We start from the raw sequence: 115,343 nt of genomic DNA on the forward strand, positions 1-115,343 counted from the left end.
GAGGAGAAGGCGAACCGCGCCGAGGCGGCCGCGATGGTGATCGACACCGACGCGGCCGCGCTGCGCGCGGCGCGCCGCGCCGCGAGCGCGCTCGCCCTCGACCCGGTCGCGCAGCGCGCGCTCGGCACGCAGCTCGTGCTCAGCCCGGACCGCTGGAGCGAGCGCTTCGTCGAGATCGTGGCGGACGCCTTCCTGAACGCGAAGCGCTACCAGGACGTCGCGCTCGTGACCGAGCCGATGGCCGCCTCGGCGCGCGATCTCATCCTCGCGCGCCGCTTCGACATGCTCTTCGGCATGCACGACGCGGTCGAGAAGGCGCTCGACGCGCTCGCGCCCAGGCAGCAGGGCGGCGCGCTCGCGACGGAGCTCGCCCGGGGCATGTTCCCGCCCGACACGATGCGCCTGCTCCTCCGCGAGGCGACGCGCGTCGTCATGCCGGGCACCCCCGGCGCCGCGGCGCAGCCCGCCCCCGTGGATCTCGATCTCGTCGCGCAGCGCCTCGCGCCCATCCTGCACAAGCTCGGCAGCGACACCCTGCCCGTCGCCATGGAGGTCGTCGGGCACATCGGCCACGAGCCCCTGCGCCGCGCGCTCCTCGGCTACTTCGAGCGGACGCTGCCCGGGCACGAGGAGGGGGTCGTCGACGCGCTCATGACGCTGGATCTCGACGTCGCCCGTCCGATCCTCAAGATGTTCGCCGCGTCGCGGACGCAGGGCGCCCTCGGCGCGCTGAAGCGGCTCGCCGGGTGCGCGAACGCGGCGCTCCGCTGCGAGGCGATCGCCCACCTCGCGGCGAGCCCCGAGCAGATCCGGGACGAGCTGCTCTCGCTCGCCGAGGCGGCGCCGCCCGAGGTGCGCGTCGCGGCGCTCCGCACGCTGGCGCACCACCAGGTCCGCGCGGCCGGCCCGCTGCTCGTCCGCCGCGTGCAGGACGGCTCGTTCCACCAGCTCGCCCTCGACGAGCGGCGCGAGTTCCTCGGCGCGCTCTACACGCTGAACCCGGCGCGCGGCGAGTCGGTCGCCGTCGAGCTGCTCCAGCGGCACGGCCTGCTCGCCGACGAGGCCACGGAGCAGACCCGCTGCCTCTCGGCGGAGCTGCTCGGCCGCGAGGCGCGCTCGCAGGAGGCGCTCGACGCCGCGCTCGCGGCCTCGAAGCGGCGGCCCTGGAACAGCCAGGCGCTGCGCGACGCCGCGAGCGCCGCCGCCGAGGCGATCGCCGCGCGCCTCGGCAAGGGGATCTCGACGGCCGGAGATCTCCCGTGACCGCTCCCCAGGTCGACGTCATCAGCCAGAACGTGTCCGAGAACATCCGGCGCGAGCAGGCGCGCGATCTCGCCGCCAGCGTCGTGCAGGCCCTCTTCCGGCTGGTGAAGCTCTCGACGCTGCACGCCATCGACAACCAGGCGATGGTGCGGCAGGTCGAGGAGACGGTCTCGCTGATCCAGGACTTCGGCCAGCGCTCCGGCCACAACGTCTCCATCCTGTTCACCCGCGGCTCGGTCTTCGTCTCCGGGCAGCTCCTCAAGGCGAACCGCGCCGTCTACGAGGGCGCGCTCGAGCTCGGCGACGTCCTGAGCCGCTGCGGCTACTCCGAGATCGGGGTCGCGAAGGACGTCCGCGCGAGCGATCTCTACGCGCTCGCCTCCGCGCTCGCCGAGGCCCTCCGGAGCAGCAAGCCGGCGCTCGCGGACCGCCCGGCGCCGCGCGTCCGCCTGCGCGCCGTGGACGAGGCGGTCCTCCGCCGCGAGGTGGCGGCCGATCGCGAGGGCGACGAGACCTCGGCGATCGTGCGGACCTACGCGACGGCGATCGTGATCCTCCGCCGGTTCTACGACGACCTCCGGCACGGCCGCTACACCCTGCGGCAGGGCGTCAAGCGCATCACGCAGCGCCTCGTCGACCTCTCCGCGAACGAGACGCCGGCCTTCCTGGGCGTCACCGCGCTCCGCAACCAGAACCACGACGACGCCGGGCGCGCGGTGAACACCGCGATCCTGAGCCTCGCGATGGCCCGGCAGATCACGGGCGACGTCGTCCTCCTGCAGCGGCTCTCGATGGCGGCGCTGCTCTTCGACATCGCGCGGCCGCGGCTCACCGGCGCCGCGGGGAGCGGCGCGGGCGGGCTCGTCCCGCAGCTGAGCGAGCAGCAGGAGGCGGACGTCCCGGCGGGTACGGCGGTCGTGCTGACCGCGCTCGGCCTCGTCAACGAGCCCAGCGTCATGCGCACCGTGGTGGCCTACGAGGCGCACTGGGTGCGCCGCCAGGCGGCGCTCGGCCCGGTGTACCGCGGCCTCCGCCAGCCGACGCTGCAGGCGCGCATCCTCGCGACCGCCCGCGCCTTCAACGATCTCCTGACGCCCGCGCCGGGCGAGGCGCCGCTCTCCGCCGACGAGGCGATCGCCAAGCTCGAGCAGGAGGTGACCGATCCGGCGGACCGCGCGGTGCTGCGGCTGCTCGTTGGCGCGCTCGGGATCTTCCCGACCGGCACGCTCGTGGAGCTCTCGACCGGCGAGGTCGCGCTGGTGGTGCAGACGCCGACGCACCCGGCCCGCTACTCGCAGCCGCGCGTCCGCCTGATCCTCGACGCGTCGGGCGGTCCTATCGCCGCGCGCGCGCTCGAGGTCGATCTCGCCGAGCGGCCTCGCCAGGGCGAGCCGACGCGGCACATCCGCCGGATCGTCGCGACCAGCGACGACCCCGCCGCCGCGTCGATGCGCGCCCACGCGGCCGTCCAGGAGGCGCCGCAGGCGTCGCTCCGGTCGCCGGCGATCGCGGCGGAGCCGCCGCTCCGCGCCGCGCCGGCGTCGCCGCTCGCCAGCCTGCGCATGCCGCCGCAGCAGATCACGCGGCCCTCGTCGCCCACGCTGCCGATGACCAGCTCGCCGGGGAGCCGGAGGACGCAGCCGTGGTCCAGCGACGCCGGCCGCGGCGCAGCCTCGCCGGCCGAGGCTGCGCCGGCGGCGCTGGCCGACGACGGCGGCGAAGAGGCCAGGATGCTCGCGGACCTGCCGCCGGCGCCGTCCGGCAAGTGCTCGCCGACCTTGCGGCCCGGGCGCACCACGGCGCGCTGGCCGGATCGACCGCAGCAGCAGGAGCCCGCCGCGGCGGCGGACCGGTACTCGCCCCCGCCGGGCGCTCACGGAGAGGAGTCGTGGTCGGTGCAGACAGACAGCGATCCAGACGAGGTTCCCGAGGAGAGCGCGCGGCCGCTCGCGCTGCGCGCCCGCGGCTGGGGAGAGCAGTCACCGCGGCGCGAGCGCACCCCGGTGTCGGACCTGCCTCCCCCGGCCATGCAGTCCCCGCGGCGCGAGCGCACCCCGGTGTCGGACCCGCCTCCCCCGGCCATGCAGTCACCGCGGCGCGAGCGCACCCCGGTGTCGGACCTGCCTCCCCCGGCCATGCAGTCACCGCGGCGCGAGCGCACCCCGGTGTCGGACCTGCCTCCCTCGGCCATGGCGGGCCCCATCGCGGTGCTGTCGCTGCCGGGCGAGGCGCCGACCGCGGAGGGCACGCTCGCGCGCACGCCGCTCGTCCACCTGCTCGTGTACATGCTCGATCGGCGCCTCACCGGCACCACGTGCTTCATCGACCCCGCGGGCGTGCGCCACGGCATCTTCTTCAGCGACGGCGTGCCGGCCAAGATCTGGACCGGGACGATCATCGCCCCGCTCGACCGGGTGATCCTCGATCTCGGCCTCCTCGACGAGCCGACGCTCCGGGAGACGCTCCGGGACATCACGAAGCGGAGGGTGCTGCACGGCCGGCTGCTCGTCTCCTGGGGCCTGCTCGACAGGGAGACGGTCTACGCCGTGCTGCGCGAGCAGCTCGTGCGCAAGCTGGTCGCGCTCTACGACCTCTCGCCCGAGACGCGGTACGCCTACTACGATGGCCAGAACCTGCTGTCGTCCTATGGCGGTCCGGAGCTCATCGGATGCGAGCCGCTCGCGGTGATCGTGGCGGGCGTCCGGCTCCACGCCGACGATCCGCTGATCGACGCGACCCTCGACCGGATCCAGAGCCGGCAGTTCGGCCTCCACGTCGAGGCCGAGATGAAGCGGTTCCAGCTCCACCGCGACGAGGCGGCCGTCGTCGACCTGCTGCGGACGCGGCGCATGACGCTCGCCGAGCTCCTCCGGGCCGGCGTCGCGCAGGAGCGCGTCGTGCGGCTGACGATCTACGCGCTCGCGATCACGCGGCACCTCGATCTCGGCGCGGTGGGCCGTCGCCCTGTGGGGCTCGGCGGGTCCGGTGGATCTGGGCGGGAGCGGGCCGCCGGCGCCGTCCCTGCCGACGCGGGCCAGGCCCCCCAGCGCGAGCCGGCCGGCGCGGCGGCGCGCTCGCCGCGCCCCACCTCGGGCTCGACGATGCCCGGGCCGCGCCCGGCGCGCGGCGAGGCCGACGGCCGCGCCTCGCCGCGGCAGACCGAGGCCCCCCCGGCGCCGTCCAGCAGGCGCTCGGGGTTCCCGTTCGCCGAGCCGCTCGCCCCGCGCCGCTCGACCATGCCGCCCCCGTCCGGGGCGCTGGACGGCCGCGGCGCGGATCCGAAGGGGCCGAAGCCGCCGCCTGTGCCGTCCTTCGTCGGCACCCGCGCGCAGCCGCCGCAGCCGCAGGCGCCCACCGTCAAGATGGCGGCCGTCGGCCAGGAGGGCAGGGCCGCGCGGGGGGCGGGGCGCGCCGGGTCCACGTCGCCTCCGCCGGCGCGCGCCACGGCGCCCGCGCCCGCTCTCCCGCCGTTGCCGCGCGCCGCGCCGAGCCCCGAGCTCACCGCGCGCCGCGCCGAGATCGAGGCGCGCGCCGCCGCGATCGACGGCGAGAGCTTCTTCCAGATGCTCGGCGTCGCGGAGGACGTCCCTCCTGAGCGCGTGCAGGCCGTCTATTTCGCGCTCGCCAAGCAGTGGCACCCCGACCGGACGCCGGCGGAGCTCCAGGACGTCAAGCCGCTCGTCGCGCGCGTGTTCGCCCGCATCAGCGAGGCCTACCAGACGCTGAGCGATCCGAAGCGGCGCGCCGAGTACATGCAGGCGCCGAAGGAGGCCGCGGCCCCCGCGGAGGACGACGAGAAGATCGCCCGCGTCGTCGACGCCGCGCTCGATTTCCAGAAGGCCGAGATCCTGCTCAAGAAGAACGACCTCATGGGCGCCGAGATCCGCGCGCGGCGCGCGTTGAACGCCGACCCGGAGCAGCCCGAGTACATGACGCTGCTCGTCTGGATCCAGGCGCAGCGGCGCGGCGAGCCGCCCGCGTTCGCGGAGGGGGCCACGAGCGCGCACTACGACGACCTGATCGAGACGCTGGACGTCGTCCTGGGGAAGGAGCCCCGCTACGAGCGGGCGCTCTTCTTCCGCGGCATGCTCCTCAAGCGCACGGGGCGGGTCGACCGGGCGAGCCGCGATTTCCGCCTGGCGGCCGAGATCAACCCGAAGAACCTCGACGCCATCCGCGAGGTGCGCGTGCAGGAGATGCGCAGCCGCACGAACAACGACCCGACGCCCGCGGGCGGCCTCCTCGGCAAATTCTGGAAGCGCTGACGCGCGTCAGCGCGCCGCCGCCCGGACCGCGCCGAGCGACCGCAGCGCGCGGCAGACCGTCTCGTCGCGGCAGGGCCCCACCCGCCCCGCGTGCGCCGACCACGGCACCTCGCGCACGCGGTGCAGATCGCGCACGTCGGGGCCGCGCCACGGGCCGAGCGCCCGGTCCACGCGCGCTTCCCGCTCGTTCGTCGCTGGCAGCGCGAGCTGCACCTGCGGCACGATGCCGACCTTCTGCACCGGCGCGCCGTCGGGGAGCGCGTAGAGCAGCGTGGTGAGGCGCAGGACGCCGACGTGGGCGTCGTCGTCGAGGTACTCCTGGGCGCACCCCTTGCCGTAGGTGCGATCGCCGATGACCACGCCGCGCCGGTAGCTGCCGATCGCGCCGGCGATCATCTCCGCCGCGCTCGCGGAGTCGCCGTCGACGAGCACCGCGAGCGGCCCGCTCCACCCGCGCCCCTCGGGCACGTCGGGCGAGCGCTCCACCTCGACGCCGCCGTCGCGGCGCCGCATCGGGAACAGCGGCACGCCCGGCAGGAACAGCCCCAGCGCGGCGATCGCCCCGTCGGTCGAGCCGCCGCCGTTCGCGCGCACGTCGAGCATCACGCCCCGCGTGTCGCTCTCCGCGCGCGCGCGGAGGAGCGCCGCCGCGACCCGATCGCCGAGGTCGTCGGGGACGTCGGGGACGGTGATCACCGCGACCTTGCCGTCGCCGAACCGCACCAGATCGAGCTGCAGCGAGGCCGGCGCGGGCTCCGCCGGCTGCGGTCCGATCGGGTGCGGCGCCACGGCCAGCTCGACGGGCGCCGCGGCGCCGCGCCGGAGCAGCGCGACGCGCGCGGTCGTCCCGGGCCGCACGTCGGCCAGCACGGCGAGCTGCTCGGCTTGCTCGACGCTCATGCCCGAGATCGGCAGATCCTGGATCCGGATCACCACGTCGCCGTCCGCGAGCGGCGCGAGCGCGCCGCGGTCGATGCGCACCCCGATCGCGGTGCGCGTCATCTCCTGCCAGAGCCGGGCCGGCGGGCGCGCCTCGAGGTCGAGGTCGTAGATGGAGACCTCCTCCTCGAGCGGCGCCCAGGCGCCGTGGGCGTCCAGCTGGGGCACGTAGGCGCGCACCGCGGCCGCGATCACCGTGCGCGCCCAGCCGTCCCCGCTCAGCGAGGGCGCCGCGCGCTCGCGCACGGCGTCGGCGTAGCGGGCGAGCGGCTCTCCGAAGCGCGCGTGCAGCCCGCCGACCTCCCGACCGAGCTCGCGCGCGAGATCCCGGGCGCTCCGCGTCACCTCGCCGTCCTCGAACGGCGCCGCGGAGATCAGCTCCCACGCCTGGGCCAGGGTCGCGGGCGGGCTGGCCAGCCCGCGCCGGTAGCCCTCGTCGAAGAGCCCATCGAGCTCGCGCGACCACCGGGAGAGCTCCTCGCCCACGCGCAGCGCCGCCGAGCACGGCCCGCTGCCCACGGGCGCCTGCAGCTCGGCGAGGAGCGCAGCAGCTTCCCGCCCCAGCGATGCCCCCACGGGCGCGTCGGGCGCGACCGACCAGAGCCCGTGCGGATCGAGCCAGTCGGAGGTCGCCTCGGCAAACTTTGCGGGATCGACGCGGAGCGGCGGAGCGGCCAGCGTGGTGCGGGCCTGGGCGACGATGGCGCGCGCCTGCTCGCAGCCGAGCGAGGTCGGCGCCCCGGTCGGCACCGCGATGCCGCGGTCGAGGGCGTTCGGATCGCAGCCGGCGCCGTCGATCTCCTCGTCGTCGGGCGCGATGGCGTGGAGGAGGGGCCGAGCCAGCCCGCGCCGCGCCTTCGCGAGGGGCGTCTCCGCCTCGCGCGACAGCAAGGCGAGCGCCGCAAGGCATGCGGCGATGCACGCGACGGAGCTCGCGACGCGTGTCCTCACGGCTCTCCGAATATCACGACGCGGGTGGCGGGGGCAGAGGCGACGGCGGAGACCGGGGCGCGCGCTCGCGGGGCGCGGAGGGCGCCGCGGGCGCTGCCGACGCCCGAAACCTGGAAGACACGCCCTGTTCTCATTCGCCGCTCGCGCGCTATGGATCTGGGCTCAGCGCCGCGCATCCGTGCTCCTCCGCTCCCCGCAAAGCTTTCGCGTCCCTCGGGAGATCCGAACACGTTGCGCATTCCAGCGCAAAAAAAGGCGATTTTGTAGGGTTTGTCCCGGCATCGCGCCTGCATCTGGCCCGGTGCCGCCCACCGGCTTGCAGGGGTCTCCCAACCCAAGGCCTCCTTGAACAGTGCGCGCGGCGGAGAGCGAAGAGACCATGAGCATCACCTGGGATCGTGCGGCATTCTCGGCTTATCGTACAGAGCTCGCGAACTACGCCACCCTGAGCCCAGAGGCCGAGCGGGAGCTCGCGTTCCGCTGGCGAGCTGGTGACCGGGATGCTGGCCGGCGCCTCATCGAGGCGTGCCTGCCCTTCGTCATGACGATCGCGCTCGAGTACCGCCGGTGGGGGCTCCCGATGGAGGACATCGTGCAGGAGGGGAACATCGGCCTCCTGAAGGCCGCGGAGCGCTTCGATCCGGACCGCGGCTGCCGCCTGGCGACCTACGCGGCCTACTGGATCCGGGCGGAGATCCGCGAGCACGTGGCGCGGGGGTACCGGATCGTGCGCCTCGGCTCGTCGAAGAGCGAGCGCCGCGCGCTGCGCATCTACCGCAAGACGCACGAGAAGGATCCGGCGGTGCTGGCGGAGCTGAGCGGCCTGTCGGAGGAGCGGGCGACCGAGCTGCTGCCGCTGCTCATGGCGCGCGACGTCAGCCTGGAGCGCTCGCCGAGCGAGGACGGCGTGGCTCCGGTGGAGCGGCTCGCGTCGAGCTCGCACACGCCGGAGGAGGAGGCCTGCGCCGCCGACGAGCGCGAGCAGCTCTCGCGCGCGCTGCTCCAGGTCGTGAACGAGCTGTCGCCCCGCGAGCGCCGCATCATGAACCAGCGCTGGCTGACCGACAGCCCCGTGACGCTCGAGCAGCTCGGCGCCGACTTCGGCGTCAGCAAGGAGCGGGTGCGTCAGATCGAGGAGCGCGCGAAGAAGCGGATGCGCGCGCGCATCGAGGAGATCACCCGGGAGCCCGTTTCGCCGCTGGCGAGGAGCGCCTGAGGCGGCGCAGCGCCCCGCCGCTCGGACGGCGCGCCCCCGGGTAGGCGAGCCGTCGCCGACCGCGGCGTGCCGATGGGTGCGCGCCTCGAGCCCGGCGGGGCGGGGCGCTAGATCTCGATGACCGTGCCTTCGCGGGCGGCGATGGTGTTCGGGAAGAGCTCGCGGGCGCGCATCTCTTTCTCGCGCACCATGGCGTCGGTCTGGTTGGGGTCGTGGTGGTGCAGGACGAGCTGCTTGGCGCCCGCCTCCTTCGCGAGCTGGCAGCCCGCGACGAACGTGGCGTGGCCCCAGCCCGTCTTCGGACCGCCGCCGACCTCGCCCGCGTACTCCTCGGGCGTGTACATGGCGTCGAAGATCAGCACGTCGGCGCCCATCGCGAGCTTCTTCAGCTTCGGATCCACGATGGCGTAGTGCTCGGAGTCGGTGATGTACACGACGACCTTCCCCTCGTGCTCGACGCGGTACGCGTACACGCCGTTCGGATGGTTGCCGCGCGCGTTGGTCACGCGCACGTCGTCGTTCGGGCCGATCGTGACGACCTCGCCCTCGTAGAGATCGCGGAAGGTCATCGCCGCGCCCATCTCGGTGAGGTGCACCGGGAAGCTCGGGTAGTCCATCTGCCCGGCGAGCGTCTCCTCGAGCGTCCGAGAGACGTTGAGGCCGCCGTACAGATGGATCTTGTTCCCGCGCACGAACGCGGGGGTGAAGAAGGGGAAGCCCTGGATGTGATCCCAGTGCACGTGACTGAAGAACATCCAGGCTTCGAAGGGCATCTCCTTGACCAGATCCTGGCCGAGGAGACGGAGCCCCGTCCCGCCATCGAGGATGACCAGCGTCTCGCCGGCACGAATCTCATAGCAGCTCGTGTTGCCGCCTACTTCGACCGTGCCTGCACCGGGCGTGGGGATGCTTCCGCGAACCCCCCACATCTTGATCCGCATCCTGCCTCGCTCGCTGAACCCCGCCCGTTTCAAGGTAGAGCTATTAGATTCCGCGCGCGGGCAGCGTCAAGCTGCCTGGTGCACCGGGAGCAAGGAAGGTCGCAGACGTGGAGACCTGGCCGGGGGAGCAGGGCCACGGCGCCGATGTAGTTGCGGGGTAGGTTGCAGGCCAGCGGCAGGCTGCGGCAGCGGCGGGAAGGGCGGCGGGGGCGCCGGGGGGCGCCGGCGGGGCGCGGGGGGGGCGCGGGGGGGGCGCGGAGGCGCGGCGGCGGCGGCGCGGCGGCGGCGGCGCGGCGTGGCGGCGACCTGGCGTCCGGCGGGAAGGACGCCACCGCGCAGCAGATGCGCGACGCCCACGGCCGATGGGCTATGGTCGGGCGCATGCCGCTCCACGCGGACGCCATCGTCGTCCTCGGCTGCAGGATGCTCCCGTCCGGGCGCCCGGCGGCCCCCGGCGCGCGCCGCGCGGCGCGCGCGGCGCAGGCCTACCGCGACGGGGTCGCGCCGTGGGTGATCGCCAGCGGCGGGCGCCGCTGGGGCGCGCAGATCGAGGCGCGCGTGCTCTCCGCCGAGCTGCGGCGCGCCGGCGTCCCGGCGCGCGCGATCCTGCAGGACCTCTGGTCGCTGACGACGCACGAGAACGCGATCTTCAGCGCGGCCCTCCTGCGCCGCATGGGCGCGCGGCGGGCCGCGATCGTCACCTGCCCCTGGCACATGACGAGGGCTCTCCAGAACTTCCGCGAGGTCGGGATCGACGCCTGCGCGCTGCCGGCGCCGCACGTGCGCGGGTCGGTGGTTGCGCGCGCGTGGCAGCGCGGTCACGAGGTGGTCTCGATGTGGCTCGACGCGCGCGCGATGCGCCGCCGGCGGATCCTCTGCGAGAGCGCCGCCTGGCTGCTCGACGGCGCGCGCCGGGGTGAAACGTGATCATGCCGGGAAGGCGCTCCTCCTTTCTCCTCGCTCTGCCCCTGTCTCTCGCGGCCTGCACCGAGCAACCGGCGCCCGGCCCCGCGCCGGACGCGGGGAGCTCCGCGGCGGCTCCGGCCACGAGCGCCGGAGCGCAGGCGTGGTTCGACGCCCTCCTCGCCGCCGAGCAGCGCCGCGCCGCCCTGGAGGTGAGCCCCGCAGGCCAGCAGAGCCGCGACGTCGACGTGCGGCGCGCCGCCGCGCGGGCGCTCGCGCGCATCGGCGGCGACGCGGCGCGGCCCGGGCTCGTGCGCGCGCTCGCCGACGAGGACGACGAGGTGGTCGCGTGGGCCGCCTACGGGCTCGGGTTCTCGTGCAAGGGCCACGAGGGCGAGACGGCCTCGGCGCTCGTCGCGCGCGCCCTCGCCCGCGACGCCCGCCCGGGCACGACGGCCGCGTCGAGCGCCTCCGCGGGAGCGCCGCGGCTCGACGCGGGCGGCGCGCTCGCCCGCGCCATCGGGCGGTGCGGCGCCGAGGCGTCGGAGCCGACGATGGTCGCGTGGCTCGATGGGCCGCGCGAGCGCGCGATCCACGCGGCGTACGCGCTCGGCGACCTCGCCGCGATCAAGCTCAAGCTGCGCGAGGAGACGCTCGTCGCGCTGCTCAACCTCGCCTCGGGCAGCGCGGCCAGCCCGCCGGTCCCGGAGGCGCTCTACCCGGTCGGGCGGCTCGAGCACGTCCCGCTCACGGTCATCCCCCGCATCCGCGACGTCGCGACCGCGCGGCTCGCGGAGGCGGGCGACGCGCGGCTCTTCGCGGTGCGCGCGCTCGGCCGGGCAGGTGACGCGGCCGCCTCCGAGCTCGCGCGCGTGCTCGGCACGAAGGGCGTGTTCACCGCGAGCGAGCGCGCCGAGGCCGCGCGCGCGCTCAAGCGGCTCGGCGCGCCCGGCCAGCGCGCGCTCGCCGACGCGCTCACCGCGCTCGTCCCGAGCGCGGATCCGATCGCGCTCACGGGCCTCGTGAGCGAGGACTTCGGCGTCCTGCTCACCGCCCTCGACGCGCTCGGATCTGCAGGCGCCGCGCGCAAGCCGCTCCGCGAGCTCGCCGCCCTGCCGCCGCCGCCGGGCGCGCCCGCGGCGATCCTCCGTCGCGTCGCGTGGCTCCGCTGCGGAGCGGCCAGGCTCCTCGCGGGCGCGAACCATCGCGAACCGTTGCTCCTCGGCTGCGACGTCACGGCGCCGGCGGATCCGGGGAGCAAGCCGGACGCCGCCGCGCCGGTGCGCGGCTCGATCGGCGCCCGGGCGGTCGTCGAGGTGATCGGCCGCGGAGCGATCACGGGCGCGCGGCTCGCCGCGCTCCGCGCCTACGCCGAGTCCGGCGATCTGCGCGCGCGGGAGGCGGCGATCGAGCTCATCGCCTCGCACGAGGAGATCGCCGGTGCGCCCGACCTGCTCGCGAAGGCGCTCGCCGCGGAGGAGCCGGGCCTCGTCGCCGCCGCGGCGGGGGTCATCGCGCGGCAGCCCCAGCGCGCGTCGGAGGCGCCGGGGCAGGCGAAGCGGAAGCGCAAGCGGCGGCGCGACGACAAGGACGCGCTCGCCGCGGTCACGTCGCCGGCGATCGAGGGCGCGCTGCTCTCGCTCCTCGATCGCCCTGGCGTGCGCGACGATCCGGAGCTCATCGGCGCGGTCATCGACGCGGTGGGGGCGCTCGCGCTCAAGCCGGCCGAGGCTCGCCTGGAGGAGCTCTGCCGCTCGAGCTATCCCACGACCCGGGCGCGCGCGGGGACGGCGCTCGGCGTGCTCCGGGGCCGCAAGATCGGGTGCGACGCCGGGCTGCCGGGCGACGCGGGGCGGCCGGCCATCGCGCCGCCGGCCGGCGAGCTGCCGGCCGAGGCCTCCGCGCTCGTGCGCGCGCCGGCGGTGCTGACCTTCGACACGGACGCCGGCGAGCTCACGATGACGCTCGACCCCGCGCTCGCGCCGGTCGCGGTGACCCGCTTCGTCGATCTCGCGCGCTCCGGCTACTACGACGGCAAGATCGTCCACCGTGTGGTGCCCGGCTTCGTCACCCAGCTCGGCGCTCCGTTCGGCGACGGCGCCGGAGGTCCGCCCGGCAGGCCGGCGCTCCGCTGCGAGACGTCGCCCGTCCCGTTCGAGCCGCTGCGCGTCGGCGTGGCCCTCGCCGGCCGCGACACCGGATCGAGTCAGCTCTTCGTCATGCACGCTCGCGCGCCGCACCTCGACGGCCAGTATGCGGCGGTCGGCGTCGCCGCCGGGCCGTGGGCTGCGCTCGTGGATGGGGACGTCGTCCGGAGCGTGAAGGTGCGGGACTGATCGCGGCGTGCGCCGCGCGACGCTCGTGCGCCGCGCGCGAGACGCGAACCGCTGGGTCGCGGCGGCGCTCAGCCATGTCGATTGACAACCGCCCCCGACCGGCGCTTTACAGTTTAGCGTGGTCATTGCCTCCTTTCTGGCCGTCGCGGTGCTCGTGTACACGTACTTCGGGTACCCGATCGTTATCGGCATCCTGGCGCGCCTCTGGCCTGCGCAGCGGATGGAGGATCCGAGCTACGTCCCCACCGTGACGGCGTGTATCCCCGTCTACAATGCGGCGTCGTATCTCCAGGCGAAGGTCGAGAGCCTCTTCGCGCTCGACTATCCCAGGGACAAGCTGGAGGTCCTGCTCTACTCCGACGGCTCGACCGACGACACGGTGCTCGTGGCCCGGCAGCTGGCGGAGCGCGACCCCCGGGTGAAGGTGATCGTCAACGAGGCGCGGCGCGGCAAGCCGATCGGCGTGAACACGATGCTCGGGGTCGCGACGGGCGAGGTGCTGCTGATGACGGACATCCGCCAGCCGCTCGTGCCCGGGGCGCTGCGCGCGCTCATGCGGCTCCTGGCCGATCCGAACGCGGGCTGCGTCTCCGGCAACCTGGTCCTGAAGGGCTCGGCGGGCTCGGGGGCGTACTGGCGTTACGAGAACTGGATCCGCCTCCAGGAGGGGAGGTTCAGGAGCATGGTGGGGGTGACCGGTCCCATCTACGCCATCCGGCGCGCCGACATGAGCCAGCTCCCGGAGGGCGTCATCCTCGACGACATGTGGGTGCCGATGCGGCTCCGGCTCGAGGGCCGCTCGATCCTCTTTGCGCAGGACGCGATCGCGTACGACGACGCCTTCGGCGACGAGCGCGAGTTCGGCCGCAAGGTGCGCACGCTGGCGGGCAACTACCAGCTCTTCTCGCTGCTCCCGGCGCTGCTCGTTCCGTTCAAGAACCCGTCGTGGTTCGAGATCTTCTCTCACAAGCTGCTTCGCCTCGTGTGCCCCTGGGCGCTCGTCGCGCTGCTGATCGCGTCGACCGCCGCGTGGATCGGCGCCGAGGCCAGCGGCGATGTCTCGTGGACGCTCTACGCGACGCGCGCGATGTTCGGGGGCCAGGCGGCGTTCTACCTGCTCGCGGCGCTCGGGGGCGCCGCGGGCAAGCTCGGCTCGCTCGCGCGCACCTTCGTGGTCCTCAACGCGGCGGCCGTGGTGGGTCTCTGGCGTTTCGTCCGCGGCTCGCAGAAGGTCACCTGGTAAGCGCGACGCGCGAGCGCGCGCCGTGATCTCTGCGGCTACGGCTCGAGCAGGCCCACGAGCTCGTGGACGGCGCGGTGCGATCGCCGGAGGGTGAGCGACGATGGAATCAGCTGCCCCGGCCCGTCGGGCGGCGGGGCCTGGAACCTGATCGGCGCGGGGAGGACGTCGAGGCCCGCGCGCTCGAACATGCGGATCGAGCGCGGCATGTGGAGCGCGCTCGTCACGACCACCACGGCGTCGGCCGAGAGGCTGCGGGCGATCTTGGCGGAGTAGATGGCGTTCTCCCGGGTGTCGCGCGACTCGGTCTCCAGGAGGATCTTCTTCCTCGGCACGCCGAGCTCGACGAGCAGGTCGGCCATGGCGCCGGCGAGCTCGGTGCGCTCGCGCCGGACGTCCTGCCCCGAGACGATGACGTGGCCGAAGCCGTAGGTGCGGTAGATGCGCGCGGCGCCGAGGCCGCGCTCGATGCCAGGCGCCGACTGGCGTTCCATGGCGGGTGTGCCGAACTCGTCGGGGTCGATCCCGGCGGTAAGGATGATGAGGACCCGCCGCTCGGGCGAGCTGGCGGCGAGCTCCGCGCGCAGGTCTCTCGGCTTCGTGCTGATGCTGCGCACGAGCGCGCTGGAGACCCATGGCATGGAGAGGAGCCACAGCGCCAGCCAGGCGCTCCACGCGAGCGCCCGCCCGACCTTCGCCCGGCGCGCGCGGTAGGTCCACCCGCCGCCGGAGAGCGCGAGGCCGAGGCCCGCGGCGACGAGGAGCACGAAGAGGGGATCGACGAGGCGGGCGATGGGCAAGGCGAGGCTCGCCGTGAGGCGCTCGGTGGAGCTCTATCTATGCTGTCGCCGGGGAGCGACGCGAGCGAAAAGAGGCGCGTTGTGAAGGCGGGACGGACGCGGGCGGCGATGCGCCCGTTCCGGCGCTGCTTCTCGTGGCGGGTGGACGCTCAGCGCCGCCGGTGCGCTCGTCGCCGCCGGGCTGCGGCGGAGGCGAGGGCGAGCCCCGCGAGGCCTGCGGGGAGCCATCCGTCGTGGCCGTCGCCGGGGGTCCGGCAGCCGCACCCGCCGGCGTCGCGCGCGCCGTCGGTGCCGCTGCCGGTCGGGCTGTCGCCGCCGCCGCCTCCGCTGCCGTTGCCGCCGCTGCCGTTGCCGGTGGTGTCGGGCGGCTCTCCCAGATCGATCGGCGCATCGGCGTTCGCGACGAGGATCGGCGGCGCCTCGCCGGTCTCCTCGTAGATCTCCAGGAGCCGTTCTCCCGTGTCGTCGGTGACGTTCTCGGATCGCAGGAACTCGATGTACTCCCTCGTCATCGACTGGTAGTAGACGCGCGCCGAGAGCGTCTGGGTACCGAAGGTGCCGGCGGGCACGGTGAGCGTGAAGCGCGCCTCGTCGTAGTTGCGGAATCCGCCGTTCCCGTCGCTGAAGTCGACCTCCGGCGTCGGCTGGGTCGTCTTCGACGGCACGAAGCCCTTCGGCGGGATGCGGGTGTCCGAGATGATCATGTCGTGGAGCGCGAGGTGCTCCTCTTTCTCGCCCACGCCCGCGCCGCTGTTCCAGCGCCCGTGCACGGCCCGGTACTCGTGGGTGGGCGGCTCGTGCTGGATCTCGCCGGTGTCCGCGTCATAGCCGCCGAGCAGCGGCCGCTCGCGCCCGTCCTCGTCGACGAGGACCACGGCGATCCAGGCGCGCCGGCTCTCGGCGTAGCCGGTCGGGAACTTGTGGCCGGTGAGGTTCTCGACGCGGACGGTGAGGGTGATCTCGTCGCCGGGCTCCGCTTCCTGAGGGGCTTCGACGAGCGTGACGGAGGCGGCCGACGCGAGGCTCTCGAGGGTGCGGTCGAGGGCGAGCTGGAAGGCGCCGGCGTGCTCCGCGGCGAACTCCTTCTCGGCCGCCATGACGGCCTGGATGCCCCAGTGATTGCCGCCGACGAGGACGTGGTCGCGCGGATCGGCGCGGATCGGGCCGAGATCGGCGATGGTCCACTCGCCGGGTTTCCTGCGCATGTGGCAGTCGACGCAGCTCCGAGGGGCCGCGCCGCCGTCACGATAGTCGCTGGAGGCCCACTCCTCGAAGGTCGTATCGAGCGGAAACTCGATCCTGGTCTCGGTGCCGTCCGCGTCCCTCAGCATGATCTCCGGGTTCGTGACCTGGTGACATTGCCCGCAGAACTGCGATCCGGCGAGCGTGGGGTTCTGCTCGCCGATATGGGAGTTCGAGACCACGTTCTCGTACGGCCCATACATCACGGGTGTGCTGGTGAACCCGGCGGCCTCCGGCGTTGTATCGAACACGAGCTGAGCGTTGCCGATGAGGTACGATCTCGTATCGTCGGGGCCGAGGGTCGTCATCGCGCGGTGGCACACGCTGCAGCTGACCCCCTGGCCATCGACGATCTTTCCGTCGGACGCGGCGTTGGGGTCGAATCCAGAGCCATCCGGGGGCGTCGCCCTCCCGTTCACGAAGCCGACCGGGGAGTGGCAGCGCAAGCAGAACGTGCCGACCCCCGGAGCGTCCTGGTTGGCGATCGTGAGGGCGGCCTTGAAGACGGGATCGCGCCACGCGTTCGCCATCATGGTACCTGCCCACGTGTCCGTGGGCATGTAATCCATGCCGCTCTCGTCCTCGGCGCGATGGCATCCAGCGCAGCGCTCGGCGGTGCCGAGGTTGTTCTGCTCCGGCATCGCGCCTGCCTTCGTCCCCTGGAGGTCATCGATTCCAGCCGCCGCCTCGCGGCTCAGCAGCCCGAACGCGAGCACCCAACCTACCCCGAGTCTCGACCTTTTCTGCATGGCTTGAATCCAGCTCTGGCAAGCTGCCCTTCGGAGAGCGTGAACCGATGACAAACGGTGTTGCGGTGCTGCGGTCCGCGGAGCGCCCTATTCCGGATCGATCCGGAAAATCGTGCCCCCATAGGAGACGATGTAGAGCTCGCCCGCGGCGTCCTCGCCGAAGGAGGCGAGGCCTTCGATGGTGCTCACGGAGTCGAGATCCTGGCTGAGCGAAGTGCCCAGCTGGGTCGGCATGGCGGGCGTGGCGACACCGTCCTTCCACGTGAACATCCACACCCTGTCCGAGGCAAAATCGCCGTACAGGTACTTCCCACGGAGTGCGGGGATCTTGCTGCCGCGGTAGACATAACCGCCTGTCACGGAGCCGTCGCCGTTGTCGTGATCGTATCGCTTGACGGGCGGCGTGATCGTCGACGAGTCGCATCCCGGCGATTGGCTTGCCTTCAGGCATGTCGCCCCCTCGGTGACGCTCCATCCGTAGTTCTTGTGACCCTGGCCGCGCGGCTCGATGTTGATCTCCTCGAACAGGCGCCCACCGACATCTCCGATGTAGAGATCGCCTCGGCAGCGGTCGAAGCTGAATCGCCACGGGTTGCGCAACCCGTAATCCCAGATGTCTGGATCTCCACCGGTGAGATTCCCGGCCGGCGCCGTCGGATGATTGTCGACGTCGATGCGCAGGATCTTGGCGAGCTTCACATCGATGTTCTGTCCATTGTTATTCGGATCCGGGTTGTCGCTCTGACCGCCGCCGTCGCCGACGCCTACGTAGAGCATGCCGTCAGGGCCGAACGCGAGCATGCCGCCGTTGTGATTGCCCATGACGCCGGATGTGATGCGAAAGAAACTGCGTTTGCTCTCGGGGACGGCGATGTCCGGGTTGCTCGGTGAGCGCGAGAATTCCATGAGAGTGAGGCCTGCCGGTGACTCAGCGCTCTGACGGCGTGCGTTGAAGTACACGAAGAAGCGCCCGTTTTCCGCGTAATCGGGATGAAACGCGAGGCCGAGTAGCCCCTTTTCGTCATCGTAGCTCGTGTCAACCGGCGTGACGAGCCCCGTGATGTCGAGGAACGATGCGTCCTGAAGCGCTCCGTTCTTCACGAGGCGAATCCTTCCGACCTGCTCGATAACGTAGAGTCGGCTCGCGTCGGCGGGCTCGCTGGTCACGTAGAGCGGCCGGTCGAAGCCGCTCACCACCTCGGTGAGCTTGAGCGGCGGCACGGTCCCGCCCGGCTCGTCGCACTCGATCGTCCCATGCCCGCCTGCGCCGGTTCCCGTCGCAGGGCCGGCTCCCGCCCCCGTCGTTCCACTCGTGGCCGGCCCGGCTCCGCTGCCAGTCGTGGGGGTGCCCGTGCCCGTGCCCGTGCCCGTGCTTGTGCCCGCGCTCGTGCCCGCGCTCGTGCCCGTGGTAGCGCCGCCGCCGGTGCCGGTTCCGCCAGGACCGGATCCTCCGCTGCCCCCTGATCCTGGTCCGGTCTCGTTGCTCCCGCAACCATTCAAGGTGAAGCTCAGACCGACGACGGCGGCTGCGATGGGCACGAAAGACAAAAGGAAACGCTTCTGGTCCATCATGGCTTAGGAGACTATCCGAAGCGCGCGCCCCTTGGTATAACTTTCCACCTCATGGCGCCCCGTCTGCGGCTTCCCACGCCGCCGGGACCGGTGAACGCGATCACAATGCAAGACCCTTCCCTACCGCTGCTCGAGATCCTGTCACGCCGGATTCCGCCTGCGGCCGGTTCCTGGCGAGAGCGCGTCGAACAGGTGACCGGGATTGGCGTGCGCCGTGGCGAGGTGCCTGACGCGGGGGCGAACGAGCTGTCCACCTGGTTCGATCGCGACCGCTTCCTGTCGACGTTCACTGCCGCCGCGCGGGTGCTCGGCAAGGCACCGCTCGAGCTCCACGCCGACGAGCGGGACGCCCTGGAAGCTGCGGGGGCCGCCAGGTCGGTGGATGGCTGGCGGCTGGACGAGCTCGGCCGAGTCACGATGCTAGCGCTTGTGTCGAGGCGCCTGCTCGCAACGGAGCTCGAACTGCTGCTCTCGACTGGCTACCAGCAGGGCGACAGCCGAGAGCGGCAGGCGCTCCTGCGGGCCCTGCCGCTCGTGACTGGAGCCGAGCGCTTCCTCCCGCTCGCGGTCGATGCGTGTCGCACGAACGAGCTGCCTGTCTTCGAGGCGATCGCCTGCGAGAACCGTTACCCAGCGGCGTATTTTCCGGAGCTCAATTTCAACCAGATGGTCCTCAAGGCCATGTTCATGGGCGTGTCGCTCGCGCGGATCGCCGGGCTGGAACAGCGCCGGTCGAGCGAGCTCGCCAGGATGGCGGACGATTTCGCGAATGAGCGGAGGGCGGCTGGCCGGAGCGCTCCGGCCGACATCGGCCTGCTCTCCCCGGAGCACGAGCACGAGCGCGCGACTCGGATCCCCGAGTGAAGCCGCGCGAGGCGGAGAGACAAGTGAAGCTATTCGATCCCCATATCCACATGACATCGCGGACGACCGACGACTACCAGGCGATGGCCGATGCCGGCATCGTCGCCGTCCTCGAGCCCGCGTTCTGGCTCGGTCAGCCGAGGGCGCACGTCGGCACGTTCGAGGACTATTTCGCGTCCCTGCTCGGCTGGGAGCGCTTCCGGGCCAGCCAGTTCGGCATCCGTCACCTCTGCACGCTCGCGCTCAACCCGAAGGAGGCCAACAACCCCCGCGTGGCGCAGGGCGTCATCGATCTCTTGCCGCGCTATCTCGACAAGGAGGGCGTGGTCGCGGTCGGCGAGATCGGGTTTGACGACATGACGCCCGAGGAAGAGAAGTACTTCGTCCAGCAGGTCGAGCTCGCGCGAGAGCACGATCTTCCCATCCTCGTGCACACGCCGCACCGCGACAAGAAGCGGGGAACCGAGCGGACGCTCGCCCTGGTGCGGGAGCTCAAGTTCCCCGAGGAGCGCGTGCTCATCGATCACAACAACGAGGAGACGCTGCCGCTCGTGCTCGCGACCGGCTGCTGGGCCGGTCACTCCATCTACCCGAACACGAAGATGGACGAAGACCGCATGGTCGCGCTGGTCAAGAAATACGGCGCGGAGCGGATCCTGATCAACAGCGCGGCGGACTGGGGCGTGAGCGATCCCTTGAAGGTGCCGAAGACGGCGGCGCGGATGCGCGAGAACGGGATCGCGGACGAGGTGATCGAGCTGATCGTCTGGAAGAACCCGCTCGCCTTCTTCGCCCAGAGCGGCCGGCTCGACCTCGCGGAGTTCGGCGAGGCGCCTGCGGTGGACCAGCGCGTCCTGTTCGAGGGAAACTCGGTCTTGCGCGGGCAGGCGCCCATCGTGCAGGGCTGACCGAGCACACCCATGCACCGCACCGTCGTCCTCAACGTCGTCGGGCTGACCGGCGAGCTCCTCGGCGACGCCACGCCGAACCTGCAGCGGCTCGCGCAAGAAGGCGTGATGCGCCCTCTGGAGACCGTGCTGCCTGCCGTCACCTGCACGGTCCAGTCGACCTTCACGACAGGTCTCCTCCCGAGCGGGCACGGCTGCGTCGCGAACGGCTGGTACTTTCGCGACATTGCCGAGGTGAACCTGTGGCGCCAGGCGAACCAGCTCGTGACGGGGGAGAAGATCTGGGAGGCTGCGCGCCGCCGGGATCCGACGTTCACCTGCGCCAAGCTGTTCTGGTGGTACAATATGTACAGCTCGGCGGATTACGCGGTGACGCCGAGGCCGATCTACTTGGCGGACGGGCTCAAGCTGCCGGACATCTACACCGATCCGGCGTCATTGCGCGATGAGCTCGTCTTCCGGCTGGGTGAATTCCCGCTCTTCAATTTCTGGGGTCCGAACGCGGACATCCGATCGACGGAGTGGATCGCGCGGTGCGCGCGCCATGTGTACGACACGCGGCGGCCGACGCTGACGCTCGTCTACCTCCCGCACCTCGACTACAACCTGCAGCGGCTGGGGCCGGATCATCCCGCGATCAAGGAGGACCTCCGCGCCGTGGACGCCGTCTGCGGCGAGCTGATCGACCACGTGCGCAAGGACGGAGCGCGGGTGATCGTCCTGTCCGAATACGGTATCACGCGGGTGTCCGGGGTGGTGCACATCAACCGGACGCTGCGGGAGCAGGGGCTGCTGCGCGTCCGGGTCGAGCGTGGGCTCGAGAAGCTCGACGCCGGCGCGTCCGAGGCGTTCGCCGTGGCGGACCATCAGGTGGCGCATGTCTACGTGCGTCGTCCCGAGCGCGTTCAAGAGGTGAAGTCTCTCCTCGAGAGGCTGCCTGGCGTGGACTTCGTCCTCGATGTGGAAGGCAAGCGTTCTGCGGGGTTGGATCACCCTAGGTCGGGCGAGCTGATCGCTGTCTCCCGCGAGGATCGATGGTTCAGTTACTACTACTGGCTTGACGACGAAAAGGCGCCGGAGTTTGCCAGGACCGTCGACATTCATCGTAAGCCAGGTTACGATCCTGTGGAGCTGTTTGCCGATCCCAACCTGCGCGTCCTGCCAGCCAGCGTCGCCTGGAGGCTGCTCAAGAAAAAGCTCGGGTTTCGCTACTTGATGGACGTGATCCCGCTTGACGCGGGGCTGGTCAATGGCTCGCATGGGCGTTTGACCGAGCGCCCGGAGCGGGGGCCGCTCGCGATATCCACCTGCGACTCGCTGCTGACAGACGAGCGTGTTCTCGCTGTTGATGTCGGCGAGATCGTGCTGCGTCACATCTTCGATTGATATTGGGACCAGGCTCTGCCTGACGAGCTGCTGCGCGGCCCGAACCGTCGGTCACGCACACGCGTGATACGGAATCGTTCCTCGCTGGCTCTCCCCGGGGTCGGGCCGCTCGCGACCTTCGTCAGGCAGAGCCTAGATCCCAAGTCTTGCGATGAAAATGGCGTCGGCTTCTGCCTCCAGCGTGCCCGTTTCAAAATCAATCTGGCGGTAGTACAGTCCTGTGATGATGACCTCGTCGCTTGGATCTGTCGTGGAAGCGACTCCGAATGAAGCCCCGCCGGACATGATGGATTTCTTCCACAGTGTTTTCCCTGTCGCGTCCAGCTTGAGCACCCACGGGGACGGGAGCTCGAAGTGATCAATGGTGTTGTTGTCCACCCTCAGCTCTTTCGAGAATTCACCGACGAGGATAAGATTGTTCATCGCGTCGGTGCTGATGTCGCCGATGGCATTGTGGCCGCGGCCTTCGAAGTCACGGCTCCACACGTGCTCTCCGGATGTGTCGAACTGTGCGACGAAGATCGCCGTGTAGCCTTCTGGTGACGCCAGGGGTGCGGCGCCTCCGAAATTGATGCTTTCGTCATAGTTACCCGTGGCAGAGATGTTGCCGCGCGCATCGACGTCCAGAGCAGAGGGATAGCCGCCGTCGAAGTCACGGCTCCACGTCGGTGTGCCATCTCTGTCAAGCTTCACCAGGAACATCCCGGAACCGCCGAGCGCCGGTCGGTCGCCGAAGCTGATCGAGTCGCGGTGCTCGCCAGTGATGATGATGTTGTCGCTTCGATCCACGACCGCGTCGATCAACGCATCATAACCGGAGCTGCCGAACTTCCGCGCCCATCCGCCTTGCTCGGTGCTCGAGGATCCAGTCTTCCCGTCGAGCTTCGCGATGTACATATCCAGCGTATTCGCTGGAGTCGAGGTCAGGATCGTGTCGTCGAACTCGATGTCCCCCCTGAACGTTCCTGAGATGATGATGTCCCCGTGCTGTGTGCTGTCGACCTTCGGGCGGACAGTTCTGACAAATCGATCGAATTTGCGTTCGCTTATGGGGTTCGCCGAGAAGCTTCGACTCCAGATGTGTTCTCCGCTATTGGTGAGCTTCGCGACGAACAGGCCTGGGCCGACGTCTTGATCGCCGAATTTGATGGTGCCGCTGCTCACGCCGGTCAAGATGATGTTGCCCGATGCGTCCACGCTGACAGACGTCGCCTCCTGGGCCGCGGAGTCTCCGAATTTGTGGCTCCAGAGGTGACTTCCGGTTCTGTCGAAGGCGACGATGAAGATGTCGGATTCTCCGGCGCTTTTCAGCGGTTTGGATCCAAATTGTATAGACTCCGAGAAGCTGCCTACCGCGATGGTGTTTCCATCCTTGTCGGCTGCCACCGCGTGGGCCACCGCGTCCTTGCCGAATGTTTGCGCCCACAAGGTGCAGTCAAACGTGTCGCAGTTTTCGTCCTCGTCGGACGCGCAGCGCTCTTGGTCGGGTACACGCTCGCCCTCGCACGCGCCCCAGCTGTTTTGGCTGCTGTCGCACCTGCGTGTCCCAGCTCGGCACATCCCGACATTCACGGTCCCTTGTGGGCCGCTGTAACATCGCTCTATTTCATTCAGGTTGCAAACGCTCGCGCCACCGCTTCCGCCTGAGCTCTGGTTCCCTGGTGCAGGCGCGTCCTCAAAGTCGTCGAGCCCGAGGACGAGCGCGCATCCGGACCCGGCCAGGATGAACGTGAGGAGGCTAGCCGGTAGGGTGCGAGCGCTGCGTAACGTCATGAATCGCGTCTCCGGTGGCTCAAGATGTCGTCTTCCAGTCTTGGCGAGTATATCCGCTCAGGCGCCGGCCAGGCGCCCGCCTCACGTCCCCCGCACCACCCGCTGCATCGCGAGCGTCAGCGGAAATCCCATCAGCGCCAGCGCCGCCGCGCCGCCGGCTCCAGGCGCGCCGCTCTTCGCGATGAGCACCGCGTCGAGCAGCGATATGCCGGCGATGAGCGTCACCACGGCGCGCGGGATCCGGTCTTTCCGCGTCCCGCGCAGCAGCCTCACGGCGTGGATCACGCAGCCCGCGAGCGCGCCGTACGCGATCGTCCCCATCAATCCCGTGAGCGGCGCCCCGATCGTGTAGAGGAACGGCACCGCCATGAAGCCGAGCGCCCACAGGCTGCGCACGGCCAGCAGATTCTCCTGCTTCGCGATCGCCGTCAGCCCGATCAGATAGAAGAGCAGCGCCACCCCTCCTCCGATCACCGCGCTCCCGAGCTGCCCCCCCGCCGCGAGCGCCGCCGTCGCATAGACCAGCACGCGGCATAGCCCCATGAGCGCCGGGCTCAGCGGATTCCCCTTGTGCCAGGCGTCGTACAGCACGATCGCCCCCGCGAGGAGCGCGCTCGCCACGATCGGCGCCGCGCCCCGGCCCTCCAGGTACGCGTGGCCCCCCACGAGCAGCACCCCCGCGCCGAGCAGGCCGTACCCCACCGCGAACACCTCGCGGGCGCTCACCAGCCCGGACGGGATCGGCCGCTCCGGGCGCTCACGGGCGTCGATCTCGCGGTCGAACGCGTCGTTCAGGAACATGCCGCCCACGTACATCAGCGACACGGCAAGCCCCACCAGCGCCACCTCGGGCGCCCGCATGCCGGACCCCGCCAGCGCCATGCCGCACAGCACGTTCGTCCAGACCGTGGGCAGGTTCGAGACGCGGCCTAGCCGCAGATACACCCGCGCGCGTGAGCTCATGGTCAGACCCCCTCTCCGCCAGCCGCGCCGAGGACGCCGCCTCGAGCGTCGCCTCCGCTGCCCGCGCCGGCTCCGGCGCCGCCGCTCCCTTCCACCAGCATCCGTTCCTCCACCCAGCGGAGCTCCCTCGCCACCGCCTCGACCAGGCCGCCGCGCCGCTGATCCTCCGGCAGGACATCCCAGGTGTAGGTCTCCACCTCGAGGTGCTGCGTCGCGGGCAACTCTCGCAGGTGCGATAGAAGCGTCGCAAGCTCCGGCTGCGTCGTCGCGAGCGCGCCCTCGATCCGCTGGAAGATCGGCATGTGGAAGTGGATACGCCACTCCTCCGGCCACTCCTCCGGCGACGCCGCCCCCGCGCCCTCGAGCGCCGACAGCGCCTCGGGCAGATCCAGGTAGCGAACGAGCTCACCCGCGCCCGCCCGCCGCTCGACCACCTGGTGCAGGTAGACGATGTCCGCCGCATACGCGCGCAGCCTCGCCATCGTCGCCGGATCGCGCTCCGCCACGCGCGCGCGCAGCCCGGCGCTGATCTGCACCTTGTGCACGCCGACGCCCGCCGCGCGGAGCGCCGCGAGCGACGCCGGCGCGTCCTCGAACTCCACCGCCATGTGGCACGCATCGAAGCAGAGGCCGAGGTGCGTGTGGAGCGCCTCCTCCGCGTCCGGCAGGCTCATCCCGGCCAGCACCGAGAGCTCCCGCGCGCGCTCCCGCGCGAACACGTGATCGGTGAAGAAGGCGATCGCCTCGGGCGTCGTCTCGAGGAAGCAGCACGGCTCCGGCTCGAGCGCCAGCGCGACGCGCTTGCCCGTGCGGCGGCGGAGCTCGACGAGGTGCGCCGCGTGCCTGACCAGCCGCCGCGCCATCGCCTCCGCGTCCTCCCGCCCGCGCACCCGCGGCCTGAACGCGCCGGGCACGGTGCTGACGCTCCCCATCAGGCCCTCCTCGGCCGGCAGCAGCGCGGCGAGGAGCGTCGCGAGGAGATCGCTGTACGCGAGGCGCTCGTCAGCCAGCCAGTCCGGCAGGTACACGCGCTCCTTCACCGGCGCGCCGTGGAACCGGCCGTAGGGGAAGCCGTTCAGCGTGAACACGTACAGGCCATTTCGTTCGAGAAAATCGCGGAACGCCTCGAGCTCCGCGGGCGCCGCGAGCTCCGCCGCCGCCCTCGCCGAGAGCCGTAGCCCCACCCCGCAGCGGCGTCGCTCGCCGGGCCCGGCGCGCTCCACCCCGCCGCCTCCGCCGCCTCCGCCCGATCCGTCGCCTCCGTCCGGTCCGCCGCCGCCGCGCGGCTGCGCGCCCTCCCGCCCGCCGGCCGCGCGCGACCAGATCTCGATCAGGTGCGTCTCCAGGCTCTGCTTCACCTCCGCCCACGTCTCGCCCGGGTGGATGTTCGTGCAGTACGTCAGGTGCGGCGCTCCCGCGCACGCGAGCCTCATGATCGCGCCGCCCCGGCCGCCCCGGTTGCCACCAGCGCGCCCCGCCGCCCCGCGCGCTCGCGGAGCCGCGCGATCGCCGCGACGATGTGCCGCTCCTCCATCGCGTGCACCTCGCGCGCGCGCCCCACGTCCTCGAGCAACGTCACCGTGAGCTCTCCGCCGAGGTGCTCGCGGAACTCGTCCAGCCCGTCGAGCACGCAGAGCCGCTCGCCCCGCTCGCCCCGCTCGCCGCCCGGCCGCGTGAGCGCGAGCGCGTCGTCCCACAGCGCGAAGCCGAGCGCCTCGAGCGTCGAGAGCACCGCGGCCGACGTCGACTCGCTGCAGAGGCCGGCCAGCTCGGCGTAGAGGGTGTCGAGCGCGATCCCGATCGCGACCGCCTCGCCGTGCCGGAGCCGGTGCTTCGTGAGCGACTCGAGCTTGTGCGCGGCCCAGTGCCCGAAATCGAGCGGCCGCGCGCTCCCGAGCTCGAACGGATCGCCCGCGCTCGCGATGTGCTGGAGGTGGATCTCCGCCGAGCGACGCACCAGCTCCGCGAGCGGCGCGAGCGAGCCCGACGCGAGCGCGGGCGCATGCTCGGACAGCCACGAGAACAGCCTCGCGTCCCGGATCAGCGCGACCTTCACCGCCTCCGCCATCCCGGCCACCTTGTCGCGCAAGGGCAGCGTCTCCAGGAAGCGCGGGTCGAGGATCACCGCGAACGGCGGGGCGAACGTGCCGAGCAGGTTCTTCTTCCCGAACGCGTTGACGCCGTTCTTCACGCCGACGCCGGAGTCGGCCTGCGCGAGCACCGTGGTCGGGATGCGCACGACCCGCACGCCGCGGTGCACCGTCGCGGCCGCGTAGCCGGCCATGTCGAGCACCGCGCCCCCGCCGACGATCATCACGAACGACTGCCGATCCATCCCCAGCGCGTCGAGCCTCGCCTGCAGCGCCTCCGTCGCCGCGGCGTCGTTCTTCGCCGCCTCGCCGCCGGGCACAACGATCGGCTCGGCCGCGAGCGCGAGCCGATCCGCGTGCGCGTCCACGTACCGCGCGATGTCCTCCGCGAGCGACGGCCACGCCGCGGCGACGCCGCCGTCGATCACCGGCAGCACGCGGTGACGCCGGCGCGGCTCCTTCGACGCGACGGCGGACGCAAGGTCGCCGTTGCGCGGCGAAAAGACGCCGTTCGTGAGATAGACGGGGTACTCGAAGGGGACGGTGATCCGTTGGAGATGAAGCAGCATCAAAGCCGAGCTTTGAGAGCCGTCATCGGGCCGTCAAGTTGGTTCCTCGCCGAGGATCCCGCGTCCTGCCGCAGCATGAAAACTTCCCCTTGGCGGCGGACGGCCTTCCTGCAATGCTGGCGCCGCTCGTGAGCTGCGCGGCTGCGCGGCCGCGATCGCCTCGCAAGCGCAACCCCGTACTGCCTGACATCCTCCTCAATGCAGACGCCCATGGAAGGCACAGCCCGTCCCACGAAACGGTCCTTCATGAGAGGAGTGCTTTTGACAGCAGCGGCAGGCCTCGCCCTCGCCGCGCTCTCCGCTGGGTGTGCGCCCACGTACGTTTACAACCCGGCGAACTACGCGAAGGAGTACGACCCGCGCAAGCACGAGTACGTGATCGGGGTGGGGGACCAGCTCCGGGTCAACGTGTGGCGCATGGCCGACCTGTCGAGCGAAGCGCTGGTCAGGGCCGACGGCTTCATCACGATGCCGCTCATCGGCGACCTCTACGTGGCCGGCAGGACCCCGACCCAGGTGCGCGAGGAGATGAAGAAGCGGCTCACCGAGTTCGTGAAGGACGAGACGGCCGTGATCACCGTCGCCGTGACCGGCATCAACAGCTACCGGTTCGTGGTCAGCGGCAACGTCGCGCGCACCGGTATCTTCAACTCGAACTACTTCGTCTCCGTCTCCGAGGCGCTCGCGATGGCCGGCGGTCCAAACCAGTTCGCCTCGACCGATCAGATCCTGCTCATCCGCATGGATAGCCCGGGCAAGTTCCGGCACATCCCCATCAACTACGACGATATCGCCTCGCGCAAGCGGCCCGAGCAGGACCTCGTGCTCAAGTCCGGCGATACCATCTTCGTGCCCTGATCGTGGCCGGCTCCTCCGCGCTCGCTCGCAAGGCCGTCCTCGGCGCGGTCTGGACGATCGCGACAGGGCTCGGCTCACGCGTGATCGGCCTGATTGGCACCCTCGTGCTCACCCGGTTCATCGCGCCGGACGTGTACGGCGAGGTCTCGGCCGCCTCCGTCGTCATCATGACGGCGCATTTCGTGTCGAGCCTCGGGATCGGCCAGTACATCGCCTCGAGGCCCGAGCTCGACCGCCAGACCGTCTTCAACGCCACCATCTATTTCCATGTGGCGGGCCTGCTCGCCATCAGCGTCGTGTACCTCTTCCGGGAGCCGATCGCCGTGCACCTCGTCGGCGCGCCCGGGATGCTCGAGTTCATGCCCTGGCTCATCGTCGCGATGATCATCGATCGGCTCTGGTACATCCCCGATCGCCTGCTCATCCGCGAGATGCGGTTCCGCAGCGTCAGCCTTCGCAACGCGGCCGGCGAGCTCACCTACACGGCGGCGTCGGTCGTCCTCGCCATGCGCGGCTGGGGGGGGAATGCCATCGTGGTCGCGACGGTCCTGCGCGCCGTCGTGCGCGTGGTCACGACGGTCCCGGCGGTGAAGCTCGCCGAGTGGCTGACGCCGAGCCCGCTGTCGCGCGAGAAGGCGCGCGACCTGTTCGCCTTCGGCATCCCGCTCAACTTCGGGTCGCTGGCGAACTTCGGGGCCTCGAAATGGGACAACCTCGTCATGATCCGCCTCTTCGGCGAGCAGGTCGGCGGCCTCTACAACCTCGCGTGGAACCTCGCCGACATCCCGGCCTCCCAGGTCGGCGAGCGCATCGGCGACGTGCTCGTCCCGTCGTTCTCGAAGCTCGAGCCGGAGCAGCGCAAGGTCGCCCTCGTCCGCGCGCTCACGCTGCTCTCGCTCCTCATCTTCCCGCTCGCCATCGGCCTCGGCGCGGTCGCCCCGACGATCCTCAACGACACGTTCTTCAACGAGGCCTGGGAGCCGGCCGGCCCGCTCCTCGCCGTGCTGGCGGCGCTCGGCGTCACCCGTCCGATCGGCTGGGTCATGTCCTCGTACATGCAGGTCTACGGCCGGACGCGGGCGATCATGGTCCTGGAGTGGCTCAAGGTGATCGCCATCATCAGCGGCATCGCGCTGCTCGGCTCGATCGGCGGCGTCCTCTGGGCGTGCGGCGGGGTCGGCGTCGCGTTCGGGGTCCACGCCCTGGGGAGCCTCTGGGTGGTGAAGCGCGCCGACGGCGTGCCGTACATGCGGCTCCTGCGCCCGCTGGTCCGCCCGCTCGCCGCGTGCCTGCCCATGGTCGCTGCCGTGCTCGCCGTCCGCTACGGCATGCGCTCGCTCGGCGAGCTGCCCCGCGGCTCCCGCCTCGGCGCCGAGGTGCTCGCGGGCGGGCTGGTCTTCGCCGGTTCCGCGCTGATCATCGCGCGGCAGGCGTCGCGCGACTTCCTCCAGCTCGCCCGCGAAGCGGTACGCCGCCGTCGCTGAGACGTCGCCCACGGCGCCGGCAGACCCTCACGAGGAGGCCCTTTCCCGGCGCCGGTGGGGACCCTTTCGACACTCGAGCGAAAATTGGGGGCCTGTGGTAGCGTCGGGCCCCTCTCTTCGAACATGGGTCGGGATCCGCGTGGCGGCTCCCCTCCACCACTGGAGATAAACGGAAATGGCAGAGACGCATCCCGCTGCGGTCGAGAGCCTCCTGGCCAAGATCACCTCGCACGAAGCCCAGGTGGGCATCATCGGCATGGGCTATGTCGGCCTGCCGCTGGCGCTCACGTTCATCGAGAAAGGCTTCCGCGTGCTGGGGTTCGACGTCGACCCGGCGAAGGTCACCGCGCTCGGCGAGGGGAAGAGCTACATCAAGCACCTTGACCCCTCGCGCGTGGCGGCGGCCTCCAAGACGGGTCGATTCGAGGCGACGGCGGATTTCGGGCGGCTCGGCGAGCCTGACGCCATCCTCATCTGCGTCCCCACCCCGCTGACCGCCCAGCGGGAGCCCGACATGAGCTACGTCGTCGGCTCGGCCCAGAAGATCAAGGAGCGGCTGCGGAAGGGGCAGCTCGTCGTCCTCGAATCCACCACGTACCCCGGCACGACCGATGAGCTCGTCCAGGGCATCCTCGAGCAATCAGGCCTGCGCATGGGCGAGGATTTCTATCTCGCCTTCTCGCCCGAGCGCGAGGACCCGGGCAACCGCGATCACAGCACAGCGACCATCCCGAAGGTCGTCGGCGGCGTCGATCGCGCGTCGCTGGTCCTCTCGCAGGCGCTCTATTCCCAGGCGATCGCCCGCGTCGTGGCCGTCTCGTCGGCGCGCGCGGCCGAGGCGGCGAAGCTGACCGAGAACATCTTCCGGGCGATCAACATCGCCCTCGTGAACGAGCTCAAGGTCGTCTACGACGCCATGGGCATCGACGTCTGGGAGGTGCTCGACGCCGCCGCGACAAAGCCGTTCGGCTTCATGCGGTTCAACCCGGGCCCGGGCTGGGGCGGCCACTGCATCCCGCTCGATCCGTTCTACCTCGCCTGGAAGGCGCGCGAGTTCGGCGTGTCCACGAAGTTCATCGAGCTCGCGGGCGAGGTGAACGTCGAGATGCCGCACTACGTCGTCGAGAAGCTCCAGCTCGGGCTCAACGACCGCGGCAAGGCCATGAAGGGCACGAAGGTCCTGCTCCTCGGCGTCGCCTACAAGAAGGACATCGACGATCCGCGCGAGAGCCCCGCGTTCGAGATCATCGAGCTCCTGCGCCGGCTCGGCGCCGTGCTCAGCTACCACGACCCGCACGTGCCCAAGCTGCCCCGCATGCGCACCTGGCCGCACCTGCCGGAGCTCGCGTCGCTCCCGCTCAACGAGGACACCCTCAAGAGCCACGACGCGGTCCTCCTCGTCACCGATCACTCCGTGGTCGATTACGACCTGGTGCTCAAGCACGCCGCCGTGATCGTCGACACCCGCGGCGTCTACCGCGCGGCGCACCCCAAGGTGATCAAGGCCTAGCGGAGGGCGCCTCGAGCGGTACGCCCGCGCTCCGCCTCGCCTTGCCCGTGCGAGCGCGCTCGATCCGCGTCGCCTGCCCGCGCGCGCCGCGGCAGGCGCGGCGCGCTTGGTGACCGGGCACCCATCGGCGGCGTCATCGCCTCGTTCGTGGTCCCGCACCGCGATGGGTCGCTCGACGCCCGCGCTGTGGGCGGCGCGGGGATGCTCAGGGCGCAGGGAGACTCACGGCCTTACCGATGCGGATCTCGCCGCGCTCGCGAAATCGCGAGCATCCCCTTGATGTCAGGGCGCCGGTTCGGTACCCATCGAGGACGGTCCATGTCCACGCCGCCGCCCATGGTCGGGCCAGGTCGAACGATGTCGCCTGCAGATGACAGCCTGGGCCCTGCGCCATCGAGCTCGGATTGGAAGGGCCACCTGGAGATCCGGCTCGGCGATCTCCCGGCGACCCGGCGGCCGCTGACGGAGTCTCACATCGTCATCGGCAGGGCGCCGGGCGTGCAGCTCACGCTCGACCACTACACGGTCTCCCGGCGCCACGCGGAGCTCTTCTGCGATCCGTTCGGCCGGTGGTGGATCCGCGATCTCGGCAGCACCAACGGCACGCTCGTCAACGACGAGCGGGTCAACGAGAAGGTGCTGAAGCCAGGGGATCGCATCGGGATCGGCGACTACGTCCTCGAGTTCCAGCTCACGGCGCGCGCCCCCCGCGTGCCGATCGAGCCGGGCGGACTCCATTTCGAGGAGGACAAACCGACCGCGATCCGCAAGCTCGGCGAGCTCGACCCGCCGCGGATCGCGGCGAAGCACCTGTTCACCCTGATGGACCTGTCGCGGCGGCTCCTCAGCATCGAGGACGCCACGGATCGGTTCGACGCGCTCTGCCAGCTGATGGTCCGGGAGGACTTCCACGGCAGCATGGCGCTCGCGCTGCGGCTCCGGCAGAACGGCGCGCTGACGATCCTGTCCGGGCCGCACCGCCCGTTCCAGTCGCTCCGGCGCGAGGACTCCGTCGCCCCGCCGTACATCTCGCGCCGCGTGCTCGCGGCCGTGCAGGACACGCGCGAGCCGGTGCTCGCCGGCAACCTGGTGAGCGACAGCGCCACGGTCGAGCTCACGATGTCGCGCGACGTCATGGCGCTCTGGGTCGTCGCCTGTCCGCTGCGCGTCGAGGAGCAGCTGATGAACCTGCTCTACGTGACCCTGCCGCCCGACTTCGGCAGCGTCGAGTGGCTCGGGCTCATCGCGCTCGCGTCGGAGGTCTATCAGCAGGCCGAGTCGGCGTGGGAGGCGCGGCGCCACGCGCAGGCGCACGCGGCGATCGAGCGCGAGCTCGAGATGGCGCACCAGATCCAGCGGACGTTCGTCCCGAAGCGGCTGGAGTTCAAGGCGCTGGACGTGGCGCTCGGCTTCGAGCCGTGCCGGTGGGTCGGCGGCGACTACGTGGACATCGTCCCGATGCCGGACGGCCGCCTGATGCTCGCGGTGGCGGACGTCTGCGGCAAGGGGCTCCAGGCCGCGCTCATCGGGTCGAGCGTGCACACGATGGTGCGGGCGACGGTCGACGCGGGCCGCGGCATCACGGGCATGATGGATCGGCTGAACGCCTATCTCTGCGAGTACCTGCCCGAGCAGTCGTTCGTGACGATGGTGGCCGTCGCGCTCGACCCGGCGACGGGGCGCATGGAATGCGTCAACGCAGGGCACCCGCCGGCGCTGGTGGCGACCGCGGAGGGCGGCCTGCGCCACCTCCAGGCGGCCGTCAACCCGGCGCTCGGGATCGGCCTTGTGCCCATGGAGGCGCACCAGAGCGTGCTCGCGCCGGGCGAGGTGCTCGCGATGTACACCGACGGGCTCACCGAGCTGCGCAACTCGTCCAAGCAGATGCTCGGCCTGCACGCGCTCGGCACCGGCTTCGCCAAGCTGTGCGCCACGAACGCCGGCCGCCCGGTCGCGTCGATCGCCGACAAGCTCACGCACATGCTCGAGGAGTTCCGCGGCGATCAGCTGCCCGAGGACGACAGGGCCTTCCTCCTCGCGCGGCGCACCTGAGCGCCCTCGCGCTCAGGGCGCGGCGTCGCCGGCGGACGACGGCTCCGCGCCCTCGGTCGGCTCGATCGGCGTCGGTTCCCGGCGCGGCGCGCCCGCGGGGCCGGCCGAGCCGAAGGGCTGGGTCATCGAGATGCGCGAGCCCGGCTCCATCCGCCGCGGGAACGCGCCCGACACGGACACGAGGAGCGTGTTCCGGACGATGCGCGTGTCGGGGAGCTCCGCCGTCCTCGCCGCGGTGCGCTGGTTCGTGTGCTGGTACCGGAGCGCGAGCGCGAAGTCGGGGATGACGATGGGAGGGCTCCAGAGCAGCGCGACGTCGGTGAGCACGGCGATCGTGGTCGGCCCCGTCTCGAGCTCCCCGGCCGCGTTCGCCTCGAGAGCTTGCGCGATCTGACCGCCGGCCGAGCCCTCGACGGACAGGTGCCAGGCAGGGCGGAGGGGCGCGGCGGCGCGGAGCGTCAGCTGATGCGAGAGCTGGATCTGCTGCAGGAAGACGTTGGGCGTGGCCGAGTAGGCGTACGCGAGCTCGGCCTCGCCCCGATCGTGCGTGTAGCGCAGCGCCGCGAGCCCCGCGGGCCGCACGAGCGAGTCGGCGCCGCCGGTCAGGTCCGTCGCGACGACCCCGCCGAGGTCGAGCTGGCTCGAGAAGCGGCGGCCGAGGTCGTGCTGCCAGCTCGCCACGAGCGTCGTCAGGAGCTGGTCGCGCGCCGTTGTCGTGTCCTCGGTCGTGGGATCGGTGTCAGTCACCGGGACGTTGTCGAAATGGGTGTAGCCGACCGAGAGCGCGAGGGCCGCGGTGTCGTGGCGGAAGATGCGCTGCGCGCTCAGCGTGTTCGCCGCGCTGTACGTGCGCTGCGGGCGAGCCTGGAGCGGGTTGTAGACGAGGAACGTCGCCGCCTGCCCGAGCGCCCAGACCGGCGAGGCCTGGAACGAGAAGCCCTCGTTGAACGACGCCTGCACGAAGTTCGTCGTCCCGCCCGCGGTGCCCTGGACCGTCGTGGTCCCCGGCGTCTGCTCCAGCTGGAAGGTGTTGAGCTGGCCCTGCGACCCGGCCGCGCCGAGCGTCAGCGACGTCCTCGGCGAGGTGACGAAGCGGCCGGACCACATGGCCATGTTCGAGTACGAGCTCGCCTCCGAGTGCAGGAAGAAGAAGCTCGTCGAGAACGTGTAGGACAGCGTCTGCGCGGTCCGCGGCGTCGTGTAGGTGAAGATCAGGCCGGGGCTCGCGGTCCCGAAGCCGTCGGCGTCGGGGCCGGGCCCGGCCGGAGGCTCCGCCGCCGAGCTCACGTTGTCGGTGATGCCGATCGACCCGGTGAAGACGCCCTGGAGATACGCCTCCTGCGCTCGGGCGTCGTCGTGGGTGAGGATCGCGCAACCGAAGGCCGCGACCGCAATACCTCGTCCGGAGCGCATGAGGGTCGCAAGGTAACCATGGAGCCGGCGCGCGGCTACGCCTCCCCGACCTTTCGGGCAGGGAAGTCGCCGGCCGTGCGCCGAGCGCTCAGGCGTCGAGCAGGACGACACCGAGGATGGGCGCCGGTCGGAGCTGGTCGATGGCCTGGCGGATCGCCTTGCGGGTCGACTTCTTGACCAGCGACGTCAGAAGGACGCCGTCCACCGAGTCGCCGATCACGTTCATGTCCATGCTGCCGAGCACGGGCGGTGTGTCGATGACGATGTATGAGTAGCCCGCGCGCTTGAGGCTCTCGATCGCGGTCGAGAACGCCACCGAGTCGAGGATCGGCGGCCGCTCGGTGCGCGGATCGACGGCCAGGATGTGGACGGGCGTCTGGACGGAGAGCCTCGGGTCGGGCGACCTGCCGCCCATCGGCGCCGCGCTCCGGTCCGACACGTCGATGCCGTCGTCGCCGGGCGCCACGGCGGGCGCCGGCGCCGCCTGGTCGACGACGACCCAGGGGGCGAACCGGTCGGAGGCGTGCCGCTGGAGCTGCTCCGTGAAACAGCTCGGGGGCTCGAACCGCAGCGCCTTCGCGATGCCGGGCTTGCGGATGTTCGCCTCGACGAGGAGGATCTTCCCGCGGACGGTCTCGCGGAGGGCGAGCGCGAGGTTGATGGCGCACGACGTCTTGCCCTCGCCCGGCCCGGCGCTCGTCACGGCGATCGTGGTCCCGGAGCCCGACGGCAGCTTGCGCCGGAGCGTCCGGTAGGCGTCGGCCTGAGGCGAGTACGGCGCGTGGATCATCACGATGTTCGCATCCACGGCGTCCGGCAGCGGCAGCGGGCGGACGGTGACCTCGCCCGGGCCGCCCAGGGACTCCGCCGGGAGCAGCCCGGCGCTCTCCGGCACGCCGGGCAGCGAGCGCATGTGCTCGATGTGCAGCGACGGCGGCTCCTCGAACGTCGGGTCCAGCGACTGCAGCTTCGCGTCCACGGCCTGCTGCGCCGGGGTCGACACCACGCGGTTGAACATGAGCGACGGCGGCGAGGAGAACGCGGCGGTGCCCGAGCGCTCGAGCGGCCTCTCGGGCGGCGGCTGCTGTTGCTGCTGCCGCGGCGGCGGCGGCACCTCGCGCACCGTCACCTCGTGCGCCGCGGGCGGCACCACGCGATCGAAGACGAGCGACGGCGGCGAGCGGAAGGTCGCGCTGAACGAGCGCTCCAGCGGCGGCGCCGCGCCCGCAGGAGGCCCCGCCGCGTTGCGGACGCCCACGTCGCGCGCCGGCGGCGCACCGACCCGCTCGATCGGCCCCGGCAGCGCCGATGAGCTCGCCGCTCCCGGGCCGCTGGACACGAGCCCGGGGCTGCTCAGCGTGGCGCTCAGGTCCACGACGCGCGTCACCACCGGGCCCGCGAAGTGCCGCTCGGGGCCGGGCGGCAGCGCCGGCGCAGGCGCGCCGTGCATCGCCGGGTGGCCCTGGGGCGCGCCGCGCTGCTCCCCGGACAGCCCCGCCAGGAACATCGCCGCGGTCTGCGGCGGCCCCTTGATCGGCGGCTGCATGCCGGGATGGCCCCCCGCCATCGGCGCGGGGCCGATGCGCAGCCCCATCCCGTGCGGCGGCTGGTGCCCCATGTGCGGCAGGTCCTGGCGGATGGTCGGCGAGTCGAACGCGGCGTTCGGGTCCTCGTGGCTGGAGCTCGGGCGCTCCGCCGCGACCAGGTCCTCGGCGTCGTTCGCGAGGCGCAGGACGCGGGCGATCATCTCCTCGCGCACGTCCGGATCCGGCGCGATCGAGCGCCAGTTGCCGACCACGTTGCGGAGCCGGCGCGCCTCGATGACGAGCGCGCGGACCCGCGCGGTCTGCTCCGCGCGACTCAGGAAGTCGCAGACCTGATCGAGCGCCCGCTCCAAGGAAGCGACCGGCGGCGGCTTTCCCGGCTCAGCTCCGCCTGCTTCAGCCACGGCGCCCCCGGGACCCGCGCGCGGCGGCCGGCACGACGACGAGCACCGGAGCGAGCGCCATTCGATCGATATCTTCCATGTCGTAAACCCGATCGTCGAGCACGATGCCACGCGCTGCTGCGGCGGCGATCCCGGCCGCGACGGACGCGAAGAGCCCCGCGACGGCGAGGATCAGCCGCGACGGGCTCGATGGAGCGCTCGGCCTGTACGCCGGGTCGAGCACCTCGATCTGCGCCGAGTAGCCGCCCTGCTCCGAGCTCGCCGCCATCTCCGCGCGGAACGACTTGCCCTCGAGATCGGCGAGCCGCTGCTGCGCCCGCGCCTTCTCGCGGCTGAGCCGCGACCAGTCGGTCTCGGTGTTGATGATCGCCTTCGCCGTCTCGCTCGCGTCGGCCGCGGTCCCGATCTTCGCGCCCCTGCGCGCCGCGATCTCCCGCTCGATCTTGGCGAGCTGGGCCCTGATCTTGGCCTTCTCGGCCTCGTCGGTCGCGGGGACCTCCATCACGGGCTCCGGCGGGGGCGGCACGAGGAGCGCCGCCTCGGCGCGCCGCAGCGCCGCCTCGGCGTTGTTCACGCGGGCGACCGCGGCCCGGACATCGGGGTGCTGCTCGGTGAAGCGCGACTGCTTGTCGCCCAGATCCCGCCGCGCGGTCGCGAGCTCTTGCTCCGCCTGCTCCTTCTGCCGGACGAGCGCGGGGGAGGGCAGCCCCGTGGCGCTCTGCGCCGCCTGCTCCGGCTTGCCGGTGAGCCGGCTGCGCAGGCGGGGCACCTGCCGCTCGAGGGCCTCCAGCGTCGGGTCGGTGGTGGTGGAGCGGCGCTCCCGCTCGCGGACGGCGGCGCCGGCCTGCGCGCCGCCCGCCGTGTTCTGCTCGGCGGCGAACTCGGGGTGCTCGGCCAGGAACGCCGCGAGCTCGGTCTCGGCCTTCTCGACGTCCTGCTCGGCGCGCTTCAGCTCGGCGTCGAGGAACTCGTTCGTCAGCTTCGCCTGCGACCTGCGCATGCGCGTCGTCTCCTCGACGAGGATGTCGGCGAGCCGCTGCGTCACCTCCTGCGCCTGCTCGCGCGTCTGCCCTTCGGCCGAGATCGCGAAGGTGTCGGTCGAGCGGGCCTTGAAGGTGATCTTGAGGCGGAGCCGGTCGACCGCGTCGACCATGCCCCGCTTCTCGAGGACCTCGGGGAAGAGGTTGAACTCGGTCACGACCTTCTCGAGGTTGGAGCGCGCGAGCAGCGTCTCCTTCAGCCGCGCGGAGAGGGTGCGGAGCGGGTCGGGCCCGTCGGGCCCGAGGTACGTCGCCTTCACACCCTCCCGGTAGAAGATCACCGTCTCGGAGCGGTACGCGGGCTTCCTCGACTGCACGACGAGCACCGTGAACCCGATCCCCGCGAGCGCCACGAGCACCGCCACGTACCAGTGCGCAAGGGTCCGGTTGATCATCGCGCTGATGCTGGGCGGCTGCGGGCCCCCAGGTCGCGCCGTTGCATCGACGGGAAGCGCCCCGAGCGCCTCCTGGGGCGGGTTAGGCCCGGAGGTCTGCTGGTTCATCTTCTTTGTCCATATTCCGCGCTCCTCGAAGGTTGCGTTGCCCTTGCTCCGCCCGACCCGGAGAACGCGCACCCCAGTCCGGCAGACGGCTGCCTATCGTAGACGTGCGACGCCCGAGCGCCAGCTTGTTGCACGCGGCCTGTGCTCACCGCGTGCTAGCTCACGCCCATCACGCCCCCGGCGCACGCAGGAAGCGGCGTGGCCACGGCCCCGGTCGCAGCGGCGCGCCGAGCGCTCCGAGCGCTCCCGTCGCGGCGCGCCGCCGCGGACGCTATCGCCGGGCCGGCGGCGCGCGCGCCGCCTCCGAGCGTCACGTGGGGAACACCCGATCGAGGCGCAGCAGGCGGAAGATGGCGCGCGGCTGATCCCGCAGCCCCACGATGCGCACCTGGCCGCCGTTGGCTCGTACCCGCTTGAACAGCGAGACGATGACGCCGACGCCGGAGCTGTCGATCAGCCGGAGCGACGAGAGCTCGAGCGTGATGTTCTGCCGGCTCTCGGCCACCAGCTCGTCCACCAACGTCCTGAACTCCGGCGCGGTCACCGCGTCGAGGGTCCCCTCGAACTGCACAACTGTCTCACTGCCGTTATCGGTCCGCGTATAGCTCATTGGATTTTGATTCCCCCTGCGGCGCGGGCTGCGCCCAAGCGGGAGACGCTCCGCATTCGAAAACTGCTCGTCCGATGCCCCGTCGCCCCGGCGAAATCGGCATCGGAATGCTCTTGTTCGCTGCTGCCTTCACTGTCGTCGCCGGCGATGCATGAGCTGCCCTCCCGCCGCTTCACCAGGCGGAGGACATTCGGGCTGCCAGGACAGTAATCGACCTCATCCATGAACGACTTGATGATGAAGAGCCCCATCCCGGACTCGGGGAGGTCGTCGATGGGAGGGTTGTCGATGGCCGCGGGATCGAAGCTGCGACCCGTGTCCATCAAGCGGATGATGATGCCGTCCGCGCCGGATTCGATCTCGATGTCGACGTCGCCCGGTGGCCCATCGCGGTATCCGTGAATGGCGATGTTGTTGAACGCCTCGCCGAACGCCGAGACCGTCTGGTCCTCGAAATCCTCCTGGGTCATGCCGGGCGATCCGCCTTCGACCCTCCCAGGCGTGGCCATCTTGCATGCGGCCGCCACCACGCGGAGGGCGAGGTGGCGATAGGTCAACGAACCTGGTACGCGGAGTCGGATCACGCCCAAACCTCCATCCGAGCTTGTACCCTACCACGTTCTCGACTATGGGAGCCACAAGGTAAACAGTGACACCTGGCGTTCGTGTAGCGAAACGTGCGATCGACCTCGCGGGCTCGCTCGTGGGTCTCACGCTGACCCTCCCGCTCTACCCCTTCATCGGCGCGGCCATCTACCTCGAGTCGCCCGGGCCGATCTTCTATTTGCAGCGCCGCGCCGGGATGCTCATCGGCACGGAGGTGCGGGATGGCGTCAGCTACCCGCGGTTCGTCGAGTTCCATATGCGCAAGTTCCGTTCCATGCGCGTGGATGCCGAGAAGATGACCGGGCCCGTGCTCGCCCAGCAGGACGACCCCCGCATCACGCGCGTCGGCCGCTTCCTGCGCAAGACGCGCCTCGACGAGCTCCCGCAGTTCTGGAGTGTGCTCATGGGCGACATGAGCATCGTGGGGCCGCGCCCCGAGCGGCCGGAGCTGCTTGTCAACCTGGCGCTCGCCATTCCCTTCTTCGAGGAGCGGATGCGCGACATCAAGCCGGGCATCACGGGGCTCGCGCAGGTGTCGCTGGGCTACACCGGCCGCGCCCCGGCGGAGAGCGAGGTCGCCGCCTTCGAGGCGACGCTGACGAACCCGTTCGGCCTCGAGGAGGCGGAGGGGGCCGAGGCCGACGACATGCGGATGAAGCTGCTCTTCGACCTCGCGTACGCCGCCTCGCTCGAGAAGCTCTCGACGTTCCTGCAGATGGAGCTCTCGATCATCCTGAAGACGCCGCTCGTGATGGTCCTCGGCCTCGGGCGCTGAGCAGGCGCCGCGCGCCCCGCACCCCGGCGCCTGCGCCGCGGCCGCCAAAGCTCCGCGCGCCAGCGATCCCCGGCGGGATTTCGGGCGCACGGAGCTAGCCCCTCCTGCTGAGCGCGAAGATCACGAGCATCACGACGACGTCGGCCAGGATGAGCCGGTACGCGTCGCGCTTCTCGAGCCGGATCGAGAAGTTCGGGTCGACGCTCCTGATGGCGCAATACAGCGCCCCCGCGAGGCCGAAGTAGATCCAGAGCACGTAGTGGTAGGTGAACGAGAGGAAGAAGATCCCGACCATCATCCCGCAGAACCCGGCCATGATCGCCATGGACCAGGCGCGGATCATCGCGAACTGGGCGCCGTGCTCGTACCGCTTGAGCGCGACCAGCGAGATCTTCAGCGTGAGATAGATCATCGCCGTCCACGCGAACATCCCGAGCGGGCCGAGCTCCGAGAGCGCGAGAAGGTACGCGTTGTGCGCCGTGAGCCAGTGGTGCTCCGTGAACTGGCGGTAGCCCGCGCCGATCAGCGGGAACATCCGGTAGATCAGGAGGCCCTCGGAGAGGATCTCGGTGCGCTCGTTCGCCGACTCGTCCGCCTCGCCGCCGCCGCGGCCGCCGAGGAGCATGAGCGGCGCCGCGAAGACCGCGCCGAAGACCGCGCCGCGGAGGCCGTACTTCTTGACGAAGTAGACGCCCAGCACCGTCGCGAAGACGAGCTGGCCGCCCCGCGACTGCGTGAGGATGATCGCGGTCGCGATCACGAGCAGCGAGGCGAGGACCAGGAGCGCTCGCATGAACGAGCGCTTCTGCTCGAACAGGGCGAAGCTGAACGGCAGCACGATGCCCGACGTGAGCGCGAGCTCGTTCGGATCCTGGAGCACGCCGCGCCAGCGCACGCGGCCGTTGATCGTCGACGTCTTGAAGAGGCCGACGCGCTCGCACAGGTACTCGGCCTCGGGATCGGCGCCCGGCGCCTCGCGGCAGTCCACGCGCCTCTCGCAGGACCGGCCGTCGGGGATGCCGGCCTCTCCGCGCGAGCCGCCGATGGTCTGGGTCATCGCGAGGCACTGAAACGACGAGAACCCCTGGTGCACCGCGACGCCCGCGACGAAGAGGCCCATCACGAGCACCGTCGTCGCGAGCTTCTGGAAGCCCTTGAAGCCGTCGGGGCTGTGCCCGATCAGGAAGAAGAGTACGAACGTCACGCTGATCGCGACGAAGTTCGCGGAGAAATCGCCGGGGTTCCGCAGGCCGAGCGTGATCACGCACCAGACGTAGACGACGATGGCCCACCGGAGCTGCGGCGTCGCCTTCAGCCGGACCTTGCCCAGGGCGAGGTCGAGGCCCATGCCCATGAAGGAGAGGGCGAACCAGAGGTACAGGAACGGCAGGCTCTCGAAGCGCTCGTCCCATTCCTGGGGCCTGCCGTAGATGAAGATGATGAGAAGAATGACCCCGGGGAGCGCGAGCATGACGAGGGTCCTCAGCGAAGACGCGGTTCGGGTGAAGGGGGACGTTCCGGAGAATCGCGGCCTGCGTCAAGCAACTTGCGCTCGCTCCTCCCGGCGACATCGGTCGCCGCCCTCTCGATCTCGATCTCAATCTGGATCTACGTGCTGAGGCCCATGCGGCGCACGGCCTGGTTCAGGAACGGCACGAGCTCGTCCGCGGTCCTCTCGTTGCCCTCGCGCGAGGGGTGGTTGTCGGTGTTCCCCTCCGAGCCGAACAGGGAGAAGTTGGACTCGCCCTTGTTCGTGAGCACGTCGTAGTAGTCGAAGACAACGACGTTCTTCTCCGCATAGCCGCTGAGCCAGCCGTCGGGCGACTTGACCCAGTTGTTGAACGAGCGGGCGAGGTCGGCCTGCCGCTGCGCGACCTCGGCCTCGGACGGCTTGCCGAGGATCTGCTTCGCGGTCCACTTCCACGCGGGCTCCTTCGAGCGCTTGAGGACGTTGGCGGGGGCGGTGACGTAGACGAACAGCGTGTCCTTCCGCTTCGCGAGGTCGGGCAAGAGCGAGGCCAGCGTGGCCTTGGCGTTCCAGACGGTGAGCTCCGGGCCGGCCGGGTTGCCGGGGGCGGTGCCCTCGCCGACGAAGCGGTTGTTGGGATAACAGGACTTGAAGACGACGATCCGGTTCACCACGCCGTCCGGGTGCATCTGGTCGTTCAGCGCGACCCGGAGCACCTTGTCCATCTTGTCGCGGAACTTGGGCGCCCAGTCGAAGAGATCGGTGTTCTCGCCGATCTCGCTGCCGTAGGAGGCCTCGTGGACGCGGTAGCCGTGCTCCGTGAGCCTCTTCTTGAGGCCCCCCCCGTTCGGGTGCGCCTCGTAGACGCACGACGCCTTCTCCTTCTCGGCGCCCGGGTCCGTGAGCAGCTGGCCACCGCAGGAGTGATGGATGAACAGGAGATCCAGCGGGGTGTCGGGCCGGGCGCTCGAGAAGCCCGACAGATCGAGCGAGGTGGCCTTCGCGATCGGGCCGGTCGCGGCGGGGGCCTTGCCCTCGATAGGGATGAACAGGGCGCCCAGCGCGACGAGGAATGCGCCGGCTGAGACGAGGTGCTTCTTGTTCATGACATCTCCGTGGAGGGGGCGGGCAAGGAACCTAAATTATCGCAGGGCGCCGCGCCGAGGACAAGCCGACCGGGAGTCCCCCTCGCCCCCCGAGCGCGGGGGCGACCCAGGTCCACCGCGGGCGGCAGGGCGATCGGCTCAGAAGGTGAGGACGCCGCCCTCGTCGGCCTTGGCGGCCGAGCCGGGACGGATCGTGATCTCGTCCCCGCCGCCCGCGGGCTTCCGGATCACGTCGTACGAGGCGCCGGGGGCGAGCCCCGTGACGAGGTGCTTCGTCACGCCGGGCAGCGAGGTGAACTGCACCTGGGACACGGCGCCCAGATCGACAGGGAACAGGACCAGGGTGCCCTTCACCGCCGCGCCCACGAACGGCGTGCCCTGCTTCGTGCGCACGAGCGTCGCCGGCGTCGCCGCGGCGTTGCCGGCCGCGCCCTCCAGCACGTGGAGGAAGCGGGCGTCCTTCGGCATCGGGGCCGGCGGCTCGGTCCGCAAGGTCGCGAGCATCGGCTCGAACTCGGCCGGCTTCGTGTCCCAGGTGCCGGTCGGCTTGTACGGCTCGGCCACGACGACGGCGCTCTCCGGCAGCAGCGCGGTCACGAAGAGCTTCTGCCCCTTGGGCGTCGTGACGGTCGCGAGCTTCCCCGCGACGAGCGCGGCGCTCGGCGTCTGCAGGAAGAACCGCTTGAAGCGCCCCTCCTTGCCCGTCGCGGCGCGGTCGTAGATCACGAGGTGGTCCGGCTTGAGCCACACGAGCGAGCGGCTGACGTGCGTGACGTCGTTGATGTTCTCGTAGTCGGAGTTGTAGAGCGGGGTCGCGTCGCCGAGGACGTAGACGTGGTCCTGCGCGAAGCTCTTCGCGAGCACCCGGGGATCGTTCGTGTGCACGAGCGGCCACTGGGACCCGCTCCGCCAGAGCCAGCCGCGGTTCGGGTCGTCGTGGCGGCGGTTCCGGTCGTTCTCGACGGCGAGCGTGTTGTGCTGCTCGGAGCTCCCGAAGAAGGCGCCGTACCCGATGCGCTCCTTCGTGAGCCACTCGCCGCCGCGGTAGAAGCCGAAGCTGAGGCCGTCCCCGTGCTGGTGATCGATGTGCTCCCAGCCGAGCTGGAACTGGAGCCACGCCGCCTCGGGGCCCCAGCTCGTCCTCGCGAAGACCTGGCCGAGGCCGGGGCCGTAGTGCGTGAGCGGGATGGAGGGGCGCGGATCGGTCGGGGTGACCGCCGGGTCGAGCAGCAGGAAGTACAGGATCGAGTGGCGCTTGTGGACCTGGCCGAGCTGCGAGCGGGCGCGCCGCGCGAGGCCGGCGGCGCCGCCCGGGCTCGCGTGGACGGCCATCCAGCGGAGCGCGTTGAGGCGCTCGGCGTTGCCGCTGTTCTGGGCGTGGAGGCCGAGCGCCGCGAACGGATCGATGTGATCTGTGTACTCGTAGCGCTGGCCGTCGCCCGTCCACGCGGCCTCGTGGGTCGGCCCGATCCGGCCCGCCGGCGCGGCGGGGCTCAGGCTGTGGACGTGGGCCGGGATGAACTCGTGCCAGAAGGGGTTGCCGTCGAGGTGCACCTGCGGGCCCCACTTCGCCGGATCGGCCTCGCCGGCCGTCTGGATGGCGAGGAGCGTCTGGCTCACGTAGGCGAGCGTCGCGGGGCCGTACTGGAAGCCCTCCGGCGGCGCGCCGCCGCGCGCGTCGTTCCGGAGGATGTGGTCGGTCATGTAGAGCCACGCCCCGGTGACGTTGGCGAAGTAGTCCCTGAGCCGCGGGTAGGTGCCGCTGTGCTTCGGATCCGGCGGATCGTCGGCCTCGTCGAACGCGAGCGACAGGAGCGTGAGGTTGCGCATGTGCGACGTGAAGTAGTTGTTCACGGCGTACCTGCGCTTCCGCGGCTCCTTCAGCATCGCCGGGTCGTTCAGCTTGCCCACCGGCTCGGGGTGGTCGTGGCTCGTCGTCGACGACTTCAGCTGATCCTCCGCCCAGCGCAGGAACACGGGCCGTATCGCCGCCTTGTCCTGGGCCGAGAGGTACCCGTAGATCCAGTCGACCGTGAGGCCGAACGACTCGCCGGCCCAGCGGGCGCGGTCGCCTGTCGAGAATCTGTGGTTGAAGGGGTCCTTCGGATCTCCCTTGTTCACGCGGTCGACGATGTAAAGCAGGATCTTCCGCGCGCGAGCGGCGTAGTCGTTGCGGGCCGCCTCGTCGCTCGAGACGAGCGACATGAAGGCGAACAGCTCGGCGTGCGCCTCGCAGTAGACGCGGCTGAAGGCGCAGTCGCCCTCGGAGGGGATGCTCCCCTTGTCCATCGCGGCCACGGCCTCGGCCGTGACGGTGGCGAGCTCCTTGAACATGGGGTTCGCCGGCGTGGCGCGCGCCCGGAGCCCCGGCAGGTCGGCCGCGCGCACCCAGAGCCGCGGGTGCCCCTTGACCGGCGCCGCCGCCGGCGCGGGCGGCCCCGCGAAGCGCGGCGCCGCGACGCCCGGCGCCGCGACCCCGAGCGCCGCGGCGCCGGCCTGCGTCTGCGGGTCGGCGCCGCTGTGGACCGCCGGGGGCCCCGGGGTCTGCCGCCGGTCGCACCCGGCGAGCAGGCCCGCGAGGCCGAGCGCCAGGGCGAGCGACGCGAGCGGCGCCCGCCGCGTCATGTCGCGCGGTCCCGGAGGTAGGCGAACGCCCGCTGGAGGCCCTCCTCCGTGGAGACGAGCGGCTTCCAGCCGAGCGCCTTCAGCTTTGTGTTGTCGAACCGGTTCCCCTTCCAGGACGTCGCGGTCTTGTACGGCGTGAAGACGGCCGGGAGCTGCCCCTTCGAGTAGGCGTGATAGCGCTCGACGAGCTTCGATATCCTGGTGAGGGCGACATAGGGCACCGAGAGCGAGCGGATCGGCTTCACCTCGCGCTTGTAGCGGGCGAGGTAGACGTCGGCCGTGGGCAGGTCGTCGTCGTGGACATTGTAGACCTGCCCCTTCGCGACCTCGCTCCGGCCGGCGATGGCGATCGCCTCGGCGCAGTTGTCGACGTACGAGAGCGGGAGGAGGTTGCGCCCGCCGAGGTGCAGGAACACGCCGAACAGGCTCATCCCCACGCGGCCGGAGAAGGCGTTGCCGCCCGGGCCGTAGATGACGCCGGGGCGGAGCACCGTGAGCGGGAAGCCGTAGCGCGCCTGGTACTCCCAGAAGAGCTTCTCCTGCCGGAGCTTCGCCTGCGAGTAGAGGTCGCGCTGCGCGGGGCGCGACTCGAGCGGGGTGTTCTCGTCGACGATGTACCCGCGCGGGAGGTCGGCCACGCCGTAGACGCCGAAGGAGCTGACGAGGATGACGCGCGGCGATCGGCCCGTGTGGACCAGCGCCTCGAGCAGGTTCTTCGAGGCGACCACGGTGTTCAGGAACATGTCCGCGGGCGCGCCGCCCATGGCCGCGGCCACGTGGTAGACGACGTCCACGCCCTCGACCGCGCGCTCGGCGGCCTCCTTCGTGGCGAGGGAGCCCACCGCGACGTCGAGGGGGGCGCCGTGGCGCTTCTCGAGCTCCTCGAGCCGCGCGCGGTTGCTCGCGGGGCGGACGAGGCAGCGGATGTCGGTCTCGCCGTGGGCGAGCAGCCGGTCGACGAGGGCCGACCCAAGGAAGCCGTTCGAGCCGGTGACAAGGACTTTCATGTGCGCGCCTTCTCCTGCGGGACCTGCCGGAAGATCTCATCCATCATCCACGCGACCCGGATCATGTCCCGGTACGAGATGGGCAGCTCCGCGCCCCGCGTGATGCTGTCGTAGAAGAGCGCGATCAGGCGGTTCATCCCCGAGAAGAAGTGGAAGTCGCTGCGGGCGAACCTCACCACGTTCCTGCCCCCTTCGCGCAGGTACGAGAGGGCCTGATCGAAGGCCGGGACGACGCGCCCGATGGCGCTCGGGAGCTTCGGCGACGCGTCGAGCGTGACCGTGCGGCTCGTGTAGTCGACGTGGAGCGTGTTCTTCGTGCCGTAGACGCGGAGGAAGTGCCCGGGCGGCCGCGCGTGCGACGAGAAGGTCCCGTAGGCGCTGACGCGCGCGCCCTGCACCGTGACGCGGAGCTCGTCGAGCATGTCGTCGCGCGCGTCGCCATACCGCTTCTCCCGGAGCGCGTAGGCCGTCGCGGTGACCTTCGGCTGCTCGTCGTCCACGAACTCGACGATCTTGTTCAGCAGGTGATCGATGTTGTTGTGGAACAGCTTGCCCGGCAGGCGATGGACCCAGTGCGTGCCGTCGCCGAGGAGCGCCGTGCCGAAGGGGCCGGAGAGGTTGTAGCCGAAGCAGCTCTCCACGTGGACGGGGTCGCCCAGCACGCCGTCGCCGATGAGCCTCCGCATCTCGATGGCCGGCGGATCAAACTGGTACTCCCAGCCGAGGGTCATCTTCTTCCCGGCCGCGGTGCAGAGCTCGATGAGGCGCCGCACGTCCGAGAGGTTGAGCGCAATCGGCTTCTCCACGTAGACGTGGGCGCCCGCCTCGATGGCCCGCCGCGCGAGGAACAGGTGCGACTGCGGAGGCGTGGTGATGTGGACGACATCGGGCTTCTCGACGTCGAGCATCCGGTCGAACGAGTCGTAGTGGCTCGGGATGCCGTAGCGCACCGCGATCTGCTCGGCCATCAGGAGCTCTAGGTCGCATACGGCGACGACCCGAGCCCGCTCCGGCATCTTCTGGATCTCTTCTATGTGGCCGTCGGCGATCTTGCCGCAGCCGACGATCGCGATTTTGAGGGTCATGGGGCGGCGGAGCGTACCGCAACGGGGCAGGCGAGAGCTAGGCTCTCGGGCGCCTCGCCTCGCCGCGCGGGCGCTTCGCCTCGCCGCGGCTCGCCTCGCCGCGCGCCGCGAGCCGCCGGAGCGAGGGGCCGGGGCGGGCCGCGCCGCCGCGGCGCTCCTGCGTGGACGAGCTTGGTGACGGTCGCGACGGCCTCGGGTAGGCTGCGCGGCGCATCATAGAGAAGGGCGGTGATTCGTGCGCGTGCTTCATGTTCTTCATACGTCGTTGCCTGTCATTGCGGGGTACACGATCCGCAGCGACTACATCGTCAAGCATCAGGCCGAGCACGGGATGCGTCCGGCGGTGGTGACCTCGGCGCAGCAGGGGTCCGGGGACGCGCTGAAGGAGGAGATCGGCGGCATCTCGTACTGGCGGACGCGCGAGCCTTCCGGCAAGAAGCTGCCGCTCCTCCGCGAGCTCTCGCTCGTGCGGGCGCTGGAGGCGCGCGTCGAGGACGCGATCCGGGAGTTTCAGCCCGACGTCGTGCACGCGCACTCGCCGATGCTTGTCGGGCTGCCGGCGCTCGCGGCGGCGCGCCGCTTCGGGCTGCCGCTCGTCTACGAGGTGCGCGACCTCTGGGAGAACGCCTCCGTCGACCGGGGCAAGTTCGCCGAGGACTCGGTGCCCTACAAGATCGCGGCCGGCCTCGAGACGGTGGTGTACAGGTACGCTGACGCGACGGTGACGATCTGCGAGAGCCTGAAGAACGCGGTCGCGCCGCGGGTGCGCAGCACGGACGCGCTCCACGTGGTGGGCAACGGCGTCGACGCGGACAAGTTCGCGCCGCGGGAGGCCCCGCCGGGCGCCTGGGAGCGCTTCGGGCTCGCCGGGAAGAGGCTCATCGGGTATGTCGGCACCTTCCAGCCGTACGAGGGGCTCCAGACGCTCATCGCGTCGATCGGCGACATCGCGCGGGAGGTCCCGGACGCGCACGTCGTGATCACGGGGGCCGGCGGCCAGGAGATGGAGCTCAAGGCGTTTGCCCGCGAGCGAGGCGTGGAGTCGAAGGTGACGTTCACGGGGCGGGTGCCGCACGACGAGGTGTTCAACATCTACGCGATGGCGAGCCTGCTCGTTTATCCGCGCATCCGGACCCGGACGACCGCGCTCACGACGCCGCTGAAGCCCCTCGAGGCGATGGCCATGGCCCGGCCCGTGATGGTCAGCGACGTGCCGGCGATGGGAGAGCTCGTGCGCTATGGCGAGACCGGGTTCGTCTTCAAGGCGGGCGACAGCGTCGACCTCACGAGGCGGTGCGTCGAGGCCCTCAAGGACCCGGAGCGCCTCGATCGCGTCGGCAAGAACGCGCGGGAGTGGATCCTGAAGGAGCGGCAATGGCCCACGCTGCTCTCGCAGTACCAGGCCATCTACGAGCAGGCGATCGCCGCGCGGCGCGGACGGGGCAAGTCGCCCGTCGGCGAGGCGCGCGCGGCGTGAACGGCCGCGCGCGACGGGGAGCAGGCGCCCGGCAGGCACGGCTCCGGGCGCGCTCCCTGCGCGCGTGAGCCTCCGGAGAGCGCGCCGCGCGCCGGGGGGCCTCGGGGGCTCTCCGGCGCGCGGGGCGATCCCGAGGCTCGCCCCGCGCGATCCGGGGTATGATTCTGCGGCCCCATCCCGCCCCTTCGGGAACTGGCAGGAGGTCCCTCAACGTGTTCGAGATCAAAGTCGACCGGATCCACTCCATCGTGGATTTCGTCCTCGAGGGGCGTGTCCGCCTCGAAGAGATGCAGAACTTCGTCAGCGAGCTGAGGAAGGCGTGCGAGGGCCTCCAGGGGCGGGAGATCAAGATCAAGGCCGATGTCCGGGGCTTCCGGCCGATGTCTCCCGATGTGGCGGAGAAGATCCGCGCCGTCCAGGAGTTCGGCCTGGAGCTCGGGGTGATGCGCGTGGCCGAGATCATCGAGAGCGACATCGTCGCGCTCCAGCTCAACCGCGTGGCGCGCGAGAGCGGCACGGACAAGGTCCTCCGCCGCTTCTGGGACGAGGACGCGGCCCACGAGTGGCTCCTCCACGGGGATCCAGAATAACGCCGGAGCGCGGGCGACGCGGCGCTAGAACAGGGGGGCCGGGTCGCACGGGTGCGGCGGGCGGTACCGCTTCAGGATCTCGGCCACGGCGTCGAGCGGCAGGGCGGGGGCGTGGTGGCCGCTGTGGCCGGTCGTGTCGACGCCGGCGCACATGGCGTTGAGGATCGCCTCTTCCACCACGTCGACGGTGGCCTCGTAGAGACCGTCGATCTCGGTGTCGAGGACGAGCTCGGCCATGTGCCGTCCGGGCGCGAGGGGGTGCACGCTGAGCGAGCGGCTCGACCGGGGGGCGCTCCATCGCTCGGTGGCGACGCGAGGCACCCGGTTCGCGGTGCTCCACGCGAGGACGATCTCGCCGGAGTTGTTGGCCGCGTACCCGCCGGTCCGGCCGATCGCGAGCGCGGCGCGCCGCGCCAGGCGCGCGAGCTGGCGGTGGATGAGCGGGGCGTCGGTGGCGACGAGCACGATGATGGAGCCGGCCGGGCCCCGCCGCGGGATGTGCGCGAACCGGTCGCTGATCAGCCGGCCCACCGGGACCCCGTCGACGCGGAGCAGCTCGCGATCGCCGAAGTTCGAGAGCACCAGCGCGCCGACCGTGGACTCGACCCCGCCGACCGGGACCGAGCGGCTCGAGGTGCCGATCCCGCCCGCGAAGTGGAAGGTCTGCATGCCCGTGCCAGCGCCGACGCTCCCCTCGGCCACAGGGCCACCCCGGACGTTGTCGAGCGCCTCCTCGACGTCGGCCTGCGTCACGTGGCGCCCCACCGTGTCGTTGAGGAAGCTGTCGTCGCACTCGGCGACGACAGGGATCACGACGTCGTCCTCCTGGCCGATCCTCGGATGACGGTGCGAGAGCCACGCGACGCTCGCGTCGAGGACGCGGCCGACGCAGAGCGTGCTGCAGAGCAGGATCGGCGTCTCGCAGAGGCCCCACTCGTTGATCTGCGAGAGGCCGGTCACCTCGCCGGCGCCGTTCAGCACGTAGCTGGCGGTGAACACCCGATCCAGGAAGATGTCGCCGTCGGCGGGCATCACCGCGGTCACGCCCGTGCGCACCGGGCCGATGCCCGGGACGAGCTCGCCCTCGCCCTCGATCTTTGTCACGTGGTGGACCCGGACCCCGGTGACGTCCGTGATCGCGTTCTCGGGACCGGTCGGAAAACGACCGATCGCGACGCCGAGATCGCGCAGCCGAGGGCGCCTGATCGAGGCCGAGGGCGCGCTCACGGGCCGGCGACCTCGCGGTCCGCGACGGCGGCCGTGGACGCCGTGGAGGAGAGGGGGGCGGGCTCCGCCGCGAGCGGCGCGGGCCCGGCGAGCGCCGGCTGGGGCGCGGCCAGCAGGCCGGGCTCGGCCGCCGGTGAGGCGCCCCCCGCGCCGGCGGAGACCGCGGCGGGAAGGGCGGCGGCGGAAGGGGCGGCGGCGGCAGGGGCGGCGGCGGCAGGGGCGGCGGCGGGAGGGGCCGCGGCGGCGAGGGCGGCGGCGGCGGCAGGAGCCGCGGCGGCGAGGGCGGACTGCGGCGCCGCGGCGCGGGCCTCTCGGTGGCGCTTGAGGCAGCCGGCCATGATCTCGCCGATCAGCGTGCGGTAATCCATCCCCGCCACCCTCGCGATCACGCAGAGATCGCTGAAGTCGGGGGTCAGGCCGGGCAGCGGGTTGATCTCGATGACGTACACCCTGCCGTCCTTTGTCATGCGCAGGTCGACCCGCGCCACGTCGCGGCAGCCGAGGGCCGCGAACGTGTCGCGCACGACCTTCTCGATGCGGCGGAGCTCGGACGGCGTGAGCTGCGCGGGGCAATCGAAGCGCACCCGCGGCGTGTCCGCCTGCTTCTCCTCGTAGCCGTAGACCGGATAGGAGGGCGGGTCGACGAAGACGACCTCCATCGGCGGCAGCACCTTCGTCCGCCGCTCCCCGAGCAGGCCCACGGTGAACTCGCGCCCCGTGACGTACTCCTCGATGAGGGCCGGCTGGTGGTAGCGATCGACGAGCTGCCTCGCCGCGGCGCGCGCGGCGGCCTCGTCCTTGACCACGGACGAGGAGGTGATCCCCTTCGAGGTCCCCTCGGCGTTGGGCTTCACGATCACCGGATAGCGGAACGGCTTCAGCTTCTCGCGCCCGGTCGTGACCACCTGCCACTCGGCCGTCTCGATGCCGGCGGCCCGCAGGATCTGCTTCGTCAGCCCCTTGTCGAGCGCCAGCGAGAGCGTCGTCGCGTCCGAGCCGCTGTAGGGGATGCCGAGCAGCTCGCAGAGCGCCGGCACCTGCGCCTCCCGGCCGCGGCCGCGGAGCCCCTCGGCGATGTTGAAGACCACGTCGACCCCGGAAGCGGCGAGCGCGCGCGGCAGATCCGGGGTCGCCTCGAGCGGGACCACGGTGTGGCCGTAGCTCTCGATGGCGCTCGCGATCGCCTGGATGGTCCGCGGCGAGTCGAACTCGGCCTCGGAGTCGGACGCGGCGCCGGCGCCCGCCTTGCCAGCGCCCCCGTCGGCCGCGGCCGGCTCGCCCCGCTTCATGTTGTAGGTGAAGCCGACGCGGAGCGCGGTCCGCTTCGCCCGGCGCGGCGGGTTGCTCTCCAGGAGCGGCAAGAGCCCCCGCCGCTTGCAGGCGCTCCTCACGATGGCCCGGATCACGCCGTCGAAGTCGACGCCGCGCTGGGCCGCGGCCACGAAGACGCTCGCGCCCGGCTGGAGCGTGGGCAGCCCGTCGACCTCGAGGAAGTGCACGTCGTGGCCCTGGCCGCGCACCGACGACGGGGTGACCCGGAACTCGCAGCGCGCGTGGTCCTTGAGGTCGAGCGCGCGCACGATGCGCGCGGTGAGCGACCGGATGCGCTCGATGACGGGCGCGGGCAGCTGCGCGGGCCGGCGCGTCACGTGCTCGGGCCTCGCGTGCTTCAGGTTGAAGTCGTACACGTTGTAGCTGCCCGGCACCTGGGGATCGATCACGAACTCGATGGGCGTGAGGACCCCCTCGGGGACGCCCGCGCCGTTCGGTCGCGCGCCGCTCGCCTCCTTGAGGCCGTCGACGAAGGAGCACGCGACGTCGACGCCGGCGATGTAGTGCTCGACGAGCAGCCCCGCCTCGAAGCGCGCGAGCTGCCGCTCGACCACCTCGGCGAGGTGGTACGCGTCCTCGCAGACGCTCCACTCCCGGGAGATCCCCTTCGAGGAGCCCTCGAAATTCGGCTTCACGATGACCGGGAAGCTCATGTCGTCGAGCGCGCCGCTCTCCAGGGTGGTCCGGTTGACGAGGCGGGCGCGCGGGGTCGTGACGCCGTAGCTCGCGAGGACGCGCTTCGTGAGCGACTTGTCGAGCGCGACGTTCAGCGTGTAGGCGTCGGAGCCGGTGTACGGGATGCCGAGCTCGTCGAAGAGCGACGGATAGAACGCCTCGCGCGTCTTGCCCTTGTGGCCCTCGGCCGTGTTGAAGATGAGGTCCGGCTGGACCGCCTCGAGCCGCGCGAGGACCCGGGAGGCCGGCCCGCTGACCTCGATCCGCTCCACCTCGTGCCCGGCCCGCTCGAGCGCGCCGGCGATGGCGGCGATCGTCTCCGGGCTATCGAACTCTGCTTCCTCGGCGGACCCCGTGATCTTCAGGTTGTGCGTGACCGCGATACGCATGGTCTCTCCTGTGCCGCTCGTCCGGACCGCGCCTCCTGTGCTCTGTCGGAGGCGCATGCGCGTGTGAGATTACGGTGAGCGCGCCTGATTTGCGGGGGAAAAAACGGGGATGCCTGGCGGCGTACGGTGGGACTGGCCGGGCTCCCGCTCGCGCGATGGTCGTGCTAGCGACCCCCGTGTGGATCGTTTTGCCGCACACGACGCCGACCGCCCCCCGCCGCCCGAGCCCGGCCTCCCTTACGAGGAGCTGAACGAGCCGCAGGCGCGCGCGGCCCGCCACGCGGCGGGGCCGCTGCTCATCTTCGCGGGCGCGGGGAGCGGAAAGACGCGCGTCATCGTGTACCGGATCGCGAACCTCATCGTGACGCACCGTGTCCCGCCCTACCGGATCCTCGCGGTGACGTTCACGAACAAGGCGGCGTCCGAGATGAAGCGCCGGCTGGAGGGGCTCATCGGGGCGGACATCGTGAAGGACCTCTGGGTCGGCACGTTCCACTCCGTGTGCGCGCGCCTCCTGCGCCGGCACCACGAGGCGGCCGGGCTCGACAAGAACTTCATCATCTATGACGACGACGACCAGCGCGCCGTCATGAACCGCGTCCTCAAGGAGCTCAACCTCGACGATCGGCGCTATCCGCCCCGCCAGGTGCTCTCGCGCATCCACGCCGAGAAGCAGGAGGGGCGGGGGCCCGGCGAGTTCGAGCGCAAGGGCTACTTCGACGACGCCATCGTGCGGTGCTTCGAGGCCTACGAGCGGCACCTCAAGGCGGCGAGCGCTGTGGACTTCGACGACCTCCTGCTCGCCGTGCTCCGCCTCGCGGAGGACCCGGAGAGCCTGGCCGGCGAGGATCTCCGGGGGCGCTTCCGCCACGTGCTCGTCGACGAGTTCCAGGACGTGAACCAGGTGCAGTACCGGCTCGTCCGGGCGTTCTGCAGGAGCCACGACAACCTCTGCGTGGTCGGCGACGACGACCAGAGCATCTACCGCTGGCGCGGCGCGGACGTCCGGATCGTCCGCGGGTTCCGGCGCGATTTCCCGCACGCGGAGGTGGTGAAGCTCGAGCAGAACTACCGCTCCGTGGGGCACGTCGTGCGCGGCGCGCTCGGCGTGATCCGCCACGCCTCGGACCGCGAGCCGAAGGAGCTCTGGACGTCGAACGAGGACGGCGCGCCGATCGACGTGGTGGCGGCCGACAGCGAGCACGACGAGGCGGCGTGGGTGGTCGAGTGCGTCCGCGAGCTCATCGCGCAGGGCGTCTCTCCGAACGAGATCGCGGTGTTCTACCGGATCCACGCGCAGTCGCGCGTGCTCGAGGAGGTGCTGCGCGAGGCGCGCATCCCGTACCAGATCATCGGCGGCACGCGCTTCTTCGAGCGGGCGGAGGTGAAGAACCTGCTCTCGTACCTGCGCGTCGTGGCCAACCCCCGCAGCGACGTGGATCTCAACCGCATCATCAACGTGCCGGCGCGCAAGATCGGCCAGAGCACGGTGGACAAGCTCATCCAGGCGGCGGACGTGCTCGGCGTGTCGCTCTACGAGGCGATCACGCCGCTCGTGGAGGGGGCGGTGCCGCCGTCGGAGATGCCGGGGGGCCAGCTGCCGCCGCTGCCGACGGCGGCGAAGCGGAGCCTGCTCGGCTTCCGCGATCTGATGCAGGGGCTCATGACGGAGGCGAAGAGCGCGTCGCCGAGCGCGCTCGCCGAGGAGGTGCTCGCGCGGTCGGGCTACGCGAGGATGCTCGAGCAGGACGACAGCGTCGAGGCCGAGGCGCGGCTCCAGAACTTGCGCGAGCTCGTGCAGTCGCTCGTGGACTACGAGCAGGAGACGACCGCCGCCGGCGACGAGGCGACGCTCTCGGGCTACCTGGAGCGGGTGAGCCTCGTGTCGGACGTCGACGCGCTCGTGGACATGCCGAAGGTCGCGATGATGACGATCCACGCCGCGAAGGGGCTGGAGTTTCATGCCGTGTTCCTGACGGGCATGGAGGAGGACCTGTTCCCGTTCCGGAGCCAGGATCCGAACCGCAAGGGTGACATCGAGGAGGAGCGCCGCCTCGCGTACGTCGCGATCACGCGGGCGCGGGCGCGGCTCTGGATCACGCATGCGGCGCGGCGGGCGATCTTCGGCCAGACGCGTTACGGCTTGCCGAGCCGCTTCCTGGCCGACCTCCCGCCGGCCGCGGTGCGCCCGATGGCGACGCCGACGGCGATGATGGCGCAGCGCCGGGGCGACGTCGGGGGCGGCGGGTACGCCGGGTCCCGGTCCGGCGGCGGGGGAGAGGCCCGTGGCTTCTGGGAGGGCCGGGATCGGAGGCCTGCGGCGCAGCCCGAGGAGCGGCTGGCGTGGTCGCGGTTCGCGGCGGAAGGCGAGCCGGCGAGGGCGCCGGCGCCGCGCGGCGTCGAGCGACCCGAGCGGGCGCCGGGCGAGCGATATGTCGAGCGGGAGGCGGTCGACGCGGGCGGCGATGGCGGCGAGGGGCTTGTGCTGCGGCGCGGGACGCGGGTGTTCCACGAGCGGTTCGGGCCGGGCGTGGTGGAGAGCGTGGACCCGGGGGCGGATCCGATCGCGACGGTGAAGTTCTCGGGGTGGGGGAAGAAGCGGATCAAGGTGGCGTTCTTGCGCGCCGGGTCGTGAGGGGTATCGGGAGCTGGAGCGCCGATCACGTTGGGATGCACGGCTCGTCGCGCTTGCGCATGGCGGTTTCTCACGGGGGAGACAGACGACTTCGGAGAACTTCCCGCCCCCTCGGCGACCCGATGCGGGGCCAGGCGTGGTGGGGGTGGACCCCGCCACGCGTCGAGGCCCGGCCAGGCTTGATGGGAGTGGACCCCCCCTCGATCAGGTGCAGGGCCAGGTCTGGCGGGGCCCAACCTGCCGGCGACCTGACGTCCGGCCAGGCTTGACGTGGGTGGAACCCCCCCCGCGACCAGGCACAGGGCCAGGCGTGAGGGGGGTCGACCCCCCCCACGAGCAGGTGCCCGGCCAGGCGTGAGGGGGGTCGACCCCCCCCACGAGCAGGTGCCCGGCCAGGCGTGAGGGGGGTCGACCCCCCCCCACGAGCAGGTGCCCGGCCAGGTGTGGAGGGCGTGGGCACCCCCCTCGCTCTGGTCGATGGCCAGATCCCGCGGGGGTCGACCACCACATCCGCGGGTGCAGTACCCGCCCCGGTGGGGGTCTCACCCCGCCCGGGCGCCGCCGCTCCTTCCACGGCCGTCCTCGTTCTGGTACGTGACCCGTCGCGCGCCCCGGCGGGCGGCCCCGCGGCGCCCCCGCGCGCCCGAGCCGGGGCGAGGAGGGCCATTCCCATGCACAGGAACATCCGTCGTGCCGTCGCGCCGGCGCTGGCCGGCGCGCTGCTGTCGATCTCGGCGGTCGCCGCGGCCGAGCCTCCGTCCAGCGCCCGGGACCGGCTCGTCGCGCAGGCGCACGCCGCGGTCGACGAGGCGCGGCTCGCCGAGGCGCGCGATCTGTGGATGGCGGTGTGGAAGCTCGAGCGCTCCCAGGTGGCCGCCTGCAACATCGGCGCGCTGTCGTTCCGGATCGGCGATATGCCGGCCGCCGTGCGCTGGCTGTCGCTCTGCAAGGAGATCATGCGCGCGCCGAGGACCCCCGACGAGCGCGCGCTGTACGAGTCGCGGCTTGTCGATCTCGCGCGCGCGCGCCAGCTCGCCGGCGAGCTCCGCATCCTCGCGCCCGCGGGCGCGGCGGTCACGATCGACGGCGCGCCGGCCGAGATCGAGGGCGACGAGCCCATCCCCGTCGAGCCCGGGCGCCGGGTCGTGCGCGCGGCGCTGGACGGCAAGACAGCCTCGGCCGAGGTCGACGTCCCGCGCGGCGAGACGCGGGAAGTGAGGCTGACCTTCCCCCCGCCGCCCCCGCCGCCCGAGGGGCCGCGCGCCGCGCGACAGAGCCCCGCGCCTCCTCCGCCCGCGCGACCGGGGCCGGATGCCACCCTCGTCAAGGGCGGCCTCGGGCTGTCCGTCACCTTCGCGGTGGTCGGCGGCGTGCTGCTCGCCGGCGCCGAGAAGCGCGAGGAAGCCGTCCTCGCCTACGCCCGCGCCGCAGGGCCGAACGGTTGCTTCCGGGCGAGCTGGCCGATTTGCCAGCAAGCCGTCGCGGCCCACGGCGAGATGCGCACCCTCAGGCAGCTCGGGGTGGCCGGCCTCATCACCGGAGGAGCGGTCCTGGCCGTCACGCTCGGATACACGTTCTACCCGCGCGGCCAGGCCGACGTCCGGCTGTCGGCGGATGGCTTTACGGTCACTGGCGTGTTCTGACCACGGATTCGACATCGACCCTGGTCTGACCGGCGCGTGACCGGACACCGGCGCCTGCGTGCCGCGCACTGGCGAAAACTTGCGTGACGGCCGCGGGAAGAGCGCGGCATAGTGAGCCTGTTCGAGGAGCAGGCCAACGACACCCCGGCGGATTGGGGCCGCCAGGGTGTCGGCTGCCCAGCCTTGTGCCGGAGGACTGGACGTACGATGAGCTCTGTCAAGCATTGCGCCTTGGCGATTTTGTTTCTCATGGGTTTTGCACTTTCTTTCGCCTGTGGTGCCGAGCCGTATGTGGGGGGCGACTGCGCGACCACGGACGACTGTCTGTCCGACGGCCAGAGCGTGCCGGGTACCGTCTGCATCAACGGGCGCTGCGAGTGCGCCGAGCCGGGCAAGGTGGTCTGCTGCCCGCGCGGCGAGAACGAGCCGGACTGCTTCCTGATGTGCCGGCCCTGCGACGAGTGCGCGGAGGGGACGGCGGAGTGCTCGGGCGTGGTGGACCCGTCGGCGCAGTGCAAGAGCGACGCGGAGTGTCCCGGCCCGCCGGACCCGCGGTGCGGCGCGGGACGCTGCGTCGAGGGGAAGTGCGCGCTCGAGATCAAGCCGGGCCGCCTCGGCTCGCAGCTCCGCGGCGACTGCAAGCAGGACGAGTGCACGGAGGAGGGGAGCGTGGTCAGCGTGCCGGCGTACGACGTGTACAACGACGGCAACCAGTGCACGAACGATCTCTGCGACTATGACCGGCCGCTCAACGCGCTGCTCGACGGGGTGATCTGCCCGAGCTCGGGGTCGGGGCGGTGCCATGCGGGGCGGTGCATCGAGTGCCTCGCTGAGGATCCTACGCTGCACTGCGCCGCCGGGCTGGCCTGTGATGGGGTGTTCTGCGTGCCGGCCCACTGCGTCAACCTGGTGTTCGACGCGAGCCGCGGAGAGACCGCTCAAGACTGCGGTGGTTCGTGCAAGCCGTGCAGAGATGGGGATCTATGCAACGCCGGGGCAGATTGCCAGTCGGGCGTGTGCGCGATGGCGCATTGCAAGGCGCCGACGTGCGCCGACGGCGTGAAGAACGGCGGCGAGGCCGGCGTGGACTGCAGCGGCGCGTGCCCTCGCCTCTGCCCCGAGGGCGGCGGCTGCGCGTCCGGCGAGGATTGCGCGAGCGGCGTCTGCTGGGCCGGCGCCTGCGAGGAGCCCACCTGCAAGGACGGCGTGGAGAACGGCGACGAGCTCGGCGTGGACTGCGGCGGCAAGGGATGCGCCGCGGCGTGCCCGGGGTGACGAGCGACGCCGAGCTCGCCGACGGCGAGCCGCGTCCACCGGCGGCGCCGGTCAGTCGCCGCCGCGAGGGCCCGGGATCACCGGCCCCGGCGCGAGGACGCGGCTCCCCTCCATCAGCCATACGGCCATCTCGCTCGTCCCGGCCCTCTGCCAGATCACATCCGCCATCCCATCCAGGTTGACGTCGCCGGCGGCGCGCGCGCTCCACCCGTCGCCGATCGGCCCCGGGATCACGGGCCCCGCCGCGAGCAGCTGGCTCCCTGCGAGCAGCCATACGGCTATCAGCCCGCTCTCTTCGTTGCCCCAGAGCACGTCTATCATGCCGTCGGCGTTGAAATCGCCCACGCCGGTAGCGACCCAGCCGTCGCCGATCGGCCCCGGAATCACGGGCCCCGCCGCGAGCGGCTGGCCTCCGTGCATCAGCCAGACCAGCATCAGGTCCTGCTCGATACCGATCCAGATCACATCCGCCATTCGATCGAGATTGACGTCGACCGGAAAGCCGAAGCTGAAGCCGCCGATCGGACCCGGGATCGGGGGCCCCGCCGCGAGCCGCTGGGTGCCGTTCATCGGCCAGACCGCCATCTGGTTCTGATCGGGATCGAGCCAGAGCACGTCCGCCATCCGATCGAAGTCGAAATCGCCGGGCAGGGCGGTCCAGCCACCGCCGATCGGCCCTGGAATGAACGGTCCGGGCGCGCGCAGGCGGCTGCCGTCCATCAGCCAGACCGCCATCAGGTGCCGTTCCTCATGGGACCAGAGCAGGTCCGCCATGCTGTCGGCGTCGAAATCGTTCGCCCAGACGACCCAGCCGTCGCCGCCGGGCCCCGGGATGAACGGTCCGGGCGCCAGGAGGTCGCTTCCGTTCATCAACCACACGGCGATCCGGTTTCGTTCGGCGTCGTACCAGATCACATCCGCCATCCTGTCGGCGTTGAAGTCGGCCGTCTGGATGATCTCCCACCCGTCGCCGTGGCGCCGCTGCGTCGCGGCGCCGGGGGATGGGGCCGAAGGTCCGATGGGACGGCCCTCGTCGCCCGGATCGACGCCGCGCGCGCAGGCGGCCGTCGCGGGGATCGCGGCGGCCACACCCAGCGCCCTCACGACCTGCATGAACGTTCTCAGGCTCGCCTCCCTGGCCCTCATGCCGTGCAGCGCGGCGAAGGCCGTCGTCGGGGATCTGTGGCCTCCGCTCGTGGGCGCGCGGTTCACGGCGCCGGGGAAGGTAGCAAGCGCCGGTCCATCCGGAGCCGCGTCGGCCCCGGAGAGGGGGGTCGCGCGCACAGGGGTTGGCCCTCGGAAGAGGAGAGTTACCGGGGCGTCAATTGCATCGGGGGGCCCCGGCTGCTTGCCGCGCGGCAGAGGAAGAGGGCCGCAGCCGTCGGGGCGCCTGCTCAGGTGAGCGGCAGGGCGCCCCCAGCGTTCAAGACGTCCTCGCCGAAGCTCTTGACGTCGTCGAAGCCCATGTAATTGAAGCAGCTCACGAGCATGTCGGCGAACGAGCGATCGCCCCGGAAGTCGACGAGCCGCCCGCGCCGGAAGTGGTCGTGAGCTTTGCCCGCGAAGACGACCAGGCTGTCCTCGATGCTGTGGGTGTCGCCCTGCCCGAGCTCGTTCCAGTGCACGACGAGCGTATGATCCCAGAGCGTGCCGTCGCCGTCGCTCGTGTTCTTCAAGATCTCGTAGAGCTTCGTGTTCTGCTCCCAGAGGTGCTTGTGGATCTTGCGCACGTCGGCGAACGCGGCGGCGTCGCTGTTGTGCGAGATGTCGTGGTGACCCTCGCTGAGGCCCAGGCTCGAGTAGACGCGGTTGCTCGTGTTGCCGCTCCAGTTGAAGTTCACCACGCGCGTCAGATCGCAGGCGAACGCCAGGGCGCTGATCTTGAAGAACAGCTCGCCCATGATCACGTGGTTGTCGTCGGCGTAGGGGTCGAGCCTCGTGCCGAGCGAGGTTTGCACGCACGCGGCCGCGTCGTTGCCGGTCTGGAGCGCGCGCTCGACGTCGCGCATCGAATCGAGGTGCTGCTGGATCTTGGCGCGGTCCTCGGCGCCGAGCTTTGTGAGGAGGGAGTTGCCCTCCTCGCGCACGAGATCGATGGCCGACTGCTTCTTCGCCAGGCGCCTCAGCACCTCTTGCTGCGCGGCCCCCTCGCCGGACGCGAAGGCGAAGATGCGGGCGTAGGCCTCGTACGGGTCGGTCTCCGGCGGGATCGGGCTCTGGTTGCCCACGGGACCCGCGTGGGCGTGCGTGTTCCAGATGTCGTTCCGCTTGTTCCCGACGCGGAACACGAGGTGCCGGTGCGCGACGCTCTCGTCGGCCTCCAGCACGCGACCGCCGATCGCGTAGTCGGCGCTCGGCCCCTCCACGTAACCTATCGTGGACTCGGTGCCGCCGATCGGGAACGACCCGGTGCCGGACTTCCACGGCGCGAGCGAGCTGCCGCCCTGCTGGTGGTTGTCGGCCCGCTCGGCCTCCGGCAAGTCGTAGAAATGCTTGTGCAGTTTGTTGAGGAAGACGAGATCCTCGCGGTAAGGCTCGAGCGGGGCGAGGAACTCGCCGAGCTGAAAGCTCGTCTCACCGCCGGCGCTGAAGCGCTTCGCCGTCTCGTCGCCGTTCGCCTGGAACACGAACATGATGCGGCGCGGGGAGGGCGTCGTCTGGGCGCGCGCGCGGCTCGGGCGCATGGCGTCGAGGAACGGAAGCGCGAGCGCAACTCCGGATGCGCCACGCAGGAAAGTACGGCGGCTCAGCGGTTTCATGGTCTCTCCGGGGTGATCACGGGGCGGTAGCGGAAGGCGTCGGTCTGCGTGAGCGCGACAACGAGCTCGGACAGGCTGTAGCCGCTCTCCTTGAACGCGACCGAGAGCGCCGCCATCGAGCAGCGATCGGCGTCGGTCTCGTCGCGACCGTGGGAGAAGCGGAAGTTTTGCAGCACGTAGCAGGCGCGCGCCTGCTCGCTCTGCGCGAGGCGCTGGCCCAGCTCGGCGGCGTTCGCCACGGGGCCGTCGGCGTCGCGCGTGAGCGAGATGTCGCTCGAGGTCGCGACGGGCCGACCCTCCTCGTCCGTGGTGCGGGCGCGGCCCACGGCGTCGAACGACTCGAACACCACGCCGAGGGGATCCATCATCGCGTGGCACCCCGCGCAGCTCGGCTCGCTGCGGTGGAGCTCGAGGCGCTCGCGCTGCGAGAGCCCCTCTCCCAGGCCCTCGAGATCGAGCTTCACGTCGTTGGGGGGAGCGGGCACGATCGCGCACAGGAGATCGGTGCGCACCTTGAGGCCGCGCCGGACGATCGAGGTGCGCGTCGCCTTGTCGTGCGTGAGCATCATGCCCTGGGTCAGCACGCCCGAGCGGCCGGGCATGTCGACCCTGACGAAGCCGTCGCCGCTCACGCCGTCCACGCCGTAGTGCCGCGCGAGCGCGCCGTTCACGAAGCTGTACTCGGCGGTGAAGAGCTCGTCGAACGAGCCGCTCGGGCTCGAGAACAAGCTCTTCACGAACGTGCGCGTCTCCTCTTGCAGCAGGCCGGGCAGGCGGGGCACGAGGTCCGGATACACCGCCGGATCGCGCGTCATGCCGCTCAGGAGGTCGATGTCGAGCCACTGGTCGAAGTACTCGAGCAAGCGGTCGGCCCGGGGATCGGCGAGCATGCGCCGCACCTGGGCCTCGACCTGCTCCGGCGTGCCGAGCTCGTCCGCCGCCGCCGCGCGCGTGAGCTCCGCGTCCGGCTGCGACTGCCAGATCAGGTACGAGAGCCGCGAGGCCATCTCGTACGGCGTGGGCTCGGTGACGTCCCCCGTGCTCGCCTGGCCGAGCTCGACGCGATAGAGCACGTTCGGCGACTGCAGCATGCTGAAGACGACCCACTCGATGCCGTCCTTGAAGGTGTGCCCGTCCGAGCCTGCGGTGAAGCGCTCCTCGTAGCTCTGGACCTCGGCCTCGGTGAGCGGCCTTCGGTACGCCCTGGCGCCGAAGGTGCGGATGAAGTCGCTGGCGCACTCGAGCTCGCCGAGCGCCGCCGGATCGCAGGAGACAAGGCCCGGAGCCTGCGCCGCGACGGCGGAGATCTGCTCCGCGGCGTCGAGGTACTTCTGCGCGACGAGCGAGCCGACGGTCAAGAAGCTCGCGTTGTTGCGGAAGCCGAGCGACTCGGGCTCGCTCGGGAACGTGGCGACCACCGTGTCGATGGTGGAGGCCACGCCCGAGACGCCGGAGAAGAGATCTTTCAGCGTATTGGAATACTCGTAGTTGCTGAGGCGGCGGAGCGGCGACGCGCCGGGCTGCGGCGTCTGGCAGAAGGGCGAGGCCAGCACGTCTTCCGGGGCCTGGGCGCTTCCAGGCCTGTCCCCGCCGCTCCCGGAGCCCGAGCCGGGCGGCGTGGATTGGCCAGGTCCGCCGATCTGGCCGTTGCAAGCCGCGAGGAGCGCGAGCAAGAGCGGCGCAGCGTACCTGCGTTTTGAGCCCGGGAGCTCGAAAGGCCAGCGATGCGTGTGATGCTCGGGGTTCACCGTGTCCTCCACGCCGCGCCCGACGAAAGGCACGAGCTGGTGCGAGCGCCGACCCCATGGATCGGCGCTGACATGGGTTCCCGGCGCTGAGACTCAACAGCGCCGAGGTTAGAACCTACCAGAACCTGTCCGGTCAGCCACACATCACGAGTCGAACGCGAACACTTTTGTCCTCCAACGACCCACTCGCTTACCCAATTTCTCTGCTCTCGCCGAGTTTTTGAATCTCGACGGTAGCGGCGCGCGGCGCCTCGCGCCACGCCGCCACGCTGGCCGCCGCTGCGCGGCGCGGGCTCATCACGGCGTCGAGCTGTTCGATGAAACAGCTGTTTTCCGCCGGCAGGCCGACGGTCACGCGGAAGTATTCATCGTATCGCTCTTCGCCGAACGGCTCGAAGACCTTCACCTTCACGCCTCGAGCGAGCAGCGCGTCGTGGACCTTCGCCCCGGACCACGCCCCGCGCGCGCGGCACAGGATGAAATTCGTCTTCGACGGGAAGGCCTCCAAAGGGCGATGACCGCCGATCGCCGCCATGAGCCTGGCGCGCTCCCTCCCGGTTTGCTGCCGGACGAACCCGAGGTGTCCTCTGTCCTGCAACGACGCCTTCGCGAGCTCTGCGGCCAGCTGCCCGACACGGTGAGGCGTCAGCCTGGCCTCCATCTGCGCCACCAGCTGCAGGTCCGCCACGGCGTACCCGACGCGCACCGACGCGAGCCCGTGGGCAAAGGAGAAGCTGCGCAGCACCACCAGGTTGGGATGGCGGAGCACCAGGTCCGTCATGCGGGTGCCCGGGCTGTCCTCGAGGTAGTGGACATACGCCTCGTCGATGAAGAAGCAGGACTCAGGGAACCGGGCGAGCAGCGGCTCGAGCTCCCGCCTCGTGATGAGGACGTTCCCCGTGGGGTTGTTGGGGTTGCAGAGGTAGACAAGGCCGTCCTGCCGTGAGAGCCGCGATGCGAGCATCTCCACGTCGAGCGCGAAGCCGTTCTCCGGACCCAGCGGGAGCAGCTCGCATCGCAGCCCCACCCGGACGCCCGAGGCAGGCACCTTGGAATAGGTGAGCCGCGTGGTGATGATGGGGTACGCGACACGCCTCAACAGGAAGCGCAGGGTCCGCATCGCCGAGCGCTTGATCTTGTTCTCGATGAGGAACGGGATGCATGCCTTGAGCAGCGGGCCGCTCCCGTTCGCGACCAGCACGTTCTCCGGTCGCACGCCTGCGTCTTCGGCGAGCGCGCGCCGGAGATCTCCGTTGTCCGCGGCTGGATAGCGCCGCAGCGCCACGTTGCCGTCATGGCGCCTCATGACGTCCGCGCACCGCTCGGAGCAGTAGGTGCCGTGGTTCAGCGCCATGTCGATGGGCGGCGCGCCGGGCCGGCAATCCGGGTCGAGGGGTGTGTCGCTGGCTGTCGCTCGGGGCTGCATGGGGTGCTCCTTGCGTGGGTTGCGATCAGGATCAAGCAAGCTTCGAGACCCGCGCGGCCATGACGTCGAAGAGCCTCTCGGGCCACAGCCGCTTGAGCAGCAGGGCCGCGAGATCACGGCGCTTGCCCACCGCGATCTCGCGCTTGCCCTTGTCGAGCCCACCCAGGATGACGGCCGCAGCCTCGGAAGGATCCATGCCGGCCTCGATGTTCGGGTCGGCCGAGCCCGCCGTGGTCCCGTCGCCGCGAAGGGCATTGACGTCGATGGCGGTCCGCACGAACCCCGGCGTGACCACCGAGACCTGCACGCCTCGGTCCGCCACCTCGGCGCGGAGCGCATCGAAATACCCCACGAGCGCGTGCTTGGCCGCGCAGTATCCGGTCCGGAAAGGAACGCCCAGCTTGCCCGCGATGCTGGCCACCGCCACGAGGTGACCCGAGCGGCGCTCCAGCATCCGCGGGAGCACGAGCTGCGTGAGCCGGACGGGCGCGAAGAAGTCCACTTCCATGATGTGCCGGTAGACTTCGAACGACGTGTCGACGCCGAGCGAGCGCTGCGAGATACCCGCGTTGTTGACGAGCATGTCCACGGCGCCCGACCACGCAAAGGCGCGGTGCACGACGGCCGGCAGCGCGTCGAGGTGCGTCGCGTCGAACGGAAGCACAAGAGCAGGCGTCGCGCACGAGCTCGCCACGCGCTCCAGGACATCGGTACGCCGCGCCGAGAGGATGACGCTGGCTCCCTCTCCGGCGAACGCGAGCGCGAGCGCCTCACCGATGCCCGACGACGCGCCGGTGATCCATACTACCTTCCTCGCAAAGCCCATGACGCTGCTCCTCCTGACGTCGCGATGATGCGGTTGGCGCCTGCGCGCATGACACGGACCGGGCACAGCGAGCGTCCGATGGCCCCGGAGCCGCGTTCGCCTCCCACCCCATCCGAGGCGCTCACTCCCGCGTCCCCGGGCTCGGGTCTCCACCATGCGGCGACGTCATCCTGATGTTCGAACATTCGTCCCCGAGATCCAGGAGGCCACCGTCGCGGGCCAGCTGCAATGGCGATCTCGAGGCGCGCGGCCGCCGGTCCGGAGGGGACCAGCAGGCGGAGGGAGGGCTCAGGCCGCCGGGCGCCATGTCACCAGGTGTCGGAGTGGAGCTCGACGGTGGGGAGGCTGCTGCTGCGCGGCCGCCCCTCCGGGCTCGACGGAGGGCGCCCGATGTGCGATCGTCGGCCGATGGCGCGCGTCGAGTTCAGCACTCATCTGCCCACGTTGTTTCCTCAGCTCGCCGGGGGCCCGCTCTCCATCGAAGCGTCGACCGTGGCCGGGGTCGTCCAGCGCCTCGAAGAGCTCGCGCCCGGAGTGGCGTTCTATATCTGCGACGAGCGAGGCCGGCTGCGCAAACACGTCAATGTGTTCGTGGCGGGGGAGATGATCGTCGATCGACGCGCCCTCACCGATGCCGTCTCCTCGGACACCAGCGTCTTCATCGCTCAAGCCCTCAGCGGCGGCTGAGCCACGCGCCGCGGCACGTCCCCGGACGCCGGCCCCGCTCGAACCACCCCAGACAGGAGCTCTCGACAACATGGTCCAGCGACTTCTCATCGGTACACGCAAAGGCACCTTCATCGCGGAGCGCGGGGCGACCGGCTATCGCCTGCGCCTCGCGGGTCATGCGGGCGTGTGCGCCAACTATGTGGCGGCCAATCCACACGACGGCAGCCTGTGGGCGGCGCTCGGCTTCGGGCACTGGGGCGCCAAGCTGTCGACGTCCCGGGACGGAGGGCAGACGTGGAAGGACGCCCCCTCGCAGATCAAGTATCCCGAAGGCGCACGGTACCTGTCGCCGCCGGACCCGGGGCAGGAGGGCGAGGGAGAGAGCCGCTTCACGATGCGCCCGGCCACGCTGCTCAAGCTATGGGTCATCGGCTTCGGCGCGCCGGGCCGCATCTACGTCGGCACCATCCCGGGAGGGCTCTTCGTCAGCGATGACGCGGGAGAGCGCTTCGAGCTCAACCGTCCGCTCTGGGATCACGAGAGCCGCGGTGGAAACCTGTTCGACGGGGACGGCAGCGGCAAGACGCACTGGTTCGGCACGCCGGCGTCCGAGGGCGGCGAGTTCGCCGCCGGCATCCACTCGATCGACGTGGACCCGCGCGACCCCGACCGCGTGCGGGTCGGGATCTCGACGGCAGGCGTGCTCGAGAGCCGCGACGGCGGCAAGACCTGGCACGGCAGAAACAAGGGCCTGACCAACGACTATCTGCCCGAGCAGCAAGCCGAGTGGGGGCACGACGCTCACTTCATCCAGTGTTGCCCCGGTCAACCCGAGCACGTCTGGCAGCAGAACCACTGCGGCGTTTTTTACAGCAGCGATGGCGCCGCGACGTGGAAGAAGGTGAGCCAGCCCGAGCAGGGCGTCCATTTCGGTTTTCCCATCGTCCCGCACGACGAGGATGGGCGCACCGCCTGGGTGGTGCCCGGCGTGTCGGATCAACAGCGCATGACCATCGGCGGCGGCCTCTTCGTGGCCCGCACGCGCGACGGCGGACAGTCGTGGCAGGCGCTCCGGGAGGGGCTGCCTCAGGAGAACGCGTACGATGTCGTGTACCGGCACGCCCTCGCCCTCAGCGGCGATGAGCTTGCCTTCGGCAGCACCACCGGCAATCTTTATGTGAGCAGCAACGGCGGAGAGCGCTGGCAGGCCATCGCCCAGAACCTGCCGCCCATCTACAGCGTGCGCTTCGGGTGACACGAAGGGTGGACGCGGGACACGTTCTGTTCCGCGTCGCGCTTCGGATCGGGTTCAGGGCGATGGTCGTGCGGTCAGGCGCCACACGAGCGTACGCCACGCGCCCCGCTCGAAGATCTCCGGTCGACGACCGGCAAGGAGCGGCGCATACCGCGCGACGATCTCCGGAGCGTCGGTGGACACGAGCCCCGAGAGGATCAACGTCCCTAGCGGAGCCAGGCGAGCCACGATCCGGGGGGCGAGCTCCGCGAGCACACCGCGAAGGATGTTGGCCACGACGATGTCGAACGTCCCGTCCGGCCACGTCGTCGCGAAGCTCACGCGACCTTCCACCGCGCTCCGCCGTCCATTCTCCTCGGCGATAGCGATCGCGGCGGCGTCGATGTCGACCCCGATCGCCTCGCCGCCGAGCTTCGCGGCGCCGATCGAAAGGATGCCTGTTCCGCACCCGACGTCGAAGAGGCGGAAGCCGCTTCGCGGCGCGAACGACGCGAGCGCTTGCAGGCACATCCGCGTGCTCTCGTGCCGGCCGTCGCCGAATGCGTGGCTCGGGCCGAGGACGATGGTGCGCTCGTCGATCTCCTCGTCCCGCGGACCGAGGATCACACGAAACCGAGGCGGTACTTCGATGACGGTCGAACGGGCGCTCATGCTCGTGGAAGCCTGCCACCGCGCGGCCGCAGCGTCATCCGAGCCGCGGGGGCTGGCCGGCGGGCGGGGGAGGCTCGGCGGCGCCCGGCGCGGGCGCCGCTAGATCCAGACCTCTCCCAGCAGCGGCAGCACGCCCATCCTCACGTCGCGCGCCGCCCGGCCGCGCCGAGCCACCGCACCCGGACCGTTCCAGCCGGCGCGAGCGACCGCGGAGAGAACGTGTCGGCGATCATCGGCGCTGGCTCGCCCGGTCGGCAGGCGTGGTGAGTCGGTGCGGCGTGGTCATCGAGGCGGGATCGCAATCGAACCGAGATCGACCCCCAGTGTCCGTGTTTCGGGCGACCGAAGCTCGTCCGCTCGATTACGATTGTCGGTCGTGGCAGACCAAACGCGCGCCGGCAAGATCGCCGCCCTCGGCGCGCTGTACTTCGCTCAGGGCATCCCGTTCGGCTTCCAGGCGACGGCGCTGCCCGTCTTTCTGCGGGCGAGCGGCGTCTCGCTCTCCGGCGTGGGCTTCGCGGGGGCGCTCGCGCTCCCCTGGGTGGCGAAGGCGCTCTGGGCGCCGCTCGTCGACCGCTTCGGGTGGGAGCGGCTCGGCAGGCGCCGCTCGTGGATCCTGCCGCTCGGCGTGCTGCTCGCGCTCACGTGCGCGGCCGCGGCGTTCGTCCCGCCGTCGCGCCACCTCGGCGCCCTGCTCGCGCTGGTGTTCCTGATGAACCTGCTCGCGGCCACCCAGGACATCGCGGTCGACGGGCTCGCGATCGACCTGCTCGGTCATGGCGAGCTCGGCCTGGCGAACGCCGCGCAGGTGGTCGGGTACAAGGTCGGCATGCTCGTCGCCGGCGGGCTGCTCGTCTGGGCGAGCGCCTGGATCGGCTGGCGCGGCCAGTTCGGCGCGATGGCGGCGCTCATCCTCCTGTCGGTGCTCGCCTCGCTCGCGCTGCGCGAGCCGCCGGCGAGCGAGGTCGAGGCGCGCGCGCGCCGCTCGCTGCGCGAGGTGCTCGCGACGGTGCTCGTCGCCCTGCGGGCGCCGGGCGCGCTCTGGGTCGTCGCGTTCCTCGGGACCTACAAGCTCGGCGAGGCGATGGTCGACATGATGTTCAAGCCCTTCCTCGTCGACGCCGGCTTCCCGCCGCACCGGATCGGCCTCTGGGTGGGCACGTACGGCCTTGTCGCGTCGATCGTCGGCTCGCTCGCGGGGGGCCTGCTGTCGCAGCGCATCCCGCTGCTCGCCGCCGTCGGCGTGACCTCGGCGCTCCGGTCCGCCGCGATGGCGGGCGAGTGGTACCTCGCCGCGGCGGGCCCACCCACCGCCGGGGCCGTCATCGCGGTCACCGTGGCCGAGCACCTCTTCGGCGGCGCCCTCACGACCGCGGTGTTTGCCTTCATGATGTCGCGCGTCCGTCGAACGGTCGGCGCGACGCACTACACGCTGCTGGCGAGCGTCGAGGTGCTCGGGAAGTCGCCTGCGGTGTGGCTGTCGGGCACGCTCGCCCAGCGGCTCGGCTATGCAGGCCTGTTTGCCCTGGGGACCGCGATCTCGGTCGTCTTTCTCGGGCTGCTGCTCCCCTTGCGTGAGCTGCGTGAGCGGCGAGCGGGCGAGAGGTGAGCAGACCTGGCCGTTCGATCCGCCGGTCGACAGGGCGCCTCGTCTCCGTCCGAGGGGATACCTCACCCCGGTGAGCCGCTCGGACTCTTCCCAGAGCCGCCGCTGCGCGCCCTCGTCATACGACCGTGCGCTCGACGCGTGCCGCACCGGAAACCCCGTCATCCCGAACGGCCCTGTCGGCCCGTAGTACTCTCCTCCCCTCGCGCCCGGATCGACGGCCGCTCGCAGCGACGCGAGGGCCCCCATCGCGGCGCTCTGCCCGAGGCCGAGCCCGAGCCGCGAGGCGAGCTGGCTCAGCCCGCGAAACAACCCAGGCGCGCTCCGCGTGATCTCTGTATGCGACCCGCCCGGGTGAGCCCCCAGCGCGATCGTCTTCGCGCCGGCCGCCGCGAGCCGGCGCTGGAGCTCGTAGGTGAACAGCAGGTTCGCGCGCCTGGACTGCCCGTACACGGAGAACCCCCGGAACGCCCGCCCGCTCTGCAGATCGTCGAAGGAGATGTCGGCCTGCCGATGCGCGACGCTGCTCACCGTCACGACGCGCGATCCTGGCACCTCGCGCAGCCTCCCGACGCGGCGCGACGCGACGCGACGCGACGCGACGCGAGCAGGCCGATCGCCGACCCGGCGCGCGGACCCTCGCTCCCGAGGGCCGCGACCCGCCGTCGCGCCGTCGCCCGCTTCCGTGACGGGGGAAATTGAACCTCCGAGGCACAGAGGGAACACAGCGCGAAGAGGAGAGGGGAGAATTTTTTTATCCCTCCTCTTCCCTCGGCGCCCACGGCGCCCTCTATGGTGCCTTTTGTCATGAGACCCGAGGGGCGAGCTTTGTCGCCGATGTGGTCGATGATGCGAAAGAGGATGATCCGCGCGCCCATTTCATGATATAACGAGACAGCCCTACGGCTGGCAGCTCCAAGAATCTCTCGTGACCGGGGTCGCACGACTCCTTCCATCGATCGCCTGGCCGGCGACGACCCTCACCGCCTCAGGGGGCGAGATCCTCCTGGGACCGGGGAGCTCGAGTCGGCCACGATCCGGGAGGCGAGCGCCTCGTAACGGCCGTCCCGGCGTGTCGTGCATGCTGCAAGCGCTGGTCGACGGATAGAGCCTTCCGCGAGCCGCCTCCGGGCCAAGCAATCTCTTCTCAAGCATCGTTTACGCATCGTTTACACATCGCTTACGCATCGCTTACGCATCGAAAAAGTATTTTTGAATCCACAGCGTGCGGCAGGTCGCCGTACTGCATGGCGCCAGCTATGCCGGCGCCCCAACGAGGAGCTCTCCCATGAGAACCACCTATCCGTCGATCTCTGCGTTCGCGCTCGCCTTGATGATCTCCGGCTGCATGGCGGCACCCGAGCCGCATGACGACAACGAAGAGGCCATCGGCGAGGGCGCGGCGGCGCTCGTCTCCTGCTCGGTGCTGCCCTCCGGCGACATCGTCACGAACGGCAGCTTCGAAACGCCGAACGTGTCGAACGGCTCGTCGTCGCTGTACAGCTCGATCTCCGGCTGGCAGGCTGCCTATGGTCAGATCCAGATCCATGACCACTCGAACGGCATGAGCCCCGCGCACGGCAGCCAGCACGCCGAGCTGGACGCCGACACCTCGAGCGGCATCTACCAGAATCTCACGACCATCCCGGGAGCGACATACCAGCTCCGGTTCGCCTTCGCCGCGCGCCCCGGCACCAACGCGAGCCAGAACGTGCTCGGCGTCGTCTGGGGCGGCCAGGCGGTGGCCACGCTCACGACCGCCAGCTCCACATGGGTCAACTATACCTATACCCTCGTGGCCTCCGGCACGACGACGCGCCTCCAGTTCAACGATCTGGGCATCTCGAACGGCCAGGGGACGCTCCTCGATCATGTCAGGGTGGTCGCCGCCGATACGGATCAGGACGGGGTCTTCGACTCGTGCGACAACTGCCCGGCGCTGGCCAACCCCTCCCAGGCCGACGCCGACGCCGACGGCATCGGCGACGCCTGCGAGCCCCCGTCCTCCCAGTGCGTCGTCGTGCAGCGCGGCACCTACGGGACCGTGCAGGATGCGCATATCCAGCCCGGGGTCTCGTGGCCTTACGGCGATTACCCGTACGTCGTCACCAACACGCTGCCGGAGGGCGAGCAGCCGGGCGTGCTGTCCTTCGATCTGTCGTTCATCCCCGCGGGCGCCGACATCGACTCGGCGATCCTCTCGCTCTCGCACACGTGGAAGGCGAGCGCCGGCGTCATCGAGGTGCACCGCGTGAACGGCCCCTGGCAGGAGTCGACCCTCCACGCCGGCAACTTCTCCGGGTACAACGCGGCCGTCGAGGCCACGATCACCACCGTCGCCGCGGACGCCGTCGCGACCGCCAACGTGGCGGCCCTCGTCCAGACCTGGGTCGATGGATCCCAGCCGAACTACGGCGTCGCGCTCCAGGATGTGAGCGGCCGGACCGACATCCGGTCGAGCGAGCAAGTGAACGTCGCCAACCGGCCGAAGCTCGAGGTCTGCTACACGTCGGGCCAGTAGCGGGGATTCCAGCCGAGGCGCGGAGGGGCGCGCCGGGGCACGATCGTGCGGGCGTCCGGGGCGATCTCGGGATGTCGATCGGCATTGCGCACGGCGATCCCGGCCACCTCCTCCAGGTGGGTTTGCCGAGAACCTGACGCCGCACCCCGCTTTTGATAGCAAGCGGAGCCGCGGTGATCTCGCGCAGGAAGCTCGTCCTCGGTCTCGCCGGCGCCGCCGGCGCCGCCGCCCTTTCACGGGCGCTCGCCCCCGGCGCTCCGCGCGACACCGCGGCGCGGCGCGCCCTCAAGCTGCCGATCGCGCCGAGCGGGTGGCCCTTCCCGGGAGCCCGCATCGTCGCCCCCTCCGCCGTGTTCCCGCCGGAGTTCGGGGTCCGCCGCATCTACCTCGACGCGGGCCACGGCGCCCCGGGCAACACAGGCAACGTCTCCTGCTTCTGCGTCGAGGAGCAGGACTTCACGCTCTCCGCGGCGCACGCGCTCGCCGAGCGGCTCAACGCCACGGGGCGCTTCGAGGCGCGCGTGGGCAGGACCGTCGACCGGCCGTTGCCCTACCCGGTGCGCGTCGAGGACGCCGCCCGGTGGGGCGCCGAGGCCTTCGTCAGCCTGCACTCGGACGTGCGCGGCAAGATCGACACGTGGTCGCCCGTGAAAGGCCGCACGTGCCCGCTCAGCCTCGCCGCGCCGGGGTTCGCGGTGCTCTGGTCCGACGAGGGGGACCCGGCCCTCGGCGCCCGCCGGCTCGCCCTCGCCCGCGCCTTCGCCCGGCGCATGGAGGAAGCGGGCCTCCTGCCCTACAGCGGCGCCGGCTACAGCGGCCTGTACTCCCCGGACGCCGCCCAGCCAGGCGTCTTCGTCGACCGGCGGCCCCAGGAACAGCGGATCTTCGTCCTGCGCCGCCCCTCGATGCCCTCCATCCTCGTCGAGACCCACCACGCGCTCGACGCCCGCGAGGCCACGCGCTGGAGCGAGCCCGCCACGCTCGACGCCTTCGCCGCCGCCGCCGCCGCCGCGCTGGCCGACGCGCTCGGCGGCGAAGGCGCGCAGGCCTCCCAGCCGCCCACCTGAGGCGCGCGCCGTGGCCAGCGCGCCCCCCGTCCCGGCTGCCGAGCGGGCCGGGCGCTTGACTTCCCGGGGGGACATTGGGGCTTTTGATCCGAATGGGCCGTCTCCAGAGCGACCCGTTCACGCGGGTCCCCGGCGTCGACAAGGTGGTCGTCCCGGATCCGCGGCTCGAGGAGGAGAGCTGCCAGACCGCGAAGCTGCACACCTGATGGGGCAGTTCCCCCAGCTGCTCGGCCTGCCCGGCGTCGCGCAGCGGCCTGTGCTCGGCGAGCCCGACGAGGGCGGATATATGAGGACGTCACCGGCGGAGGAGATCGGCTTCGGTGGCCGCCGCGCGAGTCTACGCGGTCACCCCACGCGCTCCCAGGCCTCCTGGTCGAGCGCCGGGAAGGTGACGAGGCACGCGCCCGCCTCGATGCCGTCGAGCCGGGCGTGGCCCTCGGCGTCGAGCGATCCTTCCCGGACCGAGCCGTCGGGCAGCTCCACCCGGTAGCGCTCGCGCGGGATGGGCTTGTCGTCCTCGCCGATGAGGCGGATCTCGATCCAGGTGAGCTCGGTCCTCGGCGCGCGCGGGGTGGCGTCTTCGGGCGCCTGGTCGTCGACGCTGGTCGCGTCGCCGCCGTAGGACGGCAGCCCGGGGAGGGGCGCCTCGCGGAGCCGCACCCGGCCGCTCAGCAGCAGCCGGCTCAGCGTGTCGAGCACGTCGGCGTCGGCCAGGCGGTGGACGGCGCCGGCCGGCGCGGCGTCGTCGAGCAGCCGCCGGAGCGCCGGGCGGTTCTGCGGCTCGGCGAAGAGCTGGCGCAGCGAGGCGGCCGCCCTCGCGCGATCGTCGAGCCGGTCAGCGCCGCCCTCGCGGCGGTCGGAGAGCTCGATCGCGAAGCGCCGCGAACCCAGCGATAGCAGCCGCTTCAAACCACCATGCTCCTTCCCGGGCCCGCGCGAGCGTATCAGCCTGCCCTCGCGCAAGGAAGGCCCCGGACGTGAGGGGCGATCCGAGGCGGGACGCGCGACCGTCAGGGCAGGGCGCCCGCTTCGGCCATGGCGGAGAGGAACGCGTCGCCGAGGCCCGGGGGCTCGGCGGCGAGCTCCGGGGGCAGCATCGGCGGGGCTGCCGCCGTGGGCATCGAGGGCGCAGCGGGCGCGGACGCCGGGAGCGGCGCGGGCGCAACCGGAGGGCGCTCGGGCGGGGCCTCGAACGGCGTCGCCGGCCCGCGCACGGGCGGGCTCAACGCCTCCACCGTCCCCTTGAGCGGATGGTCCTCGATCACGGGCGCCCGCGGCAGCGCCGGGCTGGCCTGCAGCGTGGCCGGAGGGCGCTCGGGCGGGGACTCGAACGGCGTCGCTGGCCTGCGCGCGGGCGGGTCCAGCGCCTCCACCGTCGCTCTGAGCGGATCGTCCTCGATCACGGGCGCCCGCGGCAGCGCCGGGCTGGCGGGCAGCGCGGCCGGAGGGCGCCTGGGCAGGGACTCGAAGGGCGTCGCCGGCCTGCGCGCGCGCGCGCTCAGCGGCTCCACCGTCCCCTCGAGCGGATGGTCCTCGACCTGCCCCACCACCGGCGCCGCCCCGGCGGGCAGCCGCAGCGTCGCGCGCAAGGACGCCGCCGAGAGCGGCGACGCCGTTCGCCCCGCCTCCTGCACGAAGGGGTCGACCCACCGCAGCGCCTCGCCTGGCAGCTCCACGCCGGCCACGACCCGGAGCGCCGCGAGATCCTCGTCACCCACGGCCGCGTGCCCTCGCCACACGACCGAGCAGCACCGCCGATCCGCGTCGATCTGCAGGGTATCGGCCCGCAGGGACAGCGCCGCTCCCTCGCGCGGCGCCCGCTCCTCGCGCCGGTACAGCCGCGCGACGCCCCGCGCGCCCGCGAGCTGCGTCCGCAGCCGCGGGCGCTGCGCGAACATGCCGCCCAGCACCACCCACTCGTCCCCTCGCAGCCTCTCCATCCGCTGCTCGGCCGGCGCCGCCTGGAAGTACCCCCAGTCGAGCCCCTCGGGCACCTCCAGCGCCACGCCCTCGAGCCGACCGGGATCCGCCGTCCCGAGCAGCGCCGCGCGCCGTGGCCAGCGGCGCGACAGCGGCCCCATCCCGTCCACCCGCACGCGCCTCGGCCCCTCGCCCCCCGGCGCGGGCCCGTCGAGCGTCACGCAACGGTCGAGCCGCAGCGCCCCCTCCTGCACCACGACCAGCCGGACCAGGATCTCGCCCGCGACCGTCGGAGGCACCCCGGCGTGTCCGGTCAGCAGCACGTCCACCTCGCGCAGGTACGGCGCCAGATCCCCCGCCGCGCGCAGCCCCACGCCCGAGGGATCCGGCACCTCGCCCGGCACGATCGGGTCCGGCTCGCCGAGCGTCACCGTGCCCTCGGCGACGAGCCCGAACGTCGCCTTGACGACCGCGGTCACGAACCGCTGCCCCCGCAGCCGCCAGACAAGCGTCGCCGCCGAGGCGCGGCCGAGCGACGTTATCGCGACAGGCCATCGAGCGGAGTGCACGGTCCACTGGAGTACCACGCCGCGTTCTCCCGGCGCGAGGACGATGCGCAGCCTGGAGAGGTGGTCGTGAGATAGGCGCGCCGCGCGCTATCCGCGTTGCCCGAGCGCCTCTTGCTGCGCGAAGCCCGGCCCCCGCACCTCGAACACCGCCCGCCCCCGCTCCCGCAAGCTCAGCTCCACCGCCGCGGCCCCGCGCGCGATCTGGTTGCCCTCCCGCAGCGCCTGCTCCAGCCCCTCTCGCGTCATCGCCCGGCCGAGCAGGTACCGTGTCCCCGGCCTGTACTCCGCCGCGCGACGGCGCCACCAGGCCGCCACGCCGGCGACGTCGGGAAAGGCCAGGTCCTCGTCCGGATCCATCGCCACGACCCCGTCTTCCGGATCGTCCGTCGGCCCGGCGCGGAGGCCGCTCGGCGCCCTCCTCGCGAGCTGCTCCGCCGCCAGATCGAGCCCGGTGATCAGCGCGATGGCGTGACCTGCCAGGCGCGAGAGGGCCGGATCTCCTGCGACCTCCAGGAGCCACGGCACGCCCGCCGGGTCGCCCAGCGCCCACGCCGCCGCCACAGGCGCCCGCGGATCCCGCGCGGACCTCGTCAGCGCGCGCAGCCAGGTGGACGCGACGGCCGGGTCCATCCGCCGCATCGCCATGCTCGCGGACTCGGCCGCGAACGGCCCGCCTCCGTTCGCGAGCTCCCAGAGCACCGGCGCGGACGCGCTCTCGCCGAGCAGCGCCGCCGCCCACGCCGCCCAGAAGCGGCACGCCTCGTCGCCTGCGCGGAGCGACGCGCGCACGTCGGGGAGCAGGTCGACCCGCCCGAGCTGCCCCGCGGCCCGCAGCGCCCGCGCGCGCAGCCGCTCGTCACGCGCGAGCAGCGCGTAGCCGAGCGGCGCGCCGGGGTCCTCCCCGTGCGCCGCGCACGCCGCGATCCCGAGCCATTGCAGCGCCGGCGGGCACCGGCCGGAGACGAGCCCGGGAAGGAGGCGCCGCACGCGCTCGAGCGACGTCCACCCGAGCGCCGACGCGATGCCCCGCGACACGTCCGGCGCTCCGCCGCCCACGTCGAGGACCCGCGCGAGCCCCCGCAGGTCCCAGCGATGCACCGCCACGACCGCCGCGCCGAACACCTCGCCCCCCTCGGCCCGCTCGAGCAGCGCGCGGCACGCCTCCCAGCCCGCGTCTCCCGCCAGCCTGAGCCCGTCGAGGTGCGCCTCCAGCCGGTCGTCGAGCCCGGCCAGATCATCGAGATCGTAGGCCGCGCTCCGGGCGGCGCGATCCCGGAGGAGCCACAGGAACGCCGCCTGGTCCGCGTGCTCCTCGCACAGCGAGGCTTCGAGGGTCGAGCTCATCCGCTGATGCCCGCGCGGTCCGTCGATCTGCACCGAGCCGCCCAGGATCCGGCGCACGCCGCCGCTCCGCTCCCGCTCGCCCGCCTCGCCATGCGCTCTCCTCTGCTCGACCCGCGGCCTCGATCGGACACGCCGTCAGTTCATCCCGATCTTGCCGCCCTTGACGCTCACGTTGCCCGAGGCCTGCACGCTCACGTCGCCGTCGGACTTCACCGCGAGCTTCTGCCCTTGCACCTGGATCGGGCCGTCGGCCTTCACGACGAGCTGCTTTCCCTGCACCACGATGTCGCCGCTCTGCTTGATCACGATCTGCGCGTCGCCGACCTGGAGGGTGAGCTCTTTGCCCACGATGACGGCCTTGTTCTCGCCGATCTCGTCCCTCGCGCTCTTGCTGACCGTGACGGTCATGTCCTTGCCGACCGTGATGGCGTAGGCCTCGTCCACGCTCACCGACTTGCTCTTGCCGACCGTCTCGTCGCTCGCCTCGCCGACGGATTCGCTCTTGCTCTTGCCGACCGAGATCGACGCCGACTTGCCGATCGAGACGCTCTGGCCGCCGCCCACGTCGATCGACTGGTCCTCGCCGATCGACTCGGCGTGGCTGCCCGACACCGAGACGCTCCGGTCGCCGCCGACGTCGAGGCGCTCGTCCTGTCCGATGCTCTCGGTGTGCGTCTTCGTGACGTCGATGGTCTTGTGGCCGCCGACGATCTCGCGCTGATCGTTGTCCACGCGCTTCGTCCTGTCGCGGGCGACGTGGAGCGCCTCGTCGCGGCCGATGTCCTGGGTCTTGTCGTTGCGAACGACGATGTTCCAGTCCTTCTGGCCGTGGAGGAAGATCTCCTCGGAGCCCTTCCGGTCCTCGAAGCGGAGCTCGTTGAAGCCGTCGCCGCCGGGCGAGCTGTTCGATTTGAGGGTGCTCTTCGTCTTCTCGGCGGGCAGCGGGTACGGCGGCACGTTGGCGCCATGGTAGACGCTGCCGACGACGAGCGGGCGATCCGGGTCGCCCTCGATGAAATCGACCACGACCTCGTGGCCGATGCGCGGCAGGACGACCGCGCCCCACGCGCCGCCGGCCCACGTCTGGCTCACCCGGATCCAGCACGAGCTGCGCTCGTCCCGCTTGCCCTGCCGGTCCCAGTGGAACTGCACCTTGATGCGCCCGTGCTCGTCCGTGTAGATCTCCTCGCCCGCGGGGCCGGTGACGATCGCGGTCTGGATGCCCTTGATCGCGGGCTTCTGGGTGACGAGCGGCGGGCGGAACGGGACGTCGGCGGGGATGGCCTGGAACCGGGTCTCACAGGGCGGCCTGTCCTCGCTCGCCACGGCTTCCATGGCGGGCTCGTGGCCGCTGTGCTCGACGCGGACGAGGAGGTAAGCCTGGTTCACGTCGTCGCGCGGGTGCTCGGCGAGCGTGAACGTGCGGCCGGCGAGCAGGCGGGGGCAAGCAGCCTCGCCCTCGGCGATGCGGCGCTTCGCCGCGAGCTCCTCCAGGCGGACGCGCGCGCGCTCCCGCCCCGCGCCCGGCGCGTCGTAATCGCCGGGGTGATCGTAGATCTCGAGGTCGTCGTCGCGCTCGCCCTGCTCGGAGCTCTCCAGCGAGAGCGCCGGCTTCTTGAAGTTGTAGTCGCGCAGCGTGACCTTGCCGGGCTGGACCTGCTCGGCGTAGCGGAAGCGGGAGACGTGCTCGCCGCTGACGAGCGCGCCGAGCGGGGGGCGGAACACGATCGTCGCCTCGCCGTCGATCGGGGGGTGGGCCGAGGGGGCGTCGCAGAGCACGAGCGCGTGTGCGCTCGCGTCGTGATCGAACCAGTAGGCGATGCCCTCTTCCTCCATCAGCCGGCAGGCAAACGCCCAGTCGGTCTCGCGGTACTGCACGCAATACTCGCGGGGCGCGTAGCTCTTCTGGAGCGAGAAGCGGCGTTCGCCCGGGGCGACGCCGGCGGCGTCGAAGACCTTCTTCAGGATGTCGGGGACCGAGAGCTCCTGGAAGATGCGGCTGTCGCGCCGGTGGAGCAGGCGAAAGACGTCGGGCACCAGCACGGCCCTGTAGGTGGTGAGCTTCTTCCCCTCTTCTCCCAGCTCGAAATGGGCGACGATCCCGTGGACGTGGCGGACGTCCTCGCTGACGCTGAAGGTGAGCGACGCGCGCTTGCCGACCGCGCTGTCGAGGGCGAGCTCGCCCGCGCGGCTCACGAGCGTGATATCGAACCGGAAGAGCTCGGAGACGGCCTCCTGCCCCTCGAAGCGGACGACCCGGAGATCTTCGTCGACCCCTTCGATCTGGAATGTGTGCACGGGTCCCGCTCCTCCCGAGAGGCGAGCGCACGGGAGCGCGCGCACGCGAGCGGCCCGATGATACATGGTTCGTGCGGGGCGGTGTCGAGCGGCTTGTCGTGGGCCGGCGAGTCTGAAATCATCCTCGGTCACTGGCTGGATGCCCGCCCTCGACAACCTCACCCCGTTCGCGGCCGCCGATTTCCCCTCGCTCACCCGGGATGGCGCGGAATGTCTCGTCGTCGTCGTCGCCGGCAGCTTCGTCCTGCCCGCGCCGGGGCGGCCCGCCGCCGGGCCGCTGCGCCTCTGCGACGAGCAGCCCGCGCCGCGCGCGGTCGACGCGTACTGGGGCGAGCCCGGGGCGTCGAGCCTTCGCTATGAATCGGAGGCCGCGTACACGCGCCCGATGACGGACGTGCTGCTCCATGGCCATGCATGGACCGCCGGGGGGAGGCGGGCGGCCACGGCGCCGGTCGCGGTCCGGGTGGGCCGGCTCGAGAAGCGGGCGCTGGTCTTCGGCGCGCGCGTCTGGCAGCGAGGCAGGGCGGGGCTCTCCCCCTCGAGCCCGGAGCCCTTCAGGTCGATGCCGCTCCGTTACGAGCAGAGCTTCGGCGGGGCGGCGGCCGGCGCGTACGACGCGCGCAACCCGGTGGGCATGGGCCTCCATGCGAGCGAGCGCGACGCGCAGGGCCGCCCGCTGCCGTTCATCGAGGACCCCGACGCGCTCATCGAGGGCTGGTCGGACCGGCCTGCGCCGTGCGGCTTCGGCCCGGTGGCCCGGAGCTGGCAGCCGCGCCTCGGGCTCGCGGGCACGTACGACGCGGCGTGGGTCGAGCGGCGCGCCCCGCTCTGGCCTGCCGATTTCGATGAGCGCTTCTTCCAGGCGGCGCCGCGCGGCCTCTCTGCCTCGCCGCGGCTCCGCGGCGGCGAGCCGGTCCTCCTCGACGGCGTCTCGCCGGACGGCCCGATCGCGTTCTCGCTGCCCGTGTGCCGGGTGGTCGCGAAGTGCGCCTTCGCGCGGCGCATGGAGCGGCGGCTGATGACGCTCGACGCTGTCTACCTGGAGCCGGACGAGCGGCGCGTCTCGCTCGTCTACCGCGCGACGTTCGCGGCCCACCGCGAGCTCGCCGGGCACGAGGGCACCACCGTCCGCCTGCTGGAGCCGTGGGAGCACGCGCCGTGAGCGGCGAGCGCGTCGTGGGCCTCGGGCTGTGCACGCCGGTCGGGACGACCGAGGCGATGACGCTCGCGTCGATGCGGGCGGGGCTCGCCCGCTTCGCCGAGACCGCGGAGCGGGGCGCCCACGGCGAGCCGGTGCGCGCGTCGCGGCTCTCGACGCTCGATCCGTCGTCCACCCGCACGGAGCGGATGATCGCGCTCGGCCGCGCTGCGCTGGACGGGGTGCGGGAGCGGCTCAAGGCCTCCCCGACGGGGCGGGTGCCGCTCTACCTCGGGTTGCCGGAGCCGGGGCTGGGCGCGCCGGTGGCGCGCGAGTCGCTCCTGGCCGCGCTCCAGGCCGCGCCGCCGGGGCAGGCGGGGGGCGCGCTCGTGCTGACCGGGGCGTTCGACGGCGGGCGCGCGGCTTTCTTCGAGGCGCTCTCCGCGGCGCTCGGGGACCTGCGCGCGGGCCGGGTCGGTTCCATGGCGGTGGTGGGCGCCGTCGACTCGCTCTGCGACGCGGATTCGCTCTCGGCGCTCTCGGCGGCGCGGCTGCACCTCTCCGCGCAGAACCGCGACGGGCGCATCCCGGGGGAGGCGGCGGGTTTTGTCGTCGTGGCGCGCCCCGGGGCCGCGGCGATGGGCCTCGAGGCGCTGGGCGTGGTGCTGGGCGTCGCGCTCGGGGCCGAGCCTGCGCCGTTCGCGTCGCGGGTGCCGAGCGCGGCCGACGGGCTCACGGGCGTGCTCCGCGCGCTCCGGGGGGACGAGGCGGCGGGGGCGCGGCGCGTGGACGAGGTGATGAGCTGCCAGCCGGGCGAGTCGTTCTGGGCGACGGAGCTCTCGCGCGCGTACCTGCGCAACGCCGCGCTGATGCCGGAGCCGCTCGCGCTGCGCGCGGCGGGCGAGTGGCTGGGCGACGCGGGCGCGGGCGCCGCGCCGGTGATGCTGGCCGCGGCGCTCCACCGGCGGCGGAGGCGGGCGCAGGCGGCGGGGCGGGCGCCGCGCACGCTCGTGTACGGCAGCGCGGACGGCGGGCGGGGCCGCGGGGGGCGCGTGGGGGCCTGCGTTGTGGAGGCGGTCTTCGGGGGCGCCGACGGAGGAGAGGGGCGATGAGCAACGTCTTTGCGAATGGCCGGCTGGTCCTGCATCAGGGCGACGGCCTCACGCACATCGCGGCGCCGCCGGACGTCTGCAAGGTGCCCACGCCGGCCGGCCCGGTGCCCACGCCGTTCGTGAACACGGCGCAGGACGCGATGCTCGCCAAGGGCAGCAAGCAGACGAGCATCGCGGGCAACCCCGTGGCCCTGGAGAGCTCGGAGCTCAGCACGAGCACGGGCGACGAGCCGGGGGCGGCCGGGGGCGTCATCTCGTCGAAGATCAAGGGCAAGCTGACCTGGAGCGGGTCGAGCATGGACGTGAAGGTGGAGGGCAAGGGCGTCGCGCGCTTCCTCGACCCGGCCCTGCACAACGGCAACACCTTCAACACGGCGTTCATCTCGAACGGAAGCACGGGGCTGGCCTATGGCGACGACGCGCCGTGCGCTGTGTGCGGGGAGTCGATCGACAACCACCGGGTTCACGAGACGAGCGCTGTCGTGGAGACGCTGCTCGCCCTCTTCAAGGAGCTCCGGGACAGGTTCCGCGCGCAAGAGGCGCTCCTGCGCAAGTGCCTCGGCCTCCTGGAGGAACGGCGGGAGAAGCGGGCCGTGTTCGAGCTGAAGGCCGACAACGAGAGCGAGACGTTGAAGAAGCTGAAGGACACCGCCGCATCCGCGTTGGTGGCCCTCCAGAAGGCGCCCGCGGAGGACAAGGCCAAGCTCGGCAAGGCCTACAACGACGCCAACAAAGAGGTCCTGAAGAAGGAGGGCGAGATCAAGGCCATCAGGAAAGAGGCCGAGATCGCGACCGAGGCCTTCTCGAAGGAGCTCCGCGAGATCAACAAAAAACTCGCGGAGATGTCCCCTGTCCTCGGTGAGGACGAGAAATCCGGCACGTACACGAAATCCTATATGATCGGGGCGTGCATCTGCAAGTGCGACAAGAGCCCCAAGATGCTCGCGGCCGCCTCCGGCGAGGTCACACCCGGCTTCAAGGACGCCGTGAAGGCCACCAGGACGTTCGAGCTCGTCGACGGCTTCACGCAGAGCGAACGACAGAAGAGCGCCCTCGAGAAGATGGACCGCAATGTCTGGGACTGCGCCGCTCCCAAGCTCCTCCAGGCGGGAGGCGCGGGGGGACACAAGGTCAAGACCATGTCGGAGAAGTGGTATTCGCCCCTCGGCAAGCTCGTCAAGGTCACGTACACGAAGACGAAAGACGGAGAGAGCAAGCGGGGCCTGCAGGAGTTCCAGCACGAAGAGTCGGTGCCCTCGTGCGAGACCTGCCAGGCGCTCGTCCCGGAGATGCTCTGCAATAACCACGCGGAGTGTGCCTGAGCGATGGAAGAGCTCCTCTCGCTCCTCGACCGCTACGCGCCGGGGTACCGCGGCCGGGTCCAGGGCGTCTACGACTGGCGGCTCGACGAGCTCGAGGACCGCTTCGGCCGCCCTTGCCCGGGCTTCTACCGATCCTTTGCGGTGGCGATGGGCGCCGAGGGCGGTCCGATGCTCGAGGGCCTTCACGAGTACCATCCTTCCAGGATCGCGGAGCTCTATGACCTGGCCCCATGGATGCCGCCGCGCCGCTTTCTCTATGTCTTCGGCGACGCTTCCCCGGATGGGCAGCACTATTTCCTCGATCTCGACGCCCCGTCCGGGGCCGAGGACTGCCAGGTGGTCCGCTTTCCCTTCGGCGAGCAGACGTGGAAGACGCGCCTCACCCGGCGGTTCGTGAGCCTCCGGGAGATGCTCTTCGTGCTGGCCATGAGGAACGTCCACCTCCCGACCTTCCCTCACCGCGCCGAGCATCTCTCCGCGAACGGGCCGGCGGGCGCGCCTCCGAGCGCCGAGGACGCGGCCGTGATCTTCGAGCGGCTGGGGTTCACGCGGCTGCCGTATGCGCGGCGCTGCCTCCTGTTCGAGCGGGAAGACGCGGCCATCCTGCTCTACCGGCGCCCCGACGATCCGGGCTTCTCCATCCGTGTCGGGATGCGTGACGCCGGGAAGCTGCGGAGCTTCCAGGCCATCGTCGAGGATTCCGCCGGGCTGACCGAGTGGCGAGGGGCCGCTGCAGCCAGCGCCGGCGGCGCCGACCGCCGCTGAGCCCGTTCCAGAACGCGCGCCTCGAGAGAGGGCTCTTCATCGGCCGGAGGCCGGCGCGCCATCGCCTCGCCCGCGCGCCGCCCGCGCCCCGGCCTCAGGACGCCCGCGCGTGCGGCATCTCCTCGGGCGGCTCCAGGCGGATCGTGCGGAGCCGCAAGCAGAGCGCGATCGCCTCGTCGAGCGTGCTCACCAGGTAGAACTCCAGCGAGCTCCGCACCTCGGCGGGCAGATCGTCGAGATCCGCCTCGTTGTCCGCCGGGATCAGGATCTCGAAGATCCCCGCCCGGTGGGCTCCCAGCACCTTCTCCTTGATCCCCCCGATCGGCAGCACCGTCCCGCGCAGCGTGATCTCCCCGGTCATCGCGATGTCGCTCCGCACCGGCCTGCCCGACAGGGCGCTCACGAGCGCCACCGCCATCGTCACGCCCGCGCTCGGACCGTCCTTGGGCACCGCCCCCGCCGGAACGTGGATGTGAACGTCGCGCCGCAGCAGCCGATCGAGCGGCACGCCGAGCTCCGCCGCGTGCGCGCGCGCGTAGCTCAGCGCCGCGCGGCCGCTCTCCTTCATGACGTCGCCGAGCTGCCCCGTCAGGACGAAATCGCCCTTGCCAGGCATCACGCTCGCCTCGACGTGCATGATGTCACCACCCATCTGCGTGTAATACATGCCGGTCGCGACACCCGGCTGATCGTGCTGCAATCTCCGCTCTAGGCGCATCTTCGCGCGACCGAGCAATTCCTTCACGTCAGCTTCGGCGCCGACCACAGCCCGCTCGCTCTCGCCGTCCGCGATCCGGCGCGCGGCCTTTCTCGCCAGGGCGCCGAGCGTCCGTTCGAGCTGCCGTACGCCCGCCTCGCGCGTGTATCCGCTGATGATCTCGCCGAGCGCGGCGCTCGTCACGCGCAGCTGATCCTCGCGCAGCCCGCACTCCTTTCGCTGGCGGGGGAGCAGGTACTTCCGGGCGATCTCGTGCTTCTCCTGCTCCGTGTATCCGGCGAACAGCGCGGTCTCCATCCGGTCGAACAGCGGGGCCGGGATCGTCTCGCGGAAGTTCGCCGTGCAGATGAACAGCACCTCGGACAGGTCGAACGGCAGGCCGAGGTAGTGATCGACGAAGCCGTCGTTCTGCGCCGGATCGAGCACCTCGAGCAGCGCGGCGCCGGGATCGCCCTGGAAAGAGGCGCCGAGCTTGTCGACCTCGTCGAGGACGATCACCGGGTTCTTCGAGCCCACGCGCTTGATCCCCTGGAGGATGCGGCCCGGCATCGCGCCCACGTAGGTGCGACGGTGGCCTCGGATGTCCGCCTCGTCGCGCGCCCCGCCCAGCGAGACGCGGACGTACTTGCGCCCGAGCGCACGCGCGATCGACTCCGCGATGGACGTCTTGCCGGTCCCGGGCGGACCGAGGAAGAGCAGGATCGGGCCGCGGGACACCGCGCGGCTCCGCTCGCCCTCGCCCCGCGCCTGCTCGACGCGCAGCTTGCGGACGGCCAGGAACTCGAGCACCCGGTCCTTCACGTCGCCCAGGCCGTGATGATCCTCGTCGAGGATCGCCCGCGCCCGATCGAGATCGACGTGGTCGTCGGTCCGCTGGTTCCAGGGCAGATCCGCCACCCACTCGAGCCAGGTCATCAGCACCTGCGCCTCGGGCGATGTCTCCCGTCCCATGCGCCGCAGCCGCGCCAGATCGCGCCGGGCCTCCTGCAGGATCTCCGCCGGGAGATTCGCCCGCTGCAGCTTGTGCTCCAGACGTGCCGCGGCGTTCTCGTCGTCCTCCTCGCCGAGCTCCTTCTGGATCGCGCGCAGCTGCTCGCGCAGGTAGATCTCCCGCTGCCGCTCGCCGAGCTCCTCCTCGACGGTCGTCCGGATCTTCTCCTGGGTCTCCACGATCCCGATCTGTCGGTAGAGGTGCAGCGCGAGGCTGCGCATCCGCTCTTCCGTCGAGAGGATCTCGAGCAGCGCCTGCTTCTCGGGGGTCGAGAGGTCCAGATAGAAGGCGATGTGGTTCACGAGCTCGGCCGGGCCGTACATGCTGCCGGCGAACTGCTTGAGCACGTCCTCCGGCGCGCCGCGGTGGCGGCCGTACTCGACGGCGCGCTCGCGCACCTCGCGGGAGAGCGCCTCCAGGGCGCTTTCCTCCTCTGGACGGAGGGGGAGATCGGCGAGCTCGATGACCGGGGCGCGGATCACGCCGTCGGCCTCGGTGTAGCGGGGCGCGGCCGCTCGCCGCTCGCAGTAGAGCACGAGCTGGAGGCCCGAGCCGAAGCGCTGCACCTGGGTGATGCGGGCGATCACGCCGATCGAGAAGAGGCCGCCCGCGGTGGGCTCCTCGGCGGCGTCGCGCTGGGCGACCGCGAAGATGCGCTTGTCTTCTCCCTCCATCCGGAGGGCGGCCTCCACCGCGCGGAGCGTCTTGAGCCGTCCGACCGTGATGGGCGTCGCTATCCCAGGGAAGAGCACGGTGTCGCGCAACGAGAGCACGGGCAACGATCGGCGCTCGGACATGGTCCCGAGCGTCGTGCGAACCTCATGCCACGGAGGACCGTACCGAAAACTCCTTTCGGCGCGGAAGCATCGAGAATCGTGGTCAGTCGCGCGCGGAGCGGTGGTAGGGTCCGCTCCCGATGCCCGCGGACACCTTCACGTTTCAGGCGGACGACGGTCGAGAGCTCTTCGTGTACCGCTGGCTCCCGGACGAGGGCGCGCGCGGCATCTTCCACATCGCCCACGGCATGTCCGAGCACGCGGGCCGCTACGCGCGCCTCGCGCAGGCGCTCTGCGCCGCCGGGTGGGCCGTCTACGCGAACGACCACCGCGGCCACGGCAGGACGGCGCGCGGGAGCGGCGAGCTCGGCTTCTTCGCGAGCGAGGGCGGGTTCCAGCGGGTCGTCCGCGATCTCGCGCAGCTCATCGCCCGGGAGCAGGAGGCGCACCCGGGCCGGCCGGTCGTGCTCTTCGGCCACAGCATGGGCTCCTCGCTCGCGCAGGAGTACCTGATCGAGCACGGGGGCGCGATCCAGGGCGCGGTGCTCTCGGGCGCCTCGGGCAAGCCGAGCGCGCTCGTGGACGCGGGCCGGCTCCTCGCGCGGGCGGAGCGGCGGCGCCTGGGCGAGCGCGGCAAGAGCCGGGTCCTCCAGTCGATGAGCTTCGACGGCTTCAACAAGCTGTTCGCGCCGACGCGCACGTCCTTCGACTGGCTCTCTCGCGATCGCGCCGAGGTCGACGGGTACATGGCCGATCCCCACTGCGGCTTCCCCGCGACGACGTCGCTGTGGGTCGACCTGCTCGACGCGATGGTGGAGATCGCGCGGCCCGAGCGGCAGGCGCGGATCCCGAAGGATCTGCCCCTCTACGTCTTCTCCGGCTCCCGCGATCCGGTCGGCGGTCCGCTCAGGGGCGTCAGCCAGATGATCGAGGCGTACCGCGCCGCCGGCCTCCGCCGGGTGACGCCGCGGTTCTACGCCGGCGGGCGCCACGAGATGCTGAACGAGATCAACCGCGAGGAGGTCGTGCGGGACCTGCTCGCGTGGCTCGCCGCCGAGGTGAAGACCGAGGCGGCCGCCCCTGCGCGGCCCGCGCGGCCGGGCGCCGGCGCCGCGACCAACTGACGGCGGAGGGCCGGGATGGGCAGCAAGGGGCGGCCGTACCGCACGCTCACGATCGATGGCTTCGAGGTGCTCATCGGCCGCGGCGACGAGGACAACGACGCGCTCACCTTCGAGGTGGCCGAGCCGCACGACCTCTGGCTGCACGTGGCCGGCGGCACGCCGGGCAGCCACGTGATCGTGCGCAATCCGGAGCGCGTGGAGGTCCCGCGCGAGGTGGTCGAGCGCGCCGCCGCGGCCGCCGCGTGGTACTCGAAGGCGCGGGGCGCCGCCAAGGTCGAGGTCCACGTTTGCCGCGTCGCCGACGTGAGCAAGCCGCGCGGCGCCCCTGCCGGGCTCGTGCAGCTCGCGCGGTGGAAGAGCGTGCGCGTGCGGCCGGAGGTCCCGGGGCGCGAGCCGGGGTGAGCTGAGCGACGGCGGCTCGACCTGCTTTGCACGACCGGGCCAGGTAACTCTTACCTGATGCCGGCAACTCCTGCTCCCGGCGGGCGCCCTCTCGGCGCGCGCGGCGGCGAGCCTCTCGGAGCCAATGTGGGCTTTGCGATGACCTACCGGCGCTGACCCCGCCGTTTTTCATCACGGAACCAGCGCGCTCCAGGAACACTCATGGACATGAAGCGCTCCTCGTTTTTCGCGCAGGCTGCTCTCGTCCTCCTCGCGTGCGCCTGCGGTGACGGAGGCGACCTCGGAGGAGAGGGCGGCGGCGGAGGCAAGGCGAGCGGAGGGCCCTCCACGAGCGCGACGGGCGCCGGCGGAGGCCCGTCGTCCAGCAGCGCGACGGGCGCCGGCGGAGGCCCGTCCAGCAGCGCGACGGGCGCCGGCGGAGGTCTCGGCCCCCACGTCCCCGAGCCGAGCACGCCGACGCGCGGCGGGACGATGACGTTCACGAATATCGGCGCGCCCGGCGGGTGGCCTCGCCGCATCGACCGCGATCCCGGGGATCCGGCGTGCGACTACAAGGACGGCGACGACACCTGGGGCGGGCACTGCTGCATGACGGAGCATCACACGACGAGCGACAGGCTCGCTCCGTTCGACGAGGAGATGACCCTCATCATGAAGGCCATCCGCGTGAAGCAGCTCGCCGTCTACCAGCCCGGCGGCGACCCGGCCGCCTGGCAGATGGTCTCGTCGTGGGACGCGAGGCGCGGCGTGGGCTCGAACCTGCTCGTCACGGAGGGGCAGAACACGTCCGCCGACTTCACGGGCGACCTCACGAAGAAGGACTGCGTCACCTATTTCGCGCAGGACAAGCCTTTCCAGTGCGGAGACGGCGAGGACTACTACTGCCCCGATGACCCGGGCATCCTGCACCTCGGCTGGGCGGGCTCGAAGCTCGTCGTCTTCCTCGCCTCGATGACGTTCGACGACGCGGACGTCGAGAAATGCGACGGCGGCGGGCAGGGCCACCCCGGCCCGTGGGTCGCGTTCGTCGCGTCCGAGCTGATCCGCGACGGCGGCCGCAAGTGGAACGGGCTCTGCAATTGCTACTCGAAGACGGGCACGGTCGGCGACGGCTGCGGCGAGATCAACGTCTTCGAGGTCGTGATGGACAACAACGAGTACAGCAACCGCGAGTTCATGAGCACCGGCGTCCGCTCGTACCAGGAAGGGCACGTCGGCGGCAGCGTCTGCGGGGCCGGCTGTGATCGCGACGCGCTCGCCGAGGACGTGGAGGTCGTGGACGCGTGCGCGCAGGAGGCCTACGAGAAGGGGCCTGTCATCGAGGCCGGCGGGCGCTCGGACGGCTGTCCGACGTGGCGACGGCCCATCGGCGATCGCTACTTCATGATCCTGCTCGACGAGGCGCGGCGCGCGATCCAGGTCGCGGTCATCCACCCCGAGCGGATCCCCTCGGCCGCCGCCGAGATGCTCCCGGATCTGCCGGGCGGGCTCTCGCGCGGCGCGATCGACGCCATGCTGTCGATGCGCCTGCCGGAGTGAGCCCATGAAACCGAGCAACGCCAGCGACATGAAGTGAACGTTCGGCAAGGAGCTCTCGATGGGTACGCGTCTGATTCGTGGTTCCCTCGGTTCGGGTGCGGCGCTTCTGTTCATCGTCGCGGCGAGCCCGGCGGCCTCGGCGGCGACGCTCTCGGTCGGGCCCGGCGAGACGTACGCGACGCCCTGCCAGGCCGTGTCGGCGGCGGCGGACAACGACGTCATCGAGATCGACGCGGCCGGCAGCTACGACGGCGACGTCTGCGCGATCCCCGGGAACGGCCTCACCCTGCGCGGCGTGGGGGGACGCGCGAAGATCGACGCGGCCGGGAAGAGCTCCGGCGGCAAGGCGATCTGGGTCATCCAGGGCGATGACACCGTGGTCGAGAACATCGAGTTCAGCGGCGCCACGGTGCCCGATCAGAACGGCGCCGGGATCCGCCAGGAGGGCGTGAACCTCACGGTGCGCGGGTGCTACTTCCACGACAACGACGACGGCATCCTCGCGGGCGACAAGCAGGGGAGCACCATCCTCATCGAAACCACCGAGTTCGCGAACAACGGCTTCGGGGACGGCCAGTCGCACAACGTGTACATCAACCACGTCGACAAGCTCGTCTTCCGGTACAACTACTCGCACCACGCGAAGATCGGCCATCTGCTCAAGACGCGCGCGCTCGAGAACCACATCCTCTACAACCGGATCACGGGCGAGGATGGGAACAACAGCTACGAGATCGACGTGCCCAACGGCGGCAAGACGATCCTCCTCGGCAACCTCATCCAGCAGGGCCCGAGCACCGACAACGGCGGGATCATCACCTACGCCGTCGAGGGCGCCTCCAACCCGAGCCAGTCGCTCTTCGTCGTGAACAATACGTTCGTGAACGATCGCCAGAGCGGCGGCACGTTCATGAACATCGCCACCGGTGTCGCGCCGGCGATCGTGCGCAACAACCTCTTCGTCGGGCCCGGGACGATCGTCACGCAGGCGGATGCGGTGCAGGAGGGCAACGTTCAGGGGGACGCGATGTTCGTCGACCCGGCGGGCTTCGACTACCGCCTGCGGGCGGGCTCGCCGGCCGTGGACAAGGGCGTCGCGCCGGGGCAGGCCGAGGGGTTCGAGCTGACCCCCAGGCACCACTACGTGCACCCCGCGGGCGCCATCGGCCGCAGGACGGTGGGCACCATCGACGTCGGCGCTTACGAGCTCAACGGTGATGTCGAGGGCGGCGGCGTGGGCGGCGGTGGCGTGGGCGGCGGTGGGCCGGGCGGGGGCACGCCGGGCAGCGGTGGCGCAGGGGGCGACACCTCGAGCGGCGGCAACCTCGTCGATGCGGGCGAGGACGGTGGCTGCGGTTGTCGCGCGGCCGGGTCTGAGCGCGGTGCGGGGGCAGGCTGGCTCGCGTCGGCTGCGCTCACGTCGATCGCCGCTCTCCGCTCGGCGCGCAGGCGCCGCCGCTGATCCGATCCCTTTCCCCTTTCCAGAAATCATGCCGCCGGAGGCGGTCTTCGCCTCGAGCGCGAAGCGTCGAGTCTATTTTCTGACCGTTGAATGTGCAAAGTGCAGCTTCCACTCATTCCCAACTTTTTTGAAGATCGCGCTCTCCAGCCAGTCGCGCGTAAGTTGGCTTGAGTCATTCGTTACAAATTCACCGTGATTGAAATAGACTGCGGTTCCTGAGTTGTTGTCGACGTTGATCTTGAAATTGTCGAATGAGTAGTCGGCTTTGACTATCGGGGACTTCTTGATGATATCGATCAGGCCATCGTGGTCTATGACTTTTCCGTTCTCGAATAGGATAAAGTCAGGCGTTGTCAGCGCTCTCATTCGTGCAAAGTCCTTTCGGCTGATGCAGTCGAAATATGCTTCGATCACCGCTTTCAGCTCTTCGGGACTATCGGGTCTATTTGGCTGACAAGCGGATAGCGTTCCGGCAAGAGCCAGGAAAATGCATGCTTTTTTCATGGAGAGCGTCGACCTCTTTGCTGTCACTGACCTGAGGAATCCCCTCAAATTTTCGGTAAATTCACGTGAAGACAGGGAGACGGGAAGCGAAATCTCTGGAAAACATTCTTGCTTTCCCGTCTTCATGTTCAGTTTTTCGCTGGAAACGAACACAGAATGAGGGGATTTGTCAGCCAAGGCCCCTCAGGGGATCTGCACCTCGGTGGAGCCGACTTTCTCCGGATCGTTCGGCTCGTTGAGGTTGTCCCAGCGGCGATACAGCGCGACGTTGACGGTCCCCTCGCTCAGGCCCTCGATCGCCATGCCGACGTCATAGCGGCAGTCGCACCCGGCCACGGCGCCCGGATCCATGTCCGCCGGCTGCACGAGCACGTCCACCCTGCCGCCGGCCCTCCGGACGAACCCCTCCACCTCCTGCTCGCAGCGAAAGTGCGCAGCGCGGTACTCGAGGCGAACGGCGCCGCGCTCCGCCGTCGCCAGGAGCGCCTCCTTCACCGTCTCGTCGTACGCGCTCGCCGTGCACTCGCTCTGGGTGAGGCCCTCGATGGCCTCCGCGTTCTCCCAGCCCTCGGGCAGGTCGGCCCCGCCGCAGCCGACCAGCAGGAGCGCTGCGACCATCCATCTCGTGTTTGGCATCTCGTTCCTCCGGCCAGCGCTTGTTGCAATGCATGTACCCGTCGCGTTCCTGCAAGGGCGCAGGCCGCGGCGGCTGACGTGGCGTGACATCGGCGTCCCGGGTGTGCCAAGGCCGCGTGCGCGCGCTGGCGCGGAGGACGACCTCCTCCGCTCCTGCCGACCCGACGGCACCCAGCGTGGAGCAGTCCTTCTGCGGATCGTCGCCACCCCCGCCCGGCCCCGCCGCCGGCGCGACCCGCTGGACGCGCGAGCGAGGCGCCGCCGGAGCCGGGGAGCGTCCCGCGAGGGGACCCTCACTTCGTGTAGCGCTTGTCGAGCTTCCTGAGCTGGCTGGTGAAGCCGGCTTTCTGCATCTCCGTGAAGTGCGGATCGTGCATCGCGTGGAGCGTCACGGCCATGTGGGCGCCGTGCGCCAGCGGGGTGAAGAGGACGTCGATATGGCTCTCGTAAGCCTCGACGCCCGGGAGAAAGTCGATGACGCTCGTGATGGTGAGGGTCTCCTGCGGCGAGAAGGCGCTGAAGCGGGCGCGCACCTCGTGGGACGTCGGCTGCCCGCCGCGCTTCATGGCCTCGATCATCTCCGGAGCGTCGGCGATCATCGAGTAATGGAGGAGCCCGTTTTCCTTCGGTTCGAGCGCGTGGACCTCGACCCGAAATCCCTCCGGGCCCCACCAGGATTCGAAGCCGTCCTTGGTCGCCCAGAGCTCCCAGAGCTCGGAGACCGAGGCCGGGTAGGTGCGTTCTACGAGGATGCTGGCTCTTTCGACTGTCGCGTTCATTCACTTCGTCCTTTCTTGAGGCTGGTATTGCGCGCCGTTCGTCTCGCTTCGAGCGCCTCGCCGAACCGATCCAGGCGCTTCTCCCAGAGCGACCGATAGCGCCCCACCCAGTCGTCGAGCTGTCGGAAAGGCTCCGGGCGCAGCGAATAGAGCCGCTTTGTGCCCTCCGCCCGCACCGCCACGAAGCCGGCCTCCCCGAGGATGCGCAGGTGGCGCGAGACGCCGGACTGCTGAATCGAGACGCGCTCGACGAGCTCACCGACCGCGCGCTCGCCGTCGAGCAGCGCCTCCACGAGGAGACGCCGCGTCGGGTCGGCCAGCACTTCGAACAGCTCCGAGCTGGGCATGCGTTTAATATGCACGTTAGTGTATATATGCGCAAGTAAATATTTTCCGCGCGGTGGGGGGGCCTCGTCACCTCGGCGAGGGTCGCGCCGCGGATCGTCGCGCCGGGGTCCAGGTGAGGTCGAGCTCGGCGGCGCGCACCGCGGCCCTCGCCGGGGAGGCCCGGAGCGTCGAGGGCGTCTTCAGGGCGAGGTGCTCGCCGCGCTCGCGGTCGAGCGCCTCGTACACGATCCCGAAGCCGCCTGCCCCGAGCCGCCGGACGATCCGACGGCGCTCGGGGACGTGCGGCAGGGAGGGCTACGCGAGGTGAGGCCCCGTATCGGCGCCGTATCAGGTCGTGGCGCACGGCGGCCACCGTGAAGCGTGGCCTCCCCGGGCTCTTGACGCGGATTGACAATGCCCCGGCGGGTCCCGCATCCTGGGCTCCGATCACCCCCGAGAGGCCCTGGGCCGCAGGAAGATGCCATGAGCACCGTTCTCCATCGTCTGGATCAGTGGGCCAACGAATCTCCTGACGCGCCGGCCCAGCGCTACAAATCCCAGGGCGAATGGAAGGCGCTGACCGCGCGTGACTTCCGTGACCGGGTTCACCATCTGGCGCTGTTCCTCGAGTCGAAGGGCTTCGACGCGAGCCAGATCGGCGCGATTCTCTCGTACAACTGCCCCCAGTGGGTGCACGCCGACCTGGCGGCGCTGCTCGTCGGGGGCAAGTCGGCGGGGCTCTATCCGAACTCCACGGCGAAAGACATCCAGTACATCCTGACGCACACCGAGGCGACGCTGCTCTCGGTGCAAAACAAGGAGTATTTTCAGAAGATCTCCGGCGAGAAGGGCGAGAGCGCCGTCCCTGACAGCGTGCGGTGGATCCTCGTCTTCGACGGCGACACGTCGATCTCTCCGAAGGCGATCTCGTACGACCAGGCGCTGGCCGAGGGCCGCGCGCTCGCGCAGCAGCCGGGCGCGAAGACCTACGCCGACTACCTGGCGAAGATCGAGCCCGGGGCCGGCGCGTTCCTGATCTACACGTCGGGCACGACGGGCAACCCCAAGGGGGCGATGCTCTCGCACGACAACCTGGCCTACACGTCCGACGTCGCGGCGAAGTACTGGGGCCTGCCGTTCGCGCGTGGCTCGATGTTCTCGTTCCTCCCGCTCTGCCATATCGCCGAGAAGCTGCAGAACGTCGGGGTCGGCATCACCCAGCGCTCGACCGTCAATTTCTGCTCGAAGTTCGAGAACGTCTCGGTCGAGCTCCCCGAGGTGCAGCCGACGCTCTTGCTCTGCGTGCCGCGGCTCTGGGAGAAGATGATGGAAGGCGTGATGGCGAAGGTGCGCGGCGGCAAGGGCGCCAAGAAGAAGCTCGCGGAGTGGGCGCTCGCCGTCGGCGCCCGCGTGGCCGAGGCGAAGTACGCGAAGCGGGCGCCGAGCCCGCTCGATGCCCTGCAGCTCAAGCTCGCCGACAAGCTGGTGCTGAGCAAGGTGCGCGCCGCGCTCGGCCTGGGCAAGGCCGAGATCCTGGCCTCGGGCGCGGCGGCGCTCGCGCCGCACATCTCGACGTGGTTCCGCGCGCTGGGCCTCGAGATCCTCGAGGATTTCGGCCAGACCGAGTCGACGGGCGTCATCTGCATGACCGAGCCGGGCGTCGAGAGCGCGGGCACGGTGGGCAAGCCCGTGCCTGGCATGGAGTTCAAGCTGGCCGAGGACGGCGAGATCCTGACGCGCGGCCGGCACGTGTTCGTCGGCTATCATAAGGACGAGGCGGCGACCGCGGCGGCGCTCGAGGACGGCTGGCTGCGCACGGGCGATCTCGGCGAGTGGAACGAGCGCGGGCAGCTCAAGATCCGGGGTCGCAAGAAGGAGATCCTCAAGACCTCCGGCGGCAAGATGATCGCGCCGCTGCCGATCGAGGAGAAGCTCAAGGCGGCGGAGATCATCAGTCAGGTGTGCATGGTGGGCGACGGCCGCAAGTACCTCTCGGCGCTGATCACCCTGACCGAGGTGAAGCTCGCCGAGCTGAAGGGCGGCGGCGCCCTGAGCGGCGACGCCGCGATCACGAGCCCCGAGGTGGTCGGCCAGGTGAAGGCGCACATCGACGCGCTGAACGCCGAGCTCGCCAGCTTCGAGCAGATCAAGAAGTTCACGGTCCTCATCCGCGAGTTCTCGGTGCAGGACGGCGAGATGACGCCGACGCTCAAGATGAAGCGCGACGTGATCGAGCAGCGCTTCCGCGCTCTGATCGACCAGATGTACTCTGACTGAAGCGGGTGAGCCCCTCGGGCGCCGTTCAGATCGGAAGTGGAGGAAGGAGAGGGGGCCGCCAAGATGGCTGGAGGAGAAGGGGGCTTGGCGGCCTCTTTGTGCGAGCGGGCCTCAGGGGCGATGTCGAGAATCAGCCCTTCGCGAGGTACGCCTCGAGATCGTCGGCCCCGCCGATGTACTTCCCGTCGACGAAGACCTGCGGCGTCGACGACTTGCCGCTCACCGCACGCAGCCGGCGCGGCGAGGCCGCCACCTCCTCGTAGGGCACGTTCCGCTCGTCCAGGAGCCGCTTCGCCTTGGCGCAGTAGCTACACCCGGGCTTCGTGAACAGCAGCACGTCGTGCGGCGCCTTCGACGACGGATCCAGGTACTTCAGCATCGTGTCGGCGTCCGACACGTCGAAGGGATCGCCCTCCACCTCGGGCTCGATGAACATCTTCTTGATCACGCCGTCGTCGACGAGCATCGAGTAGCGCCACGAGCGCTTGCCGAACCCGAGGTTCGCCTTGTCGACGAGCATGCCCATCTTCTCGGTGAACTCCCCGTTCCCGTCGGGCAGGAACTGGACCTTGTCCGCGTGCTGGTTCTTGCACCACTCATCCATCACGAACGCATCGTTCACGGACACGCACGCGACCGTGTCCACCCCGCGCCGCTTGAACTCGTCCGCGAGCTCGTTGTAGCGCGGCACATGGCTGCTCGAGCAGGTCGGCGTGAAGGCGCCCGGCAGCGCGAACACCACCACCTTCTTGCCCGCGAACACGTCCTTGGTGGTCACGTCCTTCCACTGACCGTCGATCCGTGTGCGAAACGTGACATCCGGAACGCGCTGCCCTTCGAGGTTCTTCAACATGACTGTCCTGCTCCTCCAGTGAGCTCCTCGTTGCCATCGGAACGGCAACGGCTTGTTCAACGTCGTGCGGCGCTCCACGTGGCGCTCTGCGGCCGGCGAGAACTTAACCCCGACCTTCGACGCCGGCCAGCCGTCGCGCGTCATCTCGGGCGCCCGCGCGCCATGCTGCACAGCCCGCTGTGGCGTTTCTGCAGCCGCCCGGCGCCGGAGCGCGCCCGACAGGCGACCGCGACGCAGGGCCGCTCTCCCGGGACAAGGCGAGCCGCCCGGCCGCGCCGCGCCGGCTCGGGACGCCGCCCGCGAGCCCCCGCAGCGGCGCGCGAGCAGGCCGCCGGTCAATCGCCCCGCGCCAGATCCACCGCGCGCCAGAGGTACCAGCTCGCCGCCGTGCGGTACGGCTTCCAGCGCTCGCCGCGCCGCTCGAGGTCCTTGCGCGCCGGCAGGTCGGGCAGCTTGAACGCGATCGCGAAACCTTTGCGGATGCCGTAGTCGTCCACGGGCAGCACGTCGGGGCGGCCCAGGCGGAACATGAGGAGCATCTCCACCGTCCAGCGGCCGATGCCGCGCACCTGGGTGAGGCGCTCGATGATCGCCTCGTCCTCCATGCCGTGGACCTCGGCGAGCGTGGGGAGCTCGCCGTCCTGCGCCCTCCGCGCGAGGTCGCGCAGCGAGAGGAGCTTCGCGCGCGAGAGGCCGGCGGCGCGGAGCTTCTCGTCCGAGGCGCGCAGGATCTGCTCGGGCGTGGGGCCCTCGTGCGCGCGGGCGAAGAGCGCGCGCACGCGCGCGAAGATGGTCGCCGCGGCCTTGCCGGTGAGCTGCTGGTAGACGATCGACTCCGCGAGCGCGACGAAGAGGCTCGACGTCCTGTCGAGCCGCATCCCGAAGGGCCCGACCGCATCGATGAGGCGCGCGAGGGCGGCGTCGGACGCGCGCAGGCGCTCGACGGCGACGGCCGGATCGAAGCCGAGGGCGCCGCCGCCGCCGTCGTCGGCCTGGAGCGCGCCGGCCGCCCGGGCGCTCTCGATCGAGAGGAGGCGGAGCTTCGTCGTGACGCCGCCGTTCGCGGAGAAGCCGCCGACCTTGCCGCCGGCGGCGAGCACGCGGTGGCACGGCACGAGGATCGCGAACGGGTTGCGCCCGAGCGCTTGCCCCACGGCGCGCGCCGCGCCGAGCGACCCGAGCCGCGCCGCGATGTCGCCGTAGGTCAGCGTGGCGCCCGGCGGGATGGTGCGCGCGACCTCGTAGACGCGGCGGTGGAACGGCGGCACGCGCTCCATGTCGAGCGCGACGCCGGACAGATCGCTCGCCTCGCCGCGGAGGAGCGCGACGATCGCGTCGACCGCGCGCTGCACGTCGGGCGGGGGCGGCGCCTCGCGCGCGGCGTCGGGGACGCGCTCCAGCAGGCGCGCGCGCGTGTTCTGCTCGCGCCCCTCCGGGAGCTGCAGGAGGGTGATGCCGCGCGTGCCCCACGCGATGCCGCACCGGCCGATCGCCGTATCGAAGAGGAGGAAACCGTGTGCCGTCATGGGGGTCGGCGCGGCGGAGCGCCCGCGTCCGGCGGCCATCCTAGGAGCGCGCGGCGAGCCGGTCTTGGAAGATCTTGCGATCCCCCCGCGCCGCCCGGCGGAAGCCGCGGGGCGAGACGCCGGCGGCGCGGTGGAAGGTGCGGACGAAGTTGGAGAGGTCGCCGAACCCGACGTCGAGCGCGATGTCGGTGATGGACCGGGCGCCGTCGGCCAGGAGGCGCGCCGCGCGGCGCAGCCGGGCGCGGACCAGGTCAAGCACCGTCGTGACCCTCATGAATCACCGACTGTACCCGCGGCGGAGAGGCCGAGCAACGCGTTGCCGCGGCCGCCTGGCGCGCCCGGGGAGCGGAAGGATGGCGCGGTCGCGGGGGCGAGGGGACGTGTCGCGCGGGTCCCATGACCAGCTCGCCCTGTTCTATCCGCTCCAGGCCGCGATCCCCTCGGCGCGACCGCTGGTGCCCTCACGGGCTGTTAGCGCCGCGTCGCCCAGGTTCGTTCCTGATTCCGTGATGGGAAGAATTTGAACCACAGAGGCACAGAGGGCACAGAGGAGAGAGAAGAATTGATCTATCTCTCCTCTGTGCCCTCTGTGCCTCTGTGGTTTCTTCTCTCTGTGGTTCCTTCTCTCGTGAAACCAGGGAAGTAAGGGGTCAGGGAGGCCGCTCCGGCACGGCCTGGGTGAACCTGCTCTCCTCACATTCTCGCACCACTGCGCCGCAGCGGCGGCTATGGCGTCGCGGCGCGTCAGCACCCCTGGCTGCTCCCTGAATGTCCTGCGCGTCGCCTCGCCGTCCCAGGGTACGGACCGGCGCAGGCACGCCCGCGGGCGCAGCGCGCGTCGTCCTGGCCCCGTTGCCCCGCCCTGGCGCGGTGTCGCCCGTTTGCATACCGCCCCCTTCTGACGGTCCTGTGGAGGACCGCTCCCCGCGCCGGATCGACCACACGAAGCTTCGCGTCCTGCCCGGGATCCGGTATCCTCTCGGTTCCCCCCTCGGGAGGTTCGCTGGCGTATGAAGTTCGAGAAAGACGTCATTCTGGCCGGCAAATTTCGCCTGGAGAGAGAGCTGTCGCACGGCGGGATGGGCTCGATCTGGGTAGCGCAGCACGTCCAGCTCGACACGCTCGTCGCGGTCAAGTTCATGCGCGACGTGTATTCGGAGCTGCCGGTGCTTCGCGCGCGCTTCGAGCGGGAGGCGCGCGCCGCCGCGCAGCTCAAGAGTCCTCATATCGTGCAGGTCCACGACTTCGGCTTCGAGGATGAGGTTCCCTACCTCGTCATGGAGCTCCTGCAAGGCGAGGATCTCAACAAGCGCCTCCAGCGGTGCGGCCGCCTCTCGCTCCCGGAGACGCTGCACATCATCGTCCAGGCCGGGAAGGCGCTCCGCAGCGTCCATGAAGCGGGGTTCGTCCACCGCGACCTCAAGCCCGCCAACTTCTTCCTGGCACGCATCGACGGCGAGGATGGCGAGATCGTCAAGCTGCTCGACTTCGGGATCGCGAAGGACGTCTCGGCGGCGCTCGCGTCCGACATCTCGGCCACGGGCGAGGTGATGGGCTCGCCCAACTACATGAGCCCGGAGCAGTTCTATGGCGAACGGGACGTGGACGCGCGCAGCGATCTCTGGTCGCTCGGGGTCATCCTGTTCAAGATGCTCACGGGGCAGCTGCCGTTCCCGGGCGACGCGATCGGCCGCGTGGTCACGAAGGTCATCCTCGGCGCGGTGCCGTCGGCGAGGAAGATCGCCCCCGATCTGCCCAGCGGCATCGACGCGTTCTTCCTGCGGGCGCTGGCGCGCGATCGGGACAAGCGGTTCCAGAACGTGCGCGAGATGGTCAACGAGCTCGCGCGCGTCGCGGGCGCGCCGCCGTTCTTTTCGCTCGCGGGCGACACCTCGCTGAGCGCCGGGTGGTCAGGGCGCGGCTCCGGCGGGGCGCCGGGGTTCGCCGACCCCGGCGCCCCGCCGGTGGGGCAGCTGACGACGATGCCCATCCAGCGGCGCTCGGACCCGAACGATGTCCGCGCGTCGATGCCGGGCACCTTGACCGGCGCGATCAACCTGTCGGCGCCGCACACGGCGCGCGCTGCCATCGCGCGGGCCGCGGGGCGCGTCGCCATCGGGGCGACGGTCGCCGTCGTGGGCGTCGGCCTGGGCGTCGCCGCGCTCAGCGGATCGTCGGCCGACGGCGACGGGACCGCGACCCGAGCGTCCGCGGCCGACTCGGCGCCCGCGCTCGCCGCGCCGTCGAGCGGCGCGCCGGCCGGGCTCGCCACGGTCCCCGCCAGCGCGAGCGCTCCCGAGGCGCGCACCGCGGCCGCTCCTGCGGTGGTGCCGGCCCCGTTGCCGCTCGACCCGGGCGCGGACGCGGGCGCGCCGAGCGCCGCTTCCCTTTCGCCGGCGCAGGCATCGCCCGTCCCCTCCGGGGCGGCGGCGCAAAGCGCCGCGCCCGCGCGCCCCTCGTCCCTGGCCACCGCTCGGGCCGCGCCGAAACAGGCGCCGCGCAAGGCACTACCGGGTGCTCGCAAGAAGTCCGGCGGGCGCGAGCCGGATTGGGGACTCTAGCCGGGTGGCTCGGCGTCCCCAGAGAGCAGGAATGCGTTTTCGAGCGGCGGTGATGGGTACGCTCCTCCTGGTCACGCTCGCCGGCGCGGAGGCGTCAGCGCAGGCGCCGCCCCCGTCGCCGAGGACGCGACAGGCGGCCGTCGCGTACGCCAACCAGGGGTGGACGGCCTACCGAGCCCGCCGGTACCGGGAGGCGCTCCAGGCCTTCCGGCGAGCCGAGGCCACGGTGCATGCGCCGACCTTCCTGATCATGGTCGCGCGCTCCTGCCACAAGCTTGGCCGCCTGACCGAGGCGCGCTCGGTCTACCAGCTCATCGTCGACGAGCAGCTCTCGGCCGACGCTTCGCAGGCGTTCCGGCAGGCCCAGGCCGAGGCGAGGACGGAGCTCGAGGCCGTGGCGTCGCGCATCCCCACCGTGGAGATCACCGTGACGGGCGCGGGCTCGGGGGGCGCGCAGGTGGCGCTCGACGGGCTGGACGTGCCGGCGTCGACGCCCGTCGCGCGCGATCCGGGCAGCCACACGCTGGCCGTCGGGGCGCCTGGACGACGCGGGCTGACGAAGCAGATCGTCCTCAAGGAGGGGACGAGGACCAGGGTCGAGGTCGATCTGGCGGCCGGAAAGGTGCGGATCGGGAGCGACGAGACCGAGCAGGGCGCGGGCGGCGCGCCGCAGCCAGCCGGCCCTGGGCGGGTCGCGGCCGACGGCGGCGCCCAGGAGGGCGGCGAGCCGCAGCCAGTCGGCCCTGGGCAGGTCGCGGCCGACGGCAGCGCCCAGGAGGGCGGCGACGCGGCGGATGGACGCCCGAGCTCGCGCAGCACCGCGGTCGTGATCACGGGGCTCGCCGGGACCGCCGTGGGGGCGGGGCTCGGCGCCGCGTTCGTGCTCCTGTCGAACGAGAAGGCGAGCTCGCAGCAGCTCCTCCTGGGGCCGGCCTGCACGGACCCAGCGCGCTGCCCTGGGCTCGATCTGCGCCGGTACAACGACCTGGGACACGCCAAGGCAGACCTCGCGAACGCGGCGGTCTGGAGCTTCCTGGCCGCGGGCGCGGCGGGGCTCGGCACGGCGGCGTACGTCCTCCTGACAGGACAGCCCGACGCGCGGGACGCGACGGCGACCAGCCTGTCGGTGATCCCCATGCCGGGCGGGCTCGTCCTCAGCAAGCGCTGGTGAGGCTTCCGAAGAGAGGGATCTTCCCGATGGTGCGCATCGTATCTTGGAGGTGGATGGGCTGGGCGCTCTCGGCGATCGTCCCGCTGGTCGCGCTCACCGGAGGTAGCTGCGTCTTTTTCAGCTACGAGGATGTCGTCCCCGGCACGGGCGGAACGAGCGGCAGCGCCGGTGGCAGCGTGGAGCCTTGCGGGCAGGGGGGAGGCGGCTGCGGCGAGGCGCCCCCGGAGGGCTGCGCCGGGCCGGGGAGCCATAGCTCGACTTGCCTCATCGATGATGGCTTGATCGCGCGGTACTTCCTCGACGCGTACACCTCGGATGGCCAGCTCGTCGACTCGGGACCGGAGCCGGGGCTCTCGCTCGACGTGGTGCGGGACGGAGAAACGCTCACGCTGGAGGGCGAGGCGGGGCGCGTGGGCATCCGCTGGTCGACCCTCGGCGGCAACGCGCGCGTGGAGGCCGCGTTTTCGTCCACCGCCACGCCCCCGGGCAAGCTCCTCGTCTCGAAGGCGGAGCTCACGCTCGAGGCCGTGGTGAGCGTGACGGCCGCGGCGGTCGACGGCGTGCCGTCTCGCATTCTGTACGTCGGGACCGGGACCGGAGAGCTCGGGAAGTACTCTCTGAGCGCGGGCGACTCCGACGCGATGGGCAACCGAGAGCTGCAGTTCCACGTCTTCGTCGGCTCGCAGGCGCAGTTCGTGGGGCAGTGGTTCATTCCCTCCGGGGAGATAGAGCGGTCATGCGTCCTGCACCTCGTGCTGAACGCCGCCGAGGGCGTCGTCGATCTCTACGTGAACGGCGACCTGCGGACGAACGTGATGCAGGCGCGGCCGCCCGCCGACTACGTCTTCACGTGGGCGGAGCCGACGTGGTATCTCGTGCTCGGAAACAGGCGGAGCGGCGGGCGCGCTTTCCGCGGCTCGATCCAGTATGCCGCGGTCTACGGCAAGCCGTTGACCCCCGCGCAGGTGAAGGCCAACGCCGCGACGCTGGCGAAGAGCGACGACGGCCCCGGGATGTGACGAGGACGCCGCCCGGCGCGCGCCGTCGGCATGCCGACGAGGTGACCCTCCTGCGATAGCGTCCGCCGCTCGCCGCCGAGGCGCGGAGCCAGGGGCGCCGCGCCGGCGAGCCGGCCGCTCGTGAGCGCCTCGATCCGCGCGCGCTCGTCGACGATCGGGCCGCGTGAGGTGTTCACGAGCAGACTGGAGGGCATGCGTGTCTGGTAAGCTTGCATTTTAGCGGATACGCGTCCACTATAACGGACATGCCTTCTCCGCGTCCCGTCCGGCCTGGCCCTCTGCGCGTCGCATCGCCTGCGGTCTTCCTGCTCGCCCTGCTGGCGTTGTGCGGCGTGGCGGGCTGCTCGCGCGCCGACGCTTCGCGCGCCTCCACCGCCGGACCGGAGAGCGAGTTCGAGACGCTCGAGCTCCGCTATCAGGGCAACAACGGCACGGTGTCGCCGATCGAGCTTGCGGAAGATCTCGGCTATCTCGCGCCGATCCGCCTGCATTTCGTCGGCAGCACGGTGAGCGGCCCGCAGAGCGTGCAGGCCGTGGTCACCGGGGACACGGACTTCGGCGGCGCCTTCAACGGCGCCATCATCAAGCTGATCGCGGCCAAGGCGCCCATCATCGCCGTCGCGGGCTACTACGGTGTCGACGAGCAACGCCAGAGCGCCTTCTACGTGCTGAACGACAGCCCGCTGCGCACCGCGCGCGATCTGCTGGACAAGACGATCTCCATGAACACGCTCGGCGCTCACAGCGAGTTCATGGTCAAGGAGTTTCTGTCGCGAGGCCAGATCACGCCCGAGGAAGCCCGGCGCGTCACGCTGCTCGTCATTCCTCCGGTGAACGGCGAGCAGCTGCTCCGCCAGAAGCAGGTCGACGCGGCGACGCTCGGCGACATCTACCGCGATCGCGCGCTCGAGCGCGGCGGCATTCGTCCGCTGACCTCGGACTACGAGCTCTATGGCAAGTTCACCGCGGGCAGCTACGTGATGAAGACCAGCTTCATCAAGGAGAACCCCAAGACCGCGCGGCGCTTCGTCGAGGCCGCCGCCAGGGCCGTCGAGTGGGCCCGGAGCACCCCGCGCGACACGGTGGTGGAGCGCTGCATCGCGCTGATGAAGAAGCGCGGTCGGACCGAGGAGGACTCGGTCATCAGGTTCTGGCGCAGCTACGGCGTCGCCGGCAAGGGCGGCTTGATCGCGGAGCGCGAGTTTCAGATCTGGATCGATTGGATGGTCAAGAGCGGCGAGCTCAAGCCGGGCGAGATCGCCCTGAACCGCCTCTACACGAACGAGCTCAACCCCTACGCGAACGAGCAAGGCGCGAGATAGTCGACGCCGGAGGCGGCGCCGCTCTGGACGCCCCCCCCGACGCGCGGCGTACCACGTTTTCGGCTCGCCGCGCGGGCCTCGCTCAGGGCCGTGGCGTGGAGCGCTGGACGAAGGCGTCGATCGAGCGGCGCGCGACGCTGACCCTGGGGGGAGATCGGGCAGACAGCCGAGCGAGAGGTGAGAAGCCATTCCTCCGCCATCGCCCTCATGCCGTTCACGCCCCCGCCGTCACGAAGTCCACCAGATCGGTCAGGGTCGCTCCCGTGGCGTCAGCGCTCACGCCCAGCTCCTCGGCCGGCAGGCCGAGACGGTTGACCCAGAACGTGGGATAGCCGAACCACCGGGCGCCCGCGGCGTCCCAGCCGGCGAACGGGACGAAGAGGATCTCCTCGCGATCGAGGCCGAACGCGTCGAGCGCCATCCGGTACGCGCGAGGATCCGGCTTGTACGTCCGCGCCCGGTCGGTGCTGAGCACGTGATCGAACAGGCCCCCCAGGCCGGAGCGCTCGATCGCGGCGCCGAGCATCCCCGGCGTGAAGTTGGACAGGAACGAGAGCCGGACGCCCGCGCGCCGCAGCGACTCGAGCGCCGGCGGCACGTCCGGCCACGCGTCGAGATCGAGATACGCCCCGAGGAGCCGCGCCCGCCTGTCCTCGCCGAGATCGAGCCGCAGCGCCCGCTCGGCGAACGCCAGCGCGTCCGCCGTCACCTGCCAGAAATCGACGTACTCGCGGGCCGCGACCCGGAGCCACGTGTACTCGAATTGCCGGGTGCGCCAGGCCTCGCTCAGCAGGGCTCCCTTGCCCGGACAGAGCTCCTCGGCGAGCGCGGCGATCGGCCGCGGGTCGAGGATAGGAAAGGCGTCGAAGGCGATGGCCCTGATCTTCGGGCCCGCCGCCGGCCGCGGCGGCGCCGGCCCGCGCTCGGCGACGCACGAGGCGGTCATGGCCGGCGGGGCCGAGCCCAGGATGCCTGTCGCGGCGGTCCCGGCCATGCGGTTGAGGAATTCACGACGACTCGAATGCATGCTGTCCTCGATCGGATCATCCGATGTGAAGCGCGCGGAATCACGCGGAGAGGAGGCGACGACGCGCCAGGGCACGCGGAGACGCGCCGGAGACGAGCGCGCGAATGCGTGGAGGAGAGCATGCGCGCTCCGCCGTTGCCCGGCGATCCGCCATCGCCGTATACTCGCCATGCATCTTTGCATGGCGCGGCGCGCTCCCGGGCAGCCGCGCCCCGCGCGCGAGAGCCATGCTCGACTGGGACGATCTGCGCTACTTCCTCGCCGTCGCGCGGCACGGCAACCTCTCGGCCGCCGCGCGCGCGCTCAAGGTCACCCAGCCGACCGTGGGGCGGCGCATCGACGCGTTCGAGCGGCGCCTCGGGGCGAAGCTCTTTCAGCGCTCGCCGTCGGGGTTCGCGCTCTCGGCCGCGGGCGAGAGCGTGCTCGGCCACGCCGAGCGCATGGAGCAGGGCGCGCTCGCCGCCGAGCGCGCCGCCTCCGGCCGCGACGCCGGCCTGAGAGGCCACCTCCGCATCACCGCGTCCGAGTGGCTCGCCGTCCGCGTCCTCGGGCCGCTGCTCGTCCCCTTCCTCGCGCGCCACCCCGCCATCTCCGTCGACCTCATCGCGGATGCGCGCTGGCTCAGCCTCCCGCGGCGGGAGGCGGACATCGCCCTTCGCCCCGCCGCGTTCGAGCACCACGAGGTCTTCCAGCGCGAGGTCGCGCGGATCGGGTTCGGCCTCTACGCCTCGGAGGCCTACCTCGCCGAGCGCGGCCTGCCCGACTGGGACCGGCAGTGCGAGGGCCACGCCCTCGTCACGATGAACGACGAGCCGCCGGCGATCGCCGATCTGTCGTGGCTGCGCGCCGTCGCCGCGAAGGCCCGCGTCGCCGCCCGCACCAACGGCCGCGAGACCCAGGCGACCATGGGGGCCGCCGGCGTCGGGCTCGTCTGCCTGCCGCGCCCCCTGGGCGACGCGACGGCGGGGCTGCGCCTGCTCTCGCCGCCGTCGCCGCCGCCCGAGCGCGCGCTGTGGCTCGGGGTGCACCGCGACACGCGCGGGGTGCCGCGCGTCAAGGCGCTCGTCGCGTTCGTCCTCGACGCCCTCGGGCCGCTGCGCGGCGCCCTGCGGCCCGGCGCGCGGCCGCGCGAGACCCGGTGACGCGCGCCCCCGGCTACCGGTCCTGGCCGAGCTGACACTCCCTGTGCGCCTTGAAGGCAGGCGCGCAGTCCACGTACACGAATTCGGCGTCGCACGCCGACTCGCGGGAGCCCAGGCACTCGAAGAGCGGATCGAGCCACGCCGAGATCTGCTCGCAGGTCGTGAACGACCCGATGTGGACGATCCCGCCCATGCAGTCGAAGTACGGCGCGGCCAGGGCGTTGCAGGGGCGCGGCTCCGAGAGCAGATCGGCGCAGGCCTCGCGACAGCCGGGCTCCCGGCACGCCGTGTCCTCGAAGAGGTCGCAGAAGAAATTGCACGAGGCCCTCACGGACTCGGCCGATCCCGTCCCGCTGGAGCTCGCCGTCTGCGGGCCCGCGCTCGCGCTCGACGTCGCGTTCGAGGTCGCGCTCGCGCCGGCGCCCCCGGAGCCGTCGTCGCCGCCCGGGGAGCCGTCGAGCACCACGTTTCCGCCGCAGGCGCTCGCCCCCGCGAGCGCGACGAGCGAAGCCAACCGCGCTGAAAGCAGCGTCGTTCTCATCCCCGGAAGCCTACACCCGGGCGGGCAGGGGAGGGGCGCTCGCCGCCGGGCGCCCCCGGCCGATCACTCCACCGCCTGCGACTGCTCGATCGCGTCCTCGCGGCGCTCCCGGCGGTTGCACGCGAGCACCTTCTTGCGGACGCGCACCGCGTCGGGCGTGACCTCGACGAGCTCGTCGCCGTCGATCCACTCCATCGCCGTCTCGATCGTGAGCAGCCGCGGGCTGGCCAGGAGGACGTTCTCGTCCTTGCCGTGGTTGCGCACGTTCGACAGCTTCTTCTCCTTGATCACGTTGACGTCGGTGTCGTTCGGCCGGTTGTGCTCGCCGATGATCATCCCCTCGTAGACCTCGACGCCGGGGACGATGAAGAACATCCCGCGCGGCTGGAGGTGGTGCAGCGCGTACGGGGTCGCCACGCCGACGCGATCGGCGACGATGGCGCCTGTCGGGCGGCGCATCATCGGGCCGCCCCAGGGCGCCCAGCCGTCGAACATCGTGTTGAGCAGGCCCGTCCCGCGCGTCGCCGTCAGGAACTCGCCACGGAAGCCGATGAGCCCGCGCGACGGCACCCGGAACTCGAGGCGCGCGCGCCCGAAGCCGGGGTTCGTCATCTTCACCATCCGGCCGCGCCGGCCGCTCAGGCGCTCGGTCACGATGCCGACGTAGGTGTCCGGCGCGTCCACGACCACGAGCTCGACCGGCTCCATCACCTCGCCGTTGATCTCGCGCGTCACGACCTCGGGGTTCGAGAGCTGCATCTCGTACCCCTCGCGCCGCATCGTCTCCACCAGGATCGCGAGCTGGAGCTCGCCGCGGCCGAGCACCACGAACGTGTCGGGCACCTCGGTCGGCTCCACCCGGATCGCGAGGTTCTTCATCGCCTCGCGCTCGAGCCGCTCCTTCAGGTGACGGCTCGTCAGGTACTTCGACTGCTTGCTCTTGCCGGCAAACGTCGACGTGTTCACGCCGATCTTCATCTTGATCGTCGGCTCCTCGACAACGATCCGCGGCAGCGCCTCGGGGCGCGCCAGATCCGCGATCGTGTCGCCGATCGTGACCGCATCGATCCCCGCGATGGCGATCACCTCGCCCGCGACGGCGCTCTCGACAGCGACCCGCTTCAGCCCCTCGTAGGCGTAGAGCATCTTCACGTAGCCGCGCGACTGCCCGTCCTCGCCGAGGAGCGCGACGTCGGCGCCGGACCGGGCGGTGCCCCGGACCACGCGGCCGACCGCGAGCCGGCCCACGTAGTCGTCGTGGGTCGTGTTGCTGACGATGACCTGGAGCGGCCCGTCGGGGTCGCCGGAGGGGCCGGGGACCCGCTCGAGGATGGTCTCGAAGAGCGGCACGAGGTCCGTGGCCTCGTCCTCGAGCTCGCGCTTGGCCTGGCCGAACTTCGCGACCGCGTAGAGCGTCGCGAAGTCCATCTGCCCGTCGCTCGCCTCGAGATCGCAGAAGAGGTCGAACACCTCGGAGAGCACCTCGTGGGCGCGCGCGTCGCTCCGGTCGATCTTGTTGATGACGACGATGATCGGGAAGCCGCGCTGGAGGCACTTCGAGAGCACGAACCGCGTCTGCGGCAGCGGGCCCTCGGCGGCGTCGACGAGGAGCAGCGCCCCGTCGGCCATCATCAGCGTGCGCTCGACCTCGCCGCCGAAGTCGGAGTGGCCGGGCGTGTCGACGATGTTGATCTTGACCCCGCGGTACCGGATGCTCGTGTTCTTCGCGAGGATCGTGATGCCGCGCTCCCGCTCGAGGTCGTTCGAGTCCATGACCCGCTCGGCCACGACCTCGTTTTCCCGGAAGGCGCCCGACTGGCGGAGCATGTGATCGACGAGGGTCGTCTTCCCGTGGTCGACGTGGGCGACGATGGCGATGTTGCGGAGGTCGTTACGCGGCATATATGTACAGCGGCGGCCGTGTAGCACGCGCTCCACGAAGGAGCGAGCCCATCCTCGCTAGAGCTCGAACGTTCGGCCCGCACGCCGGACGTCGCGCAGGGGTCGAGCAGGCCTCACGCGAGCGGCGCGAGCGGCGCGAGCGCTGCGAGCGGAGCGGGCGAGGTGAGCGGGAACGATTGACAGCCGGAGGGGCGCCACCTTAAGGTGCGACCGCGCTGGTGCCTGGGCGCCTGTCCAGGCTGAATAGGGAACCCGGTGAAATTCCGGGGCTGCCCCGCAGCGGTAAGCGAGAACGACCTCCCACGACAAGCACTGGCCCGCGAGGGCTGGGAAGCGGTGGACAGTAGGAAGCCGGCCCGGCCGGAGCGCTCGCGAGCCCGAAGACCTGCCAGCGCCCGGCGACGGGGAGACATCCGATGCCGGTTCGACCTGGGAGCCTCGAGGGAGGCGGTTAGGTCCGAGCCGGTGCATCTCTGCGCACGTCCCGGATCCCGAACCGCCCCCCGCGATGCCTTTCGGTCGCCCGTGGGGGCGAGAGGTCGGTCCAGCGCATCGCGCCGGATTCGCATTTTCCTCCCCGCGGAGCTCGACACGAGCGGCCCGCCGCCGCTCCGCGCGATTGCAGCGAAGGAGGACATGAATGCTCCGCGAGACGGTCACGATCGGCCACGCACACCGCCATCCGCTCGGTCGGATGGCCGCACTGGCCCTCTTGCTGGCCGCCGCGCGGCCGGCGCGCGCCGAGGCGCCCGCGGACGGGGGCGCGCTCGAGGTCACGGTGCAGGCGGAGAAGCCGGGCAGCGAGGCCGCCTCGCGCGTCTCGGTCGGGCACCGCGAGCTCGAGCTCAGGCCCGGCGCGCGCCGTGTGCGGCGAGGGCGAGCAGGGCGGCCTGAACCCGCCGCCCTCCGCCTTCGGACAGCCGTGCATCGATCATTTCGGCGCGGTCGATCCGACCGAGGGCGGGTCGACCGCGCGGCACATGGGGTCCGTCTCCCTCTCGACCGCGTGGCGGGACGCCGACCTGAGCGCGATGGCCTACCTCCTCAGCTATCGCTTCACGCTGTACTCGAACTTCACGTTCTTCAGCGAGGACCCCGACCACGGCGACCAGATCGAGCAGAACGACGACCGCACCGTCGCAGGCGCCGATCTCCGGTTCCGCAAGCAGTTCGAGCTCGGGGGGGCGAGGTTCACGACCTCGCTCGGCGCGCAGCTCCGCGCGGACGGGATCGACAAGTCGCTCCACCACGACCAGGCGCGCGAGCGGCTCGAGGAGAGGGACCGGACCCACATCGACGAGGGCCAGATCGGCGTCTACGTCGAGCAGGACGCCCGGCTCCGGCGCTGGCTCCGCCTCGTGCTCGGCGCGCGCGGGCAGTGGATCGACGTCAACGTGGACGATCTGCGCGAGGACCTCCAGGCGACCGGGAACAGGTCGAGCGGCGTCCAGGGGCAGATGCAGCTCCTCCCGAAGCTCACGGCGATCGTCTCGCCGATCGACGGGGTCGATCTCTTCGCCCACTACGGGCGCGGCTTCCACTCGAACGACGCCCGGGGCGTGGTGCTGGCCCAGGGGGCGGCGACGCTGATCACCCCCGCGATGGGCTACGAGGTCGGCGCGCGGGTCGCGCCCGTGCGCGGCCTCTCGCTGAGCGCGGCCGGGTTCCTGCTCGATCTCGACTCCGAGCTGGTCTGGAGCGGCGACGCCGGCGTGACCGAGGCGTCGGGGCAGACGCGGCGCTACGGGGTCGAGATCGGCGCGCGTTACCGGCTCGGGAGCTGGCTCTTCGCCGACGTGGACGCGACCTTCACCCGCGCGCGCTTCCGCGTGAACGCCGGCAACGCGAGCGCGGTCGCCCTCGCGCCGACCCGGACGCTGACCGCGGGGGTCGGCGTCCGCCCGACGTTCGGCGCGTTCACGCCGTTCGCCGCGCTGCGGGTCAAGGCGATCGGCGCGCGGCCCGCGACCGAGGACGAGTCGCTCACCGCCGAGGGGTTCACGGTCGTCGACGCGAACGCGGGGCTCCGGTGGAGGAACGTCGAGGCGGCCGTGGACATCCAGAACCTCCTCGACACGACGTGGCGCGAGGTCCAGTTCGCGAGCGACTCGCGGCTGCCGTACGAGCCGGCTGCGGTCACCGGGATCCACTACTCGCCGGGGTGGCCCTTCACGGCGATCGGGCGGGCGACGCTTCATTGGCAGTAGCCCCAAGGCGCGCGCCGTTGCGATGGCGCGCGCCCTGCGCTTCCATGCCGCCCTCCCCGTGAGCCCCCCGCCGCCCTCCCAGCTCCGCGCCCCGCGCGCGCCGCGCGCCCGCGCGGAGCTCGTCGCGACCGGCTGGGAGCTGTTCTCGGCCCTGCTGTTCCTCTCCGCCGTCGTCCCCGTGGCCCTCACCACGCCGTGGCCGGCGATCCTCCTGCTCGCCTCGATGGCCCTCTCGGCCGCGCTCTCGGGCGTGCTCGTCCGCCGCGGCGACCGCGGCTTCGCCATCGCCGCGGCGATCCGCACCCTCTCGTGGCCGCTCGCGGTCTCGCCGCTCGCCTTCATGGGCGCCCCCACCGCGCCCTCCTCCTGGCCGGGTCCGCTCGGGATCGGCCACGCGACGCCCCCCTCGTGGCTCGGCCTCCTGGTCACGGCCGTCGCCTTCGGCGTCATGGCCGGCGGCATGCGCCGCGCCATCTACCGCAGCCTGCTCCGCGCCGACGCGGCCGACGGCGGCGCCTCCGAGGCCGACTCGGCGCGCGCCCTCGCCGCGGCGCTCCGGCCGAGGCTCGCCGAGTCGGCGACGGCCGCCGGCATCGTCGGCGGGCATGTCATGCTGCTCTTCTGCGTCGCGTTCCTCCGCACCCAGAGCCAGGTCGTGTTCCAGGCGTGGTTCGAGGTCGTCCCCCTCCTCGCGCTCTCCGGCACCCTCGGCTTCACCCTCGCCGTCCGCCCCGCCACGCGCCCGATCGTCGCCGCCCTCCGGGCCGGCCCGTCCGGCGACCGCGCCCTGCTCGGCCGCGGCCTCACCCGCGCCGAGCGGCTCCCCGACGTCCTCGCTTCCCTGAACTTCGCGCTGTGGCTCGGGTGCACCGCGATCGGCATCGCCTACGTGCGCCCCGGCGCCACCTTCAGCCCCGGCGCCACCTTCAGCGTCGCCGACGCGCTCATGCAGCTCGGCTTCGGCGCGCTCTTCGCCTTCGGCGTCTCGTTCTACCAGCGCGCGTGGCACAAGGACTCGGTCGCGCGGGCGGTCGACCTCCTGCGCGCGTGGACGGGCGCGCCCGAGCGCGGCGGCGCGGCCCCGATGCCCCTCCGGCGGCGCATGCTCCGCGACTTCGGGCTGCCGCTCCTGTTCACGGGGCTCCTCTCGCTCTTCTCCTCGATCGGCCTCTACCGCGCGCTGGCGACCGGCTCGTCCTTCGACGAGGACTTCAACGCCATCACCGCGCTCTTCGCCTCGTTCTCCCTCCTCGTGCTCGCCGCCCTCGGCGTCGTCGCGCGGGCGGCGCGCGAGCTGTCGCGGCCGATGGCGCAGCTCGCCCGCGCCGCCGACGAGGTCGCGCGCGGCGAGCTCGACGCCGCGGTGCCGCGCCTGTCCGGGCCGAAGGAGGTCGTGGGCCTCGGCGAGAGCGTCGAGCGCATGCGGCAGGCGCTGTCGCGGACGATCGCCGAGCTCGAGGGCGAGCGCGCCGGCCTCGAGGAGAACGTCGCCGCGCGCACCGCGGAGCTCACGCGCGCCCTGTCCGAGCTGAAGCGGGCGCAGGCCGCGCTCATCCATGGCGAGCGGCTCGCCTCCATCGGCGAGCTCGTCGCCGGCGTCGCGCACGAGATCTACAACCCCCTGAACGCCATCGCCGGCGCCGCTCAGCCGATCGAGGAGCTCGCCGCCGAGCTCCGCGCCGTCCTCGACGCCTACCGCGCCGCCGAGCGCGAGCTCCCGGACGACCGCCGCCGCGCGCTCGAGGCGCTCCGCGCGCAGCTCCAGACCGAGGCGGCGCTCGACGATCTCGTCGGCATCTCCACGCTCGTCCACCGCGCGGTCGAGCGCAGCGTCCGCATCGTGACGAACCTGAAGAGCTTCTCGCGCGCCTCCGGCGAGCCGCTGCCCGTCGATCTGCACGCCGGGCTCGAGGAGACGCTGCTCCTGCTCGGCCCGCGCCTCCGACAGGCGCGCATCGAGGTGATCAAGCGCTACGGCGAGCTGCCGCTCGTCACCTGCCAGAGCGGAGAGATCAACCAGGTGTTCATGAACCTCCTCGTCAACGCCATCCAGGCGCTGGAGGAGGCGAGCGCCGCGCCGCCTGCGCGGGCCTCCGCCCCGCCGGCCGGGGCGGAGGGGGCGGGCGAAGGCGAAGCGGCGCCGGGCCCGCCCGGCGCGCATGCGATCTGCATCGAGACCTGGCTCGACGAGGACGAGGACATGGCGGCCGTCGCGATCTCCGACAGCGGCCCGGGCGTACCGCCCGACCTCGCGCAGCGCATCTTCGATCCGTTCTTCACCACGAAGCCGCGAGGGCAGGGGACGGGCCTCGGGCTCTCGATCTCGACGGACATCGTCCGGCGGCACGGCGGCACGCTCGCCCTCGTCGCCGCGGATGGCCGCGCTGGAGATCTGCGCCATGGCGAGCGCGCCGGGGCGCGCTTCGTCTGTCGCTTGCCCCTCGATCCTCGCCCGGGGAGCGCGCGTCTGCAAGGCGATGCGCCCCCGCCTGCGCGGCCGTCTGCAGCCGGCTGCCCGCCTGCGGAGGCTTGCCCGCCTCCACCGTTATCCGTGGACGCTCGAATGCGCGCAATCGGCGCCGGTCTCCCACCCCACCTCCACGCGGAGCGCGCTCCAGATTCCTCCCCAACCGGACCGCGGGCCCATAGACCGGCTGTTTCAAACCGGATACCTTCAGCGAGCGATCCGACTCACCGCACAGCGCAATAAGCCCCCTGAGAGACGCGAACCGCCCTTCTGGGGAGCGCTGAGGAGAAACGAAGGCACCATGGAGCGCGCGATTCAGCGACCGGCAGGTCCCAAGGCTTCGAGCACCGATCCGTTGATCGGTAAGGTCGTGGCCGGCAGGTACCGGCTCGAGGCACGGCTTGGCGAAGGCGGCATGGGCGTCGTTTACCGCGCCCGTCACGTGCTGATCGACCGGGTCGTCGCCCTGAAGCTCATCCGGCCCGATCTCCGCGGAGAGACCCATCTCCGCGCGTGGATGCTGCGCGAGGCGCGCGCCGCAAACCGCGTTGACCACGCCCACATCATCGATATCCACGACATCGGCGAGACCGAGGAGGGCGAGCTCTACCTCGTCATGGAGTACCTCGTCGGCACGCCGCTCTCGGCGGAGCTCGCGCGCGGCCCGATGCCGATCGCGCGATCGGTGGACATCCTCGAGCAGATGTGCGCCGCGCTCGCCCGCGCCCACGACCTCGGCGTCGTGCACCGCGATCTGAAGAGCGACAATATCCTGCTCACCCACCGCGGCGGCCGGAAGGACTTCGTCAAGATTCTCGACTTCGGCCTCGCCGCCATCGCGCGCGACCCGCGCCTCGCCCCGAAGGGCGCGGTCTTCGGGACGCCCGAGTACATGTCGCCCGAGCAGGCCCGCGGCGAGGAGGCGACGGCGCAGTCGGACCTCTACGCGCTCGGCGTGCTCTTCTTCGAGATGCTCACCGGGCAGCTCCCCTTCCGCGCGAACGACCGCGACACCCTCCTCGAGATGCAGCGGACCCACGCGCCGCCGCGCCCCCGCTCGATCCGCCCCGACGCGCACTCGCAGGGCGAGGCGATCGTCCTGCGCCTGCTCGAGAAGGACATCCGCAAGCGCTACCGCGACGCCCATCACCTCCAGGAGGAGCTGAAGGCGCTCCAGCGCGGGCTGCCGGCCCACGCGTGGGAGGTCGAGGGCGGCGACGGCGTGCCGCTGCCGCCGCCGCCGCCGCCGCCGCAGACCGCCGGCGTCATCGAGTGGGCGAGCCGCGCGGCCCTCTTCTCACGCATGGTCTCCCGCGCCTATCCGTCCGGGCAGGTGCCGCAGGAGGTCCAGAACGGCCTCGCGCAGGCCTGGGACCTGGCCGCGCGCGCCAACAAGCTCGAGGGCGAGGTCGCGAGCCTCACCCGCAAGCTCGAGGCGCTCGAGCGCCGCGGCCGCGCGCTGCGCGCCGAGATCGGCCGCAAGGTCGAGGAGCTTGCGCACGAGGAGTCGCGCGTGATGCGCGAGGCGATGGCCGACGGCGAGGACGTCGAGAAGGTCCGCGTGGAGCTCGCCGCCGCCGAGAAGCTCGCGCTGTCCGGGCGCCAGCTCGCGGACGTGGCGGTCCGCCAGGGCAACCACGATCCGCTCGTCTACGAGCGCGCGGGCGCGGCCGGCGCGACGGCGCAGGCGAAGCGCGAGCAGCTCGGGCGCTACGAGCACAAGAAGAACACGCGCGAGGCGAACGCGCGCGACCTGCGCCGCCAGATCGACGAGCTCCGCGCCCAGCTCGCCCGCTACGCCGAGGCCCTCGAGGAGGATCTCGCGCAGGGGCGCGAGCGCGTCGCCGCGCGCACGCGCGAGGGGCTCGCCTACGAGAAATCGTTCAGCGAGGCCTCGAACCTGCTCCTGAGCCACCTCCGCAACAAACCGGAATGCCGGGATCTCGTGGCGGAGCTCCTCACGTCGCACGCCAGCCCCAACGCGGACTCGGGCTCGGATCAACGGCTCTCCGGCTCGGACCGGCGCCTGAACACCGCGACCGAGCGCAACTGAACGCGCGCTGAACGCCGCCTGAACACGACAATCCGCGGAGGAGCGCGACCCCGCGCGCTCCGTTTCATTTTCCTGCGCGATCTCCCTACGCGATCGCCCGACGCCGCGGCGGTGACAAGGGCTCTTGTCCTGCGCATGCATCGCACCCTCTCGACGGCGTCTGCGACGCATGGTAGCTAGCGCGCGCCTCGGCGGTCCTGGTCACGGTGGAGGCTTGCCCGGCAGCACTGGGTACCCCGACACCACCGGTCGCTGAGGGGCGAGGCTGTGCTGAAGCGTCGGCGTTAGAGCAAGAACCCCTCCGGCAGCGCGCCGGTTCCCTTCCCCTTTACGCAGGCGGCCAACCCCTCGGAACCACGAAGCTGCGGGTGGCGATGGCGCTGCCCCCGGCCTCGGATTTTGCGATGGAGGCACACCGTCCATGAACGTCATCCGGTCTCGAAAGGCCTGGCTTGCACCGCTGCTGGCCGGGCTCGCCGCGCTCGCCCTGCTGCTCAGCGGCGGGCTGGCCAGCGCCAGTGAATCCGATCTCATCCTCCCCGACCTGAGCTCCCAGTCGTTCGGCGGCATCGACGGCCGCACGCTCCTCCTGGGCGGCATCGGCGTCTGCGTACTCGGGTTCGTGTTCGGGCTCGTCACGTTCTCGCAGCTGAACAAGCTCCCGGTCCACCGCGCGATGCGGGAGATCTCGGAGCTCATCTACGAGACCTGCAAGACG

Annotated in this window: 84 protein-coding genes, 2 pseudogenes and 1 riboswitch (2 of these 87 cut by a window edge); of the genes and pseudogenes, 42 read left to right on the forward strand and 44 right to left on the reverse strand. The window is 71.3% G+C overall.

Going from position 1 to position 115,343, the window contains the following annotated elements; translation table 11 throughout:
• A protein-coding gene (locus WMF28_RS04645) for a protein kinase domain-containing protein (RefSeq protein ID WP_437600823.1) crosses the window boundary here: on the forward strand, positions 1 to 1,263 show its 3' portion. The gene continues 1,563 nt to the left of window position 1, outside the view; 1,263 of the gene's 2,826 nt are visible here — the last part of the coding sequence; its start codon lies off the left edge, out of view; it ends in the stop codon at positions 1,261 to 1,263.
• Positions 1,260 to 5,528, forward strand: a complete 4,269-nt coding sequence (locus WMF28_RS04650; RefSeq protein ID WP_437600824.1) for a DnaJ domain-containing protein — start codon at positions 1,260 to 1,262, stop codon at positions 5,526 to 5,528. The genes WMF28_RS04645 and WMF28_RS04650 overlap by 4 nt, the downstream gene beginning before the upstream one ends.
• Before the next feature lie 6 nt (positions 5,529 to 5,534).
• On the opposite strand, the gene WMF28_RS04655 is transcribed toward WMF28_RS04650, so the two are convergent.
• On the reverse strand, positions 5,535 to 7,418 hold the full coding sequence (locus WMF28_RS04655; protein WP_437600825.1) for a S41 family peptidase: 1,884 nt from the start codon (positions 7,416 to 7,418) through the stop codon (positions 5,535 to 5,537).
• Between the two features lie 379 nt (positions 7,419 to 7,797).
• Between WMF28_RS04655 and WMF28_RS04660 the strand changes: the two genes are divergently transcribed.
• Positions 7,798 to 8,634, forward strand: a complete 837-nt coding sequence (locus WMF28_RS04660; protein ID WP_437600826.1) for a sigma-70 family RNA polymerase sigma factor — start codon at positions 7,798 to 7,800, stop codon at positions 8,632 to 8,634.
• A 107-nt stretch (positions 8,635 to 8,741) separates the two neighbouring features.
• Here WMF28_RS04660 and WMF28_RS04665 read toward each other — a convergent pair whose 3' ends face one another.
• Entirely contained in the window at positions 8,742 to 9,575 is an 834-nt protein-coding gene (locus tag WMF28_RS04665; RefSeq protein WP_437486994.1) for an MBL fold metallo-hydrolase, read from the reverse strand.
• Positions 9,576 to 9,956: 381 nt separating this feature from the next.
• On the opposite strand from WMF28_RS04665, the gene WMF28_RS04670 reads away from it, so the two are divergent.
• From WMF28_RS04670 to WMF28_RS04680, 3 genes are all read left to right on the forward strand, one after another.
• On the forward strand, positions 9,957 to 10,502 hold the full coding sequence (locus tag WMF28_RS04670) for a YdcF family protein (RefSeq protein ID WP_437600827.1): 546 nt from the start codon (positions 9,957 to 9,959) through the stop codon (positions 10,500 to 10,502).
• 2 nt (positions 10,503 to 10,504) lie between these two features.
• Positions 10,505 to 12,814 carry a peptidylprolyl isomerase gene (locus tag WMF28_RS04675; RefSeq protein ID WP_437600829.1) on the forward strand — a complete coding sequence of 770 codons (2,310 nt, stop codon included), beginning with the start codon at positions 10,505 to 10,507 and terminating at the stop codon, positions 12,812 to 12,814.
• A 118-nt stretch (positions 12,815 to 12,932) separates the two neighbouring features.
• Complete coding sequence (locus WMF28_RS04680) at positions 12,933 to 14,057, forward strand: glycosyltransferase family 2 protein (RefSeq protein ID WP_437600830.1); 1,125 nt, start codon at positions 12,933 to 12,935, stop codon at positions 14,055 to 14,057.
• 35 nt (positions 14,058 to 14,092) lie between these two features.
• On the opposite strand, the gene WMF28_RS04685 is transcribed toward WMF28_RS04680, so the two are convergent.
• The 3 genes from WMF28_RS04685 to WMF28_RS04695 form a co-directional block, all read right to left on the reverse strand.
• A complete protein-coding gene (locus WMF28_RS04685; protein ID WP_437600831.1) occupies positions 14,093 to 14,854 on the reverse strand; it encodes a YdcF family protein in 762 nt (253 codons plus the stop codon).
• Positions 14,855 to 15,003: 149 nt separating this feature from the next.
• On the reverse strand, positions 15,004 to 16,845 hold the full coding sequence (locus tag WMF28_RS04690; protein ID WP_437600832.1) for an MYXO-CTERM sorting domain-containing protein: 1,842 nt from the start codon (positions 16,843 to 16,845) through the stop codon (positions 15,004 to 15,006).
• Positions 16,846 to 16,932: 87 nt separating this feature from the next.
• Entirely contained in the window at positions 16,933 to 18,417 is a 1,485-nt protein-coding gene (locus tag WMF28_RS04695) for a PQQ-dependent sugar dehydrogenase (RefSeq protein WP_437600833.1), read from the reverse strand.
• Between the two features lie 192 nt (positions 18,418 to 18,609).
• Between WMF28_RS04695 and WMF28_RS04700 the strand changes: the two genes are divergently transcribed.
• Genes WMF28_RS04700 through WMF28_RS04710 form a run of 3 tightly spaced genes read left to right on the forward strand, consistent with a single transcriptional unit; the run spans position 18,610 to position 21,575 of the window.
• Positions 18,610 to 19,281, forward strand: coding sequence for an EboA domain-containing protein (locus WMF28_RS04700; protein ID WP_437600834.1), 672 nt, complete (start codon positions 18,610 to 18,612; stop codon positions 19,279 to 19,281).
• Positions 19,282 to 19,304: 23 nt separating this feature from the next.
• Positions 19,305 to 20,189 (forward strand): TatD family hydrolase, encoded by an 885-nt coding sequence (locus WMF28_RS04705; protein ID WP_437600835.1) that lies wholly within the window; start codon positions 19,305 to 19,307, stop codon positions 20,187 to 20,189.
• A gap of 12 nt (positions 20,190 to 20,201) precedes the next feature.
• Positions 20,202 to 21,575, forward strand: coding sequence for an alkaline phosphatase family protein (locus WMF28_RS04710; RefSeq protein WP_437600836.1), 1,374 nt, complete (start codon positions 20,202 to 20,204; stop codon positions 21,573 to 21,575).
• A 132-nt stretch (positions 21,576 to 21,707) separates the two neighbouring features.
• On the opposite strand, the gene WMF28_RS04715 is transcribed toward WMF28_RS04710, so the two are convergent.
• From WMF28_RS04715 to WMF28_RS04730, 4 genes are all read right to left on the reverse strand, one after another.
• A complete protein-coding gene (locus WMF28_RS04715) occupies positions 21,708 to 23,147 on the reverse strand; it encodes a hypothetical protein (protein WP_437600837.1) in 1,440 nt (479 codons plus the stop codon).
• A gap of 282 nt (positions 23,148 to 23,429) precedes the next feature.
• Positions 23,430 to 24,311, reverse strand: a complete 882-nt coding sequence (locus tag WMF28_RS04720; RefSeq protein WP_437600838.1) for a UbiA family prenyltransferase — start codon at positions 24,309 to 24,311, stop codon at positions 23,430 to 23,432.
• Positions 24,312 to 24,313: 2 nt separating this feature from the next.
• Complete coding sequence (gene eboE, locus WMF28_RS04725; RefSeq protein ID WP_437600839.1) at positions 24,314 to 25,744, reverse strand: metabolite traffic protein EboE; 1,431 nt, start codon at positions 25,742 to 25,744, stop codon at positions 24,314 to 24,316.
• Positions 25,741 to 26,970 carry a 3-dehydroquinate synthase gene (locus tag WMF28_RS04730; protein WP_437600840.1) on the reverse strand — a complete coding sequence of 410 codons (1,230 nt, stop codon included), beginning with the start codon at positions 26,968 to 26,970 and terminating at the stop codon, positions 25,741 to 25,743. Before WMF28_RS04730 ends, eboE begins: the two co-directional genes overlap by 4 nt.
• A 255-nt stretch (positions 26,971 to 27,225) precedes the next feature.
• On the opposite strand from WMF28_RS04730, the gene WMF28_RS04735 reads away from it, so the two are divergent.
• The 4 genes from WMF28_RS04735 to WMF28_RS04750 all read left to right on the forward strand — a co-directional run bounded on the left by WMF28_RS04735 (position 27,226) and on the right by WMF28_RS04750 (position 32,874).
• Positions 27,226 to 27,828 carry a polysaccharide biosynthesis/export family protein gene (locus WMF28_RS04735; RefSeq protein WP_437494751.1) on the forward strand — a complete coding sequence of 201 codons (603 nt, stop codon included), beginning with the start codon at positions 27,226 to 27,228 and terminating at the stop codon, positions 27,826 to 27,828.
• A 2-nt stretch (positions 27,829 to 27,830) separates the two neighbouring features.
• Positions 27,831 to 29,312 carry an oligosaccharide flippase family protein gene (locus tag WMF28_RS04740; protein ID WP_437600841.1) on the forward strand — a complete coding sequence of 494 codons (1,482 nt, stop codon included), beginning with the start codon at positions 27,831 to 27,833 and terminating at the stop codon, positions 29,310 to 29,312.
• A gap of 175 nt (positions 29,313 to 29,487) precedes the next feature.
• Positions 29,488 to 30,822, forward strand: a complete 1,335-nt coding sequence (locus tag WMF28_RS04745) for a nucleotide sugar dehydrogenase (RefSeq protein WP_437600842.1) — start codon at positions 29,488 to 29,490, stop codon at positions 30,820 to 30,822.
• Positions 30,823 to 31,179: 357 nt separating this feature from the next.
• Positions 31,180 to 32,874: a SpoIIE family protein phosphatase gene (locus WMF28_RS04750; protein WP_437600843.1), complete on the forward strand. Its 1,695-nt coding sequence runs from the start codon at positions 31,180 to 31,182 to the stop codon at positions 32,872 to 32,874.
• 12 nt (positions 32,875 to 32,886) lie between these two features.
• Here WMF28_RS04750 and WMF28_RS04755 read toward each other — a convergent pair whose 3' ends face one another.
• The 5 genes from WMF28_RS04755 to WMF28_RS04775 all read right to left on the reverse strand — a co-directional run bounded on the left by WMF28_RS04755 (position 32,887) and on the right by WMF28_RS04775 (position 38,972).
• On the reverse strand, positions 32,887 to 34,287 hold the full coding sequence (locus tag WMF28_RS04755; protein ID WP_437600844.1) for a hypothetical protein: 1,401 nt from the start codon (positions 34,285 to 34,287) through the stop codon (positions 32,887 to 32,889).
• An 88-nt stretch (positions 34,288 to 34,375) separates the two neighbouring features.
• Entirely contained in the window at positions 34,376 to 36,235 is a 1,860-nt protein-coding gene (locus WMF28_RS04760; protein WP_437600845.1) for a CpsD/CapB family tyrosine-protein kinase, read from the reverse strand.
• Positions 36,228 to 37,670 (reverse strand): GumC family protein, encoded by a 1,443-nt coding sequence (locus WMF28_RS04765; protein ID WP_437600847.1) that lies wholly within the window; start codon positions 37,668 to 37,670, stop codon positions 36,228 to 36,230. Before WMF28_RS04765 ends, WMF28_RS04760 begins: the two co-directional genes overlap by 8 nt.
• A 418-nt stretch (positions 37,671 to 38,088) precedes the next feature.
• Positions 38,089 to 38,388, reverse strand: a complete 300-nt coding sequence (locus WMF28_RS04770; RefSeq protein ID WP_437487014.1) for an STAS domain-containing protein — start codon at positions 38,386 to 38,388, stop codon at positions 38,089 to 38,091.
• Positions 38,385 to 38,972, reverse strand: coding sequence for an ATP-binding protein (locus tag WMF28_RS04775; RefSeq protein ID WP_437600848.1), 588 nt, complete (start codon positions 38,970 to 38,972; stop codon positions 38,385 to 38,387). The genes WMF28_RS04770 and WMF28_RS04775 overlap by 4 nt, the downstream gene beginning before the upstream one ends.
• 65 nt (positions 38,973 to 39,037) lie before the next feature.
• Between WMF28_RS04775 and WMF28_RS04780 the strand changes: the two genes are divergently transcribed.
• The gene (locus tag WMF28_RS04780; RefSeq protein ID WP_437600849.1) at positions 39,038 to 39,769 is read left to right on the forward strand and encodes a sugar transferase; all 732 of its coding nucleotides are present in this window, start codon (positions 39,038 to 39,040) and stop codon (positions 39,767 to 39,769) included.
• Between the two features lie 94 nt (positions 39,770 to 39,863).
• On the opposite strand, the gene WMF28_RS04785 is transcribed toward WMF28_RS04780, so the two are convergent.
• The 5 genes from WMF28_RS04785 to WMF28_RS04805 form a co-directional block, all read right to left on the reverse strand.
• On the reverse strand, positions 39,864 to 41,240 hold the full coding sequence (locus WMF28_RS04785) for an O-antigen ligase family protein (RefSeq protein ID WP_437600850.1): 1,377 nt from the start codon (positions 41,238 to 41,240) through the stop codon (positions 39,864 to 39,866).
• A 137-nt stretch (positions 41,241 to 41,377) separates the two neighbouring features.
• Entirely contained in the window at positions 41,378 to 42,343 is a 966-nt protein-coding gene (locus WMF28_RS04790; protein WP_437600851.1) for a hypothetical protein, read from the reverse strand.
• Between the two features lie 138 nt (positions 42,344 to 42,481).
• On the reverse strand, positions 42,482 to 44,968 hold the full coding sequence (locus tag WMF28_RS04795; RefSeq protein WP_437600852.1) for a hypothetical protein: 2,487 nt from the start codon (positions 44,966 to 44,968) through the stop codon (positions 42,482 to 42,484).
• Positions 44,965 to 45,975: an NAD-dependent epimerase/dehydratase family protein gene (locus WMF28_RS04800; RefSeq protein ID WP_437600853.1), complete on the reverse strand. Its 1,011-nt coding sequence runs from the start codon at positions 45,973 to 45,975 to the stop codon at positions 44,965 to 44,967. Before WMF28_RS04800 ends, WMF28_RS04795 begins: the two co-directional genes overlap by 4 nt.
• The gene (locus WMF28_RS04805) at positions 45,972 to 47,060 is read right to left on the reverse strand and encodes a Gfo/Idh/MocA family protein (protein ID WP_437600854.1); all 1,089 of its coding nucleotides are present in this window, start codon (positions 47,058 to 47,060) and stop codon (positions 45,972 to 45,974) included. Before WMF28_RS04805 ends, WMF28_RS04800 begins: the two co-directional genes overlap by 4 nt.
• Positions 47,061 to 47,325: 265 nt before the next feature.
• Between WMF28_RS04805 and WMF28_RS04810 the strand changes: the two genes are divergently transcribed.
• Both WMF28_RS04810 and WMF28_RS04815 read left to right on the forward strand, forming a co-directional pair.
• Positions 47,326 to 48,537 carry a glycosyltransferase gene (locus WMF28_RS04810; protein ID WP_437600855.1) on the forward strand — a complete coding sequence of 404 codons (1,212 nt, stop codon included), beginning with the start codon at positions 47,326 to 47,328 and terminating at the stop codon, positions 48,535 to 48,537.
• Positions 48,538 to 48,749: 212 nt separating this feature from the next.
• Positions 48,750 to 49,127: an STAS/SEC14 domain-containing protein gene (locus tag WMF28_RS04815; RefSeq protein ID WP_437600856.1), complete on the forward strand. Its 378-nt coding sequence runs from the start codon at positions 48,750 to 48,752 to the stop codon at positions 49,125 to 49,127.
• Positions 49,128 to 49,151: 24 nt separating this feature from the next.
• Here the strand turns inward: WMF28_RS04815 and WMF28_RS04820 are convergent, their stop codons facing one another.
• Both WMF28_RS04820 and WMF28_RS04825 read right to left on the reverse strand, forming a co-directional pair.
• Positions 49,152 to 50,354 carry a P1 family peptidase gene (locus WMF28_RS04820; protein WP_437600857.1) on the reverse strand — a complete coding sequence of 401 codons (1,203 nt, stop codon included), beginning with the start codon at positions 50,352 to 50,354 and terminating at the stop codon, positions 49,152 to 49,154.
• A complete protein-coding gene (locus WMF28_RS04825) occupies positions 50,351 to 52,750 on the reverse strand; it encodes a D-alanine--D-alanine ligase family protein (RefSeq protein ID WP_437600858.1) in 2,400 nt (799 codons plus the stop codon). The genes WMF28_RS04820 and WMF28_RS04825 overlap by 4 nt, the downstream gene beginning before the upstream one ends.
• Before the next feature lie 178 nt (positions 52,751 to 52,928).
• On the opposite strand from WMF28_RS04825, the gene WMF28_RS04830 reads away from it, so the two are divergent.
• From WMF28_RS04830 to WMF28_RS04840, 3 genes are all read left to right on the forward strand, one after another.
• Positions 52,929 to 55,385, forward strand: coding sequence for an ATP-dependent helicase (locus tag WMF28_RS04830; RefSeq protein WP_437600859.1), 2,457 nt, complete (start codon positions 52,929 to 52,931; stop codon positions 55,383 to 55,385).
• Between the two features lie 671 nt (positions 55,386 to 56,056).
• Positions 56,057 to 57,028 carry a hypothetical protein gene (locus WMF28_RS04835; protein WP_437600861.1) on the forward strand — a complete coding sequence of 324 codons (972 nt, stop codon included), beginning with the start codon at positions 56,057 to 56,059 and terminating at the stop codon, positions 57,026 to 57,028.
• 249 nt (positions 57,029 to 57,277) lie between these two features.
• Positions 57,278 to 58,303 (forward strand): hypothetical protein, encoded by a 1,026-nt coding sequence (locus WMF28_RS04840; protein WP_437600862.1) that lies wholly within the window; start codon positions 57,278 to 57,280, stop codon positions 58,301 to 58,303.
• Positions 58,304 to 58,354: 51 nt separating this feature from the next.
• Here WMF28_RS04840 and WMF28_RS04845 read toward each other — a convergent pair whose 3' ends face one another.
• From WMF28_RS04845 to WMF28_RS04865, 5 genes are all read right to left on the reverse strand, one after another.
• The gene (locus WMF28_RS04845; RefSeq protein ID WP_437600863.1) at positions 58,355 to 59,515 is read right to left on the reverse strand and encodes an FG-GAP repeat domain-containing protein; all 1,161 of its coding nucleotides are present in this window, start codon (positions 59,513 to 59,515) and stop codon (positions 58,355 to 58,357) included.
• A gap of 182 nt (positions 59,516 to 59,697) precedes the next feature.
• Positions 59,698 to 60,987, reverse strand: coding sequence for a DUF1552 domain-containing protein (locus tag WMF28_RS04850; RefSeq protein WP_437600864.1), 1,290 nt, complete (start codon positions 60,985 to 60,987; stop codon positions 59,698 to 59,700).
• A 71-nt stretch (positions 60,988 to 61,058) separates the two neighbouring features.
• The gene (locus tag WMF28_RS04855; protein ID WP_437600865.1) at positions 61,059 to 62,843 is read right to left on the reverse strand and encodes a DUF1592 domain-containing protein; all 1,785 of its coding nucleotides are present in this window, start codon (positions 62,841 to 62,843) and stop codon (positions 61,059 to 61,061) included.
• Between the two features lie 157 nt (positions 62,844 to 63,000).
• Entirely contained in the window at positions 63,001 to 64,236 is a 1,236-nt protein-coding gene (locus WMF28_RS04860) for a pyridoxal phosphate-dependent aminotransferase (RefSeq protein ID WP_437600866.1), read from the reverse strand.
• 31 nt (positions 64,237 to 64,267) lie between these two features.
• Positions 64,268 to 65,062 (reverse strand): SDR family oxidoreductase, encoded by a 795-nt coding sequence (locus tag WMF28_RS04865; RefSeq protein WP_437600867.1) that lies wholly within the window; start codon positions 65,060 to 65,062, stop codon positions 64,268 to 64,270.
• Positions 65,063 to 65,470: 408 nt separating this feature from the next.
• Here WMF28_RS04865 and WMF28_RS04870 point away from each other — a divergent pair, with 408 nt between their 5' ends.
• Positions 65,471 to 65,749 carry a MoaD/ThiS family protein gene (locus WMF28_RS04870; protein WP_437600868.1) on the forward strand — a complete coding sequence of 93 codons (279 nt, stop codon included), beginning with the start codon at positions 65,471 to 65,473 and terminating at the stop codon, positions 65,747 to 65,749.
• A 70-nt stretch (positions 65,750 to 65,819) separates the two neighbouring features.
• Positions 65,820 to 66,986, forward strand: a complete 1,167-nt coding sequence (locus WMF28_RS04875; RefSeq protein ID WP_437600869.1) for a WD40/YVTN/BNR-like repeat-containing protein — start codon at positions 65,820 to 65,822, stop codon at positions 66,984 to 66,986.
• Between the two features lie 54 nt (positions 66,987 to 67,040).
• Here WMF28_RS04875 and WMF28_RS04880 read toward each other — a convergent pair whose 3' ends face one another.
• Positions 67,041 to 67,637: a 50S ribosomal protein L11 methyltransferase gene (locus WMF28_RS04880; protein WP_437600870.1), complete on the reverse strand. Its 597-nt coding sequence runs from the start codon at positions 67,635 to 67,637 to the stop codon at positions 67,041 to 67,043.
• 376 nt (positions 67,638 to 68,013) lie between these two features.
• Here WMF28_RS04880 and WMF28_RS04885 point away from each other — a divergent pair, with 376 nt between their 5' ends.
• The 3 genes from WMF28_RS04885 (at position 68,014) to WMF28_RS04895 (ending at position 72,831) form a co-directional block, all read left to right on the forward strand.
• Complete coding sequence (locus WMF28_RS04885) at positions 68,014 to 69,246, forward strand: MFS transporter (protein ID WP_437600871.1); 1,233 nt, start codon at positions 68,014 to 68,016, stop codon at positions 69,244 to 69,246.
• Positions 69,247 to 70,531: 1,285 nt separating this feature from the next.
• Complete coding sequence (locus tag WMF28_RS04890; RefSeq protein WP_437600872.1) at positions 70,532 to 71,764, forward strand: DNRLRE domain-containing protein; 1,233 nt, start codon at positions 70,532 to 70,534, stop codon at positions 71,762 to 71,764.
• Between the two features lie 173 nt (positions 71,765 to 71,937).
• Positions 71,938 to 72,831: an N-acetylmuramoyl-L-alanine amidase family protein gene (locus WMF28_RS04895; protein ID WP_437600873.1), complete on the forward strand. Its 894-nt coding sequence runs from the start codon at positions 71,938 to 71,940 to the stop codon at positions 72,829 to 72,831.
• Positions 72,832 to 73,176: 345 nt separating this feature from the next.
• Here WMF28_RS04895 and WMF28_RS04900 read toward each other — a convergent pair whose 3' ends face one another.
• The 4 genes from WMF28_RS04900 to WMF28_RS04915 all read right to left on the reverse strand — a co-directional run bounded on the left by WMF28_RS04900 (position 73,177) and on the right by WMF28_RS04915 (position 78,962).
• Entirely contained in the window at positions 73,177 to 73,740 is a 564-nt protein-coding gene (locus WMF28_RS04900; RefSeq protein ID WP_437600874.1) for a hypothetical protein, read from the reverse strand.
• Between the two features lie 101 nt (positions 73,741 to 73,841).
• Positions 73,842 to 75,320 carry a DUF2169 domain-containing protein gene (locus WMF28_RS04905; RefSeq protein ID WP_437600875.1) on the reverse strand — a complete coding sequence of 493 codons (1,479 nt, stop codon included), beginning with the start codon at positions 75,318 to 75,320 and terminating at the stop codon, positions 73,842 to 73,844.
• Positions 75,321 to 75,407: 87 nt separating this feature from the next.
• Entirely contained in the window at positions 75,408 to 76,721 is a 1,314-nt protein-coding gene (locus WMF28_RS04910) for a TIGR02270 family protein (protein WP_437600876.1), read from the reverse strand.
• Positions 76,722 to 76,799: 78 nt separating this feature from the next.
• The gene (locus WMF28_RS04915; protein ID WP_437600877.1) at positions 76,800 to 78,962 is read right to left on the reverse strand and encodes a type VI secretion system Vgr family protein; all 2,163 of its coding nucleotides are present in this window, start codon (positions 78,960 to 78,962) and stop codon (positions 76,800 to 76,802) included.
• A 139-nt stretch (positions 78,963 to 79,101) separates the two neighbouring features.
• On the opposite strand from WMF28_RS04915, the gene WMF28_RS04920 reads away from it, so the two are divergent.
• From WMF28_RS04920 to WMF28_RS04935, 4 genes are read left to right on the forward strand one after another with little or no spacing between them, the layout of a single operon-like run.
• Entirely contained in the window at positions 79,102 to 80,124 is a 1,023-nt protein-coding gene (locus tag WMF28_RS04920; RefSeq protein WP_437600878.1) for a DUF2169 family type VI secretion system accessory protein, read from the forward strand.
• Positions 80,106 to 81,212 carry a 3-oxoacyl-ACP synthase gene (locus tag WMF28_RS04925; RefSeq protein WP_437600879.1) on the forward strand — a complete coding sequence of 369 codons (1,107 nt, stop codon included), beginning with the start codon at positions 80,106 to 80,108 and terminating at the stop codon, positions 81,210 to 81,212. Before WMF28_RS04920 ends, WMF28_RS04925 begins: the two co-directional genes overlap by 19 nt.
• Positions 81,209 to 82,534, forward strand: coding sequence for a PAAR-like domain-containing protein (locus WMF28_RS04930; protein WP_437600880.1), 1,326 nt, complete (start codon positions 81,209 to 81,211; stop codon positions 82,532 to 82,534). The genes WMF28_RS04925 and WMF28_RS04930 overlap by 4 nt, the downstream gene beginning before the upstream one ends.
• 3 nt (positions 82,535 to 82,537) lie before the next feature.
• Positions 82,538 to 83,299 carry a hypothetical protein gene (locus WMF28_RS04935; protein WP_437600881.1) on the forward strand — a complete coding sequence of 254 codons (762 nt, stop codon included), beginning with the start codon at positions 82,538 to 82,540 and terminating at the stop codon, positions 83,297 to 83,299.
• Positions 83,300 to 83,393: 94 nt separating this feature from the next.
• Here WMF28_RS04935 and lon read toward each other — a convergent pair whose 3' ends face one another.
• Complete coding sequence (gene lon, locus WMF28_RS04940; RefSeq protein WP_437600882.1) at positions 83,394 to 85,805, reverse strand: endopeptidase La; 2,412 nt, start codon at positions 85,803 to 85,805, stop codon at positions 83,394 to 83,396.
• A gap of 119 nt (positions 85,806 to 85,924) precedes the next feature.
• Here lon and WMF28_RS04945 point away from each other — a divergent pair, with 119 nt between their 5' ends.
• The 4 genes from WMF28_RS04945 (at position 85,925) to WMF28_RS04960 (ending at position 90,311) form a co-directional block, all read left to right on the forward strand.
• The gene (locus WMF28_RS04945; protein ID WP_437600883.1) at positions 85,925 to 86,908 is read left to right on the forward strand and encodes a lysophospholipase; all 984 of its coding nucleotides are present in this window, start codon (positions 85,925 to 85,927) and stop codon (positions 86,906 to 86,908) included.
• 15 nt (positions 86,909 to 86,923) lie between these two features.
• Positions 86,924 to 87,310 carry an NFACT RNA binding domain-containing protein gene (locus WMF28_RS04950; RefSeq protein WP_437600884.1) on the forward strand — a complete coding sequence of 129 codons (387 nt, stop codon included), beginning with the start codon at positions 86,924 to 86,926 and terminating at the stop codon, positions 87,308 to 87,310.
• Between the two features lie 207 nt (positions 87,311 to 87,517).
• The gene (locus WMF28_RS04955; protein WP_437600885.1) at positions 87,518 to 88,849 is read left to right on the forward strand and encodes a DUF2403 domain-containing lipoprotein; all 1,332 of its coding nucleotides are present in this window, start codon (positions 87,518 to 87,520) and stop codon (positions 88,847 to 88,849) included.
• A gap of 58 nt (positions 88,850 to 88,907) precedes the next feature.
• A complete protein-coding gene (locus WMF28_RS04960) occupies positions 88,908 to 90,311 on the forward strand; it encodes a right-handed parallel beta-helix repeat-containing protein (protein ID WP_437600886.1) in 1,404 nt (467 codons plus the stop codon).
• A gap of 72 nt (positions 90,312 to 90,383) precedes the next feature.
• Here the strand turns inward: WMF28_RS04960 and WMF28_RS04965 are convergent, their stop codons facing one another.
• From WMF28_RS04965 to WMF28_RS04985, 5 genes are all read right to left on the reverse strand, one after another.
• Positions 90,384 to 90,941: a nuclear transport factor 2 family protein gene (locus tag WMF28_RS04965; protein ID WP_437600887.1), complete on the reverse strand. Its 558-nt coding sequence runs from the start codon at positions 90,939 to 90,941 to the stop codon at positions 90,384 to 90,386.
• A gap of 57 nt (positions 90,942 to 90,998) precedes the next feature.
• The gene (locus tag WMF28_RS04970) at positions 90,999 to 91,451 is read right to left on the reverse strand and encodes a hypothetical protein (protein WP_437600888.1); all 453 of its coding nucleotides are present in this window, start codon (positions 91,449 to 91,451) and stop codon (positions 90,999 to 91,001) included.
• A 293-nt stretch (positions 91,452 to 91,744) separates the two neighbouring features.
• On the reverse strand, positions 91,745 to 92,230 hold the full coding sequence (locus tag WMF28_RS04975) for an SRPBCC family protein (RefSeq protein WP_437600889.1): 486 nt from the start codon (positions 92,228 to 92,230) through the stop codon (positions 91,745 to 91,747).
• Entirely contained in the window at positions 92,227 to 92,577 is a 351-nt protein-coding gene (locus WMF28_RS04980; protein WP_437600890.1) for an ArsR/SmtB family transcription factor, read from the reverse strand. Before WMF28_RS04980 ends, WMF28_RS04975 begins: the two co-directional genes overlap by 4 nt.
• Before the next feature lie 67 nt (positions 92,578 to 92,644).
• Entirely contained in the window at positions 92,645 to 92,803 is a 159-nt protein-coding gene (locus tag WMF28_RS04985; protein ID WP_437600891.1) for a hypothetical protein, read from the reverse strand.
• A gap of 237 nt (positions 92,804 to 93,040) precedes the next feature.
• Between WMF28_RS04985 and WMF28_RS04990 the strand changes: the two genes are divergently transcribed.
• A complete protein-coding gene (locus WMF28_RS04990; protein ID WP_437600893.1) occupies positions 93,041 to 94,834 on the forward strand; it encodes an AMP-dependent synthetase/ligase in 1,794 nt (597 codons plus the stop codon).
• 130 nt (positions 94,835 to 94,964) lie between these two features.
• Here WMF28_RS04990 and WMF28_RS04995 read toward each other — a convergent pair whose 3' ends face one another.
• From WMF28_RS04995 to WMF28_RS05005, 3 genes and pseudogenes are all read right to left on the reverse strand, one after another.
• Positions 94,965 to 95,687, reverse strand: a complete 723-nt coding sequence (locus WMF28_RS04995; protein WP_437600895.1) for a glutathione peroxidase — start codon at positions 95,685 to 95,687, stop codon at positions 94,965 to 94,967.
• Between the two features lie 335 nt (positions 95,688 to 96,022).
• Positions 96,023 to 97,213 (reverse strand): methylated-DNA--[protein]-cysteine S-methyltransferase, encoded by a 1,191-nt coding sequence (locus WMF28_RS05000; protein ID WP_437600897.1) that lies wholly within the window; start codon positions 97,211 to 97,213, stop codon positions 96,023 to 96,025.
• 40 nt (positions 97,214 to 97,253) lie between these two features.
• Positions 97,254 to 97,463: pseudogene (locus tag WMF28_RS05005) on the reverse strand (helix-turn-helix domain-containing protein); the annotation flags it as partial.
• Between the two features lie 760 nt (positions 97,464 to 98,223).
• Here WMF28_RS05005 and WMF28_RS05010 point away from each other — a divergent pair.
• Genes WMF28_RS05010 through WMF28_RS05020 form a run of 3 tightly spaced genes read left to right on the forward strand, consistent with a single transcriptional unit; the run spans position 98,224 to position 101,964 of the window.
• A complete protein-coding gene (locus tag WMF28_RS05010) occupies positions 98,224 to 99,774 on the forward strand; it encodes a serine/threonine-protein kinase (RefSeq protein WP_437600898.1) in 1,551 nt (516 codons plus the stop codon).
• Positions 99,775 to 99,805: 31 nt separating this feature from the next.
• Positions 99,806 to 100,945, forward strand: coding sequence for a tetratricopeptide repeat protein (locus WMF28_RS05015; protein WP_437600899.1), 1,140 nt, complete (start codon positions 99,806 to 99,808; stop codon positions 100,943 to 100,945).
• A 26-nt stretch (positions 100,946 to 100,971) separates the two neighbouring features.
• On the forward strand, positions 100,972 to 101,964 hold the full coding sequence (locus WMF28_RS05020; protein ID WP_437600900.1) for a LamG-like jellyroll fold domain-containing protein: 993 nt from the start codon (positions 100,972 to 100,974) through the stop codon (positions 101,962 to 101,964).
• 95 nt (positions 101,965 to 102,059) lie between these two features.
• On the opposite strand, the pseudogene WMF28_RS05025 reads toward WMF28_RS05020, so the two are convergent.
• Positions 102,060 to 102,155 (reverse strand): annotated as a pseudogene (locus tag WMF28_RS05025) (NAD(P)-dependent oxidoreductase); the annotation flags it as partial.
• A gap of 54 nt (positions 102,156 to 102,209) precedes the next feature.
• Here WMF28_RS05025 and WMF28_RS05030 point away from each other — a divergent pair.
• On the forward strand, positions 102,210 to 103,286 hold the full coding sequence (locus WMF28_RS05030) for an ABC transporter substrate-binding protein (RefSeq protein WP_437604215.1): 1,077 nt from the start codon (positions 102,210 to 102,212) through the stop codon (positions 103,284 to 103,286).
• A gap of 214 nt (positions 103,287 to 103,500) precedes the next feature.
• Here the strand turns inward: WMF28_RS05030 and WMF28_RS05035 are convergent, their stop codons facing one another.
• Complete coding sequence (locus tag WMF28_RS05035) at positions 103,501 to 104,313, reverse strand: haloacid dehalogenase type II (RefSeq protein WP_437600901.1); 813 nt, start codon at positions 104,311 to 104,313, stop codon at positions 103,501 to 103,503.
• Between the two features lie 227 nt (positions 104,314 to 104,540).
• On the opposite strand from WMF28_RS05035, the gene WMF28_RS05040 reads away from it, so the two are divergent.
• Positions 104,541 to 105,455: a LysR family transcriptional regulator gene (locus WMF28_RS05040; RefSeq protein WP_437600902.1), complete on the forward strand. Its 915-nt coding sequence runs from the start codon at positions 104,541 to 104,543 to the stop codon at positions 105,453 to 105,455.
• Between the two features lie 13 nt (positions 105,456 to 105,468).
• On the opposite strand, the gene WMF28_RS05045 is transcribed toward WMF28_RS05040, so the two are convergent.
• Positions 105,469 to 105,996 (reverse strand): hypothetical protein, encoded by a 528-nt coding sequence (locus WMF28_RS05045; protein ID WP_437600903.1) that lies wholly within the window; start codon positions 105,994 to 105,996, stop codon positions 105,469 to 105,471.
• A gap of 63 nt (positions 105,997 to 106,059) precedes the next feature.
• The gene (gene typA, locus WMF28_RS05050) at positions 106,060 to 107,898 is read right to left on the reverse strand and encodes a translational GTPase TypA (RefSeq protein ID WP_437600904.1); all 1,839 of its coding nucleotides are present in this window, start codon (positions 107,896 to 107,898) and stop codon (positions 106,060 to 106,062) included.
• A gap of 199 nt (positions 107,899 to 108,097) precedes the next feature.
• Positions 108,098 to 108,305, forward strand: a riboswitch (cobalamin riboswitch).
• 456 nt (positions 108,306 to 108,761) lie between these two features.
• Here typA and WMF28_RS05055 point away from each other — a divergent pair.
• The 4 genes from WMF28_RS05055 to WMF28_RS05070 form a co-directional block, all read left to right on the forward strand.
• On the forward strand, positions 108,762 to 110,105 hold the full coding sequence (locus WMF28_RS05055) for a TonB-dependent receptor domain-containing protein (protein WP_437600906.1): 1,344 nt from the start codon (positions 108,762 to 108,764) through the stop codon (positions 110,103 to 110,105).
• A gap of 22 nt (positions 110,106 to 110,127) precedes the next feature.
• The gene (locus tag WMF28_RS05060) at positions 110,128 to 112,815 is read left to right on the forward strand and encodes an ATP-binding protein (protein ID WP_437600907.1); all 2,688 of its coding nucleotides are present in this window, start codon (positions 110,128 to 110,130) and stop codon (positions 112,813 to 112,815) included.
• Between the two features lie 58 nt (positions 112,816 to 112,873).
• Positions 112,874 to 114,625, forward strand: coding sequence for a protein kinase domain-containing protein (locus WMF28_RS05065; RefSeq protein ID WP_437600909.1), 1,752 nt, complete (start codon positions 112,874 to 112,876; stop codon positions 114,623 to 114,625).
• Positions 114,626 to 115,046: 421 nt separating this feature from the next.
• Positions 115,047 to 115,343: the start of a sodium-translocating pyrophosphatase gene (locus WMF28_RS05070; protein WP_437600910.1), read on the forward strand. Its footprint extends 2,154 nt past the window's final position; only the first 297 of its 2,451 coding nucleotides appear in the window; the start codon lies at positions 115,047 to 115,049; its stop codon lies beyond the right edge, outside the window.

This window comes from Sorangium sp. So ce590, assembly GCF_051521365.1.
Classification (GTDB): domain Bacteria; phylum Myxococcota_A; class Polyangia; order Polyangiales; family Polyangiaceae; genus Sorangium.

Coding starts and splice junctions, on each gene's coding strand:
- WMF28_RS04660 (WP_437600826.1), top strand. CDS start 7,798: ATGAGCATCACCTGGGATCGTGCGGCATTCTCGGCTTATCGTACAGAG.
- WMF28_RS04665 (WP_437486994.1), bottom strand. CDS start 9,575: ATGCGGATCAAGATGTGGGGGGTTCGCGGAAGCATCCCCACGCCCGGT.
- WMF28_RS04670 (WP_437600827.1), top strand. CDS start 9,957: ATGCCGCTCCACGCGGACGCCATCGTCGTCCTCGGCTGCAGGATGCTC.
- WMF28_RS04675 (WP_437600829.1), top strand. CDS start 10,505: ATGCCGGGAAGGCGCTCCTCCTTTCTCCTCGCTCTGCCCCTGTCTCTC.
- WMF28_RS04690 (WP_437600832.1), bottom strand. CDS start 16,845: ATGCAGAAAAGGTCGAGACTCGGGGTAGGTTGGGTGCTCGCGTTCGGG.
- WMF28_RS04695 (WP_437600833.1), bottom strand. CDS start 18,417: ATGATGGACCAGAAGCGTTTCCTTTTGTCTTTCGTGCCCATCGCAGCC.
- WMF28_RS04710 (WP_437600836.1), top strand. CDS start 20,202: ATGCACCGCACCGTCGTCCTCAACGTCGTCGGGCTGACCGGCGAGCTC.
- WMF28_RS04720 (WP_437600838.1), bottom strand. CDS start 24,311: ATGAGCTCACGCGCGCGGGTGTATCTGCGGCTAGGCCGCGTCTCGAAC.
- eboE (WP_437600839.1), bottom strand. CDS start 25,744: ATGAGGCTCGCGTGCGCGGGAGCGCCGCACCTGACGTACTGCACGAAC.
- WMF28_RS04730 (WP_437600840.1), bottom strand. CDS start 26,970: ATGCTGCTTCATCTCCAACGGATCACCGTCCCCTTCGAGTACCCCGTC.
- WMF28_RS04745 (WP_437600842.1), top strand. CDS start 29,488: ATGGCAGAGACGCATCCCGCTGCGGTCGAGAGCCTCCTGGCCAAGATC.
- WMF28_RS04750 (WP_437600843.1), top strand. CDS start 31,180: ATGTCGCCTGCAGATGACAGCCTGGGCCCTGCGCCATCGAGCTCGGAT.
- WMF28_RS04755 (WP_437600844.1), bottom strand. CDS start 34,287: ATGCGCTCCGGACGAGGTATTGCGGTCGCGGCCTTCGGTTGCGCGATC.
- WMF28_RS04765 (WP_437600847.1), bottom strand. CDS start 37,670: ATGATCAACCGGACCCTTGCGCACTGGTACGTGGCGGTGCTCGTGGCG.
- WMF28_RS04770 (WP_437487014.1), bottom strand. CDS start 38,388: ATGAGCTATACGCGGACCGATAACGGCAGTGAGACAGTTGTGCAGTTC.
- WMF28_RS04785 (WP_437600850.1), bottom strand. CDS start 41,240: ATGCTCGCGCTCCCCGGGGTCATTCTTCTCATCATCTTCATCTACGGC.
- WMF28_RS04790 (WP_437600851.1), bottom strand. CDS start 42,343: ATGAACAAGAAGCACCTCGTCTCAGCCGGCGCATTCCTCGTCGCGCTG.
- WMF28_RS04795 (WP_437600852.1), bottom strand. CDS start 44,968: ATGACGCGGCGGGCGCCGCTCGCGTCGCTCGCCCTGGCGCTCGGCCTC.
- WMF28_RS04800 (WP_437600853.1), bottom strand. CDS start 45,975: ATGAAAGTCCTTGTCACCGGCTCGAACGGCTTCCTTGGGTCGGCCCTC.
- WMF28_RS04805 (WP_437600854.1), bottom strand. CDS start 47,060: ATGACCCTCAAAATCGCGATCGTCGGCTGCGGCAAGATCGCCGACGGC.
- WMF28_RS04825 (WP_437600858.1), bottom strand. CDS start 52,750: ATGCGTATCGCGGTCACGCACAACCTGAAGATCACGGGGTCCGCCGAG.
- WMF28_RS04835 (WP_437600861.1), top strand. CDS start 56,057: ATGCACAGGAACATCCGTCGTGCCGTCGCGCCGGCGCTGGCCGGCGCG.
- WMF28_RS04840 (WP_437600862.1), top strand. CDS start 57,278: ATGGGTTTTGCACTTTCTTTCGCCTGTGGTGCCGAGCCGTATGTGGGG.
- WMF28_RS04850 (WP_437600864.1), bottom strand. CDS start 60,987: ATGCGCCCGAGCCGCGCGCGCGCCCAGACGACGCCCTCCCCGCGCCGC.
- WMF28_RS04860 (WP_437600866.1), bottom strand. CDS start 64,236: ATGCAGCCCCGAGCGACAGCCAGCGACACACCCCTCGACCCGGATTGC.
- WMF28_RS04865 (WP_437600867.1), bottom strand. CDS start 65,062: ATGGGCTTTGCGAGGAAGGTAGTATGGATCACCGGCGCGTCGTCGGGC.
- WMF28_RS04870 (WP_437600868.1), top strand. CDS start 65,471: ATGGCGCGCGTCGAGTTCAGCACTCATCTGCCCACGTTGTTTCCTCAG.
- WMF28_RS04875 (WP_437600869.1), top strand. CDS start 65,820: ATGGTCCAGCGACTTCTCATCGGTACACGCAAAGGCACCTTCATCGCG.
- WMF28_RS04880 (WP_437600870.1), bottom strand. CDS start 67,637: ATGAGCGCCCGTTCGACCGTCATCGAAGTACCGCCTCGGTTTCGTGTG.
- WMF28_RS04890 (WP_437600872.1), top strand. CDS start 70,532: ATGAGAACCACCTATCCGTCGATCTCTGCGTTCGCGCTCGCCTTGATG.
- WMF28_RS04920 (WP_437600878.1), top strand. CDS start 79,102: ATGCCCGCCCTCGACAACCTCACCCCGTTCGCGGCCGCCGATTTCCCC.
- WMF28_RS04930 (WP_437600880.1), top strand. CDS start 81,209: ATGAGCAACGTCTTTGCGAATGGCCGGCTGGTCCTGCATCAGGGCGAC.
- WMF28_RS04935 (WP_437600881.1), top strand. CDS start 82,538: ATGGAAGAGCTCCTCTCGCTCCTCGACCGCTACGCGCCGGGGTACCGC.
- lon (WP_437600882.1), bottom strand. CDS start 85,805: ATGTCCGAGCGCCGATCGTTGCCCGTGCTCTCGTTGCGCGACACCGTG.
- WMF28_RS04945 (WP_437600883.1), top strand. CDS start 85,925: ATGCCCGCGGACACCTTCACGTTTCAGGCGGACGACGGTCGAGAGCTC.
- WMF28_RS04950 (WP_437600884.1), top strand. CDS start 86,924: ATGGGCAGCAAGGGGCGGCCGTACCGCACGCTCACGATCGATGGCTTC.
- WMF28_RS04955 (WP_437600885.1), top strand. CDS start 87,518: ATGAAGCGCTCCTCGTTTTTCGCGCAGGCTGCTCTCGTCCTCCTCGCG.
- WMF28_RS04960 (WP_437600886.1), top strand. CDS start 88,908: ATGGGTACGCGTCTGATTCGTGGTTCCCTCGGTTCGGGTGCGGCGCTT.
- WMF28_RS04965 (WP_437600887.1), bottom strand. CDS start 90,941: ATGAAGACGGGAAAGCAAGAATGTTTTCCAGAGATTTCGCTTCCCGTC.
- WMF28_RS04970 (WP_437600888.1), bottom strand. CDS start 91,451: ATGCCAAACACGAGATGGATGGTCGCAGCGCTCCTGCTGGTCGGCTGC.
- WMF28_RS04975 (WP_437600889.1), bottom strand. CDS start 92,230: ATGAACGCGACAGTCGAAAGAGCCAGCATCCTCGTAGAACGCACCTAC.
- WMF28_RS04980 (WP_437600890.1), bottom strand. CDS start 92,577: ATGCCCAGCTCGGAGCTGTTCGAAGTGCTGGCCGACCCGACGCGGCGT.
- WMF28_RS04990 (WP_437600893.1), top strand. CDS start 93,041: ATGAGCACCGTTCTCCATCGTCTGGATCAGTGGGCCAACGAATCTCCT.
- WMF28_RS04995 (WP_437600895.1), bottom strand. CDS start 95,687: ATGTTGAAGAACCTCGAAGGGCAGCGCGTTCCGGATGTCACGTTTCGC.
- WMF28_RS05000 (WP_437600897.1), bottom strand. CDS start 97,213: ATGACGGCACACGGTTTCCTCCTCTTCGATACGGCGATCGGCCGGTGC.
- WMF28_RS05010 (WP_437600898.1), top strand. CDS start 98,224: ATGAAGTTCGAGAAAGACGTCATTCTGGCCGGCAAATTTCGCCTGGAG.
- WMF28_RS05015 (WP_437600899.1), top strand. CDS start 99,806: ATGCGTTTTCGAGCGGCGGTGATGGGTACGCTCCTCCTGGTCACGCTC.
- WMF28_RS05020 (WP_437600900.1), top strand. CDS start 100,972: ATGGTGCGCATCGTATCTTGGAGGTGGATGGGCTGGGCGCTCTCGGCG.
- WMF28_RS05030 (WP_437604215.1), top strand. CDS start 102,210: ATGCCTTCTCCGCGTCCCGTCCGGCCTGGCCCTCTGCGCGTCGCATCG.
- WMF28_RS05035 (WP_437600901.1), bottom strand. CDS start 104,313: ATGCATTCGAGTCGTCGTGAATTCCTCAACCGCATGGCCGGGACCGCC.
- WMF28_RS05040 (WP_437600902.1), top strand. CDS start 104,541: ATGCTCGACTGGGACGATCTGCGCTACTTCCTCGCCGTCGCGCGGCAC.
- WMF28_RS05045 (WP_437600903.1), bottom strand. CDS start 105,996: ATGAGAACGACGCTGCTTTCAGCGCGGTTGGCTTCGCTCGTCGCGCTC.
- typA (WP_437600904.1), bottom strand. CDS start 107,898: ATGCCGCGTAACGACCTCCGCAACATCGCCATCGTCGCCCACGTCGAC.
- WMF28_RS05060 (WP_437600907.1), top strand. CDS start 110,128: ATGGCGCGCGCCCTGCGCTTCCATGCCGCCCTCCCCGTGAGCCCCCCG.
- WMF28_RS05065 (WP_437600909.1), top strand. CDS start 112,874: ATGGAGCGCGCGATTCAGCGACCGGCAGGTCCCAAGGCTTCGAGCACC.